The organism is Micromonospora sp. AP08, from assembly GCF_008085935.1.
In the GTDB taxonomy this organism is placed as follows: Bacteria; Actinomycetota; Actinomycetes; order Mycobacteriales; family Micromonosporaceae; genus Micromonospora; species Micromonospora chersina.
In genome coordinates this window covers 1-111330 of the sequence record NZ_VSEZ01000013.1, presented here as the reverse complement: position 1 = coordinate 111330, position 111330 = coordinate 1, and the positions used below count along the sequence as shown (strand labels likewise).

Below are 111330 nucleotides of genomic sequence, written 5' to 3'. Positions count from 1 at the left end.
GCCGGTCGCGCCGACCAGGCGACCGACCGTCACCGGATAGGCCGCCGCGAGGCCGAGCGCGGCCAGGCCGACCGTGCCGGAGAGCCGGGCGGCCCGCTTCAGGTGCCGCGCCTCGGGCCGGGGCCCGTCCCCGAGGAACGGCCGGGTCTCCTCGCGTCCGAAGTAGACGTTGCGCCCGCCGAGCCGGACGCCGAGCGCACCGGCCATGGCGGCCTCGCACTGCCCGGCGTTCGGACTCGGGTGGTCGTTGCGATCCCGTCGCCAGACCCGCCAGGCGGCGGCGCGGTCCCCGTGCGCGGTCGGCGCCACCGCGACCGTGAGCAGCCCCGTCAGTCGGGCGGGGACCAGGTTGAGCAGGTCGTCCAGGCGGGCGGCCGGGGTGCCGAAGCGGGCGTACCGGGGTGAGCGGTGGCCCACCATCGCGTCGAGCGTGTTGGCCGCCCGGTAGCCGAGCAGGCCGGGCAGCCCGGCGACGGCGCCCCAGACCAGCGGGGCGACCACCGCGTCGGAGGTGTTCTCGGCGACCGACTCGACGGTGGCCCGGGCCAGTTCCGGCTCGTCGAGGGCCGACGGGTCCCGCCCGCACAGGTGGTTGAGCCGGCCCCGGGCGGCGGGGAGGTCACCGGCCTGCAGGGCCCGGGCCATCACGCGCGACTCGTGCCGCAGGGTGCGCCCGCCCAGCACCGTCCAGGTGCCGGCGGCCACCAGCGCGGCCCGGGCCACCGGGCGACGACCGGTGGCCAGGCCGGCCGCCACCCCGAGCAGCACCGGCGCGCCGACCGCGAGCGCGGTGAACGCCGCTCCGGCCGACCGCTCGGGCCGGTAGATCCGCCGCTCCAGGGCGCCGGCCGCCCGGCCGAAGCCGGCCACCGGGTGCCAGTGCCGGGGATCGCCGAGCAGCGAGTCCAGCGCGTAGCCCGCCACCAGTCCCGCCGCGTTCGCCATGGCGGTCGCCTGCCGCACTCGTCACCACCTCCGGCCGGCCAGCCTAGTCGTACGGCGGGGTGGCCACGCCGGCGTCGCCACCCCGCTCCCCCGTGGCACGATCCGGCGGCTCAGGCGGGCACCGGGGTGCGCCGGCGACCCCGCCGGTTGCGACCGCTCCCGGCGCTGCCGTCGACATCGTCGGTCGAGCCCGGCTCGTCGGCGGCCGGCTCGGCGGCCGACTCGTCGTCGCCGCCCTCCGCGGCCAGTTCGTCGTCGCCGTCCTCGGCGGCCGGGCCGTCGGGCTGGTCGTCGAACGGATCCAACAGCCCGTCGAGGTCTCCGGCCGTCCCGTGCACCCCGGTCGAGAGCCCGACCCGGGGGACGTCGAACTCGGACGGGAACTCGTCGTCGAACGGCCGGTCGTCGAGCGACGCCGGAGCCTGCGCGTCCGGCACCGGCTCGGTCGCCTCGCCGTGCACTCGGCGCTCCGCCTCGGCGTCCTCGACGGTGCTGGTCGTCATGCCGGGCCGGTTGCGCAGGAACCGGGCCCGGCCCCGGGACAGGTCGTGCCCGACGGCGACGGCTTCCAGTTCGTAGAGGGTGCGGTGGTTGCCGGCGTCGTCGGTCCAGTCGCGGGTGTAGAGGCGGCCGGCGACGACCACCGGGTCACCGACCGCCACCGAGGCGGCCACCCCCTCGGCCAGCTTGCGCCAGCAGTTCACCCGCACCCGCAGGCTGTTGCCATCGACCCAGCGGCCGCTGTCCCGGTCGAGCCGGCGGGCGGTCGAGGCGACCTTGAAGTTGGCCACCAGGGTGTTGCTCTGAGTGGTCCGGCGCCATTCCGGCGCGGTCAGCACGTTGCCGACGATCGTGACGTACGTATCGAACATCGCCCCTCCCAAGGGGAACTCGGCTTGTCCGGCCGAGCCTCGCCCGGCGGCCGGACCGGGACCAGCAGCTCCCGGCCGGCCTGTGGACGACGGACCGGCCTGTGGACAACCCCCTGATCAAGGTCCCGCCTGCTAGGTACCACCGGCCCTACGGCACTGACCTGCGGCGGAACATGATCAAGATGCCCCGTCGGTGAGGCGGTTCCGGACCCGAGCCGATTGGGTAAGGACTTGATCAACCGAGAGAAAGGGAGCGACGATGCTTCTCCGAGACGTCTGCGAGACCCGGCGATGAGCGCCGTGGCGAACCCCGCGACCGTGGCCGAGTGCCTCCGCGTCGGCGCCGGGTTCTCCCAGGGCGACCGGAACTGGATCGCGGAGCAGTTCGCGACCCTCGACGCCCGGCTCGCCGGGTTCCACGCCGACGCCACCGAGCTGGAGGTGTCGGTCAAGGACCGGAACGCCCGGGGCCAGAAGGTCACCCTGGAGTGCTGGGTCGCGGGCCGGCAGAAGATCGTCACCACCTCGTCGGAGGAGGACCTGCACGCCGCGCTCAACGACGTCCGGGACGACCTGCGCCGCCGCCTCAACGACGCGAAGACCCGGCAGGAGCCGCGCCACAACAAGCACCTGCGTGAGACGGACCAGCCCGAGGGCGTCCCCGCGCAGGCCGCCGAGCGGGCCGACGCGGAGACCGTCTGAGATCACCCCGCCTCCGCCCGCGCCCGGTGCCGGCGGGCGGGGGCGGGGGCTACCGCCGGGTAGGGTTGCGGCGTACCGTCACGGTCGTGGAACCGGACGTGCTGGGACCGCCCTACGAGCGGCAGACGATCGACCTGGGCACCGACGACGAGGGACCGGTCGTCGCCACCCTGGTCCGCCGGCGGGCGGAGCGCCCGACCGGCCGGGCCGTGCTCTACGTGCACGGCTTCGTCGACTACTTCTTCCAGACCCACGTCGCCGACTTCTTCGCCGAGCGCGGCTGGGACTTCTACGCGCTCGACCTGCGCAAGTACGGCCGCAGCCTGCAACCGCACCAGACCCCGAACTTCTGCCACGACCTGAGCGACTACTTCCCGGAGCTGGACGCCGCCGCGAAGATCATCCGCGAGGACGAGGGGCACGACACCCTGCTCGCCATGGGCCACTCCACCGGCGGCCTGATCATCTCACTCTGGGCGCACGCCCGCCGCGAGGCCGGCCTGGTCGACGGGATCTTCCTGAACAGCCCGTTCTTCGACATCAACGCGCCCTGGCTGGTCCGTCGACCCCTCGCGGCCGCCGTCTCCCGGCTGGGCCGCCGGGCGCCGCAGCGCATCCTCCCCTTCGGGCTGGGCACGGTGTACGGCGAGAGCCTGCACGCCGACCATCGCGGCGAGTGGCGGTACGACCTGGCCTGGAAGCCGCTCGCCGGGTTCCCGGTGCGGGCCGGTTGGATCAACGCGATCCGCGCCGGCCAGCGCCAGCTCCGGGCCGGCCTGGACATCCCGGTGCCGGTGCTGCTGGCCTGCTCCACCCGCAGCTACCGGGGCACGAAGTGGCACGACTCGGCCACCCTCGCCGACGCGGTGCTCGACGTGGAGCACATGGTGCGCTGGGCACCCCGGCTCGGCCGGCACGTCACGCTGGCCCGCTTCGACGGCGGGCTGCACGACCTGACGCTCTCCGGCCCGGCCGTACGCGAAAAGGTGTTCGCGGAGGTCGGCCGCTGGGCGGACGGCTTCCTCGGCGTCGGGCCGACCGAGGCGGAACCGGCGCCGGCGCCGCGGCGGCCGGCCGACGAGCCGGCCGGGGCGAGCGCAGAGGGCTGAGCCGGACCGGTCAGCGGTAACCGGCGGTCGCCGTCGCGAGGGCCGACCGGATCCGGTCGAACGTCGCGACCGGATGACCGCCGGACGTGGCCGGCAGCAGCAGGCCCAGGCAGCGCAGCGCCACCTCGCCGTCCGGGCCGGCCTCGACGCCGAACACCGGCGCGCCCACGTACCCGACGGGCAGCTCGGTGGTGACCCGCACCTCGTCGCCGTGACGCGCCACCCGCTCGATCACCGCCTCCAACGGCCGCGACCCGTCGTCACCGACGCCGAGCGCCAGCACGAACGCCGAGCGGGGCTCCGCGCCGACCCGGGCGACCGCCTCGGCCGGCGCCGCCACCGCGTCGGTCACCTGCTGGGTACGCCAGCTCCAGCCCCGGTCGTCGGCGTACCCGTGCAGCCCGCCGGTCGGCATGGCGGCCAGGCCGACCTCCGGCAGGTCCAGCCACCGGTCCGCGAAGTCGGGCAGCTCGACCGGCTCAGCGGCCGCGTCCGCCGGCTCGGTGACGCTCGGCCGAAGCCCGATCTCCCCGTACGGCGTCCGGGTGGTCGCGGCGGCCGTGAGCAGCCACTCGTGCACCACCTCCCCGTCGTCGGTCGCGCCGATCAGCTCGCTGAAGAAGAAGGCGGTGCCGAAGGTCCCGGCCGGCGCGCCCGGACCGTCGGACCCGTGCACGGGCAGGATGGCGCGGCCGAGCAGCTGGCACAGCTCGTAGGCGATGTCGTTCTCGGTTTCCGGGTCGAGCAGCACGACGCCGAGGTTACTGACCGGTCCGGCGCCGGTGGCCCGTGACCCGGATATCCGGGGTGCCCGCGGCGGCCGGGCCGTGGGACGCTGAGCGGCGACGTGGCCGCGCCCACCCGTTCCCCCGGCCAGCCCGGGGTCGGCGGTACCCTCTTGGCGCGACACCGTCGACGCGCGCCCGTAGCTCAGCGGATAGAGCAGGGGACTTCTAATCCCAAGGCCGCAGGTTCGAATCCTGCCGGGCGCACCACCGTCATCCCAGGTCAAGGGCCTGTCCCAGCCCAGTCAGTCGCCGCCGGTCCCGTACAGCCATTCGTACAGCCAAGTCAGCCGAAGAGGTGCTTCGCAGCCTCGTCCACGGCGGCCCGCTCGATGTCCGGGAGGACATGGGCGTAGGTGTTCATGGTCAGCCCGATCTGGCTGTGACCGGGCACCTTCATCACCGTCCGAGGTGAGGCACCGGAGACGAGCAGGAACGTGGCGCAGGCGTGCCGCAGGTCATGCAGACGAAGCCAGTCGAGGCCGGCCGCAGCCCGGATCCCACGGAGCGCCGCCCGTGGGCGTTCGCTGGCGTAGAGCCCTATACAGCGATGAGTTCCGAGCCGATGCCGAGACTCCCGAGGTCGTCCATCAACCGCCAGTACACGTCAGACTCGTAGAAGCCTTCGGCATCGCTATTTCCCTCGGCGGGATCGATCTTGTACATCTCGGGGACGTCGTAGGCGATGGTGTATCCCGCCTCGGAGTCGTTCCACTCGACGCGGACAACCATGTCCACAGTGCCGATGTCGTAGTTGTCGTTCCCGTGGTTCTTGGCGATGTATTCGAACGGATACGTGAAGGTGTAGCTGTCCTCTTTCTTCAGCGACCGCAGATAGTCGTGCTCGTTTACGAAGCCATGGTTATCGGACTCACTCCACATGGCAGAAGCATACGACCACCAGGGCCTACGCGGTTCTCACGACGGCGAACGGCTCCAGCCGCACAACACGAGCCGTGGACGATCGCACGGCCGCCGAGTTGACTCCAGGCGGGGGGGGGCGGGAGCCACTGGAGGGAGCCACCAGGGCGACCGGCGGTGAACGAGCCCGTACAAGATCGAACGCTGCGATGCTGGTGACAGACATGATCCGGACAGACATGAACCACCGAGACACGGTGATGCAAATCTACGGATCAGAAGGTCAGCGAGAGCCGGCCGTACAGCCATCCGTACAGCCAAGACCACCCGCCAACGCCGACGTTGCCCGACAACTACGGACAGGCTGACCAGGCGCGCAGCCGCTCGACCAGCCCTCTGCGATCTTCTTCTAATCCCAAGGCCGCAGGTTCGAATCCTGCCGGGCGCACCACCGTCATCCCAGGTCAGTCCTCGTCGACGGCCAGGACCGCGACGACGACCCCACCACCTGCGCCGATCACCAGCGCGTCCGTCGTGTGCCGGCTGGCGGGATCCCAGCCTATGAGGTCGGTGTTCGACCACCAGCGCGTCTGGTGCCCCAGCAGGTCCGCCAGCCGGCCGAACACCTCTCGCGCCTTGACCTTCGAGTAGCGCCCCTTCATCCGGTACGCGAGCGTTTCGGATGAGGTCTCCACCAGCACCGACAGGGCGGCCTCCTGGTCCAGCTCCGACAGCCGGTCGCGCAGTTGCGCGGCATCCTGTGGCGCCTGGGGTGGGCGCCCGGACCTGCTCACCGAATCGATCACTGCGCATTCCTGGAGGAACGCGAACACCCTGTCGACCACATCAGCACCGTCATGAACGTCCACCAACGTCCACAGGCGCTCGTTGCCATACGGCCCCGGCAAGCCCGCCAACCGCTGCTGAACCCGTGCCAGCCGCTCCGAGGAGTCCACGGTCGCTCACCTCGATCCGCTCGACCGGTCCACACCCGGACGACGGGAAATCACCTCGATCACAGCCCAGGAGCCTGCCAGACGAGTGAACGCGCCAGGTGCCGCCGCCACGTCAGGGATGCGGGCCGACGCCCCGAAGGCTGCGACAGCACGGGCGGACACGTGTGACCTTGACCTCTGCCAACAGGATGTCCGAGGGTGACGTGATGACCTCGACGGTGTGGCTGACCAAGGATGAGCACTTCCGCCCGGGCGCGGAACTGTTCCGCAGCGAGCGGCAGTTCGAGTTGTTCTCCTACTCGGCGACCCACGGCCAACTGCTGTTGCGGGCGGACACGATGCCCGGCGCCGGCCATCGCCTTCCGACGAAGACCGAGGTGCTGTTCAATCCGGTCGAGGCGGTGCAGATCCAGGCGGCGTATCGAGGCCTCGTGATCCGGTGCGCGACCGATGAGGAGGCCGCCCGGATCTACGGTGACCTCCCGGGCGACGACTTCCGCTCCGAGAACGCGCGGGTGCTCATCTTGGACAGCGAGGGAGTGACCGGTTACGTCGTCACCGTCAACGTCGGGTGGTGCGAGGGCGAGCTGTCGCCCCTTCAGCCGTCCTTCTTCAACACCTTCAGTCCGTACGACCCGCTCTGGCCGACCAAGCCGCTCTACGGGGTCGGCGGTGGGTTCGACATCGCCTCGCCGCAGGAGGTGGCGGAGGCGTTCCTCACCGGCCTGCCCGAGGGCGTACGCCGTGAACGGCACCGCCACGTCCACCTGCTCACGGCGGTGACCGAGCGGGACGGCCGCCGACGCCGGGACAACCTGGCCGTCTTCCTCACGGAGGAAGACGCCGAGGAGGCGAGGCGGCTGGTCGAGCCCCACGTGGCGAGCTGCTGGATCGAACCCCTCCCGGTTGTGCTGTAGCTGGCCCTCGCCGAGCACCCGACGACCAGGGCGGTCATGGCGGTGCCGGAAGGCAGCGGAGCGCTCCTGGTCTCCCACGGTGGCTGCATCGAACCGGCGCTCGTGGCCTGCCTTCCGCAGGCGGACCACCCATCGTGGGGACTGTCCTCCGGCCACTGCGACGGCGCACGGCTGATCTTCGACAACGGGCATTTCGTCGACGCCCGGCTTCACCGCGCACCGGATCCGAGCCGCCTGGGCTAGCCGTACGACCGAGCCCTCCAGGCATCAGCCCGGCCCCGTCAGACGGTGCCGAAGTTCGGCGCGCCCGCGCTGTCGTAGGTCAGCATGGTCACCCCCGTGCCGGAGGTGCGGGTGCCGGTCAGCCGCAGGCCCGCCGGGGGCACGCCGTCGGCGAAGAGTCGCTGTCCGCGTCCCAGCACCACCGGGAACACCAGCAGCTGGTACGTGTCGATGAGCCCCTCCCGCATCAGCCACCGGGCGAGCGCGCCGCTGCCGTGCACCTGGAGTTCGCCGCCGGGGCGGTTCTTCAGTTCGGTGATCGCGGCAGCGAGGTCGCCGTCGAGGCGGTGCGAGCCCGCCCAGGTCAGCTCGTCGTCGCGGGTGGTGGCGACGTACTTCGGCAGCCGGTTGAGCGGGTTGTCCGGGCCGCCCTCGACCGGGTCGGTCACGTGCGGCCAGTAGGCGGCCATGATGTCGTAGGTGCGGCGGCCGAGCAGCAGGGCCTCGGCCCGATCGAGGGTCTCGCCCATCCACCCGCCGACCGTCTCGTCGAAGTGCGGCGGCAGCCAGCCGCCGAGGTCGAAGCCGCCGGTGCGGTCCTCCTCCTGACCGCCGGGGGCCTGCATGACGCCGTCGAGGGTCAGGAACGTGGTGACGGTGAGTCGCATGGTGGTGCCTCCTTCTTCGGGACCGGCCCCGCGCCGGCTTTCACCCTGCGGACGGCCGGGGATCAGCGGATTCGACAGGCGGGCCGGACCGAGTTTGTGACGTGCGCCACAGTCAGGCTTGCGGGCGAACAGGTACGCCGCGGGGCGTCGCCGCCCCTCCCCCGGTGCCTGCCACATGGTCGCGGTCACCGGGAGACCCGCCGCCGCGAGCAGCACCCCGCCGAGCCGCCCGTCGGGCAGGTCCAGCGCGGTCATCGAGCCGACCTCGAAACGCAATTCCGGGTACGCCTGCCGAGCAGCGCAACCATCCGGGGCGACAGGTCGACGCCGAACGCGTCGACGCCCACCCGGGTCTCGGTCAGGTGCGCGGGCTCGGTCACGCTTCCGACCGTATCGGGCTGAATTGCCGGTCGGCGGCGGGCGCGGGGCCGACGTACCCTCCGCCCATGGTGACCGAGACGGACCTGCGCCTGGGCGACGGCCGCACCCTGCACGTCTACGACACCGGCGGGCGGGACCGGCTCGCCGTCTTCTGGCACCACGGCACGCCGAACATCGGTGCGCCGCCCGCGCCGCTGTTCGCGGCGGCCGACCGGCTCGGCCTCCGCTGGGTCTCCCACGACCGGCCCGGCTACGGCGGTTCGACGCCGCTGCCGGGGCGCGACATCGCTTCCGCCGCCGCCGACGTGGCGGCGGTGGCCGAAGCGCTGGGCCTCGACCGGTTCGCGGTGATGGGCCACTCCGGCGGCGGTCCGCACGCCCTGGCCTGCGGCGCGCTCCTACCGGACCGGGTGGTCGCGGTGGTGGTCGGCGCCGGCCTGGCCCCGTACGGCGCGGCCGGGCTGGACTGGTTCGCCGGCATGGTGCCGGCCGGGGTGGCCTCGCTGCGGGCGGCCGTCGCGGGACGGGCGGCCAAGGAGGCCCACCAGGCGTCGGGTGCCGCGTACGACCCGGAGTTCACCCCGGCCGACCTGGCCGCGCTGCACGGGGAGTGGTCCTGGTTCGACAGTGTGGTGGGCCCGGCGGTCCGGGGCGGCCCGGGTGGGCTGATCGACGACGACCTGGCGTACGTGCGCCCGTGGGGCTTCGAGCCCGCCGGGGTGACGCCGCCGGTGCTGCTGCTGCACGGCGAGCGGGACGGGATCGCGCCGGTGGCCCACGCCGCGTGGCTGGCGGGTCGCTGTCCCGCCGCGGAGCTGCGCCGTTACCCGGAGGACGGGCACATCTCGGTGCTGCGCCACGCCGGGTCGGCGTTGGAGTGGCTGCGCGGGCGGTAGGTGGAATGGGTGAGGCGGCGGCCGGGGGGCCGGCCGCCGCCTCGCCGCGCCGGATCGGGCGCGGGTTCGCGAGCTCGCACGGAGGACCGGGGGGGGGGGAAGGTCGACCGGGCGAACCGCGGTACCGACGCCGGGCGGGTGGGGGGGGTGAAGTGACCCGCCCGGCGCCGGAGGTCAGTGGGTGGGCCGGGCGGTGGGCTTGTGGCCGCCGGGTCGCTCGGTCGCGGTGACCGTCGGCCGGCTGTCCGGCCGGCCGGCCGGGTGGCTGGGGGTGACGGTCGGTCGCGCGGGCCGGCCCTTCTCGGCGGCGAGCAGCGTGTCGCAGTACGCCGCCACCTTCTCCTTGTCGCCCGCGGTGGTGACCAGCGCGCGGAACGCCGGGTTCTCCAGCGCCTTGCCCGCGTTGTCGCCCGCGCCCGCCCGGTACGCCCGGCAGAGGCCGACCAGGTTCGGCGACGGGCTGCCCTTGGCGTCGGCCGGGCCCTTGCCCTTGCCGTCCGCCGGGGACGGCGTGGCGGTGGCGTGCGCCGCCGGCTTCGCGGTCCGGTCGGTGAGCGGGCCGGGCAAGGTGCCGGTGGCGGCGGCGAGGGCGACGCCGCCGCCGGCGGTGACCGCGAGGACCGCCGCTCCGGCCTTGAGGGTGAGCAGTTTCGCGAGGACGAACTGTGACATCGGTACGGCTCCGTTGTGGGGGGTGTGGACACGGACCTGCCGCTCGGCGTGCCTCCGGAACAGCGCGCTTCCCGGCGCGTACGCCGGGAGGCGGGACCGCGGCACGGGTGACCGCCGACGCCTCGGGCGGCGCCACCCGGTGACCGGCCGGCTACGCCACGAACGCGCTGGTCACGGGTTCCGTGCCGTCGTTCCGTGCCCCTCAGCGCTGGTCCCCTGCGGGATGTCACACCGCTACCGTGGGGCGGCACGACCCGACGGACCGTGACCGCGCGGGCCGGTCAGGGCGTACGCGGGCCGATGCCGTCCGCGGCCGAGGGGGCGGCCAGCAGGCCCACCTGCCGCCCGATGAACCGGTACGCCACCTGCTTCGCCGCCCAGAGCAGGTAGCCCCGGTCGGCCTCGGCGATGCCACGCCCGTCGGCGTGCCCGACGCTGCTGAGCAGCAGCCAGCTCCCGGTCGTGGAGTTCACCGTGATCGTCTCGCCGCGTGTCCCGAGCTGGGCGGCGCCGCGCGGGAGCCGGCCACGCCGGTCCCGGGCCGTCCGCTCGCTGGGGTAGAGCACCGCCGCGAGGTGGACGACCGCGTCGCTGTCGTCGGTGGTGTAGCTGACCCGGACCGTCCGTACGCAGCCGTCCAGCACGTCGCCCGCGAGCACGCCGACGCAGCCGCGCAGGTCCGTCCCGCCGGTCCGGCGCAGGGTGTCCCCGGCGGCCCGGAGGGTCCGCTCCGGCATCGCCTCGGCCACCGTGACCGGCGCCGCCTCGGCCCGGGCCACCGCCACGGCGAGGGTGCCGAGCAGGGCCGCCGCCACGAGGGTCGGTCCGATGGGGCCGCGGGCCGCCCGCGGGCGGGCCTCCGCCCGTGCGGTCAGCACGATGACGGCGACCACGGCCAGCCCGGCGCCGACTCCGCCCCAGCGGATCCCGGTGGCCGTCGCCCCGGCGGCGGGACTGTCGAGGAGGAGGTACAGGGAGGAGCGGCGGCTGGGCACGTGCACCCAGGCCACCAGCAGGAACGCCAGCCCGAGCAGCACGGCGGCGCCCCGGGCCGGCGCGCTGAGCCGCGACCACAGCACGACGGCCACCACCGCCCACAGGACCGGGAGGGTGATCACCAGCCAGCCGACGACGGCCATGCCGGTGCCGGTGCAGCCGGTCCAGGCGCAGGCGTTCTCGTCGATCCGGGTCCGCAGGTCGTCGCCGAACACGATGCGCAGCGTCACCAGGGCGACGATGCCGGCGGGCACGAGCAGGGCGAGACGGCCGGACCGGGCGGCGCCGGCGACCGGCGGAACCGGCGCGGCGCCGCGTACCGGTTCCCGGTCCGCCGCGGCCTCCGGGCGCTCCGGGCCGGCCGTCATCTCCTCGGCTGCCCGCGCGACCAGATCCTCCGACCGGCGGCGCCCGCCCCTGCTGCTCGACATGGCAGCGAGGCTAGGACAGCGGCGCACGCGGGTCCGGCGACGCGGCCCACCCCACCGGTCACTCGCAGACCCGCCACCCACCGTCCTCCTTGACCAGGACGAACGCCTGCGTCACTGTGGTGCCGCTCTGCGGGGTGAAGCGCACCTGCGCCGACCCGCTGACCCGTCCGTTGGTGTTCGTGACGTTCACCCCGACGATCCGGTAGTCGGTCAGCGGCTGGGCGGACTGCTGCCGGACGAAGTCCTCCTGGCTGACCCGGTCGCGCACGCGCCCGCAGAGCTGGCCGTACGCGGTCGGGTAGTCGCGGGCGACCAGCGCGCCGGCGAACCGGTCCACAGTGGCCTGGGCGGGCCCGGTGGCCTCCCGCACGGCGTGGTAGATGGCGAAGCCGCCGACGACGCCGCCCACGCAGCAGAGCGCGAGCACCACACCGACGACGGTGAGCACCACCCGGGTGGTGTTCGACTTCCTGGGCGGCACCATGGCCGGCTGGTACGTCATAGCCGCAGGGTAGGAGCACCGCGCCAGGGGCCCGCCCGGTAAACCGGATGACGGGTCGGGGCGGGACGTCCACCATCGACGGATGCCGCAGCATCGACCCGCCGAGCCGGACATCTGCCGCTACTACACCGAGGTCTTCGCCGAGGCCGACCGGCTGCACCGGTCGCCGCAGGGACGCTTGGAGGCGCGCCGCACCCGGGACCTGCTCGCCCGGCTGCTGCCCGCCCCGCCGGCCGAGGTGCTGGACATCGGCGGCGGCCCCGGCGCGTATGCGGGCTGGCTCGCCGCGGCCGGGCACCGGGTGCACCTGGTCGATCTGGTGCCGGCGCACGTGGCGGCGGCCAAGGCGGCACACCCGGGGATCACCGCGACCGTGGGCGACGCCCGGGGCCTGCCGCTGCCCGACGGCTCGGCCGACGCCACCCTGCTGCTCGGCCCGCTCTACCACCTGACCGACCGGGCCGACCGGGTGGCGGCGCTGCGCGAGGCGGCCCGCCTGACCCGGCCCGGCGGTCCGGTGCTCGCGGCGGTGATCAGCCGCAACGCGGCGCTGATCGACCTGACCGCACAGGGACGGGTGGACGACCATAATCGCCCACTGCTGCACGAGGCGTACGCCACCGGGGTGAACGATCCGCGGACCGGCTTCACCACGGCCTACTTCCATCGCCCCGAGCAGGTGGTGGACGAGTTCGTCGCGGCCGGCCTTCCGGCACCCGCGCTGTACGGGGTGGAGGGTCCGCTGTGGCCGGTGCTGAACGCGCTCGGCACCGGCCCGGCTGAGCGGCTCTTCGCCGACGCGGTGGCGTGCGCCGAGGCGTTCGAGCGGGATCCGGCGGTGCTCGGGGCCAGCTCACACGTGCTCGCGGTGGCGCACGCCTGAACGGGTCGGAGCCGGCCGACCGCCGACGGAAATCGGTACAGCGACGCGCCGCGTACCGAGGGTGACCAGTTGCCTGCGAACATGCTATTCTCCGGCGTCGATCTAGGCCGTGCGGACCCGACCGGGTCGCTGCCGGAAGGACACCTCCCCCGATGCCGGTCGTTGCCGCCACGACCCTGCCGCCGTCCCCGTTGGACCGGCCGGCGGGCGGTGCGTTCACCCTGATCTTCACCACCCTGCCGGCGCTGCTCCGGCTCACCTGCGGCCTGGTCGCCGCGGTGGTCGCGCTGGCCGTGCGCACCCCGCCCGTCCGGGTGGCCCTGCTGGTCCCGGCGGTCGTCGCGCTCACCGCCTGGTCCGTCTGGTACGCGGTCCGCGCGTTCCGGCACGGGATCACCGGCGTGCTGGTGGCCGGCGACGTGGCGCTGACCACGGGCACCGCGCTGGCGATCCCCTGGCTGGTGGCGCCCGAGGTGCTGCCCGGCGAGGGCAGCTGGGTCGCGGTGCTCGCCAGCACCACCGTGATCAACGCGCAGGCCACCGCACCGGCCCGCTGGTCGGTCCCGGCCGGGCTGCTGGTCGCCGCCGCCTACGCGGCCGGCGCCACGATGGCCGGCAACCCGGTGGAGGCGCGGGCGCACGCCGGGACGCTGCTGGCGCAGACCGGCATCACGGCGATGATGACCGCGGTGATGCGTGGCCGGATCGGGCACGCCGACGCCGCCTTCGCGGACTACCAGCGGCTGCTCCACGAGGCGGTGGTGGGGCGGGCCGCCCGGGAGGCCGAGCGGCGGCAGAACCGCGACCTGCACGACACCGTCCTCGCCACGCTCACCATGGTCGGGCTCGGCGCGGTGTCCGGCCCGTCGGCCGCGCTGCGCGAGCGGTGCGCCGCGGACCTGCGTACCCTCACGGCCCTGGCCGACGCGAGCCCGGCGCCGGCGGCCGGCGCGGTGGCCCTGGACGAGCGGCTGCGGGCGGTCCTGGCCCGGCTGCCCGAGCTGGCCGTGACCTCGACGCTCGCCCCGTGCCAGGTGCCCGCGCCAATCGCCGCGGCGCTCGCCGACAGCGCCGCCGCCGCGCTGGCCAACGTGGCCCGGCACGCGCCGGGCGCCACGGCCACGCTGCGCCTGGCGCGGGACGCCGCCGCCGTGGTGGTGGAGGTGGCCGACGACGGCCCCGGCTTCGACCCGGCCACGGTCCCGGCCCACCGGTACGGCCTGCGCGAGTCCATCCAGGGCCGGATGGCCTCGGTGGGTGGCCGCGCAGAGGTGACCTCCGCCCCTGGCGCCGGCACCCGGATCCGGCTGGAGTGGTCGGGTGTCCACTGAGTCGGGAGCGGTCATGGCCGGCACGGCGGCCCGGCCGGCCGTGCGGCAGCGGGCGCCGGAGCACGCCGGCCCCGGGGTGGCCGCGACGGCGGCGCACGCGGTGGCCGACGCCTCGGACCGGGGCGCCCGGATCGTCGCGGTGGTCATCGCGCTGGCCTGGCACCTGGCCATCGGGCTGCCGGCGCTGCTCGGCTCCTGGTCCGGGCTGGCCGCCCCGCCGGTGGTCGCCGCCGGCTGGCTGGTGACCGCGGCGGTCGGCGTCGCGGCCGGCGTACGCCTGCTGCGCGGTGGGCTGCCGCCCGCCCGGCCGCTGGCGGCGGCGCTGCTCGTGGTCGACGCGGCGGTCTTCGCGGCGGCCGGCGAGGGGCAGCTGTTCACCGCCGCCAACTGGGTGTGGGGCGGGCTGGCCTGGTTCTTCCTGCTCGTGCTCTGGCGCCGGCCGCTGGGGTGGCTGCTCGCGCTGCTGGCCGCGCACGCGACGATCGCCCTGGCCGCGACGGCCCTGCACGGCGCCAGCGCCCCGGCCGACCTGACCCGCTACGCCATGTACGTCTACGGCACCTCGTCGCTGCCGGTGGCGGTCTTCGCCGGGGCCTCCGCGATCGCGGCGCTGGCGCGGGACCGGGCCGGCACCGCCGCGGTGGCCCTGGGCGTGGCCGCGGAGCGGGAGGCGGCGGAACGGGCCCGGCGGGAGCGGCAGGCGCGGCTCGCGCTGGTCAGCGGCGCGGCCGAGGAGGTGCTGGCGGCCCTCGCGGCCGGCGACGCCGACCCGGCCGACCCGGCGGTACGCCATCGCGCCGTGCTGGCGGCGGCCCGGCTGCGCCGGCTGATCGCCGAGTCGGACGACGTGCCGGATCCCCTGCTGCACGAGCTGCGCGCCGCCGCCGACCTGGCGGAACGGAACGGCCTGCCGATCGAGCTGGTCGCCGTCGGGGCGCCGCCGGAGCTGCCGGTCGAGGTCCGCCGGCGGCTGGCCGACCCGCCGACCGCGGCGCTCGCGGGCGCCCGGGGCTGGGCCCGGCTGACCGTGGTGGCCGGGCCGGACGAGGTGGTGGTCAGCCTGGTCACCCCCGATCACGAGGGGCCGGACGCGACCGGCCCGCCGGGCGGGGACGGGGACGGGCCGGTGGAGCACCTGCACGAGCGGGACGGGGAGATCAGATGGACGCAGACCCGGTGGCGGAGGACGTGACCGGCGGGCAGCCGGTCGGCGTGGCGATCGTGGACGACCATCCGGTCGTGATCGACGGGGTACGCGCCTGGCTGGCCGGCGAGCCGGGGCTGCGCGTGCTGGCCACCGGTGACGACCCCGACGTGGTGCTGCGGGCCGCCCCGGAGGCCCAGGTGATCCTGCTGGACCTGCGGCTGCACGGGCGGATGATGCTGGACAAGCTGGCCGAGCTGAGCGCGGCGGGCCGCCGGGTGGTGGTCTACTCCGAGCACACCGACCCGGAGACCATGCTGGCGGCGCTGGACGCCGGCGCCGTCGCGTTCCTCGCCAAGCACGAGGGGCGGGAGCACTGCGTGGCCACCGTGCTCGCCGCGGCGAGCGACCGCCCGTACGTGCCGCCGGCGCTGGCCGGGGCGATCGTGGGTGATCCCCGGCCGGACCGGCCGACCCTGTCCGACAAGGAGCGCGAGGCCCTGCTGCTGTGGTTCCAGTCGATGTCGAAGGCGTCGGTGGCGCGCCGGATGCGGATCAGCGAGCACACCGTGAAGCAGTACGTGGACCGGGCGCGGATCAAGTACACCCGGGCCGGGCGGCCGGCCGCCACGAAGGCGGCGCTCCTCGCCCGGGCGATCGAGGACGGCCTCGTCCGGCCGGAAGATGTCGGCATCTACCGGTCACAGGCGTCCGCCGACCGGCCGACCCCCTAACGGGTGTCATGACAGCCGCACCCGCGTCGGCCAGGCTCGACGTATCGCCAACCGCCATCGGGAGGTCGTGACCGTGTCGGAGGATGCCGCACCGTTCTTCATCGGGCCGCACCGCTTCGACGCGGATGACGATCCCACCCGTCCCGTGCTCGACCGGCGGTACGCGCTGCTCCCCGAGCCGGGCGAGCAACTGCTCGGCCAGCACCGGCTGCTGGTGGCAGGTCACCTGCTCGGCCCCACCGACGACGTCCGGTCGTGGGCGCTGCCCTCCCCCGCGACGGTCACCGTGACGGACCGGCGGCTGGCGTACGTCTGCACCGGTTCCGAGCTGTCCCTGGTCTCCGGGCGGGACGGCCGGACGGACGCCCGGCACCGGCGCCCGATCCGGCTGTCCCGCCTGGTCAGCGGCCAGATCCGCTGGCAGTGGCCGTCCCGGCTGGAGCTGGCCGAGGGCTCGGACGGCACCGCCGAGCTGCGGGTGGTCTGCGACGCGCTGCGCACCATCCGGCAGCCGGCGCTGGCGCTCACCGGCCCGGTGGCCCTGGTCGCCGCGCTGGCCCGGCAGGTACGCCGCTCGGTGGCCACGTTCCGGCTGCGCCGCCCCGAGCTGGTGGACCTCTCCCCGCCGGAGCGGGACGCCCTGACGGCCCGGATGCACCCGTCCCCCGGCCCGACCCCGGGGTCGGTGACCCTGCCGGGTTCGCTGCCGGTCGAGTTCCTGTCCCGCGAGGACTACTACCGCCCGGCCGAGCCGTCGGCCTGGCCCCGTCAGGACGTCCCGGCGCGGGACCGCCCCGGCTCCGCCTGCTGACGCCACCGGGGGCGAGCCGCTGCCCGGGGTCAGCCGGCCAGCCGCAGCGTGGCCGGGTCGGGGCGACCTCGCGCGCGCAGCCGGCGCAGCATCCGGGCGTCGGTGAAGCCGACGGCGCGGGCGGCGGCCTCCACCGTGGCGCCGTGCCCGATGAGGTGCTCGGCGCGTTCCACCCGCAGCAGCTGCTGGTAGCCGAGCGGGGTCAGCCCGGTGGCCTGCCGGAACAGCCGGCTCAGGGTGCGATCGGCGACGCCGCATGCGGCGGCCAGCTCGGCCAGCGGCAGCGGCTCGGCGTAGTGCCCGTCGATCAGGTCCTGCGCCCGGTGCACCGCGTCGGACAGGTGCGACCGGTACCGCATCATCGCGCTGGCCTGCTGCTCGTGGCCGTTGCGCCGGGCGTACACGACGAGGGTGCGGGCGATCCGGGCGGCCACCGCGGGGCCGTGCCGGGTGGCGATCAGGTGCAGCGCCACGTCGATGCCGCTGGCGATGCCGGCGGAGCTGACCACCCGGTCGTCGACCACGTAGAGCACGTCGCGCACCACCCGGGCCGCCGGGTGCCGCCGGGCCAACTCGTCCTGCACATCGTGGTGGGTGGTGCAGCGCCGCCCGTCGAGCAGGCCGGCCCGGGCGAGCGCGAACGCGCCCGCGCAGACGCTCGCCACGGTGCCGCCGGCCGCGTGGTGGTCGGCCAGCCGCCGCAGCTCGTCCGGCCCGACCGGCCCGACCGGGCCGTGCGCCGACAGCCGCCATCCGGGTACGACCACCAGGTCGTCGCGGTCCAGCGCGGGCCAGTCGAGGGCGGCCCGCAGCGTCACCCCCTGCACCGTCGGCACCTCGGGCGTGGCGGCGACGTAGTGCAGGCGGTAGTCGTACCCGAGATCGGCGGCGGCGGAGAAGACCTGGGCCGGCCCGGCGAGATCCAGCAGATGCAGCTGCGGGACCAGAAGGAACGCGACCCGGGCCATCAGATCAGGCGCCGACCGGGACGGCTTCGGCGACGGCTCCAGGTCGCGGCGCGGCGTCAGACGCGCCGAGCTGGAGTTGTCGTACCACCTGGGCGACGGTGCGCACGGTGGCGAAGCGGCCGGCCAGGGCGTACTCGGTGCGGGCGACCATGTCGGCGGTGGACAGGGTGCGCGGGTCGGCCAGGATCCGCTCCAGCGGGGCGTCGGCCGGCAGGTCCCGGTGCGGGGTGGGGAAGGTGACGGTCGCGTCGGTCACGAAGGTCATCTCGTACCCGAGATCGCAGCCGACCCGGGCGGTGGTCTCCACGCACTGCTCGGTGCGGATGCCGCAGACCGTCACCTCGCGGATCCCGGCGAGGGTGAGCATCTGCTGGAGGTTGGTGGTGGTGAAGGCGTTGTGCGAGGTCTTGACCAGCGTCGGCTCCCCGGCCGCCGGGGCGAGGCCGTCGATCAGCCGGACGTGCCCGAGAGCCGGGTCGAAGACGCCACCGGTGCCCGGCTCGGCGTGCAGGACCCAGACCACCAGGTCGCCCCGGCAGCGGGCCGCGTCGACCAGCCGGTTCACCTGGTCGACGATGTCCGGCTGGGAGGCGTGGGCCCAGATCGGGCGCTGCCGGAAGGACTCCTGGACGTCGATGACGACGAGTGCTGCTCTGCTCATGGTCTCGATCCTGGCCGGGCGGGCGCCCGGCCGGCAGGCACCATCATGCCCGGGTGCGGAACGATCCGGCCAGCGACCGACGGCTCCAGGTCGCCGCGCGGATCAGGAGGCGGGGGTGCGGCGGCCCGAGCGGTCCAGCTCGGCGGCCTGCGCGGGGGTGGGGGCGGTGCCGCCCAGGTGGGCCGGCTGCCACCAGGAGTCGTCCGGGCCGGCGGGCTGGTCCGGGTACTCCCGCTGGGCCCGGTCGACAAGCGCCGTGAGGCGGGTGCGCAGCTCGGCGGTCAGGGCGTTGCCGTCCGGGTAGGCGGCCGGGTCGATCGGCTCGCCGATCAGGATGGTGATCGGGGTGTGCCGGCGGGTCAGGGTGCGCGGCCGGCCCTTGGTCCACAGCCGCTGGGTGCCCCAGAGCGCGACCGGCAGCAGCGGCACGGCGGCCTCCTGGGCCATCCGGGCCGCGCCGTTCTTGAGTTCCTTGACGGTGAAGGAGCGGCTGATCGTCGCCTCCGGGAAGACGCCGACCACCTCGCCGCGGCGCAGCGCGGCCACCGCCGAGGCGTACGACCCGGCGCCGGCGGCCCGGTTGACCGGGATGTGCCTCATGCCGCGCATGAGCGGGCCGGAGACCTTGTGCCGGAAGACGGCGTCCTTGGCCATGAACCGGACCAGGCGGCGGGACTCGTGCGCCCCGTAGCCGCAGAAGATGAAGTCGAGGTAGCTGACGTGGTTGGAGGCCAGCACCGCCCCGCCGGTGCGCGGCACGTGGTGGCTGCCCTCCACGCGTAGGCGCAGGTCGAGGGCGCGGAACATCGTCTTGGCGGCGAGGATCACGGGCGGGTACACGAGTTCCGGCATCCGCCAACTTTACCCCGAGTAGGTTACGGGACCGTAGGGCGGAAGTCGCCCCGCTCTGCCGTCGGCAGAGCGGCTGGCGGTGCGGCGGGGACAGCGGCCAGCATGGCCGGATGACCGATCGCGGCGTACTGCTCTGGATCCACGGCGGCGGGTGGCGCGCCCGCTCCGAGGAGGACGGGGCCGCCCTCGCCCCGCTCGGGCTGCGGGTGGTGCCCGCGACCTACCGCTTCGCGGCCGAGGCCCATTGGCCGGCCCAGCTCGACGACGTACGCGCCGCGGCGCGGGCCGCCCGGGCCGCGGCGGGCGGGCTGCCGCTGCTGGTCGGCGGCGACTCGGCCGGCGCCATGCTGGCCCTGCACCTGGGCCTGCGCGGGGTGGACCGGCCCGGCGACGTCCGGGCGGTGCTGGCGTACTGGGCGCCGGTCGACCCGCTGGACCCGCGATGGCGGCGGCTGCGCCGGCACGACGATCCCTGGGCGGACCTGCTCGGCCACCCGCCCGCCGCGGGCGACCCGGCGACGGCCGACGCGACCGTCGCCGGCCACCTGGGTTCGGGCGTGCCGGTGCTGCTGGTGCACGGCCGCGACGACGCCGCGGTGCCGGCCGCCCAGTCGGTCGACCTGGCCGGCCGGCTGCTCGCCGCCGGCCACCCGGCGCACCTCTGGCTCACGCACGGCGGGCACGCGCTCGACCTGGCCCGCCCCGACATCCGGGCGGTCACCGCCACGTTCCTGGACACCGTCCTGCCGACGGCCTGAGCCGACTACGGTGCAGGGCATGCCCGACCTCGCCGCGATCGTCATCCACTGCCGCGACCCCTACCTGCTCGCCCCGTTCTGGAGCACGGTGACCGGGCTGCCCGTGGTCGAGGAGGACCGGGCGAAGACCGCCGACCGGTCCCTGGAGCCGGACGAGTCGGTGCTGCTGCGCGACCCGGCTGGCCGCCGGCCCGACGTCTGGATCAGCCCGGTCGCCGACCTGCCCGGCCCGGGCCGCATCCACCTCGACCTGGTGGGCGACGCCGAGGAGCGGGCCGCCGTGCTGGAGGCGGGCGCGACGGTGGTCCGCGAGCTGCCCCGGTGGACCGTGCTGGCCGACCCGGAGGGCAACGAGTTCTGCCTGCTCCCCCGCGGCGAGGCGCACGGCGACACGCTGCTGCCCGGGCACTGACCGGCCGGCGGTGCCGCCGGGCCCGAGGGTTCGACGGCACCGGTTGCCGGGCCGGTCAGTCGACCAGTTTGTGCAGGTCGATCCGGCCCCGGGCGAAGGCGTCCACCCGGCCCCACCGGCCCGGGATGTCCAGCACCTCGATCCGCCCCATGCCGACCGGCAGCCGTGGGTCCACCGCGAGGTGCCCCTCGTGCGGTTCCAGCCCCAGCATGGTCCGGATCAGCAGCAGCGGGGTCCCCGTCGACCAGGCCTGCGGGCTGCACGCCGTCGGATACTCCACCGGGAACTTGGTCAGCTCCCGCTGGTAGCCGCCGAACGCCTCGGGCAGCCGCCCGTCGAAGTACCGCGCCGCGTCCAGGATGCCGTTGGCGATGGTGGCGGCCTCCTCGGCGAAGCCGTACCGGCGCAGCCCCCAGGCGATGAAGGAGTTGTCGAAGGGCCAGATCGTGCCGTTGTGGTAGCCGACCGGGTTGTAGCGGACCTCGCCCTCGGCCAGGGTGCGAACCCCCCAGCCGGAGAAGAGCCGCGGACCGACGAGGTGCGCGGCGATCTGCGCCGCCCGGTCGTCGTCCACGATGCCGCTCCACAGCAGGTGGCCGATGTTGGAGCTGAGCACGTCGCACTGCCGGCCGTTCGGGTCCAGCCCCAGGGCGTAGAAGCCGCCGTCGTCGACCCACCAGTCCCGGTTGAACCGCTCCTTCAGCTGCGCCGCCTCGCGTTCCAACTGCTCGGCGTACGCCGGGTCGCCCCAGAACTCCCGGGCCAGCCGGGCGGCCCGCATCTTCGCGTCGTACGCGTACCCCTGCACCTCGCAGGTGGCCCGCGGGAACGGCGGCAGCGTGCCGTCGGAGTACGAGAGGGAGTCCCAGGAGTCCTTCCAGCACTGGTTCTCCAGGCCGGTGTCGGTGTTGCGCCGCTCGTACCAGACGTAGCCGTTGCCGGCCAGGTCGGCGTAGTCGTCGATCCACTTCAGCGCGGCCCGGCACTCCCGTTCCAGCTCCTTGACCAGCGCGACGTCGCCGCTCCACTTCTCGTACTCGTCGAGCAGCACGATGAACAGCGGCGTCGCGTCCACCGAGCCGTAGTACGGCGAGTGCGGCTGCTCCTCGAAGGCGGCCGTCTCGCCGTAGCGCATCTCGTGCAGGATCCGGCCCGGGTCCTCGTCGCGGAAGTCGTCGAACCGGGTGCCCTGCAGCGCGCCGAGGATGCGCAGGGTGGTCTTCGACATCTCCGGCGCGAACGGCAGCACCTGGAGACAGGTGAAGATGCTGTCCCGGCCGAACATGGTCATGAACCAGGGCAGGCCGGCGGCCGGCAGCGTCTGGCCGCCGAGGGACAGCGGCGAGAACCGCAGCGCGGCCAGGTCGATGAGGCTGCGCCGGTACGTCGAGGCCAGTTGCTCGTGCTCCGTGTTGACCTTCGGCGCCTTGGCGATCCACTGCTCCAGGTCGTGCTGGAGGGCCAGCCGCTCATGGCCGTGCGCCCGCAGCCCCATCCGCAGGTCCCGCCCGCCCGGGCCGACCGCGTGGGTCTGCACGTCGATGGCGGTGTCCCACTGCTCGTTGGGTTCCAGGTGGATGCTCCAGGCGAACCCGTTGCGGTCGTAGCGGGCCGGCCGGGAGGCGGCGATGATCGTTTCGCGGTGGAAGTTGCCCCGCCGATAGCCGAGCCGCAGCCGGTCCGCCTCGGCCTCCGCGTAGGTCTCGCCCTTCTTGTTCAGGATCTCGTCCTTGACCTGGAACAGGTCGGCGAAGTCGGCGCCGGCCTCCATCCGGATCTCCAGGTCCACCGCCTTCTCGTCGTGGTTGAGGATGGTCAGCGTCTCCCGGAAGCTGCCGCCCACCGCCCGCTCCCGGATGATCGACAACTTGGCGTCGATGTAGTGCGTGGCCATGCCCGGCACCAGGAAGAACCGGGCCTCGTAGTACTGGAGGTCGTCGTAGGAGAGCGCGTTGAGGCGCTCGCCGTTGACGGTCAGCACCCACTTGGACAGGAACCTCGTGTCGATGGAGAAGAGGCCGGTCGGCTCGCTCGGCGTGGCCTCGATGTCACCGGTGTCCTCCGAGACCACGAAGGTGTTCCCGTCCAGGATCCGGACGGTGTTGCTCGCGACCATCAGGCAGCCCTCCTCTGGAAAGCGTGGTGCGGCCCCCGGGAGTCCGGCGGACCGGGAAAGATCCGTTCGATCTGCAACACGAGGCGCAGGTCGCCGGAGACCGTCATGTCGCCGCGCAGCAGCGCCGCGATGGTGTTCTCCTCGCCGGTGACCAGCTCGCCGAAGAGCCGGGGCTCGGTCCCCACCACCGTGTCGGCCTCCCGGTCCTCCTGGCGGACCCGGAGGTTGCCCCGGTCGATCTCCAGCAGCCAGTGCGTGGTCTGCGCTCCCTCGTGCAGGTCGAACCGGAGAGTTCCGGAGGTCTTGGCCAGCAGCGGTTCGAACCCTCGCCGGTCCAGGTCCTCGAAGAATTTCGTGGTCGTGTCCATCCGGGCGACTCCTCCCGCGATCCGCGGCCTCCGACGTCCGAGGAGGGGGTCCCCGCCGGGTGGGCGGCCAACCTCGCCCGGTTCGGGTGAGTCCCGCCTGACCTGCCCCCGGACAGCGCGAAACGCCGGCCTCCGAACGGGAGGCCGGCGTCACCGCGGCGGACGGTCAGTTGTTCGGATCGTCGGCGCTGATGTCCGCGAGCACCGACTGGGGTTCCCGCTCCACGGCCAGGTCACCCATGGAGACCAGGCCGACCAGGCGGCCGTCGTCGAGGACCGGCAGGCGGCGGACCGCGTAGGTGCGCATCAGGTCGGCGGCGGCCACCGCGTCGTCGTACTGGCTCACCGTCACCACGTCCTTGGTGGTGATCTGATTGAGCCGGGTGGTGCTGGGATCCATGTTCTCGGCAACGGCCCGGACCGTGATGTCCCGGTCCGTGATGATGCCGACCACGTTGTCGCCATCGGTCACCACCACGTCGCCGATCGCGCTGTCCCGCATCTCCTGCGCCGCGGCGGTGAGGGTGTCGCTGCCGTCCATCGTCACCAACCGGGTCGTCATGAACTCTCCGACCGTTGTCATGGTGCTCCCCTCTCGGTGTCGGCAAGGCGGTCTACCCGGCGTCACGGCCGAGGTAACGCCGCGCGGTCGCGGCGAGGTGACCCGGCGGCGGTCAGCCGCGCGGCGGCATCCCGTAGAGCCGTTCGACGTGCAGGCGGAGCACCAGCCGGCGCTCGGCCACCATGGCCCGCCGGAAGTCGTCCCAGTCCGGGTGTTCGCCCTGCACCGCCCGGTAGAGCCCGACGAGTTCCCCGACGGTCGGGTCGTCCGGCCGCTCCGCGACCGCGGTCAGCTCGGCCCGTGCCTCCGCCACCGCGTACGCCCAGCCGTCCTCGCTGCTCACGTGGAAGCTGGCCCGGGGGTCGCGGCGCAGGTTGGCGGTCTTGGCCCGGCCGTCGGTGACCGAGACCCGGATCAGCCCGGCGTCCCGGTCGAAGGAGTAGACCACGGTGGACAGCTGGGGGCGGCCGTCCCGCTTGAGGGTGGCGAGCACGCCGAGCCACCGGCTCGCGATGAGGTCGGTCAGGGCCTGTCGGGTCCGCTCGTCCACCATGGGGGTCTCCCGCCGTCGACTGGTGTGGTCGCCCCCATCTCACCGCATCTCCCGCCCGCGTGCCCGGCCACCCGCCGGACACGCGGGAACCGGGATCAGCGCCGCTCGGCGGCGACCAGCTCGGCGAGCTGCACGGCGTTGAGCGCCGCGCCCTTGCGCAGGTTGTCGTTGGAGCAGAACAGGGCGAGGCCGTGCTCGACGGTCTCGTCGGCCCGGATCCGCCCCACGTACGTGGGGTCCTGCCCGGCCGCCTCCAACGGGGTCGGCACGTCGCGCAGCGCCACACCGGGCGCGCCGTCGAGCAGCTCGCGGGCCCGGGCCGGGGTGATCGGGCGGGCGAAGCGCGCGTTGATCTGGAGGGAGTGGCCGGTGAAGACCGGCACCCGCACGCAGGTGCCGGAGACCTTGAGCCCGGGGATCTCCAGGATCTTGCGGCTCTCGTTGCGCAGCTTCTGCTCCTCGTCCGTCTCGTTGGAGCCGTCGTCGACGATCGAGCCGGCGAGCGGGAGCACGTTGAAGGCGATCGGGCGGGCGAACGAGCGCGGCGCGGGGAACTCCACGGCCGACCCGTCGAAGGCGAGCCCGGCGGCGTGCTCGGCGACCTTGCGGACCTGCTCGTCGAGCTCGGCCACGCCGGCCACGCCGGCCCCGGAGACCGCCTGGTAGGTGGCGACGACCAGGCTGACCAGCTCGGCCTCCTGGTGCAGCGGGCGCAGCACCGGCATGGCGGCCATCGTGGTGCAGTTCGGGTTGGCCACGATGCCCCTGGGGCGGTTGGCGATGGCGTGCGCGTTGACCTCGGCGACCACCAGCGGCACCTCGGGGTCCATCCGGAACGCCGAGGAGTTGTCGATGACGACCGCGCCCGCCTCGGCGACCCGGGGAGCCAGCTCCCGGGCGGTGCCCTTGCCCGCCGAGAAGAGCACGATGTCCAGGCCCCGGTAGTCGGCCGTGGCCGCGTCCTCCACGGTGACCTCGCCGTCGCGCCAGGGCAGTGTGCGCCCGGCCGACCGGGCCGAGGCGAACAGCCGCACCTGCTCCGCCGGGAAGTCGCGCTCCGCCAGCACCTGCCGCATCACGCCACCGACCTGGCCGGTGGCCCCCACAATGCCGATCCTCATGCCCGCGAGGCTACCCAGCCGGGCGGGGCCGGCGGGAAGCCTTTCCCAGCGCGCGGGCCGGGCGCGGGCTGCCACGCCGTTCGCCGATCGGGCCGTCGACCTGCAACGACACCGCCCGACGGCGGGCCAGGGGCGGAGAATCGCCCGCCATCGGGGTGCCGGACCGCAGCATCCGCGTCGGCCGGCGGAACGCACGGCGACCCGGGACGCGACGGGAATCACATCGGCGTCCCGATGTGGCGGTGTCTCCGGCCGGTCGACACCGCCACGCCGCGGGCCGGCGAGCGCCGGCCCGACGCGTCAGACGGCGTGGTCGACCACCTCACCGAGGCCGGCGGCCACCAGCTCGTCGCGGATCACCGCCGAGTCGCCCTCGACCACGAGGGTGAGCGACTCCGGGTGCAGGTGGGCGGCGGCCGCCGCGGAGACCTCCTCGACGGTCGCGGCGAGCAGCGCCTCGCGCAGCCGGGCGTGGTAGTCGTCCGGCAGGTCGTGCACGACGAGGGTGGTGAGCGCCGAGGCGATGGCCCGGGGGCTCTGCAGCTCGACCGAGAGCTGGCCGGCCCGCCAGAAGCGGGCCACCGCCAGCTCGTCCTCGGTCACTCCGGTCAACCGGGTACGCGACACCTCGCCGACCGCCTCGACCAGGGCCGGCGCGGTCACCGCGGTCTGCACCCCGGAGCTGATGGCGAACCGGCCGAACCGGCGGGACGAGGCGAAGTCGCCCCGGATCCCGTACGTGTAGCCGCGCACCTCGCGGAGCAGGTGGTTGAGCCGGGAGGTGAACGCCCCGCCGAGCACCGTGCCGGCCAGCGTCATCGGCACGTGGTCCGGGTGGGCGCGGTGCGGCGACGGGTGCCCGAGGCGGAGCGTGGACTGGACCGAGCCGGGACGGTCGACCAGGATGATCCGCCGCCGCTCCGGCAGCGCCACCTCGATGGGGCCACCCTTGTCCGCGGCCGCGCCGCCGGCTCCCGTGAACACCGTCGCGGCGAGCGCGTCGAGGTCGATCCGGTCCAGGTCGCCGGCGACGATCAGCGTGCCGGGGCGGATGAACCACTCGGAGTGGAAGACGGTCACGTCGTCCACGTCCAGGGCGGCCACGCTCTCCGGGTCGCCGTACAGCGGGCGGCCCCAGCGGTTGTCCGCACCGAACAGGTCGGCGCGCAGCACGGCGTCGGCCCGCGGGCCCGGGGTCGCCCAGTCCATCCGCAGCGCGGTCGCCTCGTCGTCGCGGACCCGCCGCACGTCGGCCGGGTCGAGCTTCGGCGTCCGCACCGCCTCGGTGAGCAGTTCCACGGCCGCGCCCAGCCGGTCCACCGGCACCTGCACGCTGACCTGGAACGAGTCCCAGTCGAGGCCGGTCACCAGCTCGGTGCCGAGCGCCTCGATGGCCAGGGCGTACGCGGTGGCGTCCCGCTGCGCGGTCCCCTCCTCCAGCGACTTCGCGAGGACCCCGCCGAGCCCCTCCTTGCCGACCGGCTCCCGGCCGGCGCCGCCGTCGAGCAGCAGCAGCGCGACGGCGAGGTTCTGCCCGGGCAGGTGCGCGGCGACGACCTGCCCGCCGGCGGCGGACCGGCGGACCACCTGCGGGAACCGGTACGGGCGGGCGGCGCCCGGGCCGGGACGGGTGGCGATCAGCGTCATGAGGTCTCCTCGGGCAGGTAGGTCAGGGTCGCCCGGTCCGCCGCGCCGAGCAGCTCGGCGGCCTGCTCGGCGATCTGCTCGGCGGTGACGGCCAGCCAGGCGGGCAGCCGCTCGCCGGCGCGGGCCGGGTCGCCGAACTGGGTGGCGTACCGGCCGAGGGTGTCGGCGCGGCCGTCCACCGTGGACATCTGCCGCCACCACATGGTGCTGAGCAGCGCCTTGGCCCGGTCCAGCTCGGCGGCGGTCACCGGCACGGTGGCCAGTTCGTCGACCACCTCGGTCAGCCCCTCGCGCAGCCGGTCGCCGGACACCCCGGGGCGGGCCGTGGCGGTGGCGATCAGCGGCGCGGGGCCGTGCGCCAGGTCCACCCCGTACGCCCCGACCAGGTCCGGCTGGGCGATCCGCTCGCCGTCGGCGAGGCGCTGGTAGAGCCGGCTGCCCCGGCCGCTGCCCAGCACGGTGGCGAGCACGGTGGTCACGTCGTAGCCGGGGGTGCCGAAGGGGTGGGTGCGGTGCGCGACGTAGACCCGGGGAGCGGGCACGTCGGTGGTGACCGTCTCCACCGCCGGGCCGCCGCCGGCCGGGACCGTGCGCCCGTCCGGGGCGCCCGGGATGTCGTCGCGCGGCGGCAGGGCGCCGAAGTACTTGTCGGCCAGCGCGAACACCTCGGCCGCGGTGGTGTCGCCGACCACGGTGAGCACGGCGTTGTTCGGCGCGTACCAGGTGCTGTGGAACGCCTGGAAGGTGGCCAGGTCGGCGGCGTTCAGGTCGGCCATCGAGCCGATCGTGGCGTGGTGGTAGGGGTGCCCGGGCGGGTAGAGCAGCGGCAGCAGCCGCAGCCAGGCGTCGCCGTAGGGCACGTTCTCGTAGCGCTGGCGGCGCTCGTTCTTCACCACGTCCCGCTGGTTGTCCAGCGTCTCCTGGGTCAGCGCGGGGACCAGACCGCCCATCCGGTCGGCCTCCAGCCAGAGCGCCAACTCCAGGTGCTCGGCCGGGACCGTCTCGAAGTAGTTGGTGCGGTCCGGGTTGGTGGTGGCGTTGAGCGAGCCGCCGGAGCCCTGAATGAGCTTCATGTGCTCGGTCTTCGCCACGTTGACCGAGCCCTCGAACATCAGGTGCTCGAAGAGGTGGGCGAAGCCGGTCTGGCCCTCGGGTTCGTGGCGGGATCCCACGTCGTACCAGAGGTTCACGGCGACCGCGGGGGCCGTGCGGTCCTCGCTCACCACCACGCGCAGACCGTTGTCCAGTCGGGTCGTCTCGATCGGCCAGGGGTAACCGCTGTCGGGCATGGCACGACGCTATCCGATCTCACGGGCGGAAAGGTGACGTGCGGGGAGCATCGTCGCCACGCGCCGGGGTACTCGCCGGGCATGTCCTCCCCCGCATCGTCCGCGGTCGAGCGCGCCGCCGCCGCGCTGGCCCGGCTCCGGCACGCCCGGCTGCTGCATCCCGCCGGCCGCACCTTCTCCGCCGAGGTATTGATCTGGGGTACGCCGGGCCCGCCGACCGACGTGCCGCTGCTCGACCTGCCCGGCCGGTGGCCGGCGACCGTCCGGCTGTCCAAGGGCGTGCCCACCCCGGGAACCTGGCCGGACGTGCTGGGGGTGGGGATCCGGCTGCACCGTGACCCGGAGCCGCCGGTGGACCTGCTCGCCAGTTCCAGCGGGGCGGCGCCGGTGCTGCGTCACCTGCCGCTGCCCCGGCGCGGCTTCACCGGGACGTACACCTCGATCATGTCCTTCCGGGCCGGCCGGCGGCGGCTGTACCTCGCCGTGCTGGCCGACCCGGACTCACCGGAGCTGGGCCGCGGGCTGGCCGAGCTTCCGGCGGCGGGTGGCGACGACGGGCCGCGGCTGGTGCTCGCGGTGGCCTCGGCGGTCGGGCCGTGGCGGCCGTTCGGCGAGGTGCGGCTGGACGGCCGGCGCGGCGCCCGGGAGGACGCCGCGCTGGCCTTCGACCCGATCGGCAACGTGCCGCCCGGCCTGCGGGTGGCCGGGCCGCTGGCCTGGTTGCGGGACACCACCTACCGGGGTTCCCAGCGGGGCCGGGACGCCCGGCTCAGTCGGGAGGCTCGACGGGGGTGACGGTCTGCTCGGAGGTCCGGTGCTCCAGCACCGTGTCGGGGGCGACGTTACGGTCCTCCCGGATGTCCGATTCGCTGAGGATGGCGTCGGCCTGCGCCTCCGGGTCCTCGCTGCCCACCGCCGCCTCCTCGGGCAGCAGGTGGGCGCGGGACTCGATCCGGTCCTGGTCGCTCTGGTCGTGGCTCATGCCGTCCTCTTACCCCCGCCAGGGCCCGGCAGAACCCCGCGCTTCCCAGGATGCGGTACACGTGACAGATCCTTCCCGCCGATGTTCGCGCACCCGTGGCGACCCGGACGAGGGATCGTATCCCGCAATTCGGGATGGAGCATCGGTCGGACGGCGCGATCACCCGCGTGGACGGTCCATGGACACGTGCCGTGCCACTGGAGTTACCCGTCGTTCCATCGACCGGGGTTGACATGAGGCGCGGCTTACCCGACGAGCGGGTGAGGCCCACCCCTCCCGTCGGGTACGCTGGCGGGCGTGACGCGGTCGTATCGATGGTTTAGGCAGCCGGCTGGAGGAGCCGGTGACTCGACCGTGAGCTGACGTCACTCCTCTTCGAGCCGGCCGGGCAGGGATCATTCCCTGCCCTTTCGCGTACGAGCAGCCGGCTCGATCCCGGGCGCCGGCCCCGGGCACGGTCGGCGGAAGGAACCCCACCGTGACGACGACCCCGGACGTCCATCGGGTCATCGACCAGCGGATCGACCGTGTCGTGCCGCTGACCACCCCGGCCCTGCTGCACCACCACCTGCCGCTCGAGGAGTCCCTCGCCGAGGCCGTGGTGGCCGGTCGGCGTGCCGTCGGCCGGGTGCTGGACCGCACCGACGACCGGCTGCTGGTCGTGGTCGGCCCCTGCTCGGTGCACGACCCCGCCGCCGCCCTGGAGTACGCGGCCCGGCTGCGTCACGCCGCCGACCGGCTCGCCGACGACCTGCTCGTGGTGATGCGCGTCTACTTCGAGAAGCCGCGTTCGACCGTGGGCTGGAAGGGCCTGATCAACGACCCGGGCCTGGACGGATCGGGCGACGTGAACACCGGCCTGCGTACCGCCCGGGCGCTCCTGCTCGACGTGGTGCGGCTGGGCCTCCCGGTGGGCTGCGAGTTCCTCGACCCGATCACTCCGCAGTACATCGCCGACACGGTGGCCTGGGGCGCGATCGGCGCGCGGACCGTGGAGAGCCAGGTCCACCGGCAGCTCGCCTCCGGCCTGTCCATGCCGATCGGCATGAAGAACCGCCCCGACGGCAGCATCGGCACCGCGGTGGACGCGATCCGGGCGGCCGGCGTCCCGCACGTCTTCCCCGGCATCGACGTCTCCGGCACGCCGGCGATCATGCACACCCGGGGCAACGCCGACGGCCACCTGGTGCTGCGCGGCGGCGGTGGCCGGCCCAACTACGACGCGGAGTCGGTGGCCGGGGCGCTGGACCTGCTGCGCGCCGCCGGGCTGCCCGAGCGGGTGGTGGTCGACGCCAGCCACGCCAACAGCGGCAAGGACCACCGCAACCAGCCGCTGGTGGCGGCCGACGTGGCCGCCCAGCTCGCCGCCGGCCAGCGCGGCATCGTCGGCATCATGCTGGAGAGCTTCCTCCAGCCCGGCCGGCAGGACCTCGACCCCACCCGCCCGCTGGAGTACGGCAAGTCGGTGACCGACGCCTGCATCGGCTGGGACACCACCGCCCAGGTCCTCGACCACCTGGCGGCCGCGGTCCGCACCCGCCGCGCCACCCTCCCGACCCCGGCCTGACCCCACCCGAGCGTTGACCATGAGGTTGGCGGCAGCGGAGGAGATCGACTTCGCCGCCAACCTCATGATCAACGCCGTGGGGCGGGGTGGGCGGCCGGGTGGGGACGTTTGACCGATTCGGGCCCGGGTAGCTGACCGGCGTGACCGATAACGCGCCCGTGACCGAGCAGCCGGACACCCGGCCGCTCGACGAACTGCTCGACGACATCTACCACGGCCAGGAGCGGATCAGTCAGGCGGACATCTACCGCCGGGCGGTGGCCGCCGAGCTGCCCGCCGAGCTGCTCACCCGGATCGCCGCCCTGCCGCAGGGCGAGTACGCGGTCGACGAGGCCGCCGACCTGCTCGGCGGGACGGTGGCCTGAGCCTTCCGGCGGACGCGGCCCGAGGACGGAGAGGACAGCGCGATGACCGACCGCAACGAGGAACACGGGCACCCCCCGGCGCTCGGCCAGCCCCCCGAGGGCACGGACACGCTGCCGGATCCCGACTTCGCCGGCGAGCACGACCAGACGGCGGTCTCCGACGACGTCATCACCGGCGAGGACCGCGACGAGCGGGAGCCGGAGGCGACGCGCGGCTGGGCCGGCGAGGACCACGGCACCACGCCCACCTGAGCGGGCCGGAGAACGCGGAAGGGGGCCGGCGCGACGCGCCGGCCCCCTTCTCCGTCGTGTGGTCAGTCCTCGTGGTGCCCGCCCTCGGCGGCCTGCTGAGCAACCGCGTACCCCATCTGGAGGAAGTCCGAGGCGGCCACCGCGGTCAGCGCGGTGGCGACCAGCCGGGTCAGCCGGGGAGCCAGCACCAGCCCGCCCGTGAGGCCGGTGGCGACCCAGACGGCCAGGCAGAACGGGCAGCTCACCAGCTCGCCGACCGCGTGCCGGGTCGGGCTGCCCTGGTCGCGGACCTGTTCCATCACCTCGCCGCTGCCGATCGGGTGGTCGTAGCGGGTGAAGGGCGCGCGGAGCGGGCTGGTGATCGCGTCCTTGGAGAGCAGCCGGCTCAGCTTGTGGGTCGCGATCGACAGCAGCACCACGTCGCCGGGCGCGGGCCGCTCCGGCACCGGGCGGCCGGTCGCCTTGACCAGGCCGACCAGCGACGCGGTGACCGCGCCGTACGTGCCCATCGCCACCAGGTAGCCGCCGAGCGGCCGGTGCTCGTGCGGCGCGTACGCCTGGCGCAACCGCGCCACCTTCTGCTTCAGGCCACTACCGGTCAACCCGGCCTCCTCGGTCGTCGTGCCAGTGCCGGCTCAGCCGGCGGTCAGGTTGTCGGCCACCTCGCGGGCGAGGCTCGCCAGGATCTCGTCGGCCATCCCGTGGTCGGTCCCGTCGAGGTCCAGCCGGACCCGGGCGCCCCCGGCGTCGGCCGGCTCGACGTCGATGTCCGCCGACCAGCCGGCGGACTCGGAGCTCCAGCGGGCCCGCATGTCCTCGGCGTCGACCACCTCGACCCGGTGCGTGCCGGAGCGGCGCAGCTCCTCCGGCAGCCAGGCCGCCGACCGGTCCGGGTCGGTGGCGGTGTTGAAGACCACCTCGGGAGGCGCGGACATGCCGCGCTCGGCGTGGCTGGCCATCAGGCGTCCCGCAGCCGGCTCGGGTCGACCTCCCGGCCCGGGTGCCGGGCCAGGTACTCGGTCTCCAGCTCGGCGGTGCGCCGCAGGTGGTTGGCGAGCGCCGAGTCGGTGGCGTGCCGGAGGGTGTCGAGCCGGGTGCGGTGCAGGCTCTGCATCTCCCGGATCAGGTCCTCGTCGCCGAGGTCGGCGGGGTCCACCCCGAGCAGCTCACCGTCGACGTCCTGGGTGCGGGCGTGATCGCCGTCCCACTCGGTCACCCGCTGCTCCGGACTGGCGTCGCGGCGTACTGATTCGGTCATCGTCGCCCCCTCGTCTCGTTCGGGCTGGCGTCTAGACGGATGCCCAGCCGGGGTGCCACCAAACCCTCGCCACCTACGACACCGCGTCGGAGACGGCCGGCGGGCCCGGTACCCTCGATGGCATGAAGCGGCTCTGGACACCGGCGTGGATCGCCCGCCACGTGGCCATGGTCGTGCTGGTGGTGGGCTTTCTGGGCCTGGGCTGGTGGCAGGTCACCCGGGCCGCCGAGGGCAACTCGCTGAGCTTCGGCTACGCGATCGAGTGGCCCGTCTTCGCCGGCTTCGTGGTCTTCGTGTGGTGGCGTGAGCTGCGGCACGCGCTGCGGGCCTCGCGCGAGGAGCGGGCCACCCCGGCGCCGCCGGCGACCGCCGGCTCCGAGCCGGCCGTCGCCACCCCGGCGGTACGCCGGCCGGTGCGGGTCAGCCGGGCGCCGGCCGTGCCGGTCGGCGGGGCCGACGACGGCGAGCTGGCCGCGTACAACCGCTACCTTTCCTGGTTGAACGCCAACCCGGGCGCGAAGCCCGGCGACTATCCCGGCTGAGGCCGGTGCGGAAGGACGGACGACGGTGGGCGGAGCCCTTACCCGGTACCGCGTGATCGCCTGGATCGTGGGCGTGGCGCTGGTGGTGCTGGTCCTGATCGGGATGCCGCTGAAGTACGGCTTCGACAACCCGACCGTGGTGGCCGTGGTCGGCACCGCGCACGGCTGGCTCTACATGATCTACCTGGCGCTCACCTTCGACCTGTCGCGCCGGGCCGACTGGCCGCTGAAGCGGATGCTGCTAGTGATGCTCGCCGGCACCGTGCCGTTCGTCTCGTTCTACGCCGAGCGCCGGGTGAGCCACTGGCTGGCCGCCGAGCAGCCCGACCGGGCGCCGGAGCCGGTCGCCGGCTGACCCGGGGCGGTCAGCGGTTCGGCCGCCACGCGGCGGCCGCGGGCGGGTCCGTCCAGCCGCCGTGGCGCACGCCCTCCCGGGCCCGTTGCAGGGCCCGGGTGACCTGACCGAACTGCCGCTCGTCGTCGCTGCTGAACAGCAGCACCTCGGCCCCGCCGAGCCGCCCCCACAGCTCGTACGCCGGGGGCCGCCAGCGGTCGCCGACCAGCACGAGCAGCAGTGGCAGCAGCCCGACCGCGCCCAGCGTGAGGTACGCCGCCGCGGTGAGCCGTTGCAGCCCGCCGGTGAAGCCGAGCAGCACGCCGACCGCGCCGATCAGCGCGGCGGAGACGGCGACCGCCCGGAGTGCGAGCCGGTCGTGCGGACCGCGGGCGGTCCAGAGCTGGGTGATGTCGGCCACGGGCCAGCTGTTGCGGCCGACGGTGAAGCGCTCGCCGGTGACCACGATGCCCGGCCGGGCGTAGAGCAGCGTCGGTGCGGTCGCACCCGGTGACCGGGGCGGGCGGGTGGTGGTGGAGCCATCGGTCTGCACGGCGGCCTCCCGGGGATCGCGGGCCGGGCCTCCACGTCGCCGGCGTTGCCGTACGACGGGATTCCCGGCCTCCGCGCCTCATTGTGTTGCGGGCACGCCACCCCGGCCCGGCGTTTTCCCTGGCCACCCGCCCGCCGACCGAGCAGCGCCCCGCCGGGAAAGCACAGCGATTTCCGTCTTTGTCATGACTTTGCGGCGCGTTGCCTGGCGACATCCGCCCAGAACGACGAATCCGGCGAGTGGCGCGTTCCGACCAACCGGCGTCCGTGCCGCGACGGCCCGCCCGCGAACCGGTCACGAAGCGTCATCAGTACCGGCGGCACTTCCTGACACTTTGCCAACTTTCGCCCCTGCTTCACCTGCCCGTCACTCGGGCCACGGGTTAGGTTGGGCAGGCCGGTCCGGTCGACCGCCATCCACCAGGGTGGCCCCGGGCCGGTGTCGCCGGGTCGCCCGCCGCCCCGGCGAGGAGTCGGAGAGGAGCCTTCCGCTCTTGTCGTCCTTACGGATCCTGCTGCGCTCGCTGGCGGTCGCCGGCCTCTCGGCCGCGCTGCTCGCCCCGGCGTCGGTGGCTCGCGCCGAGCCCACCCCCGCCGAGCTGACGAAGCAGATCGAGAAGTCCTCGACTGAGCTGGAGCGAATCGTCGAGTCGTACAACAAGCTCAACGAGGAGATCAAGGCCAACAAGGCCACCGCGGCCACGTTGCAGGCCAAGATCGGCCCGTTGCAGGAGCAGGCCGAGCGGAGCCGCGCCGACGTGGGCGCCCTCGCCGCCACCGCGTACAAGACCGGTGGCATGCGCACCGCGCGGGCCCTGCTGGAGCCCGGCGGCGCCGCCACGCTCCCGGACCGGCTGGGCACCCTGGACCAGCTCACCCGCCAGCGGCAGCAGACCATCGCCGGTTTCACGGACAGCCAGCGCCGGCTCATCGACCAGAAGACGCGGCTGGACGCCACGCTGGCCCGTGAGGCGGCGCAGGCCAAGCAGCTGATCGCCGGCAAGAAGAAGATCGAGGCGGACCTGGCCCGCCTCTACGAGCTGCGCCGGCAGGCGTACGGCCGGGCCACCGAGGCGCCCGCGAAGTCGAGTTCGGCCGGCAGCGCCCCGGCCATCTCCGGCTCGGCCGGTGTGGCCGTGCGCTACGCCTACGGCGCCATCGGCAAGCCGTACGTCTGGGGCGCGGACGGACCGGACGGTTACGACTGCTCCGGGCTGACCCTGGCGGCCTGGCGGGCCGCCGGCAAGTCCCTGCCGCACAACGCGGCGATGCAGTGGGACGCCACCTCACGGATCAGCCGCAGCTCGCTGCAGGCCGGCGATCTGGTGTTCTACTCCGGCCTCGGCCACGTGGCGCTCTACGTGGGCGGCGGTCAGGTGATCGACGCGCCCAGCGCCGGCCGGAACGTCAGCAAGCGGGGCATGAACATGATGACGATCCAGGGCTACGGCCGGGTGCGCTGACCCCGAAAACAGCGAACGGCCGGCGTCCCCCTATCGGACGCCGGCCGTTCGTCGATTCCATTACTACCAGCTCAGGCCGCCTGCAGCCCCTCGGCGCGGGCCAGCTCACGGAGCCGGCCGAGGGCCTGGATCTCCAGCTGGCGGATCCGCTCCCGGGAGAGCGAGAACCGCGACGCGACCTCGGTCAGCGAGTGCTCGCGCCCGTCCTCCAGGCCGTAGCGGGCCCGCATGATGCCGGCCGAACGGTCGTCGAGGTGGTTGAGCAGACCCTCGATCCGCTGCCGCTCCAGGCCGGTGAGGACGATCTCCTCCGGCGACGGGGCGTCGCTGTCGGCGACCAGGTCGCCGAGGTTGGTGTCACCGTCGTCGCCCACCGGGGTGTCCAGCGAGACGGTGTCCTGCGACCAGCGGCGCAGCTCGTTGACCCGCTCGACGGTCACGCCGAGCGCCGCCGCGACCTGCTCCGGCTCCGGGTCGCTGCCCAGCTCACGGGTGAGCTGCCGGACCACGTTGCGCATCCGGTTGACGTCCTCGACCAGGTGCACGGGCAGCCGCACCGTCCGCTCCTGCTGGGCGATCGCCCGGCTGATGGCCTGGCGGATCCACCACGTCGCGTAGGTGGAGAACTTGTAGCCGCGCTCGTAGTCGAACTTCTCGACCGCCCGGACCAGGCCGGTGTTGCCCTCCTGGATGAGGTCCAGCATGGGCATGCCCGAGCGCACGTAGCGGCGGGCGATCGAGACGACCAGCCGCAGGTTGGCGCGGATGAACAGGTCCTTCGCGCGCTCACCCTCGACGACCAGCCGCTCCAGGTCCTCCCGGTCGACGCCGTCGGGGACGCGGTCCTCGCCGAGCAGGTGCTCGGCGTAGAGGCCGGCCTCGATCGCCTTCGAGAGGTCGACCTCCTTGGCGGCGTCCAGCAGCGGCGTCCGGGAGATCTCGTGCAGGTAGACGCCGACCAGGTCCCGCTCCTCGGCGACCTCGTCGGTACGCATGCCGATGTTCTTGTCCACGATTGCCACGGTCCCCTCGCTCGCGCCGGTTGCCCGGTTCCTTGCCATCCCCACGTTCATCAGCCCTCCCCGTAACCTCCGCTGTGCCCGCAGGTGCTGACACCTACACAACAGATGAGACGTGTCGGGGATTCCATGTCGTGAGTCGAAACTGTCACGAATGCCTGAGTAGTAGCTGAGAGCCCGGTCCATGTTTGCTGTCAGGACCCCTGCTCGGGCGGCCCGCGTACGCCCCGGTCGAAGGGCGTCGGAGCAGCGGCATCGTCGTCCGCGCATGAAATCGCACCATTGCGAATTCCATGAACACAGCGACCCGCGTCACCGCGACATTGGGATCCTGGTCACTGCGAGATACGCGCCCGCCGACCGGTCGGTTCAGCCTCGGGTGAGGATTACCCCACGCCTGGTTGAACAATCCGCGGCGCGCGGGACGTCCCGTCCCGGCATGTGACACGCGTCGCACCGGAGGCGCCGGCCCGGCCGGGAGGGGATCCGGCGGGCGGCCGCGTCAGGAGGCGAGCAGGGCGAGCGCGCCGCGTACCTGGTCGGCGGAGCGGGCCAGGGCGGCCCGGGCGGCGGAGATCTCGGCGCCGGAGACCAGCGACACGAGGGCGGTCTTCAGATCGCCGTCGGCCTCGTTGAGGGCGCTGCGGCAGATTTCCTCGGCGCAGCCGGTGGCCTCCATGAGGATCGAGATCATCCGGCCGCGCAGCTTGGCGTTGGTGGCCACCATGTCGATCATGAGGTTCGAGTAGACCCGGCCGAGGCGCACCATCACAGCCGTGGAGAACGTGTTGAGCACCAGCTTCTGCGCGGTGCCCGCCTTCATCCGGGTCGACCCCGTGACCACCTCGGGTCCGGTGTCCACCCCGATGAAGACGTCCACCGACCCGGCGGCGTCGGCCTCCGGATTGGCGCAGAGCAGCACCGTCGCGGCCCCCTGCGTCCGGGACGCGGCGAGCGCCCCGAGGACGTACGGGGTGCGCCCGCTGGCGGCCAGCCCGACCACCAGGTCGCCGGGGCGTACGCACTCGGCGGCCTCGGCGGCGCCGCCGCGCTCGTCGTCCTCGGCGTCCTCGACGGCCCGCCACATGGCCTCGGGGCCGCCGGCCAGGTGCGCGCAGAACCAGTGCCGCGGCGAGTTGAAGGTGGGCGCCAGCTCGGCGGCGTCCAGCACGCCGAGGCGGCCGGAGGTGCCGGCCCCGAAGTAGTGCACCCGGTTCCCGCCGCGCAGCGCGGCGACGGCCAGGTCGACGGTCTCGGCGATCTCGTCGAGGACGGCGGCCACCGCGGCGGGCACCCGCCGGTCCGCCTCGTTGATGACGGTGAGCACGTCCCGGGTCGACATCAGGTCGAGGTCGAGGCTCTGCGGGTTGCGCCGCTCGGTGGGGGCGCCCACCCGGACCACGGGCCGCACCACGGCCATCTCGTCCCGCTCCACCCGTCCTGCCGTCATGCCCGCCTCCGGCCGGCGCCCACCCGGTGCGACTGGACCGCCTCGGCGGTCGCCTCCAGGGCCTTCCTGGCCTTGGTCCGGTTCCGCGCGGCCACCCCGACGAAGAGGCAGTCGACGACGGTCAGCTGGGCCAGCCGGCTGGCCATCGCGCCGGAGCGGTAGGTGGTCTCCCGGGCCGCGGTGGTCAGCACGTGATCGGCGACCTCGGTGATCGGCGAGCGGGGGAAGTTGGTCAGCCCGACCGTGGTGGCGCCCCGGGCGCGGGCCTGTTCGAGCACCTCGATGACGTCGGAGGTGGTGCCGGTGTGCGAGATGCCGACCGCGACGTCGCCGCGGCCGAGCAGGGCGGCCGAGGTGAGCGCGGTGTGCACGTCCGGGAAGTAGAAGGCGGTGCGGCCGATGCGGTGCAGCTTCTGCTGGAAGTCCGAGGCGACGAAGCCGCTGGCGCCGGCGCCGTAGACGTCGATCCGGCCGGCCGCCACGATCGCCTCGACCACCTGCTCGCAGACGGCGGGATCGAGCTGCTCGGCGGTCTCCTCGACGGCCCGCGCGTCGTTGAACGCGATGGTGGCGATGATCTGCGCCAGGTCGGCGCCGGGCGGGATGTCGCCGCCGACCACCCGGGCGTCCGGTGGCTCGACCCGGCGGGCGGCCTCGGCGGCGAGCCGGATGCGCAGCTGGGGGTAGCCGTCCATGCCGACCGACCGGCAGAACCGGATGACGGTGGCCTCGGATGTCTCGGCGGCGGTGGCGAGGTCGGTGATGGTGCGCCGGGCGGCGTCGGCCGGATCGGAGACGACCAGCCGGGCCACCCGCTGCTCGGCCGGGGACAGCGAGGGGAGCAGGCCGCTGATGTGGACGATCAGTCCACCGGGCTCGTGACTCGCAGAAATCTTCGGACTCTTCGCCACGGATGAAACTTACTTTCACGAGGCGTGACCGTCAACCATGACGGCGCGTATCGGGAAAAGTACCGCCTTCCGCGCCCGCCCCCCGCGCCAAGGGTCCCATTCCCGCAGCCCCGCCGCCTCATCCGCTGCGGCCGACTCCGCCCCGCCGGCCGACGGGCTGCTCCGCCGTCGCGCCCGCCGTACCGGCCGGACGGCCTCGCCGGGGTCACCGGTCGGCCGGTACGACATTGCCGAGCGGAATCGACCAGCGTCGACGGTTCCGGATCCCGGCCCGGTCACCGCCGGGCCGGCCGGGCGGCTAGCGTGTGCCCATGGCGGAGCGGACGGTGCTGGTGACCGGTGGCACGGGCGGGCTGGGTGGTGCGGTCACCGCCGCCTTCCTGAAGGCCGGCTGGCGGGTGGTCGTACCCGAGCGGGAGGGCGGGGCGGCGGCGCCGGCCGCCGGGCCGGTCCGCGTCGCGGCGGACCTCCTCGACCCCGCCGGGGCCGCGCGGGCGGTGGCCGTCGCCGCCGCCGAGCCGGCCGCGCCGCTGCGCGCCGTGGTCAACCTGGTCGGCGGGTACGCCAGCGGCGGGCTGGTGCACGAGACCCCGATCGAGGAGTTCGACCGGATGCTGCGGATCAACCTGCGCCCCACCTACCTGGTCACCCAGGCCGCGCTGCCGCACCTCGTGGAGGCCGGCGGCGGCGCGGTGGTCTGCGTGTCGGCGCGGGCCGCCGTGGCTCCCTTCCCCGGCGCCGCCGGCTACGCCACCGCGAAGGCGGCCGTGCTGGCCTTCGCCAACGCCGTGGCCGTCGAGTACCGACAGCGCGGGGTGCGCTGCAACACCGTGCTGCCCAGCGTGATCGACACCCCGGCCAACCGGGCCGCCCAGCCGGACGCCGACCACCGGCGGTGGGTCCCGCCGGCCGAGATCGCCGCGGTGATCCGCTTCCTGGCCTCCGACGAGTCGGCGCCGACCAGCGGGGCGAGCATCCCGGTCTACGGTCGGGCCTGAGCCGGCACGGGTTCGCCGCGCCCCGCCCCGCCGGACGGCGGTCGGGTGCCGTCCGGGGCCGGGCCGGCCGGCGGGGGCGGGTCGCCGGGGAGCCACTCGGTCAGGTGCGCGCGGATCCGCCGGGACACCTCCTCCGGGGTGCCGTTGCCGTCCACCACCACGAAGTCGGCGTACTCCGGCAGGGTCCGGTACGCGGTGGCCGCGGCGCTGAGCCACTGCATGCTCTCGTGGTCGGTGCCCCGCCGCTCGATCCGCCGGTACGCCTCGGCCGGGTCCACGGTGAGCAGGAAGGTGACCCGGGGCGGCGGGAAGACGCGGTAACCGGCCCGGGCCAGCCGCTCCCAGCGCTGCCCGCCGTGCGCGCGGATGCTGGCGTACTGGCAGGCGGACCAGCGGTCCATGACGGCCGTCCGGCCGGTGGCCAGGCAGCTCAGCAGGGCGAGCGCGATGGCCAGCCAGCGGAGCACGGACTCCACGGCGAGCAGGCCGTTGCGCCCGACGAGCCGCTGCGCGTCGGGCCGGCCGAACCGCTGGGCCAGCCGGCCGAGCCAGCGGCGGCCGCCGGCGTTGCGGTGGTAGGTGGCGGGGTGGCCCGCGGCGGTGAGCGCCTCGGCGAGCCGGTGGGCCTGGGTGGTCTTGCCCGAGCCGTCGATACCGATCAGGGCGACGGCGCGCAGTCGGGCCCTGCCGCGCCGCACCCGCAGTGACCTGGCCACCCTGTCGAGGTTATCCGACCCGTGCTCGCCTTCGGCGTTTTGTCCGCATCTGTCCCCGCCACGTCGGGCCGCGCCCGCTACAGGTGTGGCCGACCCGTTCGCCGGGTACGCAACTTCATTCCCACCGCCACCCACGACGACGGGAGACCCAGATGGCCGAGCGCGGGGACGAGACCCTGGTGCACACGCTGAAGAAGGTCGCCGCCGTGCTCAAGCAGTCCGAGATCCCCTACGCGCTGGGCGGCAGCTTCGCCGTGTACGCCCACGGCGGCCACTCCAGCGACCACGACGTGGACTTCCTGATCCGGCAGCAGGACGTGGACCGGGCCCTGGAGGCCCTCGTCGAGGCCGGCTTCACGGCCGAGCGCCCGCCCGAGGACTGGCTGGTCAAGGTCTACGACGAGGGCCGGATGGTGGACCTGATCCACCGGCCGATCGAGACCCCGGTGACCGAGGAGACCTTCGCCGACACCATCGTGCGGCCGGTCGACGCCATCCACATGCCGGTGCTCTCGGCCAGCCAGCTCATGGTGCACAAGCTGCTCAGCTTCTCCCAGCACTACTGCGACTTCGCCCGGGCCCTGCCGCTCGCCCGCTCGCTGCGGGAACAGATCGACTGGGAACGGGTACGGAAGGAGACGCAGCACTCGCCGTACGCCGAGGCGTTCCTGGTGCTGCTCGACCGGCTCGACGTGCTGCCCGGCGGCGCGTCCGGAGGAAGGGAGACCCCGTGACCGGACAGCACGGCGGCGCGCCGCCCGACGAGTACGTCGAGGCGGAGATCCAGAGCATGTTGGCCGAGGACCCGGACGTCGCCGAACAGGGCATCACCGTGGTGCGCCGCGAGCGTGGCCTGGTGCTCTACGGCGAGGTGGAGAGCCCGCACCGGCGGGAGGAGATCCTGCGCCGCGTGACCGAGCGCTTCCCGGACCTGCCGATCACCAGCGACATCGGCGTGATCCGCACGCAGGCGCCCACCGAGGTCGAGGAGCTGCCGTGAGGGAGGTTCGATGGTGATCCGCATCGCCGCCGTCGGCGACGTGCACCTGGACGAGGACGTGGTCGGCCGGTTCCGGCCCGCGCTGGAGGAACTGCCCGACTGCGCGGACGTGCTGCTGCTCGCCGGGGACCTGACCCGGCACGGCACCGAGTCCGAGGCGCGGTGCGTGGCGCAGGAGTTCGGCGACCTCGGCGTGCCGGTGATCACCGTGCTCGGCAACCACGACCACCAGTGCGACCAGGTGCCGCAGGTGGTCAAGGTGCTGGAGGACGCCGGGATCACCGTGCTGGAGGGGACCGGGACCGTGCTGGAGTGCGCCGGCCGGCGGCTCGGCGTGGCCGGGGTGAAGGGCTTCGGCGGCGGGTTCGCCGGGCGGTGCGCCAGCGACTTCGGCGAGCCGGAGATGAAGGCGTTCGTCCGGACCACCAACGAGAGCGCGGACGCGCTCGGCGAGGCGCTGCGCGGGCTGGACTGCGACCTGCTGGTCGCGCTCACCCACTACTCCCCCGTGCCGGACACCCTCGCCGGCGAGCCGCTGGAGATCTACCCCTTCCTCGGCTGCTACCAGCTCGGCCAGGCGATCGACTCGGCGCCCACCGCGCTGGCCCTGCACGGGCACGCCCACCACGGCAGCGAACGGGGCACCACCCCGGGCGGCGTACGGGTCCGCAACGTCGCGCACCCGGTCATCAAGCAGGCGTACAGCATCTTCCACGTGGGTGATCATCTCGACTGAGAAGCAGGTTTCCCGGCTCCGACGGACGGGTATCCAGCCGACATGGAGCTGATTCTCTGGATTCTCGCAGTCGTACTGGTGGTCGCCGGCATCCTCGCGCTCTTCCGCCGGCAGATCCTGTGGGGCGTCGTCCTCATCATCGTCGGCCTGCTGGTCGGCCCGGGCGGCGTCAGCATCTTCAGTTAGCCGTCCGACCTCCCACCACCCCTGACCCGCCGGGGTCGCCGGGTCCGAACCTCCGTCCTCCCAGACAGGAGCGTCCGGGCCCGGCGACCCCGGCGCTGTGCTGAGCCCGGCCGGCTGAACGGGTGAGCGGCGCGGGGCCGTCGGCCCCGCGCCCACCTCGGGTCAGCAGCGGGGCACGCCCGGGATGTAGCCGTCGTAGCCGGTGTAGACGTACGCGTCGGAGATGTACCGGCCGGAGCCGATCCGGTCCCAGATCGAGCTGGTGCCGTAGGTGCCGGTGACCGAGGTGCCGCTGGTCTGGCAGTAGATGGTGACGCTCGCGCCGTCGGCCACCGTGCCGACCGCGCTGTAGCCGGTGCCCGGGCCGGACCGGACGGTCAGCGCCACCCCGGAGGTGGTGTTGACGGTGCCGGCGCCCGTGTTCGAGCCGGCGCAGCCGTTGTCGCTGGTGTAGGTCTTGGTGCCCCAGTAGAGGGCGAGCGCGCCGTTGAACCGGACCTGGATGTCGTTGCCGTTGAGCCGCTGCTCGTAGTGCAGGTGCGGGCCGGTCGAGCCGCCGGTGCTGCCCACGTAGCCGATCACCCGGCCGTAGCCGACCACCTGCCCGACCGAGACGTTGAAGCTGCTCAGGTGGGCGTAGTAGGTGGTGTAGCCGTTGCCGTGGTCGATCCGGACGTACTTGCCGTAGCTGGTGCCGCCGAGGTCGGTGACCCGGTCGACGGTGCCGGGCGCGCTGGCCACCACCGGGTCGCCGAGGTCGTCCGTGCGGTTGAAGTCGATGGCGTAGGCCGGACTGTGGTCGGACCGGGTCTGGCCGGACCAGGACTGGTTGCAGGGGAACGGGACCTTGAACGTCGGCGCGGCCATGGCCGGGGCCGCCGGCACCAGGGCCACGAGGACGGCCGCCACCGCCGCGAGGCTGAACCAACGCTTGCGCATCCATTGCCTCCTATGTTGAAAGTTTTCGATCAACTTCGGACAGCGTGGCAGAAAGTTCCATCGATGGGAAGGGGCGTCGAGGCCGGTCCGCCAGCGGAGCGTGGGAGCGTGCCCACGGCCGGTGAGCGGGTTTCCGGATTGTTACCGGGCCGTGTCCGGCGGGGGGGTGGACCGGACGGGATGCAAGCGCTTACATGTGTGGACGACCATCGGACCGGCGCGGGTTCGATTTCCTCCACGCGCCGGCAAGGAAGGAGATCGGCATGGCGTTTGCCAGATCGCGCCAGGCTCTCGCGATCGCCGGCGTCCTCGGGCTGGCGCTCGGCGCCACCGCCTGCGGCACCGGCAACGACAAGAAGAGCGACAGCGCGAGCAAGCCGGAGTGCGCCGCATACGAGAAGTACCAGGGCCACGACGGCAAGAAGGTCACGATCTACTCGTCGATCCGGGACATCGAGGCCGACCGCCTGGACCAGTCCTGGAAGCAGTTCGAGGACTGCACCGGGATCGACATCGACCACGAGGGCTCGGGCGAGTTCGAGGCCCAGCTGGGCGTCCGGGTGGACGGCGGCAACGCCCCCGACCTGGCCTTCATCCCGCAGCCGGGTCTGCTCAAGCGGTTCGTCGACTCGGGCAAGATCAAGGAGGTCGGCGCCGACACCAAGTCCATGGCGGAGCAGAACTTCACCCCCGACTGGCTGAAGTACAGCACCGTCAACGGCAAGCTCTACGGCGTGCCGCTCGGCTCCAACGTGAAGTCCTACGTGTGGTACTCGCCGAAGACCTTCAAGGAGAAGGGCTGGACCGTCCCGACCACCTGGGACGAGCTCATCAGCCTCAGCGACAAGATCGCGGCGAGCGGCACCAAGCCGTGGTGCGCCGGCATCGAGTCCGGTGACGCCACCGGCTGGCCGGCCACCGACTGGATCGAGGACGTGCTGCTGCGCACCCAGGGGGTGGAGGTCTACGACCAGTGGACCACCCACGGCATCCCGTTCAACGACCCGAAGGTCGCCGACGCGGTCGACAAGGCCGGCACCATCCTCAAGAACGAGAAGTACGTCAACGGCGGCTTCGGCGGCGTGAAGAGCATCGCCACCACCTCCTTCCAGGAGGCCGGCACGCCGATCACCACCGGCAAGTGCGCCATGCACCGCCAGGCGTCCTTCTACGCCAACCAGTGGCCGAAGGGCACCAAGGTGGCCGAGGACGGCGACGTCTTCGCGTTCTACTTCCCGGCCGTCGACCCGGCCAAGGGCAAGCCGGTGCTGGGCGCCGGCGAGTTCGTCTCGGCGTTCGCGGACCGTCCCGAGGTCCAGGCGGTGCAGACCTACCTGGCCTCCGGCGAGTACGTCAACAGCCGCGCCAAGATCGGCGACTGGCTGTCGGCGAACAAGAAGCTGGACATCAACAACGTCCCGAACCCGGTGGACAAGCTCTCCGTCCAGATCCTCCAGGACCCGAAGACCGAGTTCCGGTTCGACGGCTCGGACCTGATGCCGGCTGCGGTCGGCGCGGGCACCTTCTGGAAGGGCATGGTCGACTGGATCAACGGCAAGGACACCGCCACGGTGCTGAACGGCATCGAGGGCAGCTGGAAGTGATCTGAGGCGGTGGCCCGGTCCGCGACGCGGGCTGGGCCACCGCCCGCAACCGAACCCTTGAGGGAGGGTCGATGGAGTTCGACTTCGCGGCGGAACAGCCGAAGTTCCTCATGCTGATGTACGGGCTGATCGCTTTCGTCGCGGTGGTGGGCGGTCTGCTCCTGCTCCTCGACGTGGTGCCGACGTGGTTCGCCCGCCGACGGGAGGAGCGGTTGGTCGCGGCCGTGGCGAGCGGCGCACCCCTGCCCCGCCGGCGCAAGCCGCGGGAGGGCGCGATCGCGCTCTTCTTCCTGTTGCCGACACTGCTGTTCCTCGTCGTCGGGCTGGTGGTGCCGGCGATCCGGACCACCCTCCTCTCGTTCATGGACAAGGGCAGCAGCAACTGGGTGGGCCTGGACAACTACGCCTGGATGTTCTCCGAGGACTCGATCGTCCGGGTGCTGATCAACAGCCTGATCTGGGTGCTGCTGGTTCCGCTGGTGGCCACCGCGTTCGGCCTGATCTACGCCGTCCTCGTGGACAAGGCCCGGTTCGAGTCGGTGGCCAAGTCCCTGATCTTCCTGCCGATGGCGATCTCGTTCGTCGGCGCCGCCATCATCTGGAAGTTCGTGTACGCCTACCGGGGCGACGGCGACCAGATCGGCCTGCTCAACCAGATCGTCGTGAGCCTGGGCGGCGAGCCGAAGCAGTGGCTGCTGGAGTCGCCGCTGAACACCCTGCTGCTCATCGTGATCATGATCTGGATCCAGGCGGGCTTCGCCATGGTGGTGCTCTCCGCCGCCATCAAGGCCATCCCCGCCGACATCGTCGAGGCGGCCCGCCTCGACGGGGTGTCCCCGTGGCAGATGTTCTGGCAGATCACCATGCCGAGCATCCGGCCGGCGGTGATCGTCGTGGTGGTGACGCTCTCGATCGCCACGCTGAAGGTCTTCGACATCGTCCGGACCGCCACCAACGGCAACTACGACACCAGCGTCATCGCGAACGAGATGTACAACCAGGCGTTCCGCTACGGCGAGCCGGGGCAGGGCTCCGCACTCGCGGTCTTCCTCTTCGTCCTGGTCATCCCGATCGTGATCTACCAGATCCGTAACCTGCGCCAGCAGCGGGAGGGCTGAAATGACCACCGCCACCCCCACCGTCGGAGCCGGCGTCCAGGCCACCGCGAAGCCCGGCCGGGCCGCCCGGGTCCGCAAGCGGCTGAACAGCCGCACCGCCACACTGGTCTCGATCGTGCTCGCGCTGCTCTGGACGGTCCCGACCTTCGGCCTGTTCATCTCCTCGTTCCGGCCCGAGAACCAGATCAAGACCACCGGCTGGTGGACGTTCTTCAGCGACCCGCAGTTCACGCTGGAGAACTACCAGGAGGTGCTGTTCAGCACCGGCTCGTCCGGGCAGCTGGCCAGCTACTTCATCAACTCCCTGGCGATCACCATCCCGTCGGTGCTCTTCCCGATCGCCTTCGCCTCACTGGCCGCGTACGCGCTGGCGTGGATCAACTTCAAGGGGCGGGACTGGGTCTACATCGCGATCTTCGCGCTGCAGATCGTGCCGCTGCAGATGGCGCTCGTGCCGCTGCTGAAGTTCTTCTCCACCGGCGTGACCGTCGCCGGGATCCAGGTGCTTCCCGCCTGGGACCTGGTCGACGAGCAGAAGTTCGCGCAGGTGTGGTTCGCGCACACCTGCTTCGCGCTCCCGTTCGCCGTCTACCTGCTGCACAACTTCATCTCGCAGCTGCCGGGCGAACTGATGGAGTCGGCCCGGGTCGACGGGGCCACCCACCCCAAGATCTTCCGGACCATCGTCCTGCCGCTGATCACCCCGGCGCTGGCCGCGATCGGCATCTTCCAGTTCCTGTGGGTCTGGAACGACCTGCTGGTCGCGCTGATCTTCGCGGGTGGCGGCGACGAGACCGCCCCGCTGACCGTCCGGCTCGCCGAGCTGGCCGGCACCCGGGGCAACGAGTGGCAGCGGCTGACGGCCGGCGCGTTCGTGTCGATCGTCGTACCGCTGATCGTGTTCCTGTCCCTCCAGCGCTTCTTCGTGCGGGGCCTGCTCGCCGGCAGCGTCAAGGGCTGATCCGCTGCTCCGCCGCCGCCGGTCCCCGGCGGCGGCGGGCGCGGCTCGGAGCGGGGAACCAATGACCAAGATTGACGATGTCGCCCGCCTGGCCGGGGTCTCCACGGCCACCGTCTCCCGGGCGCTGCGCGGCCTGCCGACGGTCTCGGCCGCGACGCGGCGCCGGGTCCTCGCCGCCGCCGAACAGCTCCAGTACGCGGTCTCACCGAGCGCGTCCCGACTGGCCGGCGGAAAGACCGGCACGGTGGCCGTGGTGGTCCCCCGGATCACCCGCTGGTTCTTCGGCACGGTGGTCGAGGCGGTCGAGGACTACCTCCACCAGAACGGCTACGACCTGCTGCTCTACAACCTCGGCGGGCGGGAGCAGATCCGGCAGCGGGTGCTGCGCCCGGCCAGCCTGCACAAGCGGGTCGACGCGATCATCCTGGTCGCCACCCCGCTGCGCCCGGCCGACACGACCGCGCTGACCAAGCTGGCCCTGCCCGGCGTGACGATCAGCTCCGGCAGCGGGGTGCCCGGCTGGCCCTGCGTCCGGATCGACGACGTGGCGGCGGCGCGGACCGCCACCCGGCACCTGCTCGACCTCGGCCACACCCGGATCGCGCACATCTCCGGCGACCCGGACGACGAGCTGGCCTTCACCACCCACCTGGACCGGCGGCGCGGATACCACGAGGCGCTGCGGGCGGCCGGGCTCCGGCCCGACCCCAGCCTGGACGTCGAGTCCCAGTTCACCGTCGACGGCGGCACCCGGGCGACCGCCGAGCTGCTCGCCCGGGGCGAACCGCCGACCGCGATCTTCGCCGCGTGCGACGAGATGGCCATGGGCGCCATGACCGCGCTGCGCGACGCCGGGCTGCGGGTGCCCCAGGACGTCAGCGTGATCGGCATCGACGACCACGACCTGGCCGGGGTGCTCGGGCTGAGCACCATCGCCCAACCGGCCGCCGAGCAGGGGCTGCTGGCCGCCCGGATGCTGCTCGACCCGCTGGGCGGGCGCGCCGTCGACCCGTACGCCGGTCTGGTGCCGGCGCCGCGCGGCCCGGACACCGGCGACGGGTCGCCCGCCTCGGTGATCCTGCCCACTCGCCTGGTGGTGCGTGAATCGACCGCGCCGCCCCGGGCAAACTGAACGGATTCGTCCCGCACGCACGACAGGGAGAAGGCGCTGAACACCGACGCGACGCAGCAGGACCCGGCCACCGGCTGGTGGACCGAGGCCGTCATCTACCAGATCTACCCGCGGTCGTTCGCCGACTCCAACGGCGACGGCATCGGCGACCTCCCCGGCATCACGGCCCGCCTCGGTCACCTCAGCGAGCTCGGGGTCGACGCGATCTGGCTGTCGCCGTTCTACCCCTCCCCGCAGGCCGACGCCGGCTACGACGTGGCCGACTACCGGGACGTCGACCCGCTCTTCGGCACCCTGGCCGACGCCGACAAGATGATCGCCGAGGCGAAGGCGCGCGGCCTGCGGGTGATCGTCGACCTGGTGCCGAACCACACCTCGTCGCAGCACCGCTGGTTCCAGGCCGCCGTCGCGGCCGCGCCGGGCAGCCCAGAGCGGCAGCGCTACGTCTTCCGCGACGGCAAGGGCCCGCAGGGCGCCGAGCCGCCGAACGACTGGGAGAGCGTGTTCGGCGGGCCGGCCTGGACCCGGCTGCCGGACGGCCAGTGGTACCTGCACCTGTTCGACACCGGCCAGCCCGACCTCAACTGGGACAACCCGGAGGTGCGGGCCGAGTTCCTGGACATCCTCCGGTTCTGGCTGGACCGGGGCGTTGACGGGTTCCGGGTGGACGTGGCGCACGGCCTCATCAAGCAGGCCGACCTGGCCGACTGGCAGGAGCCGCAGGAGATCCTCTCCGGCCAGAACGTGGACAAGCCGCTCCCGCCGATGTGGGACCAGGACGGCGTGCACGAGATCTACCGGGAGTGGCGACGGCTGCTCGACTCGTACGACGGCGAGCGGATCCTGGTCGCCGAGGCGTGGGTGGAGCCGGCCGAGCGGCTGGCCCGGTACGTGCGGCCGGACGAGATGCACCAGGCGTTCAACTTCGAGTACCTGCTCGCCGCGTGGACGGCTCCCGCCCAGTACGCGGTGATCACCCGCTCGCTGGAGGCCACCGACAGCGTCGGCGCCCCGACCACCTGGGTGCTGTCGAACCACGACGTGGTCCGGCACGCCTCCCGGCTCGGGCTGGCCGTCGGCGGCGGCCGTCCCAACGGCATCGGCATCGGCGACCCCCAGCCCGACGCCGCGCTCGGCCTGCGCCGGGCCCGGGCGGCCAGCCTGCTGATGCTCGCCCTGCCCGGCTCGGCCTACCTCTACCAGGGCGAGGAGCTGGGGCTGCCGGAGCACACCACGCTGCCCGACGAGGCCCGGCAGGACCCGACCTGGGAGCGCAGCGGGCACACCCAGCGCGGCCGGGACGGCTGCCGGGTGCCGATTCCGTGGGAGGCCGACGCCCCGTCGTACGGCTTCGGGCCGACCGACGCGAGCTGGCTCCCCCAGCCGCCGGTCTGGGCCGAGTACGCGCTCGACCGGCAGCGCGGGGTCGACGGCTCGACGTACGAGCTGTACCGGACGGCGCTGCGGCTCCGTCGCGAGCACGGCCTGGCCCGGGGGCCGATGCGCTGGCTCACCTCCGGCGACGAGGTGCTCACCTTCACCAACGGCGGGCTCACCGTGCTCACCAACTTCGGCACGGAGCCGGCGCCGCTGCCGGCCGGCGCCGAGGTGCTGGCGTCGAGCGCCCCGCTGGACGGCGACGCCGTGCCCACCGACGTGACCGTCTGGTTCCGCGCCTGACCCGCATGTGTCGCCCGGACGGGGTGGCCGCCCCCGGCGGCCATCCCGTCGCGCTGGTCAGATCCGCTCGGCGCGGGCGTGCAGCAGGTCGTGGACCTGGGCGATGTCCCGGGGCGACGTGCGGGCGGCGAGCCAGTACATGACGCCGGTCGGGATGAAGAAGAGCTGGAAGGCGGCCAGCCCGACGGCGTAGTTCAGCGGCGGCGGGAAGGCCGCCCGCAGCGCCTGGAAGGCCACCCCGACCAGCCCGTTGCCCGCGGCCCGGCCGACCCCGTTGACCAGGTTGCCGAGGCTGTAGACCGTGCCGCGGTGCTCGGGCGGGTTGACGTCGGCGATCAGGGCGAACCAGTTGGGCGAGTTGGCCGAGGTCAGCGCGAGGGCGAGCACGGCGGTGAGCAGGCTCAGCCCGACCGTCGGCTCGGTGAACACGCTGGCCAGCACCGCGGCGATCACCGCGCCGGCGCTGCCGCCGTCCGGCACGTCGATCCGGATCGGCACGAGGAACAGGACCAGGTAGAACGGCACGGCCGCGAGGATGCCCACCGCCGCGACCAGGGCCCGGCCGCTCGGCGTACGCCGTTGCAGCGCGTCGCCGGCCAGGCCGCCCACGATCGACAGCACCCCGCCGAGCTGGAACAGGGTGGCGAAGACGCTGCCCACCACGACGGCCGTGGCCGCCGAGTAGCCCTGCGCCTCGGCCCGCTGGCTGAACAGCACCGGCAACCACACCAGCGAGCCGAACGCCGCCTGCGCGGTCAGCCCCTGCAGGACCAGCCAGCGGTTGGTCCGCCGGGCCAGGATCCGGGGCAGGTCGGCGCGGCTGATGCGGTAGTCGTACTCGCCGCCGGCGTCGAGCGCCGCGGCCAGCTCCGGCTCGCTCTGGCCGCGCCGGATGTCGTACGTGAACAGGTACGCCACGGTGGCGGCCAGGCCGACGACGGTGAGCACGAGGAACGGCCGCCGCCAGTCGGTGGCCCCGAGCAGCCCCCCGGTCAGCGTGCCGGCGAGCGTGCCGACGCCCTGGGACAGGCCCCAGAAGCTCATCACGAGGCCGCGGCGGCGGGGCGAGATCAGGTCGGTGACCACGGAGAAGCCGACCGAGCCCACCGCGCCCAGCCCGACGGCGGCGACCAGTTGAGCGACCAGGAACGTCGCGTAGTGCTCGGCCAGGGCGCTGCCCCCGGTGCCGGCCGCCCAGATCAGCGTGCCGACCATGAGCAGGGGCTTGCGGTCGGTCCGGTCCCCGACGTACGCCCAGGCCACCGCCGCGACCGCGCTGACCAGGAAGCTGACGGCGGTGACCAGGCCGAGCAGCCGCTGCGACACGCCCAGCGCGCCGGAGATCGACCCGTACAGCGGCGGGACCAGGCCGATGGCCACGTTGTCCAGCGAGGCGAGGACCACGAACACCACCACGCTGTAGAACCGGTGCGCCGCGTTCCCCCGCCGGGAGACCCTCGTGCCGCTGCTCATGCCGGGCAGCCAATCAGGTGCGGGTCACGGCCGGAACACGGGCCCCCAACCGGTCAGAGGTAGCCCCCGATCTCGACCGGCACCGCGCCGGCCGGCGAGGTCCCGGCGCGCAGCCCGTACAGCTCGGCGAGGGTGGCGCCCTGCGGCGGGACGCCCGCCGAGGTGCCGAGCCAGTCGGCCGCCTCGGCGTGCGACAGCGGGCCCACCTCGATCCGGGCCAGGCAGCGTCCGGGCCGGGTCACCGCCGGGTGCAGCCGGGAGAGGTCCTCGTTGGTGGTGATCGCCACCAGCACGTTGCGCCCCTGGCCGAGCAGCCCGTCGGTCAGGTTCAGCAGCCGGGACAGGGCCTGCCCGGTCGCCTGCCGGGCCTCCCCCCGGATCAGCTCGTCGCAGTCCTCCAGGATCAGCAGCCGCCAGCGGCGGGCCTCCTCGCCGTCGTCGTCCTCCTCGTGCTCCCCCACCGCCACCTCGGCGAGGTAGGCGGGATCGCCGAAGAGCACCTCCGGGTCGAGGACGCAGTCCGCCTGGCACCAGTCGCGCCACTCGCGGGCGAGCGCGCGCAGCGCCGTGGTCTTCCCGGTGCCCGGCGGCCCGTGCATGAGCAGCAGCCGACCGGCGACCGTCTCGGGCGTGGCCACCATGAGGGCGTCCAGCCGGGCCGCCGCCGCGGCCGGATAGTTGGCCCGGATGTCGGCCCAGGTCGGCGTGGTGATCCGCCGGGTGTCCCGCTGGGCTCCCCGGCGGGCGTTCTGGTGCCAGAAGCCCATCGGGCCGGTGTCCCGCCGCGCCGGCTCGGCCCCGCCCGTGACGATCTCGTCCAGGACGGCCGCGCCGGTCGCCTCGTCGACGGCGGTGACCGTCACCTCCGCGCCCCGGCCGCGCCAGCTCACCACCCGTACCGTCCAGCCGTCGCCACCGGCGAGCCGGGCCACGCGGTTGCGCTCGATGGCCGTCCGGGTCAGCGCCGCCCGCTCGGGCACCAGCCGGGCGCCGGCCCGGACCTTGGCCAGGCGGACCGTCCGGGCCCAGGGGTGGCGGCCGGTGACGAAGTCGGTCAACAGCAGCGTGTCGATGACGTCGCCCGGGCTGTCGACGTCGTCGTACTGGAAGACGGGCAGCGGGCCGGGCCGGGCGGCGTCTCCGGACGGGGAAGGTGGCGGCACGCCACGATGATCCCCGCCGGTCGACCGCCCGGCATCCGGTTTATCCGCGCACCCGGTCTATCCCGGCACCCGGTCGACGACGCGGTCCCGGGCGAGGGCGTAGCGCTCGCGGATGGCGGGGACGCCCGGCGACGCGTACTCCTCGGTGTCGCCGACGGACCAGGTGGGCGGACCCGCCCCGCCCAGAGCGACCCAGGCGGCCTGGCGGGCGGCGCCGTCGGCGACGTACTCCCCGGGCGGGGGCACGACCACGGGCCGGCCGAAGACCTGCGGGGCGATCCGCCGGACGGCGGCCGAGCGGGCCCCGCCGCCCACCAGGATGATCCGGTCGGCGCGGGCGCCCTGCGCGGTCAGCGCGTCGAGGCCGTCGGCGAGCGCGCAGAGCATGCCCTCGACGGCGGCCCGGGCCAGGTGGGCCGGCGTCGACGTGCCCAGGGTCATGCCGTGCAGCGCGCCGGTGGCGGTGGGCCGGTCCGGCGTCCGCTCGCCCTCCAGGTAGGGCACCATGGCCAGCCCGTCGGCGCCGGGCGGGGCGGCCAGGGCCAGCTCGCTCAGCGTGGCCAGGTCGACGCCGAGCAGCGTCGCGGCGGCGTCGAGCACGCGGGCCGCGTTGAGCGTGCAGACCAGCGGCAGGAACCGGCCGGTGGCGTCGGCGAAGCCGGCCACCGCACCGGTCGGGTCGGCGGCGGGCGCGTCGGCCACCGCGAAGACGGTGCCCGAGGTGCCGATCGAGACGACCACGTCGCCCGGGCCGGCCCCGGCGCCGAGCGCGGCGGCGGCGTTGTCCCCGGTGCCCGGACCGAGCAGCACCCGGTCGGCGGCGCCGGACCCGCCGCCGAGCGCCGCCGGGTCCAGGTGCCCGGCCACCTCGGCGGGACCGAGCACGACCGGCACCCGCAGCCGCCGCCCGAAGGCGCGTTCGAGCAGGTCGAGGCGGTATTCGCCGGTGCGCGGCGACCAGTAGCCGGTGCCGCTGGCGTCGCCCCGGTCGGTGCGCAGCGCGGCCAGGCCGGGAGCGCCGGCCAGCCGCCAGGTGAGCCAGTCGTGCGGCAGGCAGACGGCGGCCACCCGGTCGGCGTTGGCCGGCTCGTGCCGGGCCAGCCAGCGCAGCTTCGTGGCGGTGAAGCTGGCCACCGGCACGGCGCCCGTCGCGTCGGCCCAGAACCGGCGGCCGGCCTCCCCGCCGCCGGCCTCCTCGACCAGCTCCCGCGCGGCGTCGGCGGATCGGGTGTCGTTCCAGAGCAGCGCCGGGCGGACCACCTGCCCCGCCTCGTCCAGGCAGACCATGCCGTGCTGCTGGCCGCCGACCGCGACGGCGGCCACGTCAGCCAGCCCGCCGGCCTCGGCGACGGCCGCCCGCAGGGCGTCCCACCAGGCGTGCGGGTCGACCTCGGTGCCCTCGGGGTGCGGCGCGCGGCCCTGCCGGACCAGCGCGCCGGTCTCCGCGTCCCGGACCACCACCTTGCAGGACTGGGTCGACGAGTCGACCCCGGCGACGAGCGGCATGGCGGCCCGCCTCAGCGCGCGCCGAGCAGGTGCTCGACGGCGAGCTGGTTGAGCCGGACGAAGCCGAAGCCCTTCGCGCCGGCCGCGTCCGGGTCGAACTCCTCGAACGCCGAGCGGTCGGCGAGCAGGTCGGCGTAGCCCTCGCCCGGGTTCAGGGTCGGGGTGGCCAGCTCGGCCACCTTGCTGGCGGCCAGGGCCTCGGCCACCTCCGGGTCGGCCCGGAACGCCGCGGCCCGCTCCTTGAGCAGCAGGTAGGTGCGCATGTTCGCCGCCGCCGACGCCCACACCCCGGTCATGTCCTCGGTCCGGGAGGGCTTGTAGTCGAAGTGCCGCGGCCCGTCGTACGCGGGGCCGCCGTTCGGCCCGCCGTTCTCCAGCAGGTCCACCAGGGCGAACGCGTTGAGCAGGTCGCCGTGGCCGAAGACCAGGTCCTGGTCGTACTTGATGCCGCGCTGGCCGTTGAGGTCGATGTGGAACAGCTTGCCCTGCCAGAGCGCCTGGGCGATGCCGTGCGCGAAGTTCAGGCCGGCCATCTGCTCGTGGCCGACCTCCGGGTTCAGGCCGACCAGCTCCGGGCGGGCCAGGGTGGAGATGAACGCCAGCGCGTGCCCGACGGTGGGCAGCAGGATGTCGCCGCGCGGCTCGTTCGGCTTCGGTTCGAGGGCGAAGCGCAGGTCGTAGCCCCGGTCGACGACGTACTGGCAGAGCAGGTCGACCGCCTCGCGGTAGCGGTCCAGCGCGGCGCGGACGTCCTTGGCCACGTCGTACTCGGCGCCCTCCCGGCCGCCCCACATGACGAAGGTGCGGGCGCCCAGTTCGGCGGCGAGGTCGACGTTGCGCAGCACCTTGCGCAGCGCGTACCGGCGGATGTCCCGGTCGTTGCTCGTGAAGCCGCCGTCCTTGAACACCGGGTGGTTGAAGAGGTTGGTGGTGACCATCGGCACGACCAGGCCGGTCTCGTCGAGGGCCTTGCGGAACCGGGCGATGTGCTGGTCGCGGGTGGCGGCGTCCGCGCCGAAGGGGACCAGGTCGTCGTCGTGGAAGGTGATCCCGTACGCCCCCAGCTCGGCGAGCCGGTGCACGGCCTCGACGGCGTCCAGGGCGGGCCGGGTGGCGTCCCCGAACGGGTCGCGGGCCGGCCAGCCCACCGTCCAGAGCCCGAAGGAGAACTTGTCGGCGGGGGTGGGAGCAGGTGCCATGGGGGACCTCCGGTGGTGGCGTCGTCCGCGATTTGTTCAGTGGTTGAATTAAATGGCGGTCGTGTGGCAGTGTCAAGCGGTGAACAGCACCAGCAGCGCCGGGGCGGTCCGGCAGGGCAGCCTCCGCGAGCTCAACCTCGCGGTCGTGCTCCGGCGGATCGCCGCCGCCGACCGGCCACCGTCCCGGGCCCAGATCGCCGCCGACACCGGCCTGACCCGGGCCACCGTGTCCGCCGTGGTCGACGACCTGATCGCCGGCCGGCTGGTGGCCGAGGCGGAGCCCGCGCCGCGTACCGGGGCCGGGCGGCCCGCCCGTGGCCTGGTGCTCGGCGGCGACGGCCCGGCCGGGCTCGGCCTGGAGGTGAACGTCGACTACCTGGCCGCCTGCGTGGTCGACCTGACCGGGACGGTGCGGCACCACCTGGTGCGCCGCGCCGACCTGCGCCCGGTGCCCCCCGCCGACGCCCTGGACCGGCTCGCCACGCTGGCCGCCGAGGCCCGCGCCGCCGCCGTCCGCGACGGGCTGACCGTGGCCGGCGCGGCCCTCGCCGTGCCGGGCCTGGTCGGCGACGGCGGCCTGGTCCGGCTGGCGCCCAACCTGGGCTGGCGCGACGTCGACGTGCCCGCCCTGCTCGCCGGGCACCCGCTCGCCGCGCCGGTCGACGGGATCCCCCCGCTCGTGGTCGACAACGAGGCCAACCTGGCCGCCCTCGGCGAACTGCACGCCGGCCCGCCCGGCTCGGCCAGCTTCCTGCACATCACCGGCGAGATCGGCATCGGCGCGGGCATCGTGCTCGACGGGGTGCTCTACCGGGGCGCGCGCGGTTGGAGCGGCGAGATCGGTCACATCCCGGTGCAGCCGCAGGGGCGGCCGTGCCGCTGCGGCGGCCAGGGCTGCCTGGAGCGGTACGCGGGCCAGGAGGCGATCCTGGCCGCCGCCGGCCTGGCCGGCGCGGACCTCCCGGCGGACACCGCCGCCACCCGGCTGGCCGACCTGGCCGGTGCCGGCGACCCGGCCGCCCTGGCCGCGCTCGCGGACGCCGGGACGGCCCTCGGGGTGGCCGTGTCGGGCGTGGTGAACCTGCTGGACCTGGACACCGTGGTGCTGGGCGGCGGATACGCCCCGCTGGCCCGCTGGCTGCGCCCGCCCGTGGTCGCGGAGATCTCCCGGCGGGTGCTCACCGCCGCCTGGTCGCCGGTGACGGTGCGCCCCGCCGCGCTCGGGTCGCGGTCCGCGGCGGTCGGCGGGGCGGCATCGGTGATTCGCCGGATCATCGAGCGGCCGGTCGGCTGGCTGGCCCGCTCCGGGTGACCCCGGCGCTCCTCGACGGGTGTTCGACCGCCCCGCTCGGTAGGCTTGCCGCCAGGCGGCGGACCGCAACCGAGGAGTGCACCGACAGCATGCGCACAGGTCGACCGACCGAAGCGCCCGGCCACCGGCGGTGACGAGCGCCCGACCCGGTGGGGTCGCCGACGAGGAGCAGACCTCCCCGGGCCGGCCGGCCGGGACGGCCGAGCCGGCCGACGACCGGCTCGCCCGCGAGCTGCTGGACGGGCTCGCCGAGGCCGTCGTGACCACCGACGGGGCGGGCGTGGTGACCCTGGTCAACGCGATGGCCGCGGAACTCCTCCCCGAACTCTCCCCGGGTGTCGACCTGGCCGGCTGCCCCGTGCCCGCGCTGGCCGGCGCGGTCCGCGACGGCGCCGGGACCTTCGACACCGAGCACCACGGCCGCCGGCTGCGCGGCGTCCGCCGCGGCCTGGCCGGCGGCCACTGCGCCTGGTACGTGCGGGACGCCACCGAGGAGCAGGCACGCACCGAGGCGCTGGCGGCCGAACGGTCCCGGACCGCGTTCCTGGCCCGGGCCGGCGGCCGGCTCGGGCTGTCCCTGCACCGGGACCAGACGCTGCACGCCGCCGTGACCCTGCCGGTGCCCTACCTGGCCGACGCCGCCGTGGTCGTGCACCGCCCGGCCCCGCCCGCCGAGGACGAGCCGCACTGGGTCCGGTACGCCACCGACGACCCCGGCCCGGCCACCGGCGTCGCCGGGTGGCGGGCCGCCGAGTCGGTGCCCGGGCTGATCGAGGCGCTCGCGGGGGAACCCACCGAGCCCAACCCCTGGCTCGACGCCGAGCTGGCCGGCCTGGCCGAGGTGCTGCCCGCGGGCTTCGGCCGGCCCGGCACCGTGCTGATCAGCCCGATGCGCAGCGCCGGCGGCCCGGCCGGCGCCCTGATCCTGGTCCGCCGGCCCGAGCGGGCGGGCTTCGACCTGCGGGAGACCGAGCTGGCCCGGGAGTTCGCCGCGCGGGCGGGCGCGGCGCTGGCCGCCGCCGAGCTCTACGGCGAGCAGGCCCACCTGGCCCGCGTGCTCCAGAACAGCCTCCTGCCGCCGGACCTGCCGCCGCTGCCCGGGATGACGCTGGCCGGCGGCTACCGGGCCGCCGGGGACGGCCTGCGCATCGGCGGCGACTTCTACGACCTCTTCCCCACCGCCGACGGCGGCCTCTTCGCGGTCGGCGACGTCTGCGGCAAGGGCGTCGGCGCCGCCGTGCTGACCGGGCGGGTACGGCAGTCGTTGCAGACCCTGCGGCTGGTCGAGCAGCGCCCGCGGGAGCTCATGGTGCTGCTCAACCGCGCGCTGCTGGACGCCCCCGACGCGGCCCGCCGGGCCCAGTTCACCACCCTCCTGCTGGGCGCCCTGCGCCGCGAGCCGGACGGCGGGCTGCTGGTCCGGGTGGCCGGCGGCGGGCACCCGGCCCCGCTCGTGGTCCGCACCGACGGTCGGGTCGAGCCGGTCACCGTCGGCGGCATGCCGGTCGGCGCGCTGACCGCGGCCCGCTTCGTCGAGGCGGAGGCACGCCTCGCCCCGGGCGACCTGCTGGTCGCGTACACCGACGGGGTGACCGAGGCCCGGGGTGGCCCCACCGGGCTGGAGATGTTCGGCGACGACCGGCTGGGGCAGGCGCTCACGGCCGGGGCCGGCCTCCCGCCGGCCGCGCTGATCGACCGGCTGCTCCAGCTCGTCGACGAGTGGCTCGACGGCCAGGTGCACGACGACATCGCCATGCTGGTCGTGGCGGCGGGGTGACCCGGCCGGGTCAGGCGGTGCGGGCCACCGGCGGCTCGCCCGGCGACTCCGGCTCGGCGAGCGGGTCGCCGATCCGCTCCCCCGAGGGCTGGAGCACCGGCCAGCCCTCCGCGGGGGCGGCCTCCCCACGCCGGCCGACCTCGTCGAACTCGCGCATCCCGCGGATCAGCGCGGCCCGCCCCTCCGCGCTCATCCTGGCCAGGATCCGGTCCAGCCGGTAGCGCCGGTCGGCGCGCAACTCGGTGAGGAGCCGAGTGGCCGTCGGAGTGAGGTGCAGGGCGATCTCGCGCCGGTCGTACCGGCCCGGCTCGCGCTCCAGCATCCCGGCCGCGACGAGCCGGTCGCAGAGCCGGCTCGCGGAGGAGAGCAGCATGTCGGTCAGGGTGGCGAGGCGGCGGAGGTTGATCCCGTCGTACTGCTCGACGACCATGACCGCGCGCAACTGGGCAGCGGAGAGCCGACTGGTGGTCCGCTCCCGGGCCGCCTCCCAGACAGCCAGCAGGGTGCCCGCCGCCTCGTCCAGGGCAGCGGCCATACTCGCATCAGGTCCCTTGGGACCGCGTTCTTCGGCCATGGTGTGCCCGAGACTACCCGGCCCACCAGGCCGGCGACCTGTGCAAAGGAGCAAAGATGAGCGGACCGGTGGAACGGGCACGGCGGAGCCTCACCGAGGCGCCGACGGACCAGCTCGTCGACCGGCTCGCCGCCGAGCTGGAACAGTCGTACGGGATCACCCACACCGAGCTCTACCAGGTCGACTACCGGCTGGCCGCGCTGCTCCCGTTGTCCGGAGGTGAGCCGATCGTCACCCCCGGCCACCCGGCGTGGCGGTGCTTCGACCACCAGGAGCCGATCGTCTCGGAGGGCACCGGCTGGTTCCCGGTGGGGATGCGCGGCGAACGGCGCGGGGTGCTCCGGCTCTCGCCGATGCCCGCCGACCCGGCCGACCTGGGCGCGCTGGACGCCGTCGCCACCGCGCTCGGTCACGAGCTGGCCGCCGTGGCGGCCACCACCGACATCTACCTGACCGCCCGGCGCAGCCGGCGGCTCACCCTGGCCGCCGAGATGCAGTGGGAGCTGCTGCCGGGCCGCAGCCGGATCCGCCCCTCGTTCAGCCTGGCCGGCCAGCTGGAGCCGGCGTACGCGGTGCGCGGCGACGGCTTCGACTGGTCCGACGACGGCCACCGGCTGTGGCTCTCGGTCGTCAACGGCTCGGGTGAGGGGGTCGCCGCCGCCATGCTCACCTCGCTGGCCACCAACGCGCTGCGCAACGCCCGCCGCGCCCGGCTGGGGCTGGCCGACCAGGCCGCCCTGGCCGATCAGGCGATCTACGCACTGCACCGGGGCGAGCAGCACCTCTCCGCGCTGCTGCTGGAGCTGGACCTGGCCACCGGGATGCTGACCGTGGTCGACGCCGGCTCGCCCCGCCTGGTGCTGCTGCGCGACGGCGAGGTGTCCGAGCAGGTCCTGGACAAGCAGTTCCCGCTCGGCATGTTCGAGGGCACCGACTACCGGGAGCAGCAGTTCCAGCTGCAGCGGGGGGACCGGCTCTTCGTGGTGAGCGACGGGGTGGTCGACGCCACCTCCGAGCGGATCCGCTACGGCGAGACCGCGCTGGACCGCTTCCTGCGGCGGACGGGCCCGATGGAGCCGCTGGACGCGGTCCGGTCGCTGATCGGCGACCTCCGCGCCTTCGTGGCCGGCGACCTGGTCGACGACGCGGTCGTGGTCTGCCTGGACTGGCTCGGCCCGCAGCCCTGACCGCCCCGGCCGGCCGCCGGCTCAGTAGGCGCCGCGGCTGTTGACCACCGCGCCGAAGGTCTTCCAGAGGATGGTCAGGTCGGCGGCGAGCGACCAGTTCTCCACGTAGTAGAGGTCGAGCCGGATGCCGTCCTCCCAGCTCAGGTCGGACCGGCCGCTGACCTGCCACAGGCCGGTCATGCCGGGCTTCACCAGCAGCCGGCGGGCCACGTCGCCGTCGTACCGGGCCACCTCGGAGGGCAGCGGCGGGCGGGGGCCGACCAGGCTCATCTGGCCGAGCAGCACGTTCGCGAGCTGGGGCAGCTCGTCCAGGGACCACTTGCGCAGCAGCTTGCCGACCCGGGTCACCCGGGGGTCGTCGCGCATCTTGAACATCAGGCCGTCGGTCTCGTTGCGCGCGGCCAGCTCGGCGAGGAGGGCGTCGGCGTTGACCACCATGGTGCGGAACTTGAAGACGCCGAACTCCTCGCCGCCCTGGCCGACCCGGGTCTGGCGGAACAGCACCGGGCCCCGGCTGTCCAGCTTGATGGCGAGCGCGATCACCGCCAGCAGGGGGGCCAGCAGGAGCAGGGCGATCAGCGAGATCGAGCGGTCGACCAGCCCCTTGACCAGCTTGCGGGCGCCCCGGAACTCGGGCGCCTCGACGTGGATGAGCGGCAGGCCGGCGACCGGCCGGGTGTGGATGCGCGGGCCGGCGACGTCGGTCAGCGCCGGCGCCACCACCAACTCGACCCCGGTGCCCTCCAGCTGCCAGCCCAGCCGGCGCAGCCGGGTCGCGGTCAGCTCACCCGAGGCGGTGACCGCCACGGTGTCCGCGCCGATCGCGGTGGCCGCCTCGGGGATGCCCCGGAACGAGCCGACCACCGGCACGTCGCCCAGCCGCTGCGGCACCGGGGCGAGCAGCGCGTCGGGGATGCAGGCGCCGACCACCTGGTAGCCGGCGTACGGCTCGCGGCGCAGGGTGTGCACCAGTTCCAGCACGTGCGCGGTGTCGCCGACCACCAGCACCTTGCGGGACCAGCCGGCGCCCCGGTCGCGGGCGCGGTGCAGCCGCTTGCGGGCGGCGAACCGGGCCACCTCCAGGCCGACCGTGCCGACCGCGAAGGAGATGGCCAGGAAGCCCCGGGACACCCCGACGTCGGCGATGTAGCCGGCGATGGCGATGCCGCCGGCCAGCCGCAGGCTCGCCGCGTTGACCCGCCGGTACTCGTCGGCGCCGTAGCCGAGCACCTGGTCGTCGTAGCAGCGCATCGCCTTGAGCGAGACCAGCCAGACCAGCAGCAGGGCGGGCGCGACCACCACGTACGGGATCTCCGAGCCGCTCGGCTGCTCGTCGCCGAACCGGGCCACGTAGCCGATCAGGATGGCCACGGCCAGCACGGCGGTGTCCAGCACCACGAGCAGCCGGATGTAGGCCCGCTCCGCTGCGCGGGTCGGACCGGGGCGGTCGCCACCCGGTCGCGACGACGTGCTGGCGGGGGTCAACAGCGTCGCCGAGGTCACCGGCCCTCCCCACTTCGCTCAGGACGACCCCGCGCCGCGCGTTCCCGGTGGGGAAGCCGCGGTCCGGAGCACCCGGTCATCATGCCTCGACAATTATGGTTACCGATTGATTCGGACGCATTACCGTCAGTTTTCGCCCGGCCGCCGAAGCCGGGAAGCGTTCCGCCGTACCGGATTCTGCCGGTACGGCGGAACGCACTCGCTGAGTGTCGGGTCAGCGCGGCGCCGGCGGACGCAGGGCGATCGCCTGGAGGAAGATCTCGCCGATCTTGGTCGGGTCGTTGGTGACGAAGGCGCCACCGCCGGTCACGTCCGTGATCGACTTCAGCTCGGCGAGGCTGACCTGGGTGCCGATGCCGATGATGATCACCTGCACCGGCTGCTCCTCGTCCCGCAGCTTCTTGAGCTGGTCGAGCAGCGCCTTCTGGGTGATGCCGTCGGCGTCGTCGTTCTTGCCGTCGGTGAACAGCACGATCGAGTTGACCTTGCCCGGCTGCCAGTCCTCCTGGACCGTCTTGTACGCCGCGAGCATGGTGTCGTAGAGACCGGTGTCGCCGTCCGAGGGCCGGATCGAGGCCAGACCCTGCTGGAGCGCACCCCGGTTGCTCGACAGCGGCTTGATCCCGATCACTTCCCGGTAGTCCTGGGAACCGTTCAGGTTGGTGGAGAAGGTCCACAGGCCGATCGACCAGGAGTCGTCGAAGAGCCCCAGGCCCTTGCTCGCCGCTTCGACGGTGACCTGCTCCCGGCTGGCGCCGTTGGCGGTCGCCACCGGGTCCTTCATCGAGCCGGAGACGTCGACGACGCAGAGCATGCGGCCGGACTGGGTGGCCACCGACCAGGTGGTGGTCGCCGTCGCGATGGCCTTCGGGTCCAGGTCGGCCGCGCCGCCCTGGCCGGACGGCGGGACGGCCTTCGCGCCGCCGTTCGCCGGGCTCGGCGCGCCCTGCGGCGCCTTGAACCCTTCGCCCCAGTTGCCGTCCGGGGCCCGCAGCGCCTGCGCCGCCAGCCGGTTCTTGAAGCTCGACGTCTGCAGCACCTCGAAGAGGACGCGGGCCGCCGACGCCTTGGTCGGCTCGATGCCGGGCAGCACCGCGAACGGGTAGTCCAGCGCGATCGGATCCGGCTTCATGTAGAGCGCGGCCAGCGGGATCGGGGGCTTGGTGTTGTTGTAGGCGATCACGTCCTCTTCCGACAGCGCCGCCGCGCCAAGCCCGTTGGCGATGGCCGTCGGGTCGGTGGAGCGCGGGAAGCGGGCGAGGAGGTCCTGCCGCAGCGAGGAGCGGTTGGTGGCCAGCGCCCGCAGGGCCCCGACCATGGCCTCCTGCGCCTGCGGCGAGCCGGCCTTGCCGGTGGCGCTGGCGGCGGCGGTCAGCGAGAGCAGCCCGGACAGGCCGGCCGCGTCCTGGGTCGGCTCGACGATCCCGGCGCGCAGCGGCTTGCTGCTGGTGACCTGGCCCAGCAGGTCGGTCCAGCGGATCTCCTTGTCGGGCCACCCGATGCGGGAGGCCACCGGCTCGGGCAGGGCGACCACCACGGGACTGCGGGCGATCGAGGCGCCGTTGGCCGGCGCGAAGGCGGTCGCGCCGCCGCTCTTGAGCCGGACCAGCCAGGTGGAGGAGTCCGGCACCCAGACGTCCGGGGTGACCGCGGTGCCGCTGGCCTGCCCGACCCCGGCCAGGGTGGCGCCGTGCTTGCTCGCCACCGCGGCGGCCACGTCGACCGGCTCGGCGGCGGAGACGTTCACGGCGATGCAGGTGTCACCGACGGCCGCGCCGTCGGAGACCCACTGGTCGGCCGCCCCGCGTACGGCGGGGGCGATCTCCGGGGCCGCCGAGACGGACAGCTCGATCCGGCCCGAGCAGCTCGGGCCGGCCAGCTGCCGGTAACCGAACCAGGAGCCGGCTAGGACGACGGCGAGCGCGGTCGCCGCGGCGACGGCACCTGTCCCGTGGAGGCGTGAAGACATGCGATGGCGGCCAGACACGGTGACCATCTTGCGTATCTCGTGGGGTTACTGCCACAACCGTTCGGACGAAAGTTACGCAGGAGAAACAGTTGATCGCCAAATCATTACGTTGAGTGAGCGATCAGTGATCCGATGTGATCAAAGTCCACTGGGGACGGTCTTGCGGTCACCGACCGGTCACGGGCAGACGCAGGTGGGGCTCGCCACCGGCACCGGCTCGCCCGTCGGCTCGGGCACCCCGGTGCCCGGATCCACCCGGAAGATTCTGATCATGCCGGCCCGTTCGTCGGCCACGTAGAGGTGCCCGCCGGTCAGGACGAAGTGCCGCGGCCACTCGCCCCCGGTGTCCACCTCGGCCACCAGCTCCGGCGCCGCCCCGGCCAGCGCGAAGACCGCCACCGTGCCCACCCCCCGGTTGCCCACGTAGAGGAAGCGGCCGTCCGGCCCGACGGCGACCTCGGAGGGCTGCACGTGCCCGACCCGGCCACTGGCGTCCACCCGCACCCGCTGGTGCAGCCCGTCCGGGGTCAGGTCGTACGCGGTGACCGTGCCGTCCAGCTCGCCGACCAGCCAGCAGCGCCGCCCGTCCGGGTGCCGGGCCAGGTGCCGCGGCCCGGTGCCGGCCGGCGTCCGCAGCCGGGGGGCGCGGGGCACCAGCCGCCCGGAGGCGGCGTCGAGGTCGTACCGGTAGACCGAGTCGGTGCCCAGGTCAACGGCGAGCAGCGGACCGGCGCCCGGGTCGGGCGAGACCATGTGGCAGTGCGCCTGCTCCTGCCGCTCCGGGTCGGCGCCGTGCCCCTCGTGCCGGACCAGGTCGCTGCGCTCCCCCGGCACGCCGTCGGCGTCCAGCGGGAACACCGCCACGCTCCCGCCGCCGTAGTTCGCCACGAACAGGTGCCGCCCGTCCGCGGCGACCGCCAGGTGGCAGGGCTCCGCCCCGCCGGTGGGGCGTACGCCCAGCGGGTCGAGGTCGCCGCCCGGGCCGACCCGGAAGGCGCTCACCTGCCCCTCGGCCAGCTCGTTGACCGCGTAGAGCACCGGCAGCGCCGGGTGCCGGACGAGGAACGACGGTGACGGGGTGACCGCCACCGTGCCGAGCGGTGTCAGCGCGCCGGTCGCCGGATCGCGCCGGGCGGCGACGATGCCCTCGGCCCGTCCGTCCGACTCCGCCGTGTAGCCCCCGATGTGGACGATCGCGTCCTGCCCGGTCACCGCTCCCACCTTCCGCCGTCTCCACCGTCGATCAAACCAGAGGCTTCCCGGGGAGCCGGCCGGTTAGGCGTCATCCGGGGCACCGGTTTTCCGGGCGGCCCGAACGCCCCCGCTTCCGGCCGGGCCGGGCCGCGCCGGTGGGCGGACGGTCAGCCCACCGGCACCGGCTCGCCCCGCTGCCGCGCGACGTGCTCGACCAGCGAGATCAGCACCAGCTTCCCGGACTGCCGGTCCCGGGCGTCGCAGAGCACCAGCGGCACGTCCGGGTCCAGGTCCAGGGCGTCGCGGACCGCCTCCAGGCCGAACCGGCGGGACCCGTCGAAACAGTTCACCCCCACCACGAACGGGATGCCCCGCTGCTCGAAGTAGTCGATGGAGGGGAAGCAGTCGGCCAGCCGGCGGGTGTCGGCGAGCACCACCGCGCCGAGGGCACCGAACGCCAACTCGTCCCAGAGGAACCAGAACCGGTCCTGGCCCGGGGTGCCGAACAGGTAGACCTGAAGGTCGTCGTTGATGGTGATCCGGCCGAAGTCCATGGCCACCGTGGTGGTCGACTTCTGCTCCACCCCGGAGACGTCGTCGGTGCCGATGCCGGCGCCGGTCAGCACCTCCTCGGTCTGCAACGGCCGGACCTCGCTCAACGCGCTCACCAGCGTCGTCTTGCCGGCGCCGAAGCCACCGGCGATGAGGATCTTCAGAGCCAGCGGCACCCGCGGCGGGGCCGGCTCGCGGTCAAAGCGCACGGAGTCCACTGACCACCGCCTTGAGGATGTTGTCGTCGGGCAGGTGGGCGGCGGCCGGCGGCCGGCGCACCGTGACGAGCCCACGGGCGAGGAGGTCGCCGAGCAGCACCCGGACCACGCCGACGGCGAGATCGAGGTCGGCGGCGAGGTCGGCCACGGCCACCGGCCGCCGGGCCAGGTCGACGAGGCGCCGGTGCTCCGGCTGGAGACCGGGCACCCTGGCCGGGTCGGCCCCCGGCGTCGTCAGCACGAACGCCACCAGGTCGAAGCCGTCGACCGGCGGGCGCACCCGGCCGCCGGTGAGGGTGTACGGGCGGACCACCGGGCCGGCGGCGGCGTCCAGCCACTCGTGCTGGGGGCCCGGCGACTCAGCCCGCATCGGTCGCCGCCGTGCGGGCCGGTGCGCTGAGGTTCTCGCCGACCCGGATCACCAGCATCGCCATCTCGTACGCCACCAGGCCGATGTCGGCGTCGGCCTCGCTCACCACCGCCAGGCAGGCGCCCTGCCCCGCGGCCGTGACGAACAGGTACGCCGACTCCATCTCCACCACGGTCTGCCGGACCGCGCCGCCACCCACGTGCCGGGTGGCTCCCTTGGCGAGGCTGGAGAACCCGGAGGCCAGGGCGCAGAGGTGTTCCGCGTCGGCGCGGTCCAGGTCGGCGGAGGCGCCGAGCAGGAGCCCGTCCGCCGACAGCACCACCGCCTGGCGGGCGGCCGGCACCCGCTCCACCAGGTCGTCGAGCAACCAGTCGAGATCGGCGTTCTGCCGCGTCGTGTGCACCACTAGGCGTCCCTCTCAGTCGCGGTTCGGTGGTCCGGAGCCGCGGGCGGCTCCGGCGGGGAGGGCTCGGCGGCGCGGCGGGCGCCGTCGCGGCGGCCGCGGGCGGTGCCGGCCTGGAGCGCGGACATGGCCTGGCGGGCCTCCTCGGGCGTGCGGTACGCCGGGTTGTCGACGGCGGCCGGCCGGGGGCGGGCCGCCGGACCGCGCCGCCGGACCCGGCGGGGCAGGCCGTCGCCGTCCGCCGGCGCCTCCACCGACGAGGTACGACCGGCGGGCAGCGGCAGCACCGCCGACTCGGACCGGTCCCGGCCGGGCCGGGCGGCCCGCGTCCGGGGGACCGTGGCCAGCCGGGTCACCTTGGCCATCCGCCGGTCGTCGGGCCCGGCGACGCCGTCCGTGGCGGCGGGGCCGAGCGCCGGCTCGTCGGTGACCAGGTCCGACGGGACGAGCACCGCGGCGGTGGTCCCCCCGGGGACTGCCGGCCGCAGCTCGACCCGGACGCCGTGCCGGGCGGCCAGCCGGGCGACCACGAAGTGGCCCAGCCGCGCGCTGTCGGCCGGGTCGAACTCCGGGGCACGGGAGAGCTTGCGGTTCGCCTCGGCCAGGGCCGGCGGCGACATGCCGAGCCCCCGGTCGGTGATCTCGATGGTGTAGCCGCCCGGCACGCTCCGGCCGGTGACGTCCACCCGGGTGCCCGGCGGGGAGAAGACGGTGGCGTTCTCGATCAGCTCGGCGAGCAGGTGGATCACGTCGCCGACGGCGCGGCCGAGCACCCCGGCCGGCTGCACCTCGCCCACATCGACCCGGTCGTACGACTCGACCTCGGAGATCGCCCCGCGCACCACGTCGACCGCGGCGACCGGGTTGCGCCAGCCCCGCCCGGGGGCCGCGCCGGCCAGGATGACCAGGTCCTCGGCGTGCCGCCGGAGCCGGGTGGCGAGGTGGTCGACCTGGAACAGGCCGTCCAGCTCGTCCGGGTCCTCGGTCCGCCGCTCCAGCCGGTCCAGCAGCGCCAGCTGCCGGTGCACGAGGCCCTGGCTGCGCCGGGCGATGTTGAGGAACACCTCGTTGAGGCCGCGGCGCAGGGTGACCTCGTCGACGGCGGCCTGGACGGCGGTGCGGCGTACCTCGTTGAAGGCCCGGCCCACCTGGCCGATCTCGTCGCCGCCGTGGTCCAGCTCGGGCGCCTCGCGGGCGACGTCGACCTCCTCGCCACGACGCAGCCGGGCCACCACGTCGGGCAGCCGGTGCTCGGCCATCTCCAGCGCGGCGGTGCGGACGCCGGTGAGCCGCCGGTCCAGCGACCGGCCGACCCGCAGCGCCACCAGCACGCAGACCACGATGGCGAGCAGGCCGAGCACCCCGGCGGCGGCGAGCCGGACCAGGATGCGGACCGCCATGGGCACGGACCGCTCGGCGAGGGTGTCCGCGCCGCGCAGCTCGAAGTCCCGCAGGCCCTGCGAGGCCGTGGCGTAGCTGGCCTCCCAGGCCCGTACGTCGAGCCCGGCCGGCAGGTCGCGGTCGCGGACCAGGGTGTCCTGGAGGGCGCGCAGCCGGACGAACGCCTCCCCCTCGGTGAGCCGCTGGTATCCGGCACGTTCGGCGGGCGGCAGGTCGGCCACCGCGTTCTCGGCCAGGAAGCGCTGGTTCTCGATGGTGCGGACGAGCTGCTCGTGCTCGCCCTCGGCGTACCGGCCGGCGGTGACCGCCCCGGCCAGCAGCGCGTCGGCCTGGCCGAGCAGCTCCCGGGACCGGCCCAGCGCGGTGAGCGCGAGCGCCTCCCGGTTGATCTGGGTGTCGGGCAGCGTGGCCATGCCGGAGAATGCCTGGAAGGCCGAGCCGATCATTCCGCTGTAGAGCCCGACGGCGCCGGCCCGGTCGACCTTCCGGCTGTCGATGAAGCCCCGGCCGGCGGGCAGCGCGTCGAGCGCGGAGACCAACTGGTCGAGCCGGGCGTCGAGCTGGTCGTCGGCGGCGTCGCGCAGCTCCTCCCCGTCGACCCGGCGGCGCAGCTCCGCGATCGCCCGGTCGGTGCGGGCGCGCTGCTCGGCCAGGGCCGGCAGGGCGGTGTCGCCGGCGAGCTGGACGACCGAGAGCCGGCGTTCCCGCTGCAGCTCGGCGACCACGCTCTCGCCGGGCCGGCCCAGGTCGTAGAGGAGGGTGCGCGCGGCGAGCAGGTCGAGGGCCGGGCCGAAGGTCAGCGTGGTGGCGAAGATCCAGAGGGCGAGCAGCCCGGTCACCGGACCGACGACCAGCGCGGTCAGCTTGGCGCGGATCGGCCAGTCTCGGGTGTTCATCAGACCTCGCCCGGGGGAAGGTGTCGCAGGGGTGGCGCCGGCACCCGCCGGAGGGCCGCGACGCCGGGCCCCGGCCCGGGCGCCTTGGGCAGGATACGTAATCCCCAGCCGTTGCACTACCGGCCGTCTCGCCCCTCACTACGGTCCGGAATGTTCGCTGTGGACACCGTTGGACGGGAACGCCCCGCCGGAAGGGACCGGCAGAAGGTTCGTCCAAAAGGGGCACACGGATTCGGCGGCCCGCGCGCGGTCCCGGATCCCCGGCGACGCGCTTATTGGAATGAGTCCACTTTTGGCGAAGCCGCACCATGTGTGCCCCGTCGTGCCGTAGGGAGGTCTGGGGGTGTCATCGCGCAGGAAAGTGCCGCCGATCGGGATTGGCGATCACGCGCGAGAGGGAATACAGCGGGCGAAGGAGGAGCCATGTCGCCCACGCAGGTAGTCGTCATAGTCATCGTCGTCATCGTGCTCGCCGCCCTGGCCGCGTTCGCCGTGGTGGCCAGCCGCCGCCGGGCCCTCAAGCAGCGCTTCGGCCCCGAGTACGACCGGGCCGTCGCCGAGCAGGACAGCCGCGGCGCGGCCGAGCGGGAGCTGCGGGAGCGGGAGCGCCGCCACGCGGAGCTGGAGCTGACCCCGCTCAGCCCGGAGTCGCGGGCACGCTACGCCGCCGCCTGGGAGGAACTCCAGGTCCGCTTCGTCGACTCCCCGGCCGAAACCGTCGGCGACGCCGACGAACTGGTCAGCCGGCTGATCGCCGAGCGCGGTTACCCCACCGGGGACTTCTCCGACCAGATCGCCCACCTCTCCGTCGAGCACGCCCGCACCCTGACCCACTACCGGGACGCCCACGACATCCGGCTGCGCAACGAGCGCGGCGAGGCCGGCACCGAGGACCTCCGGCAGGCGCTGGTGCACTACCGGGCCCTCTTCGCCGACCTGCTCGGCGAGGAGCCGGTCGGGCACCGGGCGCCGGACCAGCGCCACCCCGATCACGAGCACGACGCCACGAGCCGCTGAGGAGGCCGCCGCCATGCGTCAGGAAGAGCAGCAGGTCACGCAGGACCACCCCGAGGCCGTCCGGTCCGCTCCGGTGCCGGTCCCGCCCCCGAGCGACCGGACCGACGGCGACGGGCCCGAGGCCGAGCGGGCCGCCCGGGCCGAGGTGCCGGAGGACGCGCTGGACGACCGGGGCACCTTCGACGACCCGGCGGTGGCCGGCGAGCGCGTCGACCGCCGGGAGGCGGAGCTCGACGAGACCCGGGCGTACGACGCCGGGGACCTCCGCGACGCGGAGGCCGCCGACGCCGACGACCGGCCGGTGTACCACGACCCGGCGCCGCTGCCGACGACGTTCGGGGCGACCTCGGTGGGCGACGCGGTGGCCGCCTCGGCGATGGCAAGCGGGCGGCCCGAGGACGAGCGGGACCCGCGCGGTGAGGACACCGTCGCGCCGGGCGACGGCGCCCCGGGCCGGACCGACGCGTTCGACGACGAGCGGGCCGACCCCACCGCGGGCGACCGGCTGCACGACCCGGACCGCTGGGAGGCCGCCCACTCCGGCGCGGCGGTCGACGAGGCGGCGGCCGCCGGCGGGGCCGGCTACGGCAGCGCCGAGCCGGCGATGGTCGACCCGGACACCAGCACGGCCGCGGCCGGCGCGGGTGCGGCCGGGGCGGCCGCGGCGGTCGCCGGCGCGGCCCGGCCCACCCCGGGCGCGGTGCCGACCGACGCCGCCACGCTCTTCACCCCGGAGATCGCCCAGGACTTCCGGGACCGCTGGCGTGACGTCCAGCTCCGCTTCGTGGACGACCCGCGGGCCGCGGTCGGCGAGGCCCAGTCGCTGGTCGAGGAGGCCATCGAGGCGCTCTCCGCCGCGCTGCGCGAGCAGAAGACCAAGCTCGGCGGCTGGCAGGAGTCCGGCTCGGCCGACACCGAGCAGCTCCGGGTCGCCGTGCGCGGCTACCGGGACTTCCTGGACCGGGTCCTGGGCCGCTGACCCCCGTCGCACGGAGCCCCGGCCGGTGGACGGCCGGGGCTCCGCCGCGTCGAGGGATCGACCGACCGGCATGGAATTTCGCAAAGTGGGTATCTGCGGGCGCAGTCGCCACGGAGGGAGCACGGGATGGGTGACGGTCTGCGGTTGAACATGAACGCCCTGGACTACGTGATCCTGGCGCTCTACTTCGTCACGGTGCTCGGCGTCGGCTTCGCCGCGCGGCGGGCCATCCGCACCAGTGTCGACTTCTTCCTCTCCGGGCGGTCGCTGCCCGCGTGGGTCACCGGCCTGGCGTTCGTCTCGGCGAACCTGGGCGCCCTGGAGATCATCGGCATGGCCGCCAACGGCGCCCAGTACGGCATCATGACGGTCCACTACTACTGGATCGGCGCCGTGCCGGCCATGGTCTTCCTGGGCATCGTGATGATGCCCTTCTACTACGGCTCGAAGGTCCGCAGCGTCCCCGAATACCTGCGGCTGCGCTTCAACCGCCCGACCCACCTGCTGAACGCGCTCAGCTTCGCGATCGCCCAGGTGCTCATCGCCGGCGTGAACCTGTACGCGCTGGCCCTGATCATGCAACTGCTGCTCGGCTGGCCGCTCTGGGTGGCGATCGTGATCGGCGCGTTCATCGTGCTGGTCTACATCACCATCGGCGGCCTCTCCGGCGCGATCTACAACGAGGTGCTCCAGTTCTTCGTGATCATCGCGGGGCTGGTGCCGATCACCGTGCTCGGCCTCGTGAAGGTCGGCGGCGTCGGCGGCCTGATGGACGCGGTCCGCGGCTCGAAACTGGGCGAGGCCGGGCTGCACGCCTGGCAGGGCACCGGCAGCACGGACAACCCGCTCGGCGCGCACTGGCTGGGCATCGTCTTCGGCCTCGGCTTCGTGCTCTCGTTCGGCTACTGGACCACCAACTTCGCCGAGGTGCAGCGCGCGCTGTCCGCGCGGAACATGAGCGCGGCCCGGCGTACGCCGATCATCGCGGCGTACCCGAAGCTGCTCATCCCCGTGGTGACCGTCATCCCGGGCCTCATCGCCCTGGTCACCGTCAAGGGTCTCGGCGCCGAGAGCGGCGACATGGTCTACAACAACGCCATCCCGCTGCTCATGCGCGACCTGCTGCCCAACGGGGTGCTCGGCATCGCGGTGACCGGCCTGGTGGCCTCGTTCATGGCCGGCATGGCCGCCAACGTCAGCGGCTTCAACACGGTGTTCACGTACGACATCTGGCAGGCGTACTTCAAGCGGGACCGCTCGGACGAGTACTACGTGCGGGTGGGCCGGATCGCCACCGTCGTCGCGGTGCTGATCGGCATCGGCACGGCCTTCATCGCCGCCGGGTTCAGCAACATCATGAACTACATCCAGGCGCTGTTCTCGGTGTTCAACGCCCCGCTCTTCGGCACCTTCATCATCGGCATGTTCTGGAAGCGGATGAGCGCGCTGGCCGGCTTCTGGTCGCTGCTGTCGGGCACCGTGGTGGCGCTCGGGACCTACCTGCTCTACCGGGCCGGCGTGATCCACTTCAACTCCGACCTGGAGGAGAGCTTCTGGGGGGCGGGCCTCGCCTTCGTCACCGTGGCCGTGGTCGCCGCGATCGTGACGCCGCTGACCCGGCCGAAGCCGGCCGACGAGCTGACCGGGCTGGTCTACGGCCTGTCCGACACCACGCTGAAGGACGACTCGCTGGCCGGCGACGCCGCCTGGTACCGCTCGCCGGTGCTGCTCGGCGTGATCGCCGTGGTCCTCGCCGCCCTGTTCTACATCCCGGTCTTCTGAGGAAGGGACGCACGCCATGGCAGACGACGCCGACCGGTACCAGCACGGCGAGGCCCACGACCCGCTGGTCGACGAGACCGAGGACGCGCGCGAGGCGCGCTCCGCGGCGGCCCGGCTCTTCGACATCCGCCGGGTGATCGGCGGCCTGTTCGTCGCGTACGGGCTGATCGTGGGCCTCATGGGGCTCTTCGACTCGTCCGCGGAGATCGACAAGGCGCAGGGCGTCCGGATCAACCTCTGGGCCGGCCTGGCGATGCTCGTCTTCGGGCTGCTGATGCTGCTCTGGCAGCGGCTGCGCCCCACCGAGCCGCCGGAGCCGCACGCCGCCGACGAGCGCTGACCGACGGCCGGGACACCGCCCGGGCGGCATGGCCGGGTCCGCACGGGGTACGCCGTGGGGATCAGGGAACGGGACAGGAGGGCAGCAGCATGACGGATCGTGACCGCGGTGGCGAGCGGCCGCTGGAGGAGACCCCCGAGGTGGCCGCCGCGGTGGACGACGACAGCACGGTGCCGCAGCTGCGCACCGGTGGCACCGACCCGGACAATCCCGTCTTCACCGAGCCCGACGGCGCGGTGCCCGACACCGGCTCGCCGGACCTCCTCGGCGACCCGTACGCGGCCGGGACCGGGGCCACCGGCACCGGCACGGGGGCGGGCGGGGACAACATCCGCACCGGGGCCGAGCAGCCGTGGGACCCCGAGGACCTGGTGATGGCCCGGGGCCAGGACATGACCCCGGAGAACCTGGAGCGGGCCCGCCGCGACCTGGACGAGCTGGGCCGGGCGGCGATCGAGAAGACGGTCCCCTGACGCCCGGGGGCCCCTGGTCGACGTGGGGTCGACCAGGGGCCCGGGGAACCCGCGCGGCGGTGCCTCACTCCCGCCGCCGCGGGTGGGCCGGCCGCCGGATCAGGAGAGCGGCGGGTAGGCGTTCTGCATCAGCTGCTGGAACTGGGCCGGGAACCACGCACCGGAGATCGGCGCGTTCGGCAGGGCGCCGGACAGGTTGTTGCCGTTGCGGGCGTTGCCGGTGTACGTCGGGTCGCACATCCGGTCGAAGCCCTTGCCCTCGTCGTTCGGGATGGCCGTGCTGGAGCCGTCCGACTCACCCGGGGGCTTCACCCAGACGTACGCGTCGATGCCCGTCTCCGGGTTGGCCCGCGGCCGCTCGCCGAGGCCCGCGCCGGCCTGGTTGCACCAGTTGCCGGTGTGGTAGCGCCGGTCGACCCGGCCTCCGTCGACGTAGGCGTCGACGCTGGTCAGCGGGCCCGGACCGGTGGGCCGGGCGGACCCGCCCCAGCCGTTGCGGGAGGTGTCGATCAGCATGCCGATACCGCTGTCGAAGCCGATCGAGACCAGCTTCTGCCGGAACGCCTGGGCGAACGAGAGCTCGTCGACGTACTGGTTCCAGTCGATCCACTTGGACTGCCGCACGGTCTGGCCGTTCACCGAGTCGGTGACCTTGACGTACGGCTCCTTCAGCGCGGAGTAGTTGGCGGTGTTGACGATGAAGCCGTGCACGTTGCGCACCGTGCTGCCGGACGCGACGGCGGCGGCCTTGAGCTGGTCGGCGACCGGGCCGAAGTTGCTGTCCCAGCCGATCCACCCGTGGTGCGCGGCGTCGATGTAGTTGTAGACGTTGCCGATCGCGCCGAGCTTCGCCAGGGCGTAACCCACGCCGTTGACGTACGCGCCGTTGGCCTTGACCGTGTCGCACATGACGGTGCCGCCCGCGTTGCCCGAGGTGTTGGTCACCAGGTTGGGCAGCGAGTCGATCTCGATGATGTTGACGATGCGCAGGTTCTTGTACTTCGCGTCGCCCTGGATCGCCGCGATCGGGTCGATGTACTCGGCCTTGTAGCGGGGCAGCTCGTCGGGGCCCAGCTCACCGTTGGAGGCGAGCGCCGAGCAGTCCCGGCCGGGCAGGTTGTAGATGACGAACTGGATGTAGCCGGCGCCCTGGGCGAGCGCGGCGTCCAGGTGGTCACGGACCCCCATCGCGCCGTTGGAGCTGCTGTTCGGGGTGCCGTTGATGGCGGCGATCCGGTCGATCCACACCGCGGTCGGGTTGTTCGACACCCGGCTGCCGCCGGACACCGACTCGGCCTTGGCCTTCCACTCGGGGTTCACGTACCCCTTCACCCCGGCGTACGGGTTGTCGACCTTCTGCCCCGGCGGAGGGGTGGTCGGCGGCGGGGTCGTGGGCGGCGGGGTGGTCGGCGGCGGGGTCGTCGGGGGCGGGGTGGTGGTCGGCGGGGTCGAGGTGGGCGGCGTGCCGCCGTTGCAGACCGTGCCGTTCAGGGTGAACTGGGTGGGCTTGGGGTTGCTGCCGCTCCAGGCGCCGTTGAACCCGATGCTGGCGCTGGCGCCGGTGGCCAGCGAGCCGTTGTAGGACTCGTTCTGCGCGGTGACGTTCTGGCCGCTCTGCGACCACTTCGCCGACCAGCCCTGCTGCACCTTCTGGCTGCTGTTCGGGAAGGTGAAGCCGAGGTTCCACGAGCTGAGCGGGTCACCGAGGTTCCGGATGGTCACCGTGGCGGTGAAGCCACCGGGCCAGTCGCTGGTGGTGTAGTCCACGCTGCACTGGGTCGCGGCCTGCGCCGCCGTGACCGGGAGGGTCACCAGTCCACCGGCGACCAGGACGCCCGCGCCGGTCAGCGCGAGCGCCCGGCCGCGGCCGGACAGCCTTCTCCACAGATTCATGCCACTGATCTCCTTGGGCGAGACCGGATCCGCGTACGGCCCGGTGGAAGGGCACTCGGACGCCCGCGAGGGGACGGCCGGCGCCACGGGTTTCTCGGGGGTGCCCGACCCGGACGGGCGTGATGGTGGTGGTGGACGACCGGCCGCGGGACCGGTCGGGGAGTCGGACGCCGTCCGGTGACCCGGCTGCCCTCGACGTCTGAACTCGCGGTGTGGCTCCCCGAACCGCGTGCAGCGATTCTTGCATGGGAGCGCTTCCATGGCAATGGCTCGATGTGAGCCTGTCCCGCCCGACCGGACAGACCGGCGGAGTTCGTCACGGCGCGACCTATGCGGCATGTCATACCACCAAAGGGGCTTAGCACCCGTAACGCCCCCAGAGCCGATAAACTCCTAAACACGAATCTTTCCCCGGATAAGTCATGAACCGGTCTAACGTCGGTCGTAGCTCGACTGAAGGCGGGCTCAGGACAAAAAGGGATGGAGTGACGCAGGTCATGGCTAAGAAGATGCTCGGGAAGCTCGTCGCGGGTGCCGCTCTCGGTGGCGCGTCCCTGCTGCTGTTCTCGCCCGGAGCGGCGAACGCGGCCAGCGCGGACGTCCTCGCCAAGCCGCAGGTCAGCCTTCCCGGTACCTGCTCTGGGGAGCACGAGGACTGGGACCACAAGAACTGGGACCGCAAGGACTGGGACCGGAGCTACGAGGACCGCAAGGACCACGACCGCAAGGACGAGGACCGCAAGGGCCACGACGGCAAGGACCGGGACGGCAAGCACGACGACGGCAAGGACTGGGACGGCAAGCACGACGACGGCAAGGACAAGGACGGCAAGCACGACGACGGCAAGTACGACAACGGCGGCAGGTACGACGACGGCAAGAACCAGGACGGCAAGCACGACGACGGCAAGCACGACGACGGCAAGGGCAAGGAGCGCAGCGACTGGCAGGGCGGCGACTCCTGGCAGCCGGGTGCCGACGGCCAGGGCGGCGGCATGGTCGCCGACCAGCCCGGCGACGAGCGGGACCGCAAGGACCACGACGGCAAGGACGAGAACCGCAAGGACGACGAGCGCAAGGACGAGAACCGCAAGGACGACGAGCGCAACGACCGGGACAACAAGGAGCACGACGCCAAGGACCGGGACCAGCGCGACGAGGACCAGAAGGGCCACGACCGCAAGGACGAGGACCGCAAGGACTGGGACAACCGGAGCTGGGACAGCAAGGACGACAACAACAAGGACCACGGCCGCAAGGACGAGGACCGCAAGGACTGCATGCCGCGTGGCCACGTCGACGGCGGTGACGGTGGCATGACCACCACCAGCCTGGACCGCAACATGGCCGCCAGCGGGGTGGGCGTCATCGGCGCCGCCGCCCTGGGCGGCATGATCCTGCTGCGCCGGCGCCGGGGCGATGACCTCGTCTGACCGGACGGCGACACGGGCCGGCGGCCGTCACGGGAGACCGTGGCGCGCCGCCGGCGCCGCTGTCGTCGTCCTGCTCGCCATGGTGGGCGCCGGCATGATCGGGGCGTCGGTGCGGACCGTGCCGCCGCCCCGCCCGCCCCAGCCGCTCGCCCAGGCCGGGCCCGCCGACCCGTCCCCGTCGCTGACCGCCATCCCGGGTCCCGGCGGCGGCATCGCCGCGGAGACCGCCGACCAGGCGTCCGTCGACGGCCAGTCCCCGGTCACGGCGCACCCGGACCTCACCTCCGCGGGACTGCCCCGGTCGACCCCGACGACCATCTCGATCCCCCGGATCGGCGTGCAGGCCGAGATCATGACCCTCGGCCTGAACCCGGACGGCACGGCGCAGGTGCCCCCGCTCGAGCAGGCCATGAAGGCGGGCTGGTACTCCCCCGGGCCCAGTCCCGGCGAGGAGGGCAACGCGGTGATCGTCGGCCACGTCGACTCGGCCAAGCTCGGGCCGGCCGTCTTCTTCAACCTCGGCGCGCTGAGGAAGGGCGACACCATCTCGATCGCCCGGGAGGACGGCTCGGCCGTCACGTTCACGGTGACCGAGGTGAAGTCGTACCCGAAGACGGCCTTCCCCACCGAACTGGTCTACGGCCCCTCCGCCACGCCGGGCCTGCGGGTGGTCACCTGCGGTGGGGCGTTCGACGAGAGCAGCCACAGCTACGTCGACAACGTCATCGCCTTCGCCAGCCTGGCGTGAAGCGGCGCGGCCCGGTTGGTCGGATCACCCGACCAACCGGGCCGCGCCGGCGTTACGTGCTCGGTCAGGCCGCCGCCGAGGTCCGCACCAGGGTGCGGATCTGCCGCAGCAGCACGGACAGGGCGGACAGGTCGGCGCGGGACTCGTCGAACTCCCCCATGGCCCGGTGCGCCCGATGGATCGAGGTGGCGTTCGCCTGCTCCCACTCCTGCACCCGCTCGGCCGGCGGGAGGCTGTCCCGCGTGGAGCCGAGGACCTCCGCGGTGAGCGCGGCCAGCGCGGCGTACAGGTCGTAGCGCAGCGCCATCCGGGCCAGGGTCTGCCAGCGGTCCTCCCGCGGCAGCAGGGAGATCTTCGACAGCAGGGCGTCCACCCGGAACCGGTCGGAGAGGACGAAGTAGACCGAGGCCACCTCGCTCACGTCCCGGCCGGTCGACTGGGCGGTCTCCACCACGTCGAGCAGGCCGAAGCTGTACATCAGGCGGGTCGCCTGCTCGGCCAGGTCGCGGGGCAGCCCCCGGCCCGTCAGCGAGTCGATGTGGGCGGCGATCGCCTCCCGCTCGGTGCCGTAGAAGAGGTTCTCCAGCCCCGGCAGGAGCCGGGCCACCCCGTCGCGCAGGCGGGCGATCTCCGCCGGCACGTCGATCGGCGAGCGCCGGTTGGTGACCAGCCAGCGCACCGCGCGATCGAGCAGCCGGCGGGTGTCCAGGTAGACGCTGGTCTGCAGGTCGGGCGAGACCTTGTTGTCCAGAGCCTCGACCGCGTCCCACAGCTCGCGCAGCCCGAACACCTCACGGACCACCACGTACGCCCGCAGCACGTCCGCCGCCGAGGCGGCCGTCTCCTCGACCACCCGGAAGACGAACGTGATGCCGCCCCGGTTGATCGCCTCGTTGACCAGGACCGTCGTGACGATGTCCCGGCGCAGCCGGTGCCGGCCCATCCGGTCGGCGAACCGCTCCCGCAGCGGGGTCGGGAAGTAGTTGACCAGGACGTCGGTCGTCCACTCCTCGTCCGCGAGCCCCTCGCTGACGATCTCCCGCTCCAGCACGATCTTCACGTACGCCAGCAGCACCGCGAACTCCGGCGCGGTCAGCCCGGTCTCGCCGCGCACCGCCAGTTCCTCGTCCGGCGGCAACGCCTCCAGGGCGCGGTCGAGCTGACCCGCCCGCTCCAGCTCGTTGAGCATCCGGCGGTGCACCGGGAGCAGCGAGGCGGCCTGGGCCTGGGCGTTGTTCAGCGCCCGGGCCTGGTCGTAGTTGTCCCGCAGCACCAGCTCGGCGACCTCGTCGGTCATCTGGGCCAGCAGCTCGTCGCGGTGCGGCGTGTCGAGGACGCCGTCGGCGACCGCCGTGTTGAGCAGGATCTTGATGTTCACCTCGTGGTCGGAGCAGTCCACCCCGGCCGCGTTGTCGATGAAGTCGGTGTAGATCCGGCCGCCGGCCGCCGCGTACTCGATCCGGCCGTGCTGGGTGAAGCCCAGGTTGCCGCCCTCGCCGACCACCCGGCAGCGCAGCGCCTTGCCGTCCACCCGGATGGCGTCGTTGGACTTGTCCCCGACCTCGGCGTTGGTCTGCGTCGACGCCTTCACGTAGGTGCCGATGCCGCCGTTCCAGAACAGGTCCACCGGCGCGGTGAGGATCGCCTTCATCAGCTCCTGCGGGCTGATCTGCGTGACGTCGTCGTCGAGGCCGAGCACCGCGCGCACCTGCGGCGAGACCGGCAGCGACTTGGCGGTACGCGGGTAGATGCCGCCGCCGGCCGAGATCAGCTCGGGGTTGTAGTCCTCCCAGGACGACCGGGGCAGGTCGAACAGCCGCTTCCGCTCGTCCCACGAGGTGGCCGCGTCCGGGTCCGGGTCCAGGAAGATGTGCCGGTGGTCGAAGGCGGCCACCAGCCGGATGTGCTTCGACAGCAGCATGCCGTTGCCGAACACGTCGCCGGACATGTCGCCGACGCCGACCACCGTGAAGTCCTGGGTCTGGGTGTCGTGCCCCAGCTCCCGGAAGTGCCGCTTCACCGACTCCCAGGCACCCCGGGCCGTGATGCCCATCTTCTTGTGGTCGTAGCCGGCCGAGCCGCCGGAGGCGAAGGCGTCGCCCAGCCAGAAGTTGTGCGCGGCGGAGATCTCGTTGGCGATGTCGGAGAAGGTCGCGGTGCCCTTGTCCGCCGCCACCACCAGGTACGGGTCGTCGGCGTCGTGCCGGACCACGTCCTCCGGCGGCACGATCTCGCCGCTGGCGATGTTGTCGGTGACGTCGAGCAGCGCGCCGACGAACTCCTTGTAGCAGGCCACCGCCTCGTCCCGGTCGCCCGGCTTCTGCTTCAGCACGAAGCCGCCCTTGGCGCCCACCGGCACGATCACGGCGTTCTTCACCATCTGCGCCTTGACCAGGCCGAGCACCTCGGTGCGGAAGTCCTCGCGCCGGTCGGACCAGCGCAGGCCGCCCCGGGCCACCGGTCCGAACCGCAGGTGCACGCCCTCGAACCGGGGCGAGTAGACGAAGATCTCGAACTTGGGCCGCGGCGCCGGCAGCTCCGGGATCGCCTGCGGGTCCAGCTTGAACGCGACGTACGACTTGGGTCGCCCGCCGACCGGCTTCTGGTAGAAGCTGGTGCGCAGGGTGGCCTGGATCAACGTCAGGTAGGAGCGCAGGATCCGGTCCTGGTCGAGGCTGGCCACCTCGTCCAGCGCCTCGCCGATCGCCGAGACCAGCTCGCCGCTGCGCTGCCGCCGCTCGTCCAGGGTGGACGCGCCCGGTGCGAACCGGGTCTCGAAGAGCTCCACCAGCAGCGAGGCGATCTTCGGGTACGCGATGAAGGTCTGCTCCATGTACTCCTGCGAGAACACCGTGCCGGCCTGCCGCAGGTACTTCGCGTACGCCCGCAGCACCACCACCTGCCGCCAGGTGAGCCCGGCCCGGAGCACCAGCTCGTTGAAGCCGTCGACCTCGGCCTCGCCCCGCCAGGCGGCGGCGAAGGCGTTCTCCACGTGCGGGCGGACCTCGGCCAGCTCCTGGTGCGCCTCGGGCAGTTGCAGCCCGAAGTCGTAGAGCCAGATCCGGCCGTCGACGCGCTCCACCTCGTACGGGTGCTCGTCGACCACCCGGACGCCGAGCGAGTGCAGCACCGGCAGCACGGCGGAGAGCATCATCGGCTCGCCGTACCGGTAGACCTTGAACCGGACGTCCATGGTCTCGTCGTCCTCGACGGCCCGGCCGGCCCCGTTGGTGCGCCCGGCGAGCTGCTTGCGGAACAGGTGCATCTCCAGCTGGCCGGACTCCTCCAGCAGCTCCAGCTTGGCCAGGTCCTTCATGGCCTCGTACGGCGTGTGCCCGTCCTTGTAGCCCTCGGGGAAGGCGTCGGCGTACCGGGCGAACAGGTGCTTGGCCTGCTCGTCGCCGAGCTTGCGCTCCAGCACCAGCCGGTAGTCGTCGTCCCAGAGCCGGGTCGCGTCGGCCAGCTCCTCGGCGAGCAGGTCGGCGTCGATGTCGCCGGGCGGGTTGTTCGGGTCGGTCCGGACGATGAAGTGCACCCGGGCCAGCATCGACTCGGTCACCCGGGTGGTGTAGTCGACCCCGACGCCGTTCAGCTCGCGCAGCAGGATGTCCTGCATCCGCAGCCGGTTCTGGGTGGTGAACCGGTCCCGGGGCAGGTAGATGAGGCAGGAGATGAACCGCCCGTACGCGTCCCGGCGCAGGAAGACCCGTAGCTGCCGGCGGCCGGCCATGCGGAGCACGCCGATCACCGCGTGGTAGAGGTCGTCGGTCTTGATCTGGAACAGCTCGTCGCGGGGGTAGGTCTCGAGGATCTGGAGCAGGTCCTTGCCGGAGTGGCTGCGCAGGCTCAGGCCCGAGCGGTCGAGCACCTCGGCGACCTTGCGCCGGACCACCGGCAGCTCCTGCACGCTGGTCCGGTACGCCGCCGTGGAGAACAGGCCCAGGAAGCGCCGCTCCCCGACCACCTCACCGGAGTCGTTGAAGATCTTGAAGCCGATGTAGTCGAGGTAGGCCGACCGGTGCACGGTGGCTCGCGAGTTGGCCTTGGTGATGATGAGCAGGCGCTTCTCCAGCACCTTCTCGTGCGCCTCGGGGGTCATCGAGTTCAGCGACCGCGCCTCGGGCGAGTCGGAGCGCAGGATGCCCAGCCCGGTGCCGAGGACGGCCTCCAGGGCCTGGCCGCCGTCCGCGCCGTCGGTGTCGACCAGCCGGTACTCGCGGTAGCCGAGGAAGGTGAAGTGGTCGTGCGCCAGCCAGCGCAGCAGCTCCACCGAGTCGGTGATGTCTTTCTCCGGCACCGGCGGACGGTTGTCCGACGTGCGCGCCGAGGCCAGCTCGTCGGCCAGGGCCAGGGCGCGCTGCCGCATCTTGGGCCAGTCCTCGACGGCCTCCCGCACGTCGGTGAGGACCCGCTGCAGCTCCCGGCGCAGCTTCTCCCGCTCGGCCGCGTCACGGACCGGGTCGATCTCGATCCGCATCCAGCTCTCGACCAGGTCGCCGGCGATCGCGTCGTCCGGCTCCACGTCGGCGGAGACCTCGGTCAGCCGGCCCAGCGGCTCACGCCGCACCACGACCAACGGGTGCACGAGCAGGTGCACGTCGAGGTGGTGCGAGTTCAGCAGCGCGGTCACCGAGTCGACCAGGAACGGCATGTCGTCGGTGACGATCTCGATCACGGTGTGGTGCTGCTCGGCGTCCGGCTCGTGGATGCGCAGCTTCAGCTCGCCCGGCACCCGCTGCTGGGCGAGGTCCCGGTGGGCCCGGGCCGCGTCGAGCATCTCCTCGGCGGTGAAGCCGATCAGCTCCTCGTCCGGCGCGAACCGCCAGAATCGGCTCACCAGGGTGGCCGCGTCGTGGTCGTCCCCGGCCAGCGCGACCGCCTGGGCGACCAGGCGCTCCGCGTTGGGCACCGGCTCGTCCAGCTCGGCATCCTCGGTCTCGTCGCCCAGTGCCTGCGCGGGCAGGCCCAGGTCGTAGAGGGTGTCGATGCTGGAACCGGTCATCCCGGTCACTCCTGTGTCGAGACGGCTGAAACCGTCCCCGTCGGTCGCCGAATCGAAGCTGTCATCGTCCCGGCTGGTGTCAGCCTGCCGGAGGTCGGGTCCCGGTTTGATCGCCGGACGCCGGTCCATCGGTGCCACTCCCCTCGACCCACCGCGTTGTGGGTCACTCTGCCGCCCAGCCTAGGCCCTGCCGCTGTGCCCCTGTGTCGGCGGACCACCGGCCGGACGTCCGGATCGGGACTCTGTCCTTTCACCCGTTGCGGGTACGTGGTCGGCCGATCGCGGAGTACCCGGACTGGCGATGTTCATCACACTGCCACAGGGCGATCTTTGCCTGCGCAAGGGCCGTGCCGGGGCCGTGGGAAGCCGCGCGTCGTACTAGCGTGCAGGGCAGTTTCCCACCGGAGGGACTCCTTCATGCTCCTGTCGTACCCCGTCCGCCGCCGCCTCTCCCCTCCCCGCCGGGTCCTCGCGGCGCTGGCCGCCACCGTGCTGACGGCGGGCGCGTTGACCGGATGCTCCGGCGAGGACGGGCCGGAGCAGAGCGTCGACGCCTTCCTGAAGGGCTGGCGCTCCGGCGACCTCCAGGCGGTCGGCTTCATCGACCCGGCCGGCGGCAAGGTGGCCGCGACCGACGTGACCAAGGAGCTCCGGTCCCTCGCCGGCGAGCTGGCCGACACCCCGCCGAAGCTCGAGCGCACCGGCGACGTGAAGGTCGAGGGCGACATCGCCACCGCGCGGGTCAGGCTCACCTGGCCGCTCCCGGGCGGCACCACCTGGGCATACGAGAATCCGGTACGCCTCCGGCACGGCGCCGACGACCAGTGGCAGGTCATCTGGGAGCCGACGGTCGTGCACGAGAAGCTGGAGGCCGGCGACCGGTTCGCGCTGCGCCGGGAGGCCGCGCCCCGGGCCGGCGTGCTGGATTCCGCCGGAGCCCCGGTCGTGGCGCCCCGCCCGGTGGTCCGGGTGCAGGTCACCCCCGGCGAGGTCACCGACGTGAAGGCCCTGGTCCGGAAGCTCGACGCGGCGTTCAAGGCGATCCGGCCGGCGCTCACCCCGCCGGTCGACCTCGCCGACCTGCCCCAGCGCCTGAAGGAGGCGGACCGGGGCGCGCTGGTGGAGGTGGTGACCCTGCGCGAGGAGGCGTACCGGCAGATCAAGCCCCGGATCTACGACCTGCCCGGCACCCGGTTCCAGTCCGACCAGCTCTTCCTGGCCCCGACCCGGGAGTTCGCCCGGGCCCTGCTCGGCTCGGTCGACCCGGCCCAGGCCGACGACCTCAAGGCCCACCCCGACAAGTACGTCCGGGGTGACCTGGTCGGCCACGGCGGCCTCCAGGGCCGCTACGACGACCGGCTGCGCGGCGCCCCGGGGATCACCGTGCTCACGCAGCACCCGGCGCCGGACGGCACCAGCGCACCCACCGGGGTCGAGGTGTTCCGCGGCGAGCCGAAGGCCGGCCAGCCGCTGAAGACGACCCTCGACGTGGCCACCCAGAACGCGGCCGACGCGGCGCTGCGCGGCCAGACCCGGCGCTCCGCCCTGGTGGCCCTCCGGATCAGCGACGGCGCGGTGCTGGCCGCCGCCAACGGTCCCGGCGCGGCCGGCGAGAACCTGGCCTTCACCGCCCAGGTGCCGCCCGGCTCGACGTTCAAGATGGTCAGCGCGCTCGCCCTGCTCGACAAGGGCGCGGTGACCCCGGAGGCGACGGTGCGCTGCCGGAAGACGTTCGAGGTCGACGGCCGCTCGTTCAAGAACTCCGACAACTTCGAGCTGGGCGACGTCCCGTTCACCACCGACTTCGCGAAGTCCTGCAACACCGCCTTCACCTCCCTGGCCCCCAAGCTCGGCCCCGACGGGCTGGCCCAGGCCGGCCGCACGCTCGGCCTGGAGAGCGAGTGGGACCTCGGCGCCGACGTCTTCACCGGCAAGGTCTCCGCCAACGGCTCGGCCACCGAGCAGGCCGCCGCCGCGATCGGTCAGGGCACCACCGTGGTCAGCCCGCTCGCCATGGCCGGCGCCACCGCCGCCGTGGCCCGCGGCCACTGGGAGCAGCCCAGGCTGGTTCTCGATCCCGCCCCGGCGAAGCCCGCCCCGGCCGGCCCGGCCCTCAAGGCGGAGTCGGTGACGGCACTCAAGACGATGATGCGCGCGGTGGTCACCGGCGGCACGGGCGCCGCGCTGGCCGACGTCCCCGGCGAGCCGGTGTACGGCAAGACCGGCACCGCCGAGTACGACAACAACCCGGCGCACACCCACGCCTGGTTCGTCGGCTGGCAGGGCGACGTGGCGTTCGCGGTCTTCGTCGAGCAGGGCGGATCGAGCACCACGAGCGCGGTCCCGATCGCCGAGCGGTTCCTGCGCGGCCTCGCGGCCCGCTGACCGGAGCCGACGCCGGTCAGGCGATGTCGGCGCCCGGTCGGGTCGCGTCCGGCTCCGCCTCGTCCGGCGCCGCGTCGTCCGCCTCCTCCGGCCCGGCCACCCGGCGCAGCAGGCCCGGACCGGACGGGCCGGGAGAGGGCTCGGCCGGGCGGTCGCCGTCGGCGCCGGAGGGATCGTCGCCGTCCCCTGTCGGGGCCGGGCCGATCGGCTCCACGGCCACGGCCGGCGCCGGGACGGCCGCCGGGCCGGGCAGCACGTCGCGGGCCGGCGGCCGGCCGTTGCCGCGGGGCGCCGGCGCGACCGGGCCGGCCGGCAGCAGCCGGGGCGGCATGGCGCCGGGCGCGGCGACCGGGGCGAGCCCGGCCACCACGGTGTTGACGATCTCGGCGGCGTACGACCCGTCGGGGTCGTAGTCGGGGTCGAAGACGGTCAGCTCGACGCCGAGGCAGTGCGGGGTGTCCACCAGGCCGGCGAGCAGGATCTCCAGCTCGGCGAAGGCGATCCCGCCCGGGTCGGGCGCGTCCACCGCGGGCATCACCGCCGGGTCGAGCACGTCCACGTCGATGTGCACCCAGTAGCCGGCGCAGTCGGCCAACTGCTCGTGCGCCCACTGGGCGGTGCGGGCCGCCCCCTCGGCGCGCAGCGCCGGCACGGGGCGGGTGGTGATGCCGGCGGCCTGGAGATCGAGCCGGTACTCGTCCTGCGCCCGGATGCCGAGCACCACCACGTCGATGTCCCGGAAGTAGGGGCGCCGCCCCTCGATGGCGGCCAGGTCGGCCTGCCCCCGGCCGGTGACCAGGGCCAGGTCCTCCCCCGCGGCCGCGCCCACGTACGAGGCGTTGCCGGGGTGCCGGAAGTCGGAGTGGCCGTCGACGAAGACCAGCCCGACCCGCCCGCCGACCGCCTCGCCGAGCCGGTGCATGGCCAGCGCCGAGCCGAGCAGCACCGAGCAGTCCCCGCCGAGCACCAGCGGGAACTCGCCCCGGTCGATGATCGCGCCGATCCGGTCGGCCAGCGCCACCGAGTAGCCGGAGATCTCCCGGGCGTGGCAGACCCCGTCGCCGGGGCGCCAGTCACCGGGGTCGTACCGGGGCGGGGTGAGGCAGCCGGCGTCGCGGGCCCGCAGCCGGGCGAGCAGGCCGTGGTCGCGCAGCGCGCCGGGCGCCTTGGCGCAGCCCGGGACGGAGGTGGACGTGGGTGGGCGCAGGCCGAGGTTCGTCGGCGCGTCGAGGACGGCGATCCGGCGCATCATGGGCTCCCGTCCTCGGTGGTCGGGCGGGCCGGCCGGTACGCCGGCCCGCGCTGGCGTGCGGTGAACTCAGAACAGGGCGCTGGCCAGGGCCCGTCGGGCGGACGCCACGGCGGGGTCGTCCGGGCCGGCGATGGTGAACAGCGACACCAGGTGCTGGCGGACCTTCTCCCGGTCGTCGCCGAAGGTGCGGCGGACCAGGCCGACGAGCCGGGCGTACGCCTGCTCGGCGAGGCCGCTGAGCACCTCGATGTCGGCGGCGAGGAGCTGCGCCTCGATGTCGTCGGGGGCCTGCTCGGCGGCGGCCAGCGCGGCGCGCGGGTCGGCGCCGGCCACCCGCCGGGCCACCCCGACCTGGGCCAGGCCGGCCTCGGCCGCGGCGTCCGCCGGGCTCTCGGCCAGGATCTTCCGGTACGCGGCCTCGGCCGCCTCCAGGTCGCCGGACATCAGCGCGTCGTCGGCCTCGGCCAGCCGCGGGTCCTCCGGCTCGGCGACGGTGACGCCACCGGCCTTGAGGATGGCCTGGATCCACTGGCGGAGCTGCGCCTCCGGCACCACGCCGGAGAAGGCGTCGATCGGCTGGCCGCCGACCACCGCGTAGACCATGGGGATGCCCTGGACCCGGAACATCTGGGCGAGCCGCGGGTTGGCGTCGACGTCGACCCTGGCGAGCACCCAGGCGCCCTCACCCTCGGCGGCGAGCCGCTCCAGCACCGGGGAGAGCTGCTTGCAGGGCTCGCACCACTCGGCCCAGAAGTCCACGACCACGGGCGTGGTCAGCGACCGTTCCAACACCTCGGACTGGAAGGTCGCCTCGGTCACGTCGATGACGGCCACGCCGCCACCCGCCGGCGGGCCGCCGGGTACGCCGGCCGGGGGGCCGGCCTGGCTCGGGGTGGTGGGACGGGAGGGTTCCGGGGTGCCGCGCAACGCGCTGAGGTCGACCGCGCCGCGGGTGAAGATCGACGAGGTGATCCGTGGGTCGCTCATGGTTATCTAGTCTCGCACGTGTCCCGCGGAACTCAGATCAACCGCGACGGCGACAGTTGCAACTCTCACGCCTGGTCGGCGCGGGTGCCGGGACGACCGGCACCCGCGCGTGGGTTCAGAACCGGGCGGGCTCGCGGTAGACGCCCCACTCGGCACGCAGGGCGTCGCAGATCTCGCCCAGGGTGGCCTCGGCCCGGACCGCGTCCAGCATGGCCGGGATCATGTTCTCGCCGGTCCGGCTGACCTCGACCATCCGCTGCACGGCGGCCTTGACCGCGGCGTCGTCGCGGCCCGCCTTGCGCTCGGCGAGCACCCGGCGCTGCTCCAGCTCGACCTCGTGCGAGATGCGCAGGATCTCCAGGTCCTTGGCGACGGTGCCGGTGTGGCAGTTGACCCCGACGATCCGCTTGTCGCCCTTCTCCAGCGCCTGCTGGTAGACGAAGGCCGACTCGGCGATGTGGCCGGTGAACCAGCCGTCCTCGATGCCGCGCAGGATGCCCGAGGTCATGGGGCCGATCTGGTGCGGCCCCTCGCCGCCGAGCTGCCGGATGCGGGCGAAGATCTCCTCCGCCTCGGCCTCGATCTTGTCGGTGAGCGCCTCGACGTACCAGGAGCCGCCGAGCGGGTCGGCGACGTTGACGACGCCGGTCTCCTCCATGAGCACCTGCTGGGTGCGCAGGGCGATCTCGGCCGACTCGTCGGTGGGCAGGGCGAGGGTCTCGTCGAGGGCGTTGGTGTGCAGCGAGTTGGTGCCGCCGAGCACGGCCGCCAGGGCCTCCACGGCGGTCCGCACCACGTTGTTGACCGGCTGCTGGGCGGTGAGCGACACCCCGGCGGTCTGGGTGTGGAACCGCAGCCACTGGGCCTTCTCGCTGGTGGCGCCGTAGACGTCGCGCAGCCAGCGGGCCCAGATCCGGCGGGCGGCCCGGAACTTGGCGATCTCCTCGAAGAAGTCCACGTGGGAGTCGAAGAAGAAGCTCAGGCCCGGGGCGAAGACGTTGACGTCCAGCCCGCGCGAGAGCCCCAGCTCGACGTAGCCGAACCCGTCGGCCAGGGTGTACGCCAGCTCCTGCGCGGCGGTCGAGCCGGCCTCGCGGATGTGGTAGCCGGAGACCGACAGCGGCTTGTAGCGCGGGATCTCCCGGGCGCAGTACTCCATGAGGTCGCCGATGAGACGCAGGTGCGGCTCCGGGTCGAAGAGCCACTCCTTCTGCGCGATGTACTCCTTGAAGATGTCCGTCTGGAGCGTGCCGTCCAGGGTGGACAGGTCCGCGCCCTGCCGCTCGGCGGCGACCAGGTACATGCAGAAGACCGGCACGGCCGGGCCGGAGATGGTCATCGAGGTGGTCACGCCGGCCAGGTCGATGCCGTCGAAGAGCACCTCCATGTCGGCGGCCGAGTCGACCGCCACGCCGCAGTGGCCGACCTCGCCGAGCGACTGCGGGTCGTCGGAGTCGCGGCCCATCAGGGTCGGCATGTCGAAGGCGACGGAGAGACCGCCGCCGCCGGCCCCGAGGATCATCTTGTAGCGCTCGTTGGTCTGCTGGGCGTTGCCGAACCCGGCGAACTGCCGGATGGTCCAGGTCCGCCCGCGGTAGCCGGTCGGGTACAACCCCCGGGTGTACGGGAACTCGCCCGGCCAGCCGATCCGCTCGAAGCCCGGGTACGGCGCCCCCTCCGGCGGGCCGTACACCGGGTCCACGGTCATCCCGGAGAGCGTGGTGAAGTCCGCGTCGCGCTTGCGGGCGGCGTCGTAGCGGGCCTGCCAGCGGGCCCGACCGGCGGCGATCTCGTCGGCGTCCATGCGCGGAGCTCCTCCTCGAGTCCAGGGGTCAGACCGAGTGTAGAACGCCAGCCTGAACGATCGCTAAGGAAGTGCGTACCGGCCGGTAACCCGGGTCAGGCCGACGGTGCCACCGGCCCGCCCAGCGCTACGTCGTCGACCCGGATGTTGATCTCGTCGACCCGCAGCCCGTACGCCTCGACCGCCGACGTCACCGCGACCCGGACCGCGTCGGTCACCTCGGGCACCGGCCGGCCGCCACCGATCACGAGGACCAGGTTGACCACGGCCGCGCCGTCGGTGACGTGCGCCGAGCAGCCGCGCCGGGCGTCGCCGACCTGGTCCAGCCCGACCCGGTCCAGCACGGCGTTGAAGAAGCGGGCCACGTCGCCGCCGAGCTCGGCCACCCCGGGCACCGACTTCGCGGCGGCCACCGCGATCTTCTCCACCACCTCGTCGGAGACGTGCGTCGCACCGCCCGCCACCGCGTTCGGCAGCACCGACAGCTCCTGGGTCTCGTCAGCCATGCTCTCCCACCGGGTTCGTCCGGCCCCACGCGCGCCGTGCGGCGGTGCGAGCGTACTAGGCGGGTGTGCTCCGCAGTGGACCCGTCAGGCGCCGAGCTGGGCCAGCAGCTCGCCGGCCGCCGCGTACGGGTCGATGGCGCCCTCGGCCACCTTGGCCGCGAGGGTCGGCAGCTGCGTACCGTCGCGCAGGGAGCCGATCCGGTCCCGCAGGGTGCCCAGCGCGATGGCCTCGATCTCGGCGGCGGCCCGCGCCTCCCGGCGGCGGCGCAGCTCGCCGTGGCGCTCCAGCCAGTCGCGGTGCTTGTCGATCGCGGCCGCGATGTCGTCGATGCCCTCGCCGCGGGCGGCGATCGAGCGGACCACCTGCGGCCGCCACTCGCCCGGCCCCCGCTCGCCCAGGGCGATCATGCCCTGGATGTCGCGCACGGTGGCGTCGGCGCCGTCCCGGTCGGCCTTGTTGACCACGAAGACGTCGGCGATCTCCAGGATGCCGGCCTTCACCGCCTGGATGGCGTCGCCCATGCCGGGGGCCAGCAGCACCAGCGTGGTGTCGGCCAGTGAGGCCACCTCGACCTCGGCCTGGCCGACGCCGACGGTCTCCACCAGCACCACGTCGCAGCCGGCGCCCTCCAGCACCCGCACCGCCTGCGGCGTGGCCGCGGAGAGCCCGCCGAGGTGGCCCCGGCTGGACATCGAGCGGATGTAGACGCCCGGGTCGGTGGCGTGGTCCTGCATCCGGACCCGGTCACCGAGGATCGCCCCGCCGGTGAACGGGCTGGACGGGTCGATGGCCAGCACGCCCACCCGGTGGCCGCGCGCCCGCAGCGCCCGGACCAGCTCGTTCGTGGTGGTCGACTTGCCCACGCCCGGCGAGCCGGTCAGGCCGACCACCTGGGCGTGCCCGGCGTAGGGAGCGAGGGCCGCCGCGACCTGCGGCAGCACCTCGTCGCCGGACTCGACCAGGGTGATCAGCCGGGCCACCGCGCGGGGGTCGCCCGCGCGGGCCCGCTCGACCAGCAGGGGTACGTCCCGGCTGCGGCGCACCGAGCCGGTGGCCGCCGCCGGGACGTTCTGGGCACTCACTGAGTCACCTCTGTTCGCGACTGCGGGGCTCGCAAACCCGGCTCACTCCTCGCGCTCACCGACACGGTCAGCTCTCGGCGCCGTTCGGGACGTGGATGATCAGCGCGTCGCCCTGGCCGCCGCCGCCGCAGAGCGCGGCCGCGCCGGTGCCGCCGCCCCGCCGCTTGAGCTCCAGCGCCAGGGTGAGCACCAGCCGGGCGCCGGACATGCCGATCGGGTGGCCGAGCGCGATGGCGCCGCCGTTGACGTTCACCTTGTCGGTGCTGACGCCGAGGTCCCGCGCGGACTGGATGCCGACCTGGGCGAACGCCTCGTTGATCTCGATGAGGTCGAGGTCGGCGACGGCCAGGCCGGCCTTCTTCAGCGCGTGGTTGATGGCGTTCGACGGCTGCGAGTGCAGCGAGTTGTCCGGGCCGGCCACGTTGCCGTGCGCGCCGATCTCGGCCAGCCAGGTGAGCCCCAGCTCCTTGGCCTTGGCCTTGCTCATCACGACCACCGCGGCGGCGCCGTCGGAGATCGGCGAGGAGCTGCCGGCCGTGATGGTGCCGTCCTTGGTGAACGCGGGGCGGAGCTTGCCCAGCGACTCCGCCGTGGTGTCCGGGCGGATGCCCTCGTCCTCGCTGATCACCAGCGGGTCGCCCTTGCGCTGCGGGATGATCACCGGGGTGATCTCGTCGGCGAAGTGGCCGTTCTTCTGGGCGGCGGCGGCGCGCTGGTGGCTGGCCGCGGCGAAGGCGTCCTGCTCCTCGCGGGTGATGCCGTGCTTCGCCCCGAGGCGCTCGGTGGACTCGCCCATGGAGCAGCAGTCCCAGGCGTCGGTGAGGCCGTCCAGGGCCATGTGGTCCTTGACCGTCACGTCGCCGTACTTGTAGCCGGAGCGCTGGCCGAGCAGCAGGTGCGGGGCATTGGTCATGGACTCCATGCCGCCGGCCACCACGATGTCGAACTCGCCGGCCCGGATGAGCTGGTCGGCCAGGGCGATGGCGTCCAGGCCGGAGAGGCAGACCTTGTTGATGGTCAGCGCCGGGGTGGACATGGGGATGCCCGCCTCGACGGCGGCCTGGCGGGCCGGGATCTGGCCCGCGCCGGCCTGGAGCACCTGCCCCATGATCACGTACTGGACCTGGTCCGGGGCCACGCCGGCGCGCTCCAGCGCCGCCTTGATCGCGACGCCGCCGAGCTTCGTCGCGGAGAGGTCCTTGAGGTTGCCCAGCAGGCGCCCCATGGGGGTCCGCGCGCCGCTGACGATCACCGAAGCCATGCCTGCCTCCGAGGGGGTGCCGACCTGTAACGCCTTAACGATTGTTAGGACGCACCATATCTGCCGGGAACCGCGACGGTACGGTGACCCCGAGCACGTTCGCAACGCGCTCCAGGTCACGACGGTCGATGGCTGACCGCCGGGCCGCGCGTTCAGTCCCGGCGCGGGCGGCGCCGGCGCGGCGGCACCGGGCCCCGGGGTGACGACGCCGGCGACGGGTGGGCCCCCCGGGCGGCCACCTCGATCCGCGGGGTCCGGTCCGGCGGGAGGTGCCCCCGCTCGGCGACCACCACCACGTCGACCGTGCCGTCGAGCATCATCTGCCTGACCTCGCCCCACGGTGCGGTGGTGACGATCCCGAGGAGGTCGTACCGGCATCGCCTCGTGTGGTCCAGGCAGGCCATGAGGTGGGGTTCGATCGGGCCGACGTGGGAGGGGATCCAGATGGCGGCGACGGGGCGTGACAGTGAACTCACCATCGGTACTCTTCACCGTGTGCAAGTTGCAGATCAACCTTGCTCCGTCCGGGTTCGCATATGCCGAACGATCGATGAACCGGCCTGACCGCCGTGCGGCGACCGCAGGTGGTCGTCGAGGCGGCTCTCCACCTCCTTGAGACGGCTCTCCGCGTCGTTGACCGCGTCCCGCAGCGTCCCGCTCCCGTTCGGGTGCAGCTCGGTCTCGATCCGCCGCAACCGCTCCGGCACACCCGGGACGGCGTCGTGGCCCGGCCTGGCGGGCACCCCGTACCAGTCCTGCCGGAACTCCTCGTTCTGCCGGGCCAGGCGGCGCAGCGGCCGGCTCACCGTCACGGCCAGGGTCAGCGCGCTGAGAATCGCGCCCAGCACGACGCCGGCCGCCGCCCACTGCTCCAGCGTCATGCCGACCACTCCTCCCGGGATCGTGCTGGTGGGGTGCCCGTTCGAATCGTGCTCCCCACCTGCTCGGCGGGGCATCGTCCGTCCGGGACGACCATCGGGCGCGGCCGGCCGCCGGCTCGGGTGTACGGCGGAGGTCCGCCGGAGGACCTCGATCGGGGTGGCCCGTTCGGCGGAGGCGTGAGATTGCCAACCTGTACGCCTGAACGATTGTTCGGCCAGACTGGCGCCATGGCTGAGAACTCCCCCGTCGAGCCCGCTGCCGACCACACCACCGACATCGGCCTGCGCCGCATCGACCACGTCGGGATCGCCGTGGCGGACCTGGACGCCGCGATCGACTTCTACCAGCGCACCTTCGGCATGCGCTGCGTGCACACCGAGACCAACGAGGAGCAGGGCGTACGCGAGGCGATGCTGGCCGTCGGGCCGACCGCCGAGGGCGGCTGCGTGCAACTGCTCGCCCCGCTGTCGCCGTCCTCGACGATCGCCAAGTTCCTGGACCGCAACGGGCCGGGCGTGCAGCAGGTCGCGTACACGGTGACCGACATCGACGCGGCCTGCGCGGCGCTGCGCGAGCGCGGCGTTCGGCTGCTCTACGAGAAGCCGAAGCGGGGCACCGCCGACTCGCGGATCAACTTCGTCCACCCGAAGGACGCCGGCGGCGTCCTCGTCGAGCTGGTCGAGCCGGCCGCCACCGGTCACTGAGCTGCGCCAAGGGGTCCCGGCCGGGGCGGCCGGGACCCCTTCCTACTTCCTGGGACACCGCGCGGCACTGCGCGGTTTCACGTTCCCACGGACACCTCCACGCATCGGCGGATGCAGTTTTTCACAGAGGACTTCCGGCCCTAGCTACCGTTCAGTAACGTCCCGCCCCACAGGAGCGCGACCGGTGCCGGATGTGTCGATTGCCGACATGGCGGTCCCGTCGCACCGGCGCCGACGATGGCAGCACCCCTGCCCGCCCGGTGCGGGTGCGCAACGAACGGGAGGTCACCGTGCAGGACATCCTTGAAGCGATCATGGCGGCGGAGGGCTCCGCGCAGCCGGAGCGGGAACTCGCCGGCCTCGCCGGCCTGCCGGTACCGGAGACCTACCGGGGCGTGGTGGTCCGCGCCGAGGACACCCGGATGTTCGACGGCATGGCCACCCGGGACAAGGACCCGCGCAAGGCGCTGCACGTCCAGGAGGTGCCCACCCCCGAGCTGGGCCCCGGCGAGGCGCTCGTCGCGGTGATGGCCAGCGCCATCAACTACAACACCGTGTGGACCAGCATCTTCGAGCCGCTGCCCACCTTCAAGTTCCTCCAGCGCTACGGCCGGCTCTCCGAGCTGACCCGCCGGCACGACCTGCCGTACCACGTGGTCGGGTCGGACGCGGCCGGCGTGGTGCTGCGGACCGGGCCCGGGGTGACCCGCTGGAAGGCGGGCGACGAGGTGGTCGCGCACTGCCTCTCCGTGGAGCTGGAGGACGCCGCCGGCCACGACGACACCATGCTCGACCCGCAGCAGCGGATCTGGGGCTTCGAGACCAACTTCGGCGGCCTGGCCGAGCTGGCCGTGGTCAAGGCCAACCAGCTCATGCCGAAGCCGCGCCACCTGAGCTGGGAGGAGGCGGCCAGCCCCGGGCTGGTCAACTCCACGGCGTACCGGCAGCTCGTGTCCCACCACGGGGCGAACATGAAGCAGGGCGACGTGGTGCTGATCTGGGGCGCCTCCGGCGGCCTCGGCGGCTACGCCACCCAGATGGCGCTGAACGGCGGGGCCATCCCGGTCTGCGTGGTCTCCTCGCCGGAGAAGGCCGAGCTGTGCCGGAAGATGGGCGCCGAGCTGGTCATCGACCGCACCGCCGAGGGCTTCCGGTTCTGGAAGGACGAGGAGACCCAGGACCAGGACGAGTGGCGCCGGTTCGGGGAGCGGATCCGCGAGCTGACCGGCGGCGAGGACCCGGACATCGTCTTCGAGCACCCGGGCCGGGAGACCTTCGGCGCCAGCGTCTACGTCGCCAAGAAGGGCGGCACCATCGTCACCTGCGCCTCCACGAGCGGCTACCTGCACCAGTACGACAACCGCTACCTGTGGATGCACCTCAAGCGGATCGTCGGCAGCCACTTCGCCAACTACCACGAGGCGTGGCAGGCCAACCGGCTGGTGGCGCTCGGCAAGGTGCACCCGACCGTGTCGAAGACCTACCCGCTGGAGCAGACCGGCCAGGCCGCGTACGAGGTGCACCGCAACGCGCACCAGGGCAAGGTCGGCGTGCGCTGCCTCGCGCCCGCCGACGGCCTCGGCGTGCGGGACACCGAGCTGCGGGCGCGGCACGAAACCGCGATCAACCGGTTCCGCGGGCACTGACCGCCGGCATTGCCTTTCGGGTAAGCCGGAACACCATTTGATTGCTGTCCGACAAAGGGTCGCGGGCATCCGCCCGCGGCCCTTTTCACGCCCTCCACTCGGGGTCGCCCGACGCGCCCGGGACCTGCCAAGATCGCCGGTTGGTCCGGTCCCGTCGCGCGGTCGAAGTTGACCATGTAAACAGGACACGAAAGGTCCGCACCGCACTTGCGAAGCACCCTGGGGCGTCTGCGAGTATGTCCCAATGCCCCAGCAGCAGTCCCCTCTTGCGTTCTTCGATAACGCGAACTCACAGCCCGATTTCACGGTTGGCCTGCGCGGTTACAACACCAACCAGGTCGACGACTTCATCGGCCGGCTGACCGCCGCCCTGAGCCAGTCCGAACAGGCCCGCGCCGAGGCCGAGCAGCGCATGAACGACGCGCAGCGCCGGCTGCGCCAGGCCGAGCAGCGCCAGGGCGCGCTCGAGCAGAAGCTCACCGAGACCAACAAGCAGCTCGAGGAGAACAGCCGGCCGACCCTCTCCGGCCTGGGCACCCGGGTCGAGCAGATCCTCCGGCTGGCCGAGGAGCAGGCCAACGACCACCGCAACGAGGCCAAGCGCGAGTCGGAGGGCATCCTCTCCGCCGCCCGCCTCGAGGCGCGGGAGATCACCGACAAGGCACGCGCCGAGGCGGCCGCCATGAAGGCCACCGCCGAGCGCGAGGCCGGCAGCGTCCGCACCGCCGCCGAGCGGGAGGCCGCCGAGGTGCGCGTGCAGGCCCGCCGCGAGGCCGACACCCTGCGCGCCGACGCCGACCGGGAGACCAAGCAGCTGCGCACGGTCACCGCGCACGAGGTGGCCGAGCTGAAGTCCACGGTCGAGCGTGAGGTCGCCACCCTGCGCGCCACCGCCGAGCGGGAGATCACCCAGCAGCGGGCGAAGGCCGCCCGGGAGGCCGAGGAGAAGCGGGCCGAGGCCACCAAGCTGCTCACCGACGCGCGGGACAAGCGCGACAAGGACCTCCAGGCCCTGGAGCTCCAGCTCGCCGAGCGGCGCGAGAAGGCCGAGCGCGAGGAGTCCGAGCGGCACGCCGCCCAGGTCGCGCAGACCCAGAAGCTGGTCAGCGAGGCCGAGCAGCGGGCCCGGGCCGCCCAGGAACGGGCCAAGGAGATCGAGCAGCGGGCCGAGGCCCGCCGGGTCGAGTCCGAGCGCACCGCCACCGACACGGTGGAGAAGGCCAAGGCGCTGTCCGAGAAGACGGTGTCCGAGGCGCGCGCCGAGGCGCAGCGCCTGCTCAGCGAGGCCCGCACCGAGGCCGAGCTGACCACGCAGGCGGCCCGCCGCGAGGTCGAGGACCTCACCCGGCAGAAGGACGCGGTCACCTCGCAGCTCGGGCAGATGCTCTCCGGTCTCGCCGGCATCGTGCCGGGCGTGCCGGCGGCGGGCGCCAACAAGCCGGAGGCGCCCAAGGCCGGCGGCTCCGAGCAGAAGGTCACGGCCGAGTCGGCCGGCTGAACAACCACCCGCGGGGCATGAGCCACGGCGCGGGGTGACACCGGGTGACCGGTGTCGCCCCGCGCCGTCACGCTTTCCCGGCCGTTTCGCCTGTTCAGTGAAGTGCACCTCCCAACCGGGGCGTCCGTATCGCCCCAGCAGGGCCGGATGCGTGTGAGGATGGGGGCATGTCGCACGGCGAGGAACTGTTCGCCCTCGGCGGGGACGTGACCACGGAGCCCAGCTTCGAGTCCGCTCTGCGGGGGTACGACAAACGACAGGTCGACCGCTACGTCGCTCGTGCGGAGCACGAGATCTCGGCGCTGACAACCGAGCGGGAACAGGCGTACACCCAGATCCACAAGCTGGCCGGCCAGGTCGAGGTGCTGCAACGCGACCTCGCCCAGGTGCGCAAGCAGGTGGGCGTGGTGGACCGGGCCTCGTTCCGGCACCTCGGTCCCCGGGTCGAGCAGATCCTCGCCATGGCCGAGGAGCAGGCCGACGAGATCCTGGCCGCCGCCAACGAGGAGATCGAGGCCCGGCGCGCGGCCGCCGAACACATCATCGAAGAGGCCCGCGAGCAGGCCGCCCAGGCCCTCAAGGACTTCGAGATCGCCCTCGCCGCCCGCCGGGCCGAGGAGGAGCGGCACACGGCCGCCCGCAAGGCCGAGGCGGAGTCCACCCTCAAGGCCGCCCGGGACGAGGCCGAGAAGCTGCGGAAGAACGCCCAGGACGCGCTGGCCAAGGCGCAGCAGGAGGCCACCCAGCTCCGGGACACCGCCAAGGAGATCCACGCCCGCGCCCAGCAGGAGTCCAGCCGGCTGCGCGAGACGGCGAAGGAGGCGCTGGCCAAGGCCCAGCAGGAGGCCACCCAGCTGCGCGAGGCGGCCAAGGAGGTGCACGCCAAGGCCCAGCAGGAGGCCAAGCGGCTCACCGAGTCCGCCGCCGAGGCCGGCCGGGCCACCCACGCCAAGGCGCTCGCCGAGGCCAAGAAGATCGTCGACGACGCGGAAGAGGCCGCGAAGGTCACCCGCGGCCGGGCCCGCACCGAGGCCAACCGGCTCACCACCGAGGCCGCCGAGGCGGGCAAGCGCAACCGCGCCGAGGTCGAGGCGTACGTGCAGCGGATGCGCAGCGAGACCGAGGCGTACGTCCAGCAGGCCCGGGCCCAGACCCAGCAGGAGCTGGGCGCCTGGCGGGCCGGCGTGGAGAAGGAGGTCAACGCCCGGCGGGAGACGGCGGACAAGGAGCTGGCCCAGCGCCGGGCCACCGCCGAGCAGGAGTTCGCCAAGCGCCGCGACGAGCTGGACAAGCAGCACACCAAGCGGAAGGACGAGCTGGAGAAGGCGTACACGGCCCGCCGCGCGGAGATCGAGCAGGGCGCCGCGGAACTCCGGCAGGCGGCCGAGCAGGACGCGCTCACCATGCGCCGGCGGGCCGAGGAGGAGGCCGCCGAGCTGCTGCGCCGGGCCGAGGCGGACGCCGCCGACAAGCGCCGCAAGGCCGACGAGCACGTGGCCGCCTCGCGCCGGCAGTTCGAGGAGTACGCGGCCACCACCCAGCAGCACCTGGCCACCACCCAGCAGCACCTCGCCGCGACCCAGCAGGAGGTGGCCGCGGGCCGGCAGCAACTCGCCCAGGTGATGCTGGAGATCGCCAACGCCCAGCAGGAGCTCGCCGACCTGCGTACCGAGACCTGGAAGTCCCGGCAGGAGTCCGACGACCTCCAGCGCCGGATCGCCGAACTGCGCACCGAGGCCGGGCCGGCCGGCCTCGCCGCCACCCCCGTCGACCCGGCCGAGCTGGCCACCGCGGCCGGCGGCGAGACGGGTGGCGCACGGTCGGGTGACACGCCGGCGGGTGACCGGGCACCGAAGGGTGACCGGGCTCCGGTGTCCGTCAACGCCAAGGGCACCGCGACGGTCTCGCCCAACGGCACCGCCCCCGCACCGGCCGCGGAGGCCGGAGAGCCGGCGGCGGACGCCGCGAAGGCCCGGCCGGTCGCCGAGCCGGTGACCACCGTGGACGGCGCTGGCGCCGGCGCCGGCGTGGACGGCGAGCCGACCGTGGCCGCCGTGCCCGGTGAGGGCGGCCGGGGCGCCACCCCCACGAAGATCACCAGCACCGGCGAGAACGGCAAGCGCCCGACCAAGCCGACCACCGACGAGCGCAGCGCCAAGCCGAGCACCGTCACCGTCGACAAGGACTGACCGCCGCCCGGGGCACGGGTGGCGGGAAGTGGCGGAGGGGATGGTCGGAGCGGTCGTCTACCGCTAGCCTGCGGGCAGAAGGGCTGCGCCGTCGAGAACCCGTCCGGTGCTCACGGTCCGCCGCAGGGGCGCTCCGCCGGGCCGGAGCGGGAGCCGGGGAGGCACGGTGTCGCAGGAGGGATCCGCCGCCCCGGACGACGACCCGCTTGACGCGTTGCGCCCCGAACCCGATCCTCACGACGCGGGCGCCACGTCCCGCCGCACCGACGCCCAGGGCCCGCCCGACAGCCCAGGACGGGCCGACAGCGCAGGACGGGCCGACAGCGCAGGACCGGTCGCCGGCGGCGAACCCGGCGGCGAGCCCGCGTTGGTCGAGGTCGGCGTGGAGACCGAGCCGGCCGAGTTCGAGCCGAGCGGGCGGTTCGGCGTACCGGGCCGGCCGCTGCGGCGCAGCAGCTTCCTGGTCGGCTTCACGGGGGCGCTCGGCGTGCTGCTGGCGTACGCGGCCTTCCTGGGCGTGCGGAACTCGGCCGGCATCCTGGTGCTGGTGGTGATCGCGCTCTTCCTCGCCGTCGGCCTGCACCCGGCGGTGGTGAGGTTGCGGCGCTGGGGGCTGCCGCACGGGCTCGCGGTGGCCGTGGTGACGCTCACCGTGCTGCTGCTGATCGTCGGCGGGCTGCTCGCCCTGGTGCCGCCCGTGGTGACCCAGTCCGGGCAGTTCATCGAGCACCTTCCCGGCTACGTCGACGACCTGCGCCGCAACCCCACGGTCAACGACCTCGTCGAGCGCTACGACGTGATGCAGCGCGTCCAGTCGGCGGCGAACGCGGACACCATCGGCCGCGCCCTCGGCGGGGTGCTCGGCGGGGCGCAGCTCATCTTCGGCACCATCTTCCGGGCGCTGACCGTGCTGGTGCTGACGATCTACTTCCTGGCCTACTTCAACAAGCTGCGCGACCTCGGGTACGCGCTGGTGCCCCGGTCCCGCCGGGAGCGGGTACGCCTCATCGGCGACGAGATCCTCACCCGGGTCGGCGCGTACATGGTCGGGGCGCTGACCATCGCGGTGCTGGCCGGGGCGAGCACCTTCGTGTTCGCCCTGGTGGTCGGGCTGCCGTACCCCTTCGCCCTGGCCGTGGTGGTCGCGGTGACCGACCTGATCCCGCAGATCGGGGCGACCCTGGGCGCCGTGGTGGTGACCCTGGTCGGCCTCGCCACCGACCTGCCGGTCGGCATCGCCTGCCTGGGCTTCTTCCTGGTCTACCAGCAGGTGGAGAACTACCTGATCTACCCGAAGATCATGCGGCGGGCGGTCTCGGTCAACGAGGTGGCGGCCCTGCTCGCCGCCCTGCTCGGGGTGTCGCTGCTGGGCGTGGTCGGCGCGCTGATCGCCATCCCCACGGTGGCCGCGCTCCAACTCATCCTGCGCGAGGTGGTGCTGCCCCGGCAGGAATCCCGCTGACGCCTCAGCCGGCGCGGCGCTGCTCCGGCCCGGCCACCGGGGTGTCGGCGAAGGCGGCCACCGTCCGATCGGCGTACGCGCTGGCGTCGCCGGTCTCCATGGGGCCGTCCCAGGTGGTCGGCAGCGGGACCGGCACGGCCGGGTTCACCCGGCTGACGATCTCGTTGAGCACCGTCTCCGCGTCGCCGACCCAGAGGTGCTTGGCGCCGGGCACCCCGACCACCTCGGCCTGCGGCACCGCGGCGAAGCGCTGCCGGGCCTCCTCCGGGCGCAGGTAGTCGTCGAACTCGGGGACCAGGGCGGTGAGCGGCCGGCCGGACTCCGCCCAGACGGTCAGGTCCTCGGGCTGGGAGAAGCGCAGCGGCGGGGAGAGCAGGATGGCTCCGGCCACCGCCGGGTCGCAGCCGTACTTGAGCACCAGGTCGGTGCCGAACGACCAGCCGACCAGCCAGATGTTCGGCAGCTCGTGGAACTCGGCGTACTCGATGGCGGCGGCCACGTCGAAGCGCTCGCCGACCGCCGCGTCGAAGGTCCCTTCGCTGGTGCCGCGGACGCTGCTGGTGCCCCGGGTGTTGAAGCGGAGCACGGCCAGGTCGGCCAGCGCGGGCAGCCGCCAGGCCGCCTTGCGGAACACGTGGCTGTCCATCATCCCGCCGTGGGTGGGCAGCGGGTGCAGACAGACCAGGGTGCCGACCGGCTCCCGGTCCAGCGGCCGGGCCAGCTCGCCGACCAGCGTCAGCCCGTCGGCGGTGTGCAGCTCGATGTCCTCCCGGCGGCCGGGCAGGATCGACGACGCACGGATCCGTGTGCTCACGGTCCCAGTCTCCCGCGCCGCCGCCCGCGCCGCCCGCCGGGGCGGAAACAGCGTGATCCAGGTCGCTCAGCCGTGGCGGGGGGCGCCGCGGCCGCGCTGGAGGTTCGGCGCGCGCCGGTCCCGGGCCCGCCAGCAGCCGCTGTGCCAGTGCCGGCGGTCGGTCAGGTCGCCCCGCTCGTCGGCCGGCCAGGCCACCACGTGCGCCACTCCGGGGCGGATCTCCTGGTCGCAGCCGGGGCACCGGTACGTCTTGACCGACGCCCCGCCGGTGATCCCGCGGACCTGCCAGTCGCCGTCGCGCCACTGCTGGACGGTCGGCACGCCCTGGCGCGCCCGCTCGGAGTCCAGGTGGGTGGTGTCGTCCCGGCGGGGACGGTTGCGACGGGGGCTCACGGTCACCAAGCGTACGGTCCGCCGGCCGGGCCGGCCCGGGTCGGGCGGCCCGGCCGGCGGAGCTCACTTCCAGGTCTCCGGGTCGGTCAGGTCCGTCGCCACCTGCGCCCCGGCCAGCAGGACCGTCGCGTCCGCCTCGGTGAAGCCCTTGTCCAATCCGCCGAAGGTGGCGATCAGGTGCGCCTTCGGGATGCCGAGCAGCTCCAGCCTGGTGCCGTCGGGATAGAGGTACGCCGACCGGCCGTCGACGGTCCGGTTGCCCTCGGTCCGGACGCCCGCGAGCTGGCTGGCGTAAGCGAAGCTCACCCGCATCGTCGCGTCCTCCCCGCGCCCGAGGACGAACCGCGCGTTCAGCCCGCCCGGGAACGCGGAGACGTCCACGTCGCAGGTCAGCACCGTCGCCCCGGGCGGCAGCGTGGTGAGCCGCAACGGGCCGGGGCACCGTCTCGCCTGGTTCCACCGCAGCGCGTCAACCGCCCGTCGGAGCGCCGCTTGGTCCCGGCCGGCGGTGCTCGCCCGGGCGTACAGGCCGTCGACCGGCCGCCACGAGAGGATCACTCCACCGGTCTGGCCGGGCACCTCGCGGACGGTGCCGTCGAAGGGCAGCGGCTCCTCCACCGCATCGAAGGTGAAGCCCTCGACGCCGCCCCGGCTCAGCAGGTCGCGGGAGCGGCTCACCTCGACCAGGACGGGCCGCCCGCTTCCCACCGTGAACCGCACGGATTCCACCTCGTCCCGCCGGACTCCCCAACCGAGGTAGCGGGCACGGGCGGGGTCGACTCCGAAGTGCAGAACCCGCGCGTCGGTGGCCACCCGGCTCGGGTCGGCGGTCGCGCCCGGGACGCCGCCGGCGAGCGGCGGCACCGGCGAGGCGGCGGTCGGAGTGGCCGCGCCCCAGGGCAGCCGCCCGGACAGCCCGCCGAGGTCCGTGCCGCCCACCCCGACGAAGCCGAGCACCCCGACCAGGGCCAGGGCGGTGCCGGTGGCGGTCCGGCGGCGCACCTGCCGGCGCCGGCCGAGCGCGCGGGAGTTCCGCAGCAGGCGGTGGGTGTCCGTCTCCCCCTCGGCGTGCTCCCGCAGCACCGAGGCGATCCGCTGGTCGAGGTCGGTCACGGCCGGCTCCCCTTGGTCGTCGGGACGCCGCAGCGCTCCCGGAGGTGGGCGAGCGCCCGCATCGCGTGGGTGCGGACGGTGACCGGCGAGCAGTCGAGGATCTGGGCGATCGTCGCGTCGTCCAGGTCCTCGTAGTAGCGCAGCACCAGCACGGCGCGCTGGCGGTCGGGGAGGGCGCGGATCAGCCGCCACATCTCGTCCCGGTCGGCCGCCTCGCCGCCGAGGTCACCGCGCTCGGGGCGCTCCGTGAAGGTGTCCACGGCAAGCTCCCGGCTGGACCGCCGGCGCCACCACGACGTGTTGGCGTTGACCAGCATCCGCCGCACGTACACGTCGGGCCGGTCGGCCCGGGCGATCTTCCGCCAGTGCACGTACGCGCGGGCCAGCACGTCCTGGGTCAGGTCCTCGGCGCGATGCGCGTCGCCGGTCAGCAGCCGGGCCAGGCGCAACAGGGCCGGGCCGCGGCTGCCGACGTACTCCTCGAAGGTCACGCCCTGAAGACGCCGTCACGGGCGCCCGGTGTTGACCCGGATCAGCGCTTCGTGTGGTCGCGGAAGCCGCGGCCGCTCTTGCGGCCGAGGTAGCCGGCGGTGACCAGGTGCTCCAGCAGCGGCGCGGGGGCGAAGCCCGGCTCGCGCAGCTCCAGGTAGAGCTCGCGCTGGATGGCCAGCGAGACGTCCAGGCCGACCACGTCGAGCAGCTCGAACGGGCCCATCGGGTAACCGCAGCCGAGCTTCATGGCGTAGTCGATGTCGTCGGCCGTCGAGTAGCTGGCCTCCAGCATCTTCACCGCGTCGTTCAGGTACGGGAAGAGCAGCGCGTTGACGATGAAGCCGGACCGGTCGCCGCAGACCACGCCGGTCTTGCCCAGCGCCGCGCACACCGCCCGGGCCGTCGCGCTGGTCTCCGCCGAGGTGCGGATGGTCTGCACGATCTCCACCAGCGGCATGATCGGCGCCGGGTTGAAGAAGTGCAGGCCGATCACGTCGGCGGGCCGCTGGGTGGCCATGGCCACGTCGATCACCGGCAGCGACGAGGTGGTGGTGGCCAGCACGACGCCCGGCTTGCAGATCTCGTCGAGGCTGGCGAACAGGGCCTTCTTGACGCTCAGCTCCTCGACCACCGCCTCGACCACCAGGTCGACGTCGGCCAGGTGGTCCAGGGTGGCCGACCAGGTGACCCGGCCGAGCGCGGCGTCCCGGTCCTCCTCGCTCAGCTTGCCCCGCACCACGCCCTTGTTCAGCGAGGTCTTGACCGCCTCGCAGACCTTGGCGGACTTCTCCGCGCCCCGGGTCACCGAGATGACCTCGTAGCCGGCCTTGGCGAAGACCTCGATGATGCCGGTGGCCATGGTCCCGGAGCCGACGATGCCGACCTTGGCGATCGCCCGGGTGCCGTCGGCGAGCGCGCCGCCCGTGGTCACCGGGGTGTGCTCGTCGGGTACGACCACCGGGGAGCCCGGCCGCTCGTAGGTGTAGAAGCCGCGGCCGGACTTCCGGCCGAGCAGGCCGGCCGTGACCATCTGCTTGATCAGCGGCACCGGGGCGTGCCGGCGGTCGCGGCCGCCGCGCCGGTACATGGTGTCCAGGATCTCGTACGCGGTGTCGAGGCCGATCAGGTCCATGAGCGCGAGCGGGCCCATGGGCAGGCCGCAGCCGAGCTTCATGGCGGCGTCGATGTCCTCGCGGGTGGCGTAGCGGGACTCGAGCATGCTGACCGCGTGGTTCAGGTAGCCGAAGAGCAGCGCGTTGGCGATGAACCCGGCCCGGTCGCTGATGGTGACGTCGACCTTGCCGAGCCGCTCGCAGAGCGCCTCCACGTCGGCTACCACGTCGGCGGAGGTGACCACGGTGCGGACCACCTCGACCAGCTTCATGACCGGCGCCGGGTTGAAGAAGTGGATGCCGATGACCTGGTTCGGCCGGGTGGTGGCGACCGAGATCTCGGTGACGCTCAGCGAGGAGGTGTTGGTGGCCAGGATCGCCTCGGGCTTGCAGACCCGGTCCAGCTCGGCGAAGATCCGCTGCTTCAGGTCCAACTGCTCGGGCACCGCCTCGATCACGAGGTCCACCGAGTGCAGGGCGTCCAGCCCGACCTGCCAGTCCACCCGGGCCAGCAGCGCGTCGCGGTCGGCCTCGGCGAGCTTGCCCTTGGCGACCGCCCGGTCGGTGGAGCCGGTGAGGGTGGCCCGGCCACGCTCCACGGCGGCCGCGGAGATCTCGACGGCCACCACGTCGATGCCGTTGCGGGCGAACACCTCGACGATGCCGGCACCCATCGTGCCCAGACCCACCACACCCACACTGGTGAACTCGCGCGCCACGACCGGCCTCCCCTTGGTCGACTCCGCCGGCATTGAACGGCGGCTAAGGTTATGCGCCGGAGTCTGCCACGTGACGCTGGGTTGTCGAGACACCGTGGGATATTTCACGCACCGCGCCGGTCAGACCCCCGTGGGCACCCCCGCGAGCGCCAGCAGCTCGGCCACGAACTCGGCCGGCCGCTCCAGGTGCGGGCTGTGCCCGCAGCCGGGCAGCACCACCTCCCGGTACGTCCCGCCGGCCGCCGCGTACGCGTTGAGGACCGCCCGGGTCTGGCCGACCATCGGCTGCGGCGGGCAGTCCGCCTCCCCGGGCCAGCCGGGCACCACGCCGAGCGACCCGAGGTACGCCAGGTCGAACAGCGAGGTGTCCGAGACGATCACGTCGGCGTCGCCGCGTACCCAGGTCACCGGCGGCTTGGCCGGGACGGCGACCAGCTCGTCGGCGAGCCGGAAGTGGGCCGGCGCCAGGGCGTTGAGCACCCCGCGCTCCCCCGCCGCGGTGCCCGGCCAGTGCGCCGAGGCGACCGCCGCGCCGGGGTAGTTGTGGTCCCCCGTGGCGGTGGTCAGCATGCTCTCCAGCAGCAGTTCCTCGTCCCCGCCGAGTGACGCCGGGTCGGCCACGTACGCCGAACGCAGCACGTTGCGCGGGCTGGTCGGGCCGTCGGCGCCCCGGTCCCGCGCGGCCAGCCGGGCCACGAAGTCGGGGTTCGCGGTGCCCGCGCCGGTGCCGGCGAAGTCGGGCGTGGTGGGGGTGCCGTCGAGGTCCCGGGTCCCGCCGAAGCCGTACGGGGAGACCGGCGCCTCCAGCAGCAGCCCGGCCACCCGGTCGGGGCGGTCGACCAGCAGCCGCATCGCCACCCCGCCGCCGAGCGAGTGCCCCACGACCACCGGCCGGGCGCCGGGGGCGAACAGGCCGGGGGCGTCGAGCAGCGTGGCCACGTCGTCGGCGAAGTCGCCGAGGCCGCGGGTGGCGTCGACCGGGGCGGTGTCGGTCTCGCCGTATCCGCGCAGGTCGGGCGCGACCACCCGGAGCGTCTCCGGCAGCCGGGACAGCAGTGGCTCCCAGAACGCGGCGGACGACACGTTGCCGTGCACCAGCAGCACCGGCACGCCGTCCGGCGGGCCGGCCACCCGGACCGCCTGGGTGATGCCGTTGGCGTGGACGGTGTGTCGCTCGCTCCGCATCCGCGCATGCTGGCACGGCCGTCCGCGACCGGTCCATGTGGGCGGCCCCCATCCGGCGTCGCCGGAGGGTGTGGCGGAACTCCGGGTCAGCGGTGCGCCTCGACCGCCAGGGGCAGCGTGCCGCGCGCCTCCACCGGGGTGCGCGGCGCCGGTGGGACGGGCAGGGGCAGGGTGGGCCGCTGGTCGCGGCGCGGCTGCCCGAAGCTCATCCCGACCGGGTCGGTGCGGGCCACGCCCGGGTCGAAGAGGCGCAGGTCGGTGCGGCCGAGCCGGATGACGTCGCCGTCGGCGAGCGGGACGCTGCCGGCGATCCGCTGGTCGTTGAGCCAGGTGCCGTTGGTCGAGCCGAGGTCGGTGAGCACCACCCCGTCGGGGGTGGCCTGGACCGTGGCGTGCCGGCGGCTCAGGTGCGGGTCGGCCAGCACGATGTCGGCGCTCGGCGCCCGGCCGACCAGCTGTGGATCCCGACCGACCCGGAAACTCAGCCCCCGCATCGCCCCGCCCGACACCGTCAGCAGCGGCATCAGTTCCGGATGCTCCTCCATGGACAGTCGACCTCCACCCCACCGTCGCTCCGCGGCGTCAGCCTGCCACCTCACGGTAATCGCTCCCACCCCCGCGTGGTCACCCCCGTGACCCCGGCCGGCCATGTCCTGTTCAACGTTTCGGCGGGCGCCGCCAGTTCAATCGGCGGCACGTCCGTCGATCCCGCCGGGCCCGCGCAGCGCCGACCTGGGCAGAGTACGGGCCACGCGGGACCTACCGGTGAGTAACGCTCGGGTCTAGACTTCGGCCATGACGGCTGTGCGTGTCCCGGGGACCCCGCTCATCGAGGACAGTCGACTGGTGTCGACCAGCCCGGCGACCGGCGAGGAGGCCGGCCGGCTCCCGGTGGCGACCGAGGCGGACGTACGGGCCGCGGTGGAGCGGGCCCGCGCCGCCGGCGACTGGTGGGCCGGGCTGGGCTTCGCCGGCCGGCGCGACCGGCTGCTGCGCTGGCGCGGCGTGCTCGCCCGCCGGATGGAGGAGCTGGCCGACCTGGTGCACACCGAGGGCGGCAAGCCGGTCGGTGACGCCGTGGTGGAGATCCTCACCGCGCTGGAGCACATCGACTGGGCCGCGCGCAACGCGCGCCGGGTGCTCGGGCCGCGCCGGGTCCGCTCCCGGCTGATCCTCGCCGAGTTCACCGGCCACCTCGAATACCAGCCGTACGGGGTGGTCGGCGTGATCGGCCCCTGGAACTACCCCGTCTTCACCCCCATCGGCTCCGCCGCGTACGCCCTGGCCGCCGGGAACGCGGTGGTGTTCAAGCCCAGCGAGTACACGCCGGCCGTCGGCCAGTGGCTGGTGGACCGGTTCGCCGAGGTGGTGCCGGAGCAGCCCGTCTTCCAGGCGGTGCACGGGCTCGGCGACGTGGGGGCGGCGCTGTGCCGCTCCGGCGTGGCCAAGCTGGCCTTCACCGGCTCGACCGCCACGGCCAAGAAGGTCATGGCCGCCTGCGCCGAGACGCTCACCCCGGTGCTGCTGGAGGCGGGCGGCAAGGACGCCATGATCGTGGACAGCGACGCCGACCTCGACGCCGCCGCCGAGGCGTGCGTCTGGGGCGCGCTGACCAACGCCGGCCAGACCTGCATCGGCATCGAGCGGGTCTACGCGGTCGACCAGGTCTTCGACGCCTTCGTCGACAAGGTGGTGACGAAGGCCGGCCGGCTCACCGTCGGCCCCGACGGCGCCGACATCGGCCCGATCACCATGCCGTCCCAGGTCGACGTCATCCGCCGGCACATCGACGACGCGGTGGCCCGCGGCGGCCGGCCGGTGCTCGGCGGCCCCGACGCGGTCCAGCCGCCGTACGTGCACCCCACCGTGCTGGTCGACGTGCCCGAGGACTCGGCCGCGGTGCGCGAGGAGACCTTCGGGCCGACGCTGACCGTCAACCGGGTCCGCGACGTGGACGAGGCCGTCGAGCGGGCCAACGCCCTGTCGTACGGCCTCGGTGGTTCGGTCTTCGGCCGCAAACGGGCCGTGGCCGTCGCGCGGCGCCTGCGCTCCGGGATGGCCTCGGTCAACTCGACGCTGACCTTCGCCGGCATGTCCACGCTGCCGTTCGGCGGTGTCGGCGACTCCGGCTTCGGCCGCATCCACGGCGAGGACGGGCTCCGCGAGTTCGGCCGGGCCAAGTCGGTCACCCGCCGCCGGGCCCGGTCCCTGCTGCCCTCGATGACCTTCGAGCGCACGCCGGCCGACGTCGCCCGCCTGGTCAAGGCCGCAAAGCTGATGTACGGCCGCGGCCGCTGACGACCCCGGCCCGCCGGCTCAGAACAGGGTCAGCTCGTCGCGCTCGATGCCGCGCAGCCGGTCGTAGTCGACCACCACGCAGCGGATGCCACGGTCGGTGGCCAGCACCCGGGCCTGCGGCTTGATCTCCTGCGCCGCGAACACCCCGGTGACCGGGGCGAGCAGCGGATCGCGGTTCATCAGCTCCAGGTAGCGGGTGAGCTGCTCGACGCCGTCGATCTCGCCGCGCCGCTTCACCTCGACCGCCACGGCGCCCTGGTTGGCGTCCCGGCAGAGCAGGTCGACCGGGCCGATCGCCGTCATGTACTCCCGCCGCACCAGCGTGAAGCCCTCGCCGAGGGTTTCCGGGTTCGCGGCCAGCAACTCCTGGAGGTGCGCCTCGACGCCGTCCTTGCGCAGGCCCGGGTCGACGCCCAGCTCGTACGAGGTGTCCTGGAAGACCTCCTCCAGGGTGATGCGCAGCTCCTCGCCGGCCTTGTTGACCACCCGCCACACGCCGGGTGCCTCCTCCAGCCGGCACGGCGGGCTCATCCAGTTCAACGGCTTGTACGCCCGGTCGTCGGCGTGGATCGACACCGACCCGTCCGCCTTCACCATGAGCAACCGGGTGGCCGGCGGCAGGTGTGCCGAGAGCCGTCCGACGTAGTCCACCGAGCACTTCGCAATCACCAACCGCACCCGACGAGGGTAGCGGAGCACCCGGCAGTCGCCGACGAGCGCCACTGGCGAACCGGTGCGATATTGAGATCGTGCTCGAAGTCCTCACGGGTTCCGGCCTCGCCGCCTCGGCGGGCCTGAACGCCTACATCCCCCTCCTGCTGATGGGTCTGCTCGCCCGCTACACCGACCTCATGGAGCTGCCGAGCGGCTGGCAGTGGTTGGGCAACGGGTGGGTCCTGCTGATCCTCGCCGTGCTGCTCGCCGTCGAGGTGGTGGCCGACAAGGTGCCGGTGGTCGACCACGTCAACGACGTGGTGCAGACCGTCGTCCGGCCGACCGCCGGCGGGCTGGCCTTCGGCGCCGGCTCCACCTCGGAGACGGTCACGGTCAGCGACCCGGACACCTTCTTCTCCTCACACCAGTGGGTGCCCGTGGTGGTCGGCGTGCTCATCGCGCTCGGCGTGCACCTGCTCAAGTCGGCGGCCCGGCCGGTCATCAACGCGACCACGGCGGGGTTCGGCGCCCCGGTGGCCAGCACCGCCGAGGACGCGACCAGCGCGGTCATGTCGGTGGTGGCGATCCTGCTGCCGGTGCTGGTGCTGGCGTTCCTGGTCCTGCTCGTGGCGTTCTTCTTCTGGTTCCTGCGGCGGCGTCGTGATCGGCGTCGTGAACGCCAGGCCGCCCGGGCCGCGAGGTTCCGGGTCTAGACGCCGAAGGCCGGCACCCCGTGGTTCGGGGTGCCGGCCTTCGTGTCGTTGTGTCAGCTGAGGCGTGGTTGCGTATCCCCTGCCCCGCGCGGCGGTGAGGAGGGGGCACTCGACAGCGTGACCCCGGGGCGGATCTGCGGTCGAAGACCGGACGAATGCCTACATTTGTGGCTGACGTTCAGAGGAGGGCCGGAGAGATGACCGCGTCCATGGAGATGCCCCGGGTCCAGGAGTGCGCCGTCAGGTCCTGCGCCTACAACCACACCAACGACTGCCACGCCTTCGCGATCACGATCGGCAGCAGCGACCACGCGCACTGCCACACCTTCATCGAGCTGCCCGTGCGCGGCGGCGTCGAGCAGACGCTCGCCCAGGTGGGCGCCTGCCAGCGGGCGGACTGTCGGCACAACTCCGACCTGGAGTGTCACGCCCCGGCGATCACCGTGGGCCCGGACATGGACCTGGCGGACTGCCAGACCTACGCCAGCCGCTGAGCGGGGTCGGGCCCGCCGGAGGCGGGCCCGACCCGGGAAAGCGCGGGACTACTTCAGGACAGGCCGTTGGCCTCGCGGATCACGGTGACCAGGTCGTCGATGATGCCGGTCAGCGCGAAGTCCTTCGGCGTGAACACCCGGGCCACCCCGGCGGCCCGGAGCGCGTCCGCGTCGACCGCCGGGATGATGCCGCCGACCACCACGGGCAGGTCGGCCCGCCCGGCGGCGCGCAGCCCGTCCAGCACGGCCGGCACGGCGGCCAGGTGCGAGCCGGAGAGCACGGAGAGGCCGACCAGGTCGACGTCCTCCTCCACGGCCGCCGCCACGATCTGCCCGGCGGTCAGCCGGATGCCCTGGTAGACCACCTCGAAGCCGGCGTCGCGGGCGCGTACCGCGATCTGCTCGGCGCCGTTGGAGTGCCCGTCCAGGCCGGGCTTGCCGACGAGCAGTCGCAGCCGGCCGCTGCCCAGCTCGCGGGCGGTGGCGGCGACCCGCTCCCGGACCGCGCCCAGGCCGGCGTCGCCGCCGGCGCCGGCCGCGCCGGCAAGGCCCGTGGGCGCCCGGTACTCGCCGAACACCTGGCGCAGCGCGCCGGCCCACTCGCCGGTGGTCACGCCGGCCCGCACGCACTCCAGCGTCGCCGGCATGAGGTTCTGCGTGGTCGCGGCGGCCGCGCGCAGCCGGGCGAGTGCCGCGTCCACGGCCGCCGCGTCCCGGCCGGCCCGCCACTCGCGTACGGCGGTGGTGGCGGCCGCCTCGACGGCGGGGTCGACCTGCTCGATGGCCTCGGCGCCGGCCGCGGTCAGCGGCGACGCCTCGGTCTCGGTGAACCGGTTGACGCCGACCACCACGTCGGTGCCGGCCTCCATCCGCCGGCGCCGGTCGGCCAGCGAGGCGACCAGGGCGCTCTTGAGGTAGCCGGTCTCCACGGCGGCCACCACGCCGCCCATCTCCAGCACCTTCTCCAACTCGACGCGGGCCCCGGCGACGATGTCGTCGACCAGCGCGGTCATCACGTGCGAGCCGTCGAAGAGGTCCGGATATTCGAGCAGGTCCGACTCGTACGCGAGCACCTGCTGCATGCGCAGCGACCACTGCTGGTCCCAGGGGCGGGGCAGGCCGAGCGCCTCGTTCCAGGCGGGCAGTTGCACGGCGCGGGCCCGGGCGTCCCGGGACAGCGTGACGCCGAGCATCTCCAGCACGATGCGCTGGATGTTGTTCTCCGGCTGCGCCTCGGTGAGGCCCAGCGAGTTGACCTGGACGCCGTACCGGAAGCGGCGCTGCTTCGGGTTCTCCACGCCGTACCGGTCGCGGGTGATCTCGTCCCAGAGGGCGCCGAACGCGCGCATCTTGGCGATCTCCTCGACGAAGCGCACCCCGGCGTTGACGAAGAAGGAGATCCGCTGGACCACGTCGCCCATCCGCTCGGC

At 73.6% G+C, this 111330-nt stretch carries 109 protein-coding genes, 1 tRNA gene and 1 pseudogene (1 of these 111 only partly in view); 49 read left to right on the top strand and 62 right to left on the bottom strand.

Features of this window, described 5'->3' with window-relative positions; genetic code table 11:
• Together FXF50_RS21620 and ssb are read right to left on the bottom strand one after the other, a co-directional pair.
• A protein-coding gene (locus FXF50_RS21620) for a cobalamin biosynthesis protein (RefSeq protein WP_148430665.1) crosses the window boundary here: on the bottom strand, positions 1-963 show its 5' portion. It extends 69 nt beyond the left edge of the window; 963 of the gene's 1032 nt are visible here — the first part of the coding sequence; its start codon is at positions 961-963; its stop codon lies off the left edge, out of view.
• A gap of 92 nt (positions 964-1055) precedes the next feature.
• A complete protein-coding gene (gene ssb, locus FXF50_RS21615; protein WP_148430663.1) occupies positions 1056-1817 on the bottom strand; it encodes a single-stranded DNA-binding protein in 762 nt (253 codons plus the stop codon).
• Between the two features lie 291 nt (positions 1818-2108).
• On the opposite strand from ssb, the gene FXF50_RS21610 reads away from it, so the two are divergent.
• Positions 2109-2519: an HPF/RaiA family ribosome-associated protein gene (locus FXF50_RS21610; RefSeq protein ID WP_148430661.1), complete on the top strand. Its 411-nt coding sequence runs from the start codon at positions 2109-2111 to the stop codon at positions 2517-2519.
• Positions 2520-2605: 86 nt separating this feature from the next.
• Positions 2606-3628 carry an alpha/beta hydrolase gene (locus FXF50_RS21605; RefSeq protein WP_148430659.1) on the top strand — a complete coding sequence of 341 codons (1023 nt, stop codon included), beginning with the start codon at positions 2606-2608 and terminating at the stop codon, positions 3626-3628.
• Between the two features lie 10 nt (positions 3629-3638).
• Here the strand turns inward: FXF50_RS21605 and FXF50_RS21600 are convergent, their stop codons facing one another.
• Positions 3639-4379: a hypothetical protein gene (locus FXF50_RS21600; protein WP_148430657.1), complete on the bottom strand. Its 741-nt coding sequence runs from the start codon at positions 4377-4379 to the stop codon at positions 3639-3641.
• 168 nt (positions 4380-4547) lie between these two features.
• Here FXF50_RS21600 and FXF50_RS21595 point away from each other — a divergent pair.
• Positions 4548-4623: transfer RNA gene (locus FXF50_RS21595), tRNA-Arg, on the top strand.
• Between the two features lie 76 nt (positions 4624-4699).
• Here the strand turns inward: FXF50_RS21595 and FXF50_RS21590 are convergent.
• The 3 genes from FXF50_RS21590 to FXF50_RS21580 all read right to left on the bottom strand — a co-directional run bounded on the left by FXF50_RS21590 (position 4700) and on the right by FXF50_RS21580 (position 6230).
• Entirely contained in the window at positions 4700-4957 is a 258-nt protein-coding gene (locus FXF50_RS21590) for a tyrosine-type recombinase/integrase (protein ID WP_255510139.1), read from the bottom strand.
• Positions 4954-5295 (bottom strand): hypothetical protein, encoded by a 342-nt coding sequence (locus FXF50_RS21585; protein ID WP_148430653.1) that lies wholly within the window; start codon positions 5293-5295, stop codon positions 4954-4956. Before FXF50_RS21585 ends, FXF50_RS21590 begins: the two co-directional genes overlap by 4 nt.
• A 443-nt stretch (positions 5296-5738) precedes the next feature.
• A complete protein-coding gene (locus FXF50_RS21580; RefSeq protein WP_148430651.1) occupies positions 5739-6230 on the bottom strand; it encodes a hypothetical protein in 492 nt (163 codons plus the stop codon).
• 206 nt (positions 6231-6436) lie between these two features.
• Here FXF50_RS21580 and FXF50_RS21575 point away from each other — a divergent pair, with 206 nt between their 5' ends.
• Positions 6437-7147: a hypothetical protein gene (locus tag FXF50_RS21575; RefSeq protein ID WP_148430649.1), complete on the top strand. Its 711-nt coding sequence runs from the start codon at positions 6437-6439 to the stop codon at positions 7145-7147.
• Positions 7148-7183: 36 nt separating this feature from the next.
• Positions 7184-7390: a hypothetical protein gene (locus FXF50_RS29580; protein WP_148430647.1), complete on the top strand. Its 207-nt coding sequence runs from the start codon at positions 7184-7186 to the stop codon at positions 7388-7390.
• A gap of 38 nt (positions 7391-7428) precedes the next feature.
• On the opposite strand, the gene FXF50_RS21565 is transcribed toward FXF50_RS29580, so the two are convergent.
• Both FXF50_RS21565 and FXF50_RS29955 read right to left on the bottom strand, forming a co-directional pair.
• Entirely contained in the window at positions 7429-8037 is a 609-nt protein-coding gene (locus FXF50_RS21565) for a dihydrofolate reductase family protein (RefSeq protein ID WP_148430645.1), read from the bottom strand.
• A gap of 251 nt (positions 8038-8288) precedes the next feature.
• A complete protein-coding gene (locus tag FXF50_RS29955; protein ID WP_255510136.1) occupies positions 8289-8417 on the bottom strand; it encodes a hypothetical protein in 129 nt (42 codons plus the stop codon).
• 66 nt (positions 8418-8483) lie between these two features.
• Between FXF50_RS29955 and FXF50_RS21560 the strand changes: the two genes are divergently transcribed.
• Positions 8484-9314, top strand: a complete 831-nt coding sequence (locus tag FXF50_RS21560; protein ID WP_148430644.1) for an alpha/beta fold hydrolase — start codon at positions 8484-8486, stop codon at positions 9312-9314.
• Positions 9315-9488: 174 nt separating this feature from the next.
• On the opposite strand, the gene FXF50_RS21555 is transcribed toward FXF50_RS21560, so the two are convergent.
• From FXF50_RS21555 to FXF50_RS21545, 3 genes are all read right to left on the bottom strand, one after another.
• A complete protein-coding gene (locus FXF50_RS21555; RefSeq protein ID WP_148430642.1) occupies positions 9489-9986 on the bottom strand; it encodes a hypothetical protein in 498 nt (165 codons plus the stop codon).
• A 281-nt stretch (positions 9987-10267) separates the two neighbouring features.
• Positions 10268-11413 carry a hypothetical protein gene (locus FXF50_RS21550; protein ID WP_148430640.1) on the bottom strand — a complete coding sequence of 382 codons (1146 nt, stop codon included), beginning with the start codon at positions 11411-11413 and terminating at the stop codon, positions 10268-10270.
• A 58-nt stretch (positions 11414-11471) separates the two neighbouring features.
• Entirely contained in the window at positions 11472-11915 is a 444-nt protein-coding gene (locus tag FXF50_RS21545; protein ID WP_148430638.1) for a hypothetical protein, read from the bottom strand.
• A gap of 82 nt (positions 11916-11997) precedes the next feature.
• Between FXF50_RS21545 and FXF50_RS21540 the strand changes: the two genes are divergently transcribed.
• The 5 genes from FXF50_RS21540 to FXF50_RS21520 all read left to right on the top strand — a co-directional run bounded on the left by FXF50_RS21540 (position 11998) and on the right by FXF50_RS21520 (position 16818).
• Entirely contained in the window at positions 11998-12798 is an 801-nt protein-coding gene (locus FXF50_RS21540; protein WP_148430636.1) for a class I SAM-dependent methyltransferase, read from the top strand.
• Between the two features lie 152 nt (positions 12799-12950).
• Entirely contained in the window at positions 12951-14129 is a 1179-nt protein-coding gene (locus tag FXF50_RS21535; RefSeq protein ID WP_148430634.1) for an ATP-binding protein, read from the top strand.
• Positions 14130-14142: 13 nt separating this feature from the next.
• Positions 14143-15321, top strand: a complete 1179-nt coding sequence (locus FXF50_RS21530; RefSeq protein WP_187399765.1) for a hypothetical protein — start codon at positions 14143-14145, stop codon at positions 15319-15321.
• Positions 15291-16007, top strand: coding sequence for a response regulator transcription factor (locus FXF50_RS21525; RefSeq protein WP_148430630.1), 717 nt, complete (start codon positions 15291-15293; stop codon positions 16005-16007). The genes FXF50_RS21530 and FXF50_RS21525 overlap by 31 nt, the downstream gene beginning before the upstream one ends.
• A 73-nt stretch (positions 16008-16080) precedes the next feature.
• Positions 16081-16818, top strand: coding sequence for a hypothetical protein (locus FXF50_RS21520; protein WP_148430628.1), 738 nt, complete (start codon positions 16081-16083; stop codon positions 16816-16818).
• 29 nt (positions 16819-16847) lie between these two features.
• Here FXF50_RS21520 and FXF50_RS21515 read toward each other — a convergent pair whose 3' ends face one another.
• From FXF50_RS21515 to FXF50_RS21505, 3 genes are all read right to left on the bottom strand, one after another.
• The gene (locus tag FXF50_RS21515) at positions 16848-17786 is read right to left on the bottom strand and encodes a GlxA family transcriptional regulator (protein WP_148430626.1); all 939 of its coding nucleotides are present in this window, start codon (positions 17784-17786) and stop codon (positions 16848-16850) included.
• A gap of 4 nt (positions 17787-17790) precedes the next feature.
• Positions 17791-18447, bottom strand: coding sequence for an isochorismatase family protein (locus FXF50_RS21510; protein WP_148430624.1), 657 nt, complete (start codon positions 18445-18447; stop codon positions 17791-17793).
• Positions 18448-18549: 102 nt separating this feature from the next.
• Positions 18550-19299: a 1-acyl-sn-glycerol-3-phosphate acyltransferase gene (locus FXF50_RS21505; RefSeq protein ID WP_148430622.1), complete on the bottom strand. Its 750-nt coding sequence runs from the start codon at positions 19297-19299 to the stop codon at positions 18550-18552.
• A 110-nt stretch (positions 19300-19409) separates the two neighbouring features.
• On the opposite strand from FXF50_RS21505, the gene FXF50_RS21500 reads away from it, so the two are divergent.
• Together FXF50_RS21500 and FXF50_RS21495 are read left to right on the top strand one after the other, a co-directional pair.
• Positions 19410-20057, top strand: coding sequence for an alpha/beta hydrolase (locus tag FXF50_RS21500; protein ID WP_148430620.1), 648 nt, complete (start codon positions 19410-19412; stop codon positions 20055-20057).
• Positions 20058-20076: 19 nt separating this feature from the next.
• A complete protein-coding gene (locus FXF50_RS21495; protein ID WP_148430618.1) occupies positions 20077-20469 on the top strand; it encodes a VOC family protein in 393 nt (130 codons plus the stop codon).
• 55 nt (positions 20470-20524) lie between these two features.
• Here FXF50_RS21495 and FXF50_RS21490 read toward each other — a convergent pair whose 3' ends face one another.
• The 7 genes from FXF50_RS21490 to FXF50_RS21460 form a co-directional block, all read right to left on the bottom strand.
• A complete protein-coding gene (locus FXF50_RS21490; RefSeq protein WP_148430616.1) occupies positions 20525-22585 on the bottom strand; it encodes a glycogen debranching N-terminal domain-containing protein in 2061 nt (686 codons plus the stop codon).
• Positions 22585-22953 (bottom strand): SCP2 sterol-binding domain-containing protein, encoded by a 369-nt coding sequence (locus FXF50_RS21485; RefSeq protein ID WP_148430614.1) that lies wholly within the window; start codon positions 22951-22953, stop codon positions 22585-22587. Before FXF50_RS21485 ends, FXF50_RS21490 begins: the two co-directional genes overlap by 1 nt.
• A 166-nt stretch (positions 22954-23119) precedes the next feature.
• Positions 23120-23536 carry a CBS domain-containing protein gene (locus FXF50_RS21480; protein ID WP_148430612.1) on the bottom strand — a complete coding sequence of 139 codons (417 nt, stop codon included), beginning with the start codon at positions 23534-23536 and terminating at the stop codon, positions 23120-23122.
• 91 nt (positions 23537-23627) lie between these two features.
• Positions 23628-24068, bottom strand: coding sequence for a PPOX class F420-dependent oxidoreductase (locus FXF50_RS21475; RefSeq protein ID WP_148430610.1), 441 nt, complete (start codon positions 24066-24068; stop codon positions 23628-23630).
• A 95-nt stretch (positions 24069-24163) separates the two neighbouring features.
• Complete coding sequence (locus tag FXF50_RS21470) at positions 24164-25189, bottom strand: aspartate-semialdehyde dehydrogenase (protein ID WP_148430608.1); 1026 nt, start codon at positions 25187-25189, stop codon at positions 24164-24166.
• Between the two features lie 300 nt (positions 25190-25489).
• A complete protein-coding gene (locus tag FXF50_RS21465; RefSeq protein ID WP_148430606.1) occupies positions 25490-26836 on the bottom strand; it encodes a pitrilysin family protein in 1347 nt (448 codons plus the stop codon).
• The gene (locus FXF50_RS21460; RefSeq protein ID WP_148430605.1) at positions 26833-28125 is read right to left on the bottom strand and encodes a pitrilysin family protein; all 1293 of its coding nucleotides are present in this window, start codon (positions 28123-28125) and stop codon (positions 26833-26835) included. The genes FXF50_RS21465 and FXF50_RS21460 overlap by 4 nt, the downstream gene beginning before the upstream one ends.
• An 81-nt stretch (positions 28126-28206) precedes the next feature.
• Here FXF50_RS21460 and FXF50_RS21455 point away from each other — a divergent pair, with 81 nt between their 5' ends.
• A complete protein-coding gene (locus tag FXF50_RS21455; protein WP_148430603.1) occupies positions 28207-28920 on the top strand; it encodes a phosphodiesterase in 714 nt (237 codons plus the stop codon).
• On the opposite strand, the gene FXF50_RS21450 is transcribed toward FXF50_RS21455, so the two are convergent.
• Positions 28895-29107: a hypothetical protein gene (locus FXF50_RS21450; protein WP_148430601.1), complete on the bottom strand. Its 213-nt coding sequence runs from the start codon at positions 29105-29107 to the stop codon at positions 28895-28897. The two genes, FXF50_RS21455 and FXF50_RS21450, sit on opposite strands and share 26 nt — an antisense overlap.
• A gap of 478 nt (positions 29108-29585) precedes the next feature.
• Here FXF50_RS21450 and FXF50_RS21445 point away from each other — a divergent pair, with 478 nt between their 5' ends.
• The 3 genes from FXF50_RS21445 to FXF50_RS21435 all read left to right on the top strand — a co-directional run bounded on the left by FXF50_RS21445 (position 29586) and on the right by FXF50_RS21435 (position 31291).
• Positions 29586-30674: a 3-deoxy-7-phosphoheptulonate synthase gene (locus FXF50_RS21445; RefSeq protein ID WP_148430599.1), complete on the top strand. Its 1089-nt coding sequence runs from the start codon at positions 29586-29588 to the stop codon at positions 30672-30674.
• A gap of 140 nt (positions 30675-30814) precedes the next feature.
• Positions 30815-31039, top strand: a complete 225-nt coding sequence (locus tag FXF50_RS21440) for a hypothetical protein (RefSeq protein WP_148430597.1) — start codon at positions 30815-30817, stop codon at positions 31037-31039.
• Positions 31040-31081: 42 nt separating this feature from the next.
• Positions 31082-31291 carry a hypothetical protein gene (locus FXF50_RS21435; protein WP_148430595.1) on the top strand — a complete coding sequence of 70 codons (210 nt, stop codon included), beginning with the start codon at positions 31082-31084 and terminating at the stop codon, positions 31289-31291.
• 62 nt (positions 31292-31353) lie between these two features.
• Here FXF50_RS21435 and FXF50_RS21430 read toward each other — a convergent pair whose 3' ends face one another.
• From FXF50_RS21430 to FXF50_RS21420, 3 genes are read right to left on the bottom strand one after another with little or no spacing between them, the layout of a single operon-like run.
• Complete coding sequence (locus FXF50_RS21430; protein ID WP_148430593.1) at positions 31354-31893, bottom strand: DUF1360 domain-containing protein; 540 nt, start codon at positions 31891-31893, stop codon at positions 31354-31356.
• A gap of 33 nt (positions 31894-31926) precedes the next feature.
• The gene (locus FXF50_RS21425; RefSeq protein WP_148430591.1) at positions 31927-32250 is read right to left on the bottom strand and encodes a hypothetical protein; all 324 of its coding nucleotides are present in this window, start codon (positions 32248-32250) and stop codon (positions 31927-31929) included.
• Positions 32250-32549 (bottom strand): DUF6158 family protein, encoded by a 300-nt coding sequence (locus FXF50_RS21420; protein ID WP_091318915.1) that lies wholly within the window; start codon positions 32547-32549, stop codon positions 32250-32252. Before FXF50_RS21420 ends, FXF50_RS21425 begins: the two co-directional genes overlap by 1 nt.
• Before the next feature lie 122 nt (positions 32550-32671).
• Here FXF50_RS21420 and FXF50_RS21415 point away from each other — a divergent pair, with 122 nt between their 5' ends.
• Both FXF50_RS21415 and FXF50_RS21410 read left to right on the top strand, forming a co-directional pair.
• Positions 32672-33091, top strand: coding sequence for a hypothetical protein (locus FXF50_RS21415; RefSeq protein ID WP_148430589.1), 420 nt, complete (start codon positions 32672-32674; stop codon positions 33089-33091).
• Positions 33092-33116: 25 nt separating this feature from the next.
• Positions 33117-33446 carry a DUF3817 domain-containing protein gene (locus FXF50_RS21410; protein WP_148430587.1) on the top strand — a complete coding sequence of 110 codons (330 nt, stop codon included), beginning with the start codon at positions 33117-33119 and terminating at the stop codon, positions 33444-33446.
• Between the two features lie 10 nt (positions 33447-33456).
• Here the strand turns inward: FXF50_RS21410 and FXF50_RS21405 are convergent, their stop codons facing one another.
• Complete coding sequence (locus FXF50_RS21405) at positions 33457-33978, bottom strand: DUF6232 family protein (protein ID WP_148430585.1); 522 nt, start codon at positions 33976-33978, stop codon at positions 33457-33459.
• 493 nt (positions 33979-34471) lie between these two features.
• Between FXF50_RS21405 and FXF50_RS21400 the strand changes: the two genes are divergently transcribed.
• Entirely contained in the window at positions 34472-35440 is a 969-nt protein-coding gene (locus tag FXF50_RS21400) for a C40 family peptidase (protein ID WP_148430583.1), read from the top strand.
• A 71-nt stretch (positions 35441-35511) separates the two neighbouring features.
• Here the strand turns inward: FXF50_RS21400 and FXF50_RS21395 are convergent, their stop codons facing one another.
• From FXF50_RS21395 to FXF50_RS21385, 3 genes are all read right to left on the bottom strand, one after another.
• Entirely contained in the window at positions 35512-36501 is a 990-nt protein-coding gene (locus FXF50_RS21395; protein ID WP_187399759.1) for an RNA polymerase sigma factor RpoD/SigA, read from the bottom strand.
• 460 nt (positions 36502-36961) lie between these two features.
• Entirely contained in the window at positions 36962-37909 is a 948-nt protein-coding gene (gene murQ / locus FXF50_RS21390; RefSeq protein ID WP_148430579.1) for an N-acetylmuramic acid 6-phosphate etherase, read from the bottom strand.
• Complete coding sequence (locus FXF50_RS21385; protein ID WP_148430577.1) at positions 37906-38820, bottom strand: MurR/RpiR family transcriptional regulator; 915 nt, start codon at positions 38818-38820, stop codon at positions 37906-37908. The genes murQ and FXF50_RS21385 overlap by 4 nt, the downstream gene beginning before the upstream one ends.
• 311 nt (positions 38821-39131) lie before the next feature.
• On the opposite strand from FXF50_RS21385, the gene FXF50_RS21380 reads away from it, so the two are divergent.
• Positions 39132-39818: an SDR family NAD(P)-dependent oxidoreductase gene (locus FXF50_RS21380; protein WP_148430575.1), complete on the top strand. Its 687-nt coding sequence runs from the start codon at positions 39132-39134 to the stop codon at positions 39816-39818.
• Here the strand turns inward: FXF50_RS21380 and FXF50_RS21375 are convergent.
• Positions 39803-40534 carry a dTMP kinase gene (locus tag FXF50_RS21375; RefSeq protein ID WP_148430573.1) on the bottom strand — a complete coding sequence of 244 codons (732 nt, stop codon included), beginning with the start codon at positions 40532-40534 and terminating at the stop codon, positions 39803-39805. The genes FXF50_RS21380 and FXF50_RS21375 overlap by 16 nt on opposite strands.
• Between FXF50_RS21375 and FXF50_RS21370 the strand changes: the two genes are divergently transcribed.
• The 4 genes and pseudogenes from FXF50_RS21370 (at position 40522) to FXF50_RS29400 (ending at position 42456) form a co-directional block, all read left to right on the top strand.
• A complete protein-coding gene (locus tag FXF50_RS21370; protein ID WP_370464134.1) occupies positions 40522-41268 on the top strand; it encodes a nucleotidyltransferase in 747 nt (248 codons plus the stop codon). The two genes, FXF50_RS21375 and FXF50_RS21370, sit on opposite strands and share 13 nt — an antisense overlap.
• A 56-nt stretch (positions 41269-41324) precedes the next feature.
• Positions 41325-41534, top strand: a complete 210-nt coding sequence (locus FXF50_RS21365; protein ID WP_255510138.1) for a hypothetical protein — start codon at positions 41325-41327, stop codon at positions 41532-41534.
• A gap of 10 nt (positions 41535-41544) precedes the next feature.
• Positions 41545-42322 (top strand): annotated as a pseudogene (locus FXF50_RS21360) (metallophosphoesterase).
• Positions 42313-42456, top strand: a complete 144-nt coding sequence (locus FXF50_RS29400; protein ID WP_168215290.1) for a GPGG-motif small membrane protein — start codon at positions 42313-42315, stop codon at positions 42454-42456. Before FXF50_RS21360 ends, FXF50_RS29400 begins: the two are co-directional and overlap by 10 nt.
• Positions 42457-42618: 162 nt before the next feature.
• Here the strand turns inward: FXF50_RS29400 and FXF50_RS21355 are convergent, their stop codons facing one another.
• Positions 42619-43395: a M23 family metallopeptidase gene (locus FXF50_RS21355; protein WP_148430565.1), complete on the bottom strand. Its 777-nt coding sequence runs from the start codon at positions 43393-43395 to the stop codon at positions 42619-42621.
• Between the two features lie 263 nt (positions 43396-43658).
• On the opposite strand from FXF50_RS21355, the gene FXF50_RS21350 reads away from it, so the two are divergent.
• The 5 genes from FXF50_RS21350 (at position 43659) to FXF50_RS21330 (ending at position 49890) form a co-directional block, all read left to right on the top strand.
• Positions 43659-44999: an ABC transporter substrate-binding protein gene (locus FXF50_RS21350; RefSeq protein ID WP_148430563.1), complete on the top strand. Its 1341-nt coding sequence runs from the start codon at positions 43659-43661 to the stop codon at positions 44997-44999.
• A gap of 71 nt (positions 45000-45070) precedes the next feature.
• Entirely contained in the window at positions 45071-46117 is a 1047-nt protein-coding gene (locus tag FXF50_RS21345; RefSeq protein ID WP_148430561.1) for a carbohydrate ABC transporter permease, read from the top strand.
• Position 46118: 1 nt separating this feature from the next.
• Positions 46119-47078: a carbohydrate ABC transporter permease gene (locus FXF50_RS21340; RefSeq protein ID WP_148430559.1), complete on the top strand. Its 960-nt coding sequence runs from the start codon at positions 46119-46121 to the stop codon at positions 47076-47078.
• A 61-nt stretch (positions 47079-47139) separates the two neighbouring features.
• On the top strand, positions 47140-48210 hold the full coding sequence (locus tag FXF50_RS21335; protein ID WP_148430557.1) for a LacI family DNA-binding transcriptional regulator: 1071 nt from the start codon (positions 47140-47142) through the stop codon (positions 48208-48210).
• 36 nt (positions 48211-48246) lie between these two features.
• On the top strand, positions 48247-49890 hold the full coding sequence (locus FXF50_RS21330; RefSeq protein WP_148430554.1) for a glycoside hydrolase family 13 protein: 1644 nt from the start codon (positions 48247-48249) through the stop codon (positions 49888-49890).
• Positions 49891-49947: 57 nt separating this feature from the next.
• Here the strand turns inward: FXF50_RS21330 and FXF50_RS21325 are convergent, their stop codons facing one another.
• From FXF50_RS21325 to xylA, 4 genes are read right to left on the bottom strand one after another with little or no spacing between them, the layout of a single operon-like run.
• Complete coding sequence (locus FXF50_RS21325; RefSeq protein ID WP_148430552.1) at positions 49948-51363, bottom strand: MFS transporter; 1416 nt, start codon at positions 51361-51363, stop codon at positions 49948-49950.
• A gap of 53 nt (positions 51364-51416) precedes the next feature.
• Complete coding sequence (locus FXF50_RS21320; protein ID WP_187399758.1) at positions 51417-52526, bottom strand: DUF5925 domain-containing protein; 1110 nt, start codon at positions 52524-52526, stop codon at positions 51417-51419.
• A gap of 57 nt (positions 52527-52583) precedes the next feature.
• Entirely contained in the window at positions 52584-54032 is a 1449-nt protein-coding gene (xylB, locus tag FXF50_RS21315; RefSeq protein ID WP_148430550.1) for a xylulokinase, read from the bottom strand.
• Between the two features lie 11 nt (positions 54033-54043).
• On the bottom strand, positions 54044-55231 hold the full coding sequence (gene xylA / locus FXF50_RS21310; RefSeq protein ID WP_148430548.1) for a xylose isomerase: 1188 nt from the start codon (positions 55229-55231) through the stop codon (positions 54044-54046).
• A 52-nt stretch (positions 55232-55283) separates the two neighbouring features.
• Between xylA and FXF50_RS21305 the strand changes: the two genes are divergently transcribed.
• Both FXF50_RS21305 and FXF50_RS21300 read left to right on the top strand, forming a co-directional pair.
• Positions 55284-56543, top strand: coding sequence for an ROK family protein (locus FXF50_RS21305; protein ID WP_148430546.1), 1260 nt, complete (start codon positions 55284-55286; stop codon positions 56541-56543).
• A 130-nt stretch (positions 56544-56673) separates the two neighbouring features.
• Positions 56674-58320 carry a PP2C family protein-serine/threonine phosphatase gene (locus FXF50_RS21300; RefSeq protein ID WP_255510134.1) on the top strand — a complete coding sequence of 549 codons (1647 nt, stop codon included), beginning with the start codon at positions 56674-56676 and terminating at the stop codon, positions 58318-58320.
• A 10-nt stretch (positions 58321-58330) separates the two neighbouring features.
• Here the strand turns inward: FXF50_RS21300 and FXF50_RS21295 are convergent, their stop codons facing one another.
• Entirely contained in the window at positions 58331-58855 is a 525-nt protein-coding gene (locus FXF50_RS21295; RefSeq protein ID WP_148430544.1) for a MarR family winged helix-turn-helix transcriptional regulator, read from the bottom strand.
• Between the two features lie 95 nt (positions 58856-58950).
• On the opposite strand from FXF50_RS21295, the gene FXF50_RS21290 reads away from it, so the two are divergent.
• Entirely contained in the window at positions 58951-60081 is a 1131-nt protein-coding gene (locus FXF50_RS21290) for a PP2C family protein-serine/threonine phosphatase (protein WP_148430542.1), read from the top strand.
• Between the two features lie 21 nt (positions 60082-60102).
• Here FXF50_RS21290 and FXF50_RS21285 read toward each other — a convergent pair whose 3' ends face one another.
• The 7 genes from FXF50_RS21285 to FXF50_RS21255 all read right to left on the bottom strand — a co-directional run bounded on the left by FXF50_RS21285 (position 60103) and on the right by FXF50_RS21255 (position 68587).
• The gene (locus FXF50_RS21285) at positions 60103-61584 is read right to left on the bottom strand and encodes a sugar transferase (RefSeq protein WP_148430540.1); all 1482 of its coding nucleotides are present in this window, start codon (positions 61582-61584) and stop codon (positions 60103-60105) included.
• Positions 61585-61798: 214 nt separating this feature from the next.
• The gene (locus tag FXF50_RS21280; RefSeq protein ID WP_148430538.1) at positions 61799-63553 is read right to left on the bottom strand and encodes a VWA domain-containing protein; all 1755 of its coding nucleotides are present in this window, start codon (positions 63551-63553) and stop codon (positions 61799-61801) included.
• Positions 63554-63730: 177 nt separating this feature from the next.
• The gene (locus tag FXF50_RS21275) at positions 63731-64765 is read right to left on the bottom strand and encodes a lactonase family protein (protein WP_187399757.1); all 1035 of its coding nucleotides are present in this window, start codon (positions 64763-64765) and stop codon (positions 63731-63733) included.
• A 149-nt stretch (positions 64766-64914) separates the two neighbouring features.
• Entirely contained in the window at positions 64915-65517 is a 603-nt protein-coding gene (locus FXF50_RS21270) for an ATP/GTP-binding protein (RefSeq protein ID WP_148430534.1), read from the bottom strand.
• Complete coding sequence (locus FXF50_RS21265; RefSeq protein WP_148430532.1) at positions 65498-65887, bottom strand: DUF742 domain-containing protein; 390 nt, start codon at positions 65885-65887, stop codon at positions 65498-65500. Before FXF50_RS21265 ends, FXF50_RS21270 begins: the two co-directional genes overlap by 20 nt.
• Positions 65877-66293, bottom strand: a complete 417-nt coding sequence (locus FXF50_RS21260; protein ID WP_091318849.1) for a roadblock/LC7 domain-containing protein — start codon at positions 66291-66293, stop codon at positions 65877-65879. The genes FXF50_RS21265 and FXF50_RS21260 overlap by 11 nt, the downstream gene beginning before the upstream one ends.
• Positions 66293-68587 carry a nitrate- and nitrite sensing domain-containing protein gene (locus tag FXF50_RS21255; RefSeq protein WP_148430530.1) on the bottom strand — a complete coding sequence of 765 codons (2295 nt, stop codon included), beginning with the start codon at positions 68585-68587 and terminating at the stop codon, positions 66293-66295. The genes FXF50_RS21260 and FXF50_RS21255 overlap by 1 nt, the downstream gene beginning before the upstream one ends.
• Before the next feature lie 423 nt (positions 68588-69010).
• Here FXF50_RS21255 and FXF50_RS21250 point away from each other — a divergent pair, with 423 nt between their 5' ends.
• From FXF50_RS21250 to FXF50_RS21230, 5 genes are all read left to right on the top strand, one after another.
• Positions 69011-69604, top strand: a complete 594-nt coding sequence (locus FXF50_RS21250; protein ID WP_148430528.1) for a hypothetical protein — start codon at positions 69011-69013, stop codon at positions 69602-69604.
• A gap of 13 nt (positions 69605-69617) precedes the next feature.
• A complete protein-coding gene (locus FXF50_RS21245) occupies positions 69618-70583 on the top strand; it encodes a hypothetical protein (RefSeq protein WP_148430526.1) in 966 nt (321 codons plus the stop codon).
• Between the two features lie 126 nt (positions 70584-70709).
• On the top strand, positions 70710-72365 hold the full coding sequence (locus FXF50_RS21240; RefSeq protein ID WP_148430524.1) for a sodium:solute symporter family protein: 1656 nt from the start codon (positions 70710-70712) through the stop codon (positions 72363-72365).
• Between the two features lie 16 nt (positions 72366-72381).
• Entirely contained in the window at positions 72382-72705 is a 324-nt protein-coding gene (locus FXF50_RS21235) for a hypothetical protein (protein ID WP_091318837.1), read from the top strand.
• An 89-nt stretch (positions 72706-72794) separates the two neighbouring features.
• A complete protein-coding gene (locus FXF50_RS21230; protein ID WP_148430522.1) occupies positions 72795-73178 on the top strand; it encodes a hypothetical protein in 384 nt (127 codons plus the stop codon).
• Positions 73179-73277: 99 nt separating this feature from the next.
• Here the strand turns inward: FXF50_RS21230 and FXF50_RS21225 are convergent, their stop codons facing one another.
• Complete coding sequence (locus tag FXF50_RS21225) at positions 73278-75071, bottom strand: glycoside hydrolase family 6 protein (RefSeq protein ID WP_148430520.1); 1794 nt, start codon at positions 75069-75071, stop codon at positions 73278-73280.
• Between the two features lie 497 nt (positions 75072-75568).
• Between FXF50_RS21225 and FXF50_RS21220 the strand changes: the two genes are divergently transcribed.
• A complete protein-coding gene (locus FXF50_RS21220; RefSeq protein ID WP_148430518.1) occupies positions 75569-76504 on the top strand; it encodes a hypothetical protein in 936 nt (311 codons plus the stop codon).
• Positions 76491-77252 (top strand): class F sortase, encoded by a 762-nt coding sequence (locus tag FXF50_RS21215; protein WP_148430516.1) that lies wholly within the window; start codon positions 76491-76493, stop codon positions 77250-77252. Before FXF50_RS21220 ends, FXF50_RS21215 begins: the two co-directional genes overlap by 14 nt.
• A gap of 64 nt (positions 77253-77316) precedes the next feature.
• Here the strand turns inward: FXF50_RS21215 and FXF50_RS21210 are convergent, their stop codons facing one another.
• Positions 77317-82383, bottom strand: a complete 5067-nt coding sequence (locus FXF50_RS21210) for an NAD-glutamate dehydrogenase (RefSeq protein ID WP_148430514.1) — start codon at positions 82381-82383, stop codon at positions 77317-77319.
• 288 nt (positions 82384-82671) lie between these two features.
• On the opposite strand from FXF50_RS21210, the gene FXF50_RS21205 reads away from it, so the two are divergent.
• Complete coding sequence (locus tag FXF50_RS21205) at positions 82672-84639, top strand: penicillin-binding transpeptidase domain-containing protein (RefSeq protein WP_148430512.1); 1968 nt, start codon at positions 82672-82674, stop codon at positions 84637-84639.
• Between the two features lie 16 nt (positions 84640-84655).
• Here FXF50_RS21205 and FXF50_RS21200 read toward each other — a convergent pair whose 3' ends face one another.
• The 8 genes from FXF50_RS21200 to FXF50_RS21165 form a co-directional block, all read right to left on the bottom strand.
• Positions 84656-85891, bottom strand: a complete 1236-nt coding sequence (locus tag FXF50_RS21200) for an arginase family protein (RefSeq protein ID WP_148430510.1) — start codon at positions 85889-85891, stop codon at positions 84656-84658.
• Between the two features lie 66 nt (positions 85892-85957).
• Positions 85958-86878, bottom strand: a complete 921-nt coding sequence (locus FXF50_RS21195) for a tetratricopeptide repeat protein (RefSeq protein WP_148430507.1) — start codon at positions 86876-86878, stop codon at positions 85958-85960.
• A 115-nt stretch (positions 86879-86993) separates the two neighbouring features.
• The gene (locus FXF50_RS21190; protein WP_148430505.1) at positions 86994-88682 is read right to left on the bottom strand and encodes a methylmalonyl-CoA mutase; all 1689 of its coding nucleotides are present in this window, start codon (positions 88680-88682) and stop codon (positions 86994-86996) included.
• A gap of 95 nt (positions 88683-88777) precedes the next feature.
• Positions 88778-89188 carry an Asp23/Gls24 family envelope stress response protein gene (locus tag FXF50_RS21185; protein ID WP_148430503.1) on the bottom strand — a complete coding sequence of 137 codons (411 nt, stop codon included), beginning with the start codon at positions 89186-89188 and terminating at the stop codon, positions 88778-88780.
• A gap of 84 nt (positions 89189-89272) precedes the next feature.
• On the bottom strand, positions 89273-90271 hold the full coding sequence (gene meaB / locus FXF50_RS21180) for a methylmalonyl Co-A mutase-associated GTPase MeaB (RefSeq protein WP_148430501.1): 999 nt from the start codon (positions 90269-90271) through the stop codon (positions 89273-89275).
• A gap of 67 nt (positions 90272-90338) precedes the next feature.
• Positions 90339-91532: an acetyl-CoA C-acetyltransferase gene (locus tag FXF50_RS21175; RefSeq protein WP_148430499.1), complete on the bottom strand. Its 1194-nt coding sequence runs from the start codon at positions 91530-91532 to the stop codon at positions 90339-90341.
• 152 nt (positions 91533-91684) lie between these two features.
• The gene (locus FXF50_RS21170; RefSeq protein WP_148430497.1) at positions 91685-92008 is read right to left on the bottom strand and encodes a hypothetical protein; all 324 of its coding nucleotides are present in this window, start codon (positions 92006-92008) and stop codon (positions 91685-91687) included.
• A gap of 33 nt (positions 92009-92041) precedes the next feature.
• Positions 92042-92413, bottom strand: a complete 372-nt coding sequence (locus tag FXF50_RS21165; protein WP_148430495.1) for a hypothetical protein — start codon at positions 92411-92413, stop codon at positions 92042-92044.
• A 228-nt stretch (positions 92414-92641) separates the two neighbouring features.
• Here FXF50_RS21165 and mce point away from each other — a divergent pair, with 228 nt between their 5' ends.
• The 5 genes from mce (at position 92642) to FXF50_RS21140 (ending at position 99913) form a co-directional block, all read left to right on the top strand.
• On the top strand, positions 92642-93118 hold the full coding sequence (mce, locus tag FXF50_RS21160) for a methylmalonyl-CoA epimerase (RefSeq protein ID WP_148430493.1): 477 nt from the start codon (positions 92642-92644) through the stop codon (positions 93116-93118).
• 290 nt (positions 93119-93408) lie between these two features.
• Positions 93409-94764: a crotonyl-CoA carboxylase/reductase gene (gene ccrA / locus FXF50_RS21155; RefSeq protein WP_148430491.1), complete on the top strand. Its 1356-nt coding sequence runs from the start codon at positions 93409-93411 to the stop codon at positions 94762-94764.
• Between the two features lie 244 nt (positions 94765-95008).
• On the top strand, positions 95009-96262 hold the full coding sequence (locus tag FXF50_RS21150; RefSeq protein WP_148430489.1) for a DivIVA domain-containing protein: 1254 nt from the start codon (positions 95009-95011) through the stop codon (positions 96260-96262).
• 167 nt (positions 96263-96429) lie between these two features.
• Complete coding sequence (locus FXF50_RS21145) at positions 96430-98451, top strand: hypothetical protein (RefSeq protein ID WP_148430487.1); 2022 nt, start codon at positions 96430-96432, stop codon at positions 98449-98451.
• A 367-nt stretch (positions 98452-98818) separates the two neighbouring features.
• Positions 98819-99913, top strand: coding sequence for an AI-2E family transporter (locus FXF50_RS21140; protein WP_148430761.1), 1095 nt, complete (start codon positions 98819-98821; stop codon positions 99911-99913).
• 4 nt (positions 99914-99917) lie between these two features.
• Here FXF50_RS21140 and FXF50_RS21135 read toward each other — a convergent pair whose 3' ends face one another.
• The 7 genes from FXF50_RS21135 to FXF50_RS21105 all read right to left on the bottom strand — a co-directional run bounded on the left by FXF50_RS21135 (position 99918) and on the right by FXF50_RS21105 (position 106286).
• Positions 99918-100727, bottom strand: coding sequence for an alpha/beta hydrolase (locus FXF50_RS21135; protein WP_091318800.1), 810 nt, complete (start codon positions 100725-100727; stop codon positions 99918-99920).
• A gap of 66 nt (positions 100728-100793) precedes the next feature.
• Positions 100794-101120: a hypothetical protein gene (locus tag FXF50_RS21130; protein WP_255510133.1), complete on the bottom strand. Its 327-nt coding sequence runs from the start codon at positions 101118-101120 to the stop codon at positions 100794-100796.
• Between the two features lie 63 nt (positions 101121-101183).
• Positions 101184-102233 (bottom strand): hypothetical protein, encoded by a 1050-nt coding sequence (locus FXF50_RS21125; RefSeq protein WP_148430483.1) that lies wholly within the window; start codon positions 102231-102233, stop codon positions 101184-101186.
• Complete coding sequence (locus tag FXF50_RS21120; protein ID WP_148430481.1) at positions 102230-102724, bottom strand: SigE family RNA polymerase sigma factor; 495 nt, start codon at positions 102722-102724, stop codon at positions 102230-102232. Before FXF50_RS21120 ends, FXF50_RS21125 begins: the two co-directional genes overlap by 4 nt.
• A 41-nt stretch (positions 102725-102765) precedes the next feature.
• Positions 102766-104556 (bottom strand): 3-hydroxyacyl-CoA dehydrogenase family protein, encoded by a 1791-nt coding sequence (locus FXF50_RS21115; RefSeq protein WP_148430479.1) that lies wholly within the window; start codon positions 104554-104556, stop codon positions 102766-102768.
• Positions 104557-104676: 120 nt separating this feature from the next.
• Positions 104677-105741: an alpha/beta hydrolase gene (locus FXF50_RS21110; RefSeq protein ID WP_148430477.1), complete on the bottom strand. Its 1065-nt coding sequence runs from the start codon at positions 105739-105741 to the stop codon at positions 104677-104679.
• Positions 105742-105827: 86 nt separating this feature from the next.
• A complete protein-coding gene (locus tag FXF50_RS21105; protein WP_148430475.1) occupies positions 105828-106286 on the bottom strand; it encodes an FHA domain-containing protein in 459 nt (152 codons plus the stop codon).
• A gap of 250 nt (positions 106287-106536) precedes the next feature.
• Here FXF50_RS21105 and FXF50_RS21100 point away from each other — a divergent pair, with 250 nt between their 5' ends.
• Positions 106537-108039: an aldehyde dehydrogenase family protein gene (locus FXF50_RS21100; RefSeq protein WP_148430474.1), complete on the top strand. Its 1503-nt coding sequence runs from the start codon at positions 106537-106539 to the stop codon at positions 108037-108039.
• 18 nt (positions 108040-108057) lie between these two features.
• Here FXF50_RS21100 and nucS read toward each other — a convergent pair whose 3' ends face one another.
• The gene (gene nucS, locus FXF50_RS21095) at positions 108058-108717 is read right to left on the bottom strand and encodes an endonuclease NucS (protein ID WP_148430472.1); all 660 of its coding nucleotides are present in this window, start codon (positions 108715-108717) and stop codon (positions 108058-108060) included.
• 71 nt (positions 108718-108788) lie between these two features.
• On the opposite strand from nucS, the gene FXF50_RS21090 reads away from it, so the two are divergent.
• Both FXF50_RS21090 and FXF50_RS21085 read left to right on the top strand, forming a co-directional pair.
• Complete coding sequence (locus FXF50_RS21090) at positions 108789-109406, top strand: DUF4126 domain-containing protein (RefSeq protein ID WP_148430470.1); 618 nt, start codon at positions 108789-108791, stop codon at positions 109404-109406.
• Between the two features lie 197 nt (positions 109407-109603).
• Positions 109604-109900, top strand: a complete 297-nt coding sequence (locus FXF50_RS21085) for a DUF1540 domain-containing protein (RefSeq protein ID WP_148430467.1) — start codon at positions 109604-109606, stop codon at positions 109898-109900.
• A gap of 53 nt (positions 109901-109953) precedes the next feature.
• On the opposite strand, the gene FXF50_RS21080 is transcribed toward FXF50_RS21085, so the two are convergent.
• A partial coding sequence (locus tag FXF50_RS21080; RefSeq protein ID WP_148430465.1) for a methylmalonyl-CoA mutase family protein occupies positions 109954-111330 on the bottom strand: 1377 nt, incomplete at its 5' end.

What these genes read in the sequence shown, in the direction of transcription:
- FXF50_RS21265 (WP_148430532.1), bottom strand. Translation starts at nt 65,887, where the DNA reads ATGCGGGCTGAGTCGCCGGGCCCCCAGCACGAGTGGCTGGACGCCGCC.
- FXF50_RS21510 (WP_148430624.1), bottom strand. Translation starts at nt 18,447, where the DNA reads ATGAGCAGAGCAGCACTCGTCGTCATCGACGTCCAGGAGTCCTTCCGG.
- FXF50_RS21145 (WP_148430487.1), top strand. Translation starts at nt 96,430, where the DNA reads ATGTCGCACGGCGAGGAACTGTTCGCCCTCGGCGGGGACGTGACCACG.
- FXF50_RS21295 (WP_148430544.1), bottom strand. Translation starts at nt 58,855, where the DNA reads ATGGCCGCTGCCCTGGACGAGGCGGCGGGCACCCTGCTGGCTGTCTGG.
- FXF50_RS21210 (WP_148430514.1), bottom strand. Translation starts at nt 82,383, where the DNA reads ATGGACCGGCGTCCGGCGATCAAACCGGGACCCGACCTCCGGCAGGCT.
- FXF50_RS21460 (WP_148430605.1), bottom strand. Translation starts at nt 28,125, where the DNA reads ATGCCCGACAGCGGTTACCCCTGGCCGATCGAGACGACCCGACTGGAC.
- FXF50_RS21585 (WP_148430653.1), bottom strand. Translation starts at nt 5,295, where the DNA reads ATGTGGAGTGAGTCCGATAACCATGGCTTCGTAAACGAGCACGACTAT.
- FXF50_RS21165 (WP_148430495.1), bottom strand. Translation starts at nt 92,413, where the DNA reads ATGACGCTGGAGCAGTGGGCGGCGGCCGGCGTCGTGCTGGGCGCGATT.
- FXF50_RS21350 (WP_148430563.1), top strand. Translation starts at nt 43,659, where the DNA reads ATGGCGTTTGCCAGATCGCGCCAGGCTCTCGCGATCGCCGGCGTCCTC.
- FXF50_RS21150 (WP_148430489.1), top strand. Translation starts at nt 95,009, where the DNA reads ATGCCCCAGCAGCAGTCCCCTCTTGCGTTCTTCGATAACGCGAACTCA.
- FXF50_RS21380 (WP_148430575.1), top strand. Translation starts at nt 39,132, where the DNA reads ATGGCGGAGCGGACGGTGCTGGTGACCGGTGGCACGGGCGGGCTGGGT.
- FXF50_RS21490 (WP_148430616.1), bottom strand. Translation starts at nt 22,585, where the DNA reads ATGGTCGCGAGCAACACCGTCCGGATCCTGGACGGGAACACCTTCGTG.
- FXF50_RS21110 (WP_148430477.1), bottom strand. Translation starts at nt 105,741, where the DNA reads ATGCGGAGCGAGCGACACACCGTCCACGCCAACGGCATCACCCAGGCG.
- FXF50_RS21205 (WP_148430512.1), top strand. Translation starts at nt 82,672, where the DNA reads ATGCTCCTGTCGTACCCCGTCCGCCGCCGCCTCTCCCCTCCCCGCCGG.
- FXF50_RS21215 (WP_148430516.1), top strand. Translation starts at nt 76,491, where the DNA reads ATGACCTCGTCTGACCGGACGGCGACACGGGCCGGCGGCCGTCACGGG.
- FXF50_RS21420 (WP_091318915.1), bottom strand. Translation starts at nt 32,549, where the DNA reads ATGACCGAATCAGTACGCCGCGACGCCAGTCCGGAGCAGCGGGTGACC.
- FXF50_RS21485 (WP_148430614.1), bottom strand. Translation starts at nt 22,953, where the DNA reads ATGGACACGACCACGAAATTCTTCGAGGACCTGGACCGGCGAGGGTTC.
- FXF50_RS21565 (WP_148430645.1), bottom strand. Translation starts at nt 8,037, where the DNA reads ATGCGACTCACCGTCACCACGTTCCTGACCCTCGACGGCGTCATGCAG.
- FXF50_RS29580 (WP_148430647.1), top strand. Translation starts at nt 7,184, where the DNA reads ATGGCGGTGCCGGAAGGCAGCGGAGCGCTCCTGGTCTCCCACGGTGGC.
- FXF50_RS21190 (WP_148430505.1), bottom strand. Translation starts at nt 88,682, where the DNA reads ATGGACGCCGACGAGATCGCCGCCGGTCGGGCCCGCTGGCAGGCCCGC.
- FXF50_RS21255 (WP_148430530.1), bottom strand. Translation starts at nt 68,587, where the DNA reads ATGAACACCCGAGACTGGCCGATCCGCGCCAAGCTGACCGCGCTGGTC.
- FXF50_RS21175 (WP_148430499.1), bottom strand. Translation starts at nt 91,532, where the DNA reads ATGGCTTCGGTGATCGTCAGCGGCGCGCGGACCCCCATGGGGCGCCTG.
- xylA (WP_148430548.1), bottom strand. Translation starts at nt 55,231, where the DNA reads ATGGCACCTGCTCCCACCCCCGCCGACAAGTTCTCCTTCGGGCTCTGG.
- murQ (WP_148430579.1), bottom strand. Translation starts at nt 37,909, where the DNA reads ATGACGGCAGGACGGGTGGAGCGGGACGAGATGGCCGTGGTGCGGCCC.
- FXF50_RS21525 (WP_148430630.1), top strand. Translation starts at nt 15,291, where the DNA reads ATGGACGCAGACCCGGTGGCGGAGGACGTGACCGGCGGGCAGCCGGTC.
- FXF50_RS21250 (WP_148430528.1), top strand. Translation starts at nt 69,011, where the DNA reads ATGTCGCCCACGCAGGTAGTCGTCATAGTCATCGTCGTCATCGTGCTC.
- FXF50_RS21495 (WP_148430618.1), top strand. Translation starts at nt 20,077, where the DNA reads ATGCCCGACCTCGCCGCGATCGTCATCCACTGCCGCGACCCCTACCTG.
- FXF50_RS21465 (WP_148430606.1), bottom strand. Translation starts at nt 26,836, where the DNA reads ATGACGCTGATCGCCACCCGTCCCGGCCCGGGCGCCGCCCGCCCGTAC.
- FXF50_RS21425 (WP_148430591.1), bottom strand. Translation starts at nt 32,250, where the DNA reads ATGGCCAGCCACGCCGAGCGCGGCATGTCCGCGCCTCCCGAGGTGGTC.
- FXF50_RS21290 (WP_148430542.1), top strand. Translation starts at nt 58,951, where the DNA reads ATGAGCGGACCGGTGGAACGGGCACGGCGGAGCCTCACCGAGGCGCCG.
- FXF50_RS21220 (WP_148430518.1), top strand. Translation starts at nt 75,569, where the DNA reads ATGGCTAAGAAGATGCTCGGGAAGCTCGTCGCGGGTGCCGCTCTCGGT.
- FXF50_RS29400 (WP_168215290.1), top strand. Translation starts at nt 42,313, where the DNA reads ATGGAGCTGATTCTCTGGATTCTCGCAGTCGTACTGGTGGTCGCCGGC.
- FXF50_RS21550 (WP_148430640.1), bottom strand. Translation starts at nt 11,413, where the DNA reads ATGTCGAGCAGCAGGGGCGGGCGCCGCCGGTCGGAGGATCTGGTCGCG.
- FXF50_RS21540 (WP_148430636.1), top strand. Translation starts at nt 11,998, where the DNA reads ATGCCGCAGCATCGACCCGCCGAGCCGGACATCTGCCGCTACTACACC.
- FXF50_RS21470 (WP_148430608.1), bottom strand. Translation starts at nt 25,189, where the DNA reads ATGAGGATCGGCATTGTGGGGGCCACCGGCCAGGTCGGTGGCGTGATG.
- FXF50_RS21185 (WP_148430503.1), bottom strand. Translation starts at nt 89,188, where the DNA reads ATGGCTGACGAGACCCAGGAGCTGTCGGTGCTGCCGAACGCGGTGGCG.
- FXF50_RS21335 (WP_148430557.1), top strand. Translation starts at nt 47,140, where the DNA reads ATGACCAAGATTGACGATGTCGCCCGCCTGGCCGGGGTCTCCACGGCC.
- FXF50_RS21535 (WP_148430634.1), top strand. Translation starts at nt 12,951, where the DNA reads ATGCCGGTCGTTGCCGCCACGACCCTGCCGCCGTCCCCGTTGGACCGG.
- FXF50_RS21545 (WP_148430638.1), bottom strand. Translation starts at nt 11,915, where the DNA reads ATGACGTACCAGCCGGCCATGGTGCCGCCCAGGAAGTCGAACACCACC.
- FXF50_RS21365 (WP_255510138.1), top strand. Translation starts at nt 41,325, where the DNA reads ATGTTGGCCGAGGACCCGGACGTCGCCGAACAGGGCATCACCGTGGTG.
- FXF50_RS21340 (WP_148430559.1), top strand. Translation starts at nt 46,119, where the DNA reads ATGACCACCGCCACCCCCACCGTCGGAGCCGGCGTCCAGGCCACCGCG.
- mce (WP_148430493.1), top strand. Translation starts at nt 92,642, where the DNA reads ATGGCTGAGAACTCCCCCGTCGAGCCCGCTGCCGACCACACCACCGAC.
- FXF50_RS21085 (WP_148430467.1), top strand. Translation starts at nt 109,604, where the DNA reads ATGACCGCGTCCATGGAGATGCCCCGGGTCCAGGAGTGCGCCGTCAGG.
- FXF50_RS21240 (WP_148430524.1), top strand. Translation starts at nt 70,710, where the DNA reads ATGGGTGACGGTCTGCGGTTGAACATGAACGCCCTGGACTACGTGATC.
- FXF50_RS21325 (WP_148430552.1), bottom strand. Translation starts at nt 51,363, where the DNA reads ATGAGCAGCGGCACGAGGGTCTCCCGGCGGGGGAACGCGGCGCACCGG.
- FXF50_RS21280 (WP_148430538.1), bottom strand. Translation starts at nt 63,553, where the DNA reads ATGTCTTCACGCCTCCACGGGACAGGTGCCGTCGCCGCGGCGACCGCG.
- FXF50_RS21105 (WP_148430475.1), bottom strand. Translation starts at nt 106,286, where the DNA reads ATGGAGGAGCATCCGGAACTGATGCCGCTGCTGACGGTGTCGGGCGGG.
- FXF50_RS21610 (WP_148430661.1), top strand. Translation starts at nt 2,109, where the DNA reads ATGAGCGCCGTGGCGAACCCCGCGACCGTGGCCGAGTGCCTCCGCGTC.
- FXF50_RS21305 (WP_148430546.1), top strand. Translation starts at nt 55,284, where the DNA reads ATGGCGGTCGTGTGGCAGTGTCAAGCGGTGAACAGCACCAGCAGCGCC.
- FXF50_RS21355 (WP_148430565.1), bottom strand. Translation starts at nt 43,395, where the DNA reads ATGCGCAAGCGTTGGTTCAGCCTCGCGGCGGTGGCGGCCGTCCTCGTG.
- FXF50_RS21415 (WP_148430589.1), top strand. Translation starts at nt 32,672, where the DNA reads ATGAAGCGGCTCTGGACACCGGCGTGGATCGCCCGCCACGTGGCCATG.
- FXF50_RS21480 (WP_148430612.1), bottom strand. Translation starts at nt 23,536, where the DNA reads ATGACAACGGTCGGAGAGTTCATGACGACCCGGTTGGTGACGATGGAC.
- FXF50_RS21100 (WP_148430474.1), top strand. Translation starts at nt 106,537, where the DNA reads ATGACGGCTGTGCGTGTCCCGGGGACCCCGCTCATCGAGGACAGTCGA.
- FXF50_RS21345 (WP_148430561.1), top strand. Translation starts at nt 45,071, where the DNA reads ATGGAGTTCGACTTCGCGGCGGAACAGCCGAAGTTCCTCATGCTGATG.
- FXF50_RS21230 (WP_148430522.1), top strand. Translation starts at nt 72,795, where the DNA reads ATGACGGATCGTGACCGCGGTGGCGAGCGGCCGCTGGAGGAGACCCCC.
- FXF50_RS21455 (WP_148430603.1), top strand. Translation starts at nt 28,207, where the DNA reads ATGTCCTCCCCCGCATCGTCCGCGGTCGAGCGCGCCGCCGCCGCGCTG.
- FXF50_RS21500 (WP_148430620.1), top strand. Translation starts at nt 19,410, where the DNA reads ATGACCGATCGCGGCGTACTGCTCTGGATCCACGGCGGCGGGTGGCGC.
- FXF50_RS21505 (WP_148430622.1), bottom strand. Translation starts at nt 19,299, where the DNA reads ATGCCGGAACTCGTGTACCCGCCCGTGATCCTCGCCGCCAAGACGATG.
- FXF50_RS21200 (WP_148430510.1), bottom strand. Translation starts at nt 85,891, where the DNA reads ATGATGCGCCGGATCGCCGTCCTCGACGCGCCGACGAACCTCGGCCTG.
- FXF50_RS21395 (WP_187399759.1), bottom strand. Translation starts at nt 36,501, where the DNA reads ATGGCAAGGAACCGGGCAACCGGCGCGAGCGAGGGGACCGTGGCAATC.
- FXF50_RS21475 (WP_148430610.1), bottom strand. Translation starts at nt 24,068, where the DNA reads ATGGTGGACGAGCGGACCCGACAGGCCCTGACCGACCTCATCGCGAGC.
- FXF50_RS21450 (WP_148430601.1), bottom strand. Translation starts at nt 29,107, where the DNA reads ATGAGCCACGACCAGAGCGACCAGGACCGGATCGAGTCCCGCGCCCAC.
- FXF50_RS21195 (WP_148430507.1), bottom strand. Translation starts at nt 86,878, where the DNA reads ATGAGCGACCCACGGATCACCTCGTCGATCTTCACCCGCGGCGCGGTC.
- FXF50_RS21555 (WP_148430642.1), bottom strand. Translation starts at nt 9,986, where the DNA reads ATGTCACAGTTCGTCCTCGCGAAACTGCTCACCCTCAAGGCCGGAGCG.
- FXF50_RS21225 (WP_148430520.1), bottom strand. Translation starts at nt 75,071, where the DNA reads ATGAATCTGTGGAGAAGGCTGTCCGGCCGCGGCCGGGCGCTCGCGCTG.
- FXF50_RS21435 (WP_148430595.1), top strand. Translation starts at nt 31,082, where the DNA reads ATGACCGACCGCAACGAGGAACACGGGCACCCCCCGGCGCTCGGCCAG.
- FXF50_RS21560 (WP_148430644.1), top strand. Translation starts at nt 8,484, where the DNA reads ATGGTGACCGAGACGGACCTGCGCCTGGGCGACGGCCGCACCCTGCAC.
- FXF50_RS21575 (WP_148430649.1), top strand. Translation starts at nt 6,437, where the DNA reads ATGACCTCGACGGTGTGGCTGACCAAGGATGAGCACTTCCGCCCGGGC.
- xylB (WP_148430550.1), bottom strand. Translation starts at nt 54,032, where the DNA reads ATGCCGCTCGTCGCCGGGGTCGACTCGTCGACCCAGTCCTGCAAGGTG.
- FXF50_RS21515 (WP_148430626.1), bottom strand. Translation starts at nt 17,786, where the DNA reads ATGGCCCGGGTCGCGTTCCTTCTGGTCCCGCAGCTGCATCTGCTGGAT.
- FXF50_RS21245 (WP_148430526.1), top strand. Translation starts at nt 69,618, where the DNA reads ATGCGTCAGGAAGAGCAGCAGGTCACGCAGGACCACCCCGAGGCCGTC.
- FXF50_RS21530 (WP_187399765.1), top strand. Translation starts at nt 14,143, where the DNA reads ATGGCCGGCACGGCGGCCCGGCCGGCCGTGCGGCAGCGGGCGCCGGAG.
- ssb (WP_148430663.1), bottom strand. Translation starts at nt 1,817, where the DNA reads ATGTTCGATACGTACGTCACGATCGTCGGCAACGTGCTGACCGCGCCG.
- FXF50_RS21235 (WP_091318837.1), top strand. Translation starts at nt 72,382, where the DNA reads ATGGCAGACGACGCCGACCGGTACCAGCACGGCGAGGCCCACGACCCG.